The organism is Fervidobacterium sp. (assembly GCF_059913585.1).
The window spans coordinates 1-115,343 of record NZ_DBOLZL010000010.1 but is presented as its reverse complement, the minus strand read 5'-3'; the positions used below and the strand labels follow the sequence as shown (position 1 = coordinate 115,343).

114 protein-coding genes and 1 riboswitch (1 of these 115 running past the window's edge) are annotated in these 115,343 nt (G+C 38.4%); of the genes, 54 read left to right on the top strand and 60 right to left on the bottom strand.

All coding sequences use genetic code 11. The features are described 5' to 3' along the window. On the top strand, positions 1 to 1,582 hold the 3' portion of the coding sequence (locus tag AC3M61_RS02680) for an outer membrane protein assembly factor BamB family protein (protein ID WP_500779384.1). Its footprint begins 602 nt before the window's first position; the window shows 1,582 of its 2,184 coding nt (coding positions 603-2,184); the start codon falls outside the window, past its left edge; its stop codon occupies positions 1,580 to 1,582. A 50-nt stretch (positions 1,583 to 1,632) separates the two neighbouring features. Here the strand turns inward: AC3M61_RS02680 and cobO are convergent, their stop codons facing one another. Genes cobO through cobT form a run of 8 tightly spaced genes read right to left on the bottom strand, consistent with a single transcriptional unit; the run spans position 1,633 to position 7,947 of the window. Continuing rightward, the gene (cobO, locus tag AC3M61_RS02675; RefSeq protein ID WP_500779383.1) at positions 1,633 to 2,169 is read right to left on the bottom strand and encodes a cob(I)yrinic acid a,c-diamide adenosyltransferase; all 537 of its coding nucleotides are present in this window, start codon (positions 2,167 to 2,169) and stop codon (positions 1,633 to 1,635) included. Then, positions 2,154 to 3,215, bottom strand: a complete 1,062-nt coding sequence (locus AC3M61_RS02670) for an aminotransferase class I/II-fold pyridoxal phosphate-dependent enzyme (RefSeq protein WP_500779382.1) — start codon at positions 3,213 to 3,215, stop codon at positions 2,154 to 2,156. The genes cobO and AC3M61_RS02670 overlap by 16 nt, the downstream gene beginning before the upstream one ends. Before the next feature lies 1 nt (position 3,216). Then, a complete protein-coding gene (cbiB, locus tag AC3M61_RS02665; RefSeq protein ID WP_500779381.1) occupies positions 3,217 to 4,134 on the bottom strand; it encodes an adenosylcobinamide-phosphate synthase CbiB in 918 nt (305 codons plus the stop codon). Positions 4,135 to 4,140: 6 nt separating this feature from the next. Continuing rightward, positions 4,141 to 4,980 (bottom strand): cobyric acid synthase, encoded by an 840-nt coding sequence (locus AC3M61_RS02660; RefSeq protein ID WP_500779380.1) that lies wholly within the window; start codon positions 4,978 to 4,980, stop codon positions 4,141 to 4,143. Between the two features lie 4 nt (positions 4,981 to 4,984). Further along, the gene (locus AC3M61_RS02655; RefSeq protein ID WP_500779379.1) at positions 4,985 to 5,734 is read right to left on the bottom strand and encodes an adenosylcobinamide-GDP ribazoletransferase; all 750 of its coding nucleotides are present in this window, start codon (positions 5,732 to 5,734) and stop codon (positions 4,985 to 4,987) included. Between the two features lies 1 nt (position 5,735). Then, positions 5,736 to 6,413: a cobamide remodeling phosphodiesterase CbiR gene (gene cbiR / locus AC3M61_RS02650; protein WP_500779378.1), complete on the bottom strand. Its 678-nt coding sequence runs from the start codon at positions 6,411 to 6,413 to the stop codon at positions 5,736 to 5,738. Next, positions 6,410 to 6,907 (bottom strand): bifunctional adenosylcobinamide kinase/adenosylcobinamide-phosphate guanylyltransferase, encoded by a 498-nt coding sequence (gene cobU / locus AC3M61_RS02645; protein ID WP_500779377.1) that lies wholly within the window; start codon positions 6,905 to 6,907, stop codon positions 6,410 to 6,412. Before cobU ends, cbiR begins: the two co-directional genes overlap by 4 nt. Continuing rightward, positions 6,904 to 7,947: a nicotinate-nucleotide--dimethylbenzimidazole phosphoribosyltransferase gene (cobT, locus tag AC3M61_RS02640; RefSeq protein WP_500779376.1), complete on the bottom strand. Its 1,044-nt coding sequence runs from the start codon at positions 7,945 to 7,947 to the stop codon at positions 6,904 to 6,906. Before cobT ends, cobU begins: the two co-directional genes overlap by 4 nt. 61 nt (positions 7,948 to 8,008) lie before the next feature. Continuing rightward, positions 8,009 to 8,182: riboswitch (cobalamin riboswitch) on the bottom strand. 131 nt (positions 8,183 to 8,313) lie between these two features. On the opposite strand from cobT, the gene AC3M61_RS02635 reads away from it, so the two are divergent. Further along, a complete protein-coding gene (locus tag AC3M61_RS02635) occupies positions 8,314 to 9,339 on the top strand; it encodes an extracellular solute-binding protein (protein ID WP_500779375.1) in 1,026 nt (341 codons plus the stop codon). 152 nt (positions 9,340 to 9,491) lie between these two features. Beyond that, positions 9,492 to 10,187 (top strand): HI_0787 family protein, encoded by a 696-nt coding sequence (locus AC3M61_RS02630; protein ID WP_500779374.1) that lies wholly within the window; start codon positions 9,492 to 9,494, stop codon positions 10,185 to 10,187. Positions 10,188 to 10,357: 170 nt separating this feature from the next. Here the strand turns inward: AC3M61_RS02630 and AC3M61_RS02625 are convergent, their stop codons facing one another. The 12 genes from AC3M61_RS02625 to AC3M61_RS02570 all read right to left on the bottom strand — a co-directional run bounded on the left by AC3M61_RS02625 (position 10,358) and on the right by AC3M61_RS02570 (position 22,199). Continuing rightward, positions 10,358 to 11,035 (bottom strand): hypothetical protein, encoded by a 678-nt coding sequence (locus AC3M61_RS02625; RefSeq protein WP_500779373.1) that lies wholly within the window; start codon positions 11,033 to 11,035, stop codon positions 10,358 to 10,360. A gap of 45 nt (positions 11,036 to 11,080) precedes the next feature. Beyond that, a complete protein-coding gene (locus tag AC3M61_RS02620; protein ID WP_500779372.1) occupies positions 11,081 to 11,908 on the bottom strand; it encodes an alpha/beta fold hydrolase in 828 nt (275 codons plus the stop codon). 252 nt (positions 11,909 to 12,160) lie between these two features. Continuing rightward, on the bottom strand, positions 12,161 to 13,231 hold the full coding sequence (locus AC3M61_RS02615) for an ABC transporter permease subunit (protein ID WP_500779371.1): 1,071 nt from the start codon (positions 13,229 to 13,231) through the stop codon (positions 12,161 to 12,163). A gap of 1 nt (position 13,232) precedes the next feature. After that, a complete protein-coding gene (locus AC3M61_RS02610) occupies positions 13,233 to 14,297 on the bottom strand; it encodes an ABC transporter permease subunit (RefSeq protein WP_500779370.1) in 1,065 nt (354 codons plus the stop codon). Then, complete coding sequence (locus tag AC3M61_RS02605) at positions 14,290 to 15,894, bottom strand: sugar ABC transporter ATP-binding protein (RefSeq protein WP_500779369.1); 1,605 nt, start codon at positions 15,892 to 15,894, stop codon at positions 14,290 to 14,292. The genes AC3M61_RS02610 and AC3M61_RS02605 overlap by 8 nt, the downstream gene beginning before the upstream one ends. Before the next feature lie 133 nt (positions 15,895 to 16,027). After that, entirely contained in the window at positions 16,028 to 17,143 is a 1,116-nt protein-coding gene (locus AC3M61_RS02600; protein WP_500779368.1) for a DUF3798 domain-containing protein, read from the bottom strand. Between the two features lie 219 nt (positions 17,144 to 17,362). Then, positions 17,363 to 17,917, bottom strand: coding sequence for a thermonuclease family protein (locus AC3M61_RS02595; protein ID WP_500779367.1), 555 nt, complete (start codon positions 17,915 to 17,917; stop codon positions 17,363 to 17,365). After that, positions 17,910 to 19,157: a M48 family metallopeptidase gene (locus AC3M61_RS02590; protein ID WP_500779366.1), complete on the bottom strand. Its 1,248-nt coding sequence runs from the start codon at positions 19,155 to 19,157 to the stop codon at positions 17,910 to 17,912. Before AC3M61_RS02590 ends, AC3M61_RS02595 begins: the two co-directional genes overlap by 8 nt. A 19-nt stretch (positions 19,158 to 19,176) precedes the next feature. After that, on the bottom strand, positions 19,177 to 19,974 hold the full coding sequence (locus AC3M61_RS02585; protein ID WP_500779365.1) for an energy-coupling factor ABC transporter ATP-binding protein: 798 nt from the start codon (positions 19,972 to 19,974) through the stop codon (positions 19,177 to 19,179). Further along, entirely contained in the window at positions 19,958 to 20,830 is an 873-nt protein-coding gene (locus AC3M61_RS02580) for an energy-coupling factor ABC transporter ATP-binding protein (RefSeq protein WP_500779364.1), read from the bottom strand. Before AC3M61_RS02580 ends, AC3M61_RS02585 begins: the two co-directional genes overlap by 17 nt. Then, positions 20,815 to 21,594: an energy-coupling factor transporter transmembrane component T family protein gene (locus AC3M61_RS02575; protein WP_500779363.1), complete on the bottom strand. Its 780-nt coding sequence runs from the start codon at positions 21,592 to 21,594 to the stop codon at positions 20,815 to 20,817. The genes AC3M61_RS02580 and AC3M61_RS02575 overlap by 16 nt, the downstream gene beginning before the upstream one ends. A 29-nt stretch (positions 21,595 to 21,623) precedes the next feature. Then, positions 21,624 to 22,199, bottom strand: a complete 576-nt coding sequence (locus AC3M61_RS02570; protein WP_500779362.1) for an ECF transporter S component — start codon at positions 22,197 to 22,199, stop codon at positions 21,624 to 21,626. A gap of 170 nt (positions 22,200 to 22,369) precedes the next feature. Here AC3M61_RS02570 and sufC point away from each other — a divergent pair, with 170 nt between their 5' ends. The 6 genes from sufC to AC3M61_RS02540 all read left to right on the top strand — a co-directional run bounded on the left by sufC (position 22,370) and on the right by AC3M61_RS02540 (position 27,747). Beyond that, entirely contained in the window at positions 22,370 to 23,131 is a 762-nt protein-coding gene (sufC, locus tag AC3M61_RS02565; RefSeq protein ID WP_500779361.1) for a Fe-S cluster assembly ATPase SufC, read from the top strand. 12 nt (positions 23,132 to 23,143) lie between these two features. Further along, a complete protein-coding gene (gene sufB, locus AC3M61_RS02560; RefSeq protein ID WP_064011848.1) occupies positions 23,144 to 24,553 on the top strand; it encodes a Fe-S cluster assembly protein SufB in 1,410 nt (469 codons plus the stop codon). Between the two features lie 17 nt (positions 24,554 to 24,570). Next, entirely contained in the window at positions 24,571 to 25,713 is a 1,143-nt protein-coding gene (locus tag AC3M61_RS02555; protein ID WP_500779360.1) for a SufB/SufD family protein, read from the top strand. Continuing rightward, positions 25,688 to 26,947 carry a SufS family cysteine desulfurase gene (locus AC3M61_RS02550; RefSeq protein ID WP_500779359.1) on the top strand — a complete coding sequence of 420 codons (1,260 nt, stop codon included), beginning with the start codon at positions 25,688 to 25,690 and terminating at the stop codon, positions 26,945 to 26,947. Before AC3M61_RS02555 ends, AC3M61_RS02550 begins: the two co-directional genes overlap by 26 nt. After that, positions 26,944 to 27,354 carry a Fe-S cluster assembly sulfur transfer protein SufU gene (sufU, locus tag AC3M61_RS02545; RefSeq protein ID WP_500779358.1) on the top strand — a complete coding sequence of 137 codons (411 nt, stop codon included), beginning with the start codon at positions 26,944 to 26,946 and terminating at the stop codon, positions 27,352 to 27,354. The genes AC3M61_RS02550 and sufU overlap by 4 nt, the downstream gene beginning before the upstream one ends. A gap of 138 nt (positions 27,355 to 27,492) precedes the next feature. After that, complete coding sequence (locus tag AC3M61_RS02540; protein WP_500779398.1) at positions 27,493 to 27,747, top strand: MscL family protein; 255 nt, start codon at positions 27,493 to 27,495, stop codon at positions 27,745 to 27,747. 49 nt (positions 27,748 to 27,796) lie between these two features. Here AC3M61_RS02540 and amrB read toward each other — a convergent pair whose 3' ends face one another. The 13 genes from amrB to AC3M61_RS02475 all read right to left on the bottom strand — a co-directional run bounded on the left by amrB (position 27,797) and on the right by AC3M61_RS02475 (position 40,875). Beyond that, entirely contained in the window at positions 27,797 to 28,597 is an 801-nt protein-coding gene (gene amrB, locus AC3M61_RS02535) for an AmmeMemoRadiSam system protein B (protein WP_500779357.1), read from the bottom strand. Between the two features lie 143 nt (positions 28,598 to 28,740). Then, complete coding sequence (locus tag AC3M61_RS02530; RefSeq protein ID WP_500779356.1) at positions 28,741 to 32,928, bottom strand: type II secretion system protein GspD; 4,188 nt, start codon at positions 32,926 to 32,928, stop codon at positions 28,741 to 28,743. Between the two features lie 27 nt (positions 32,929 to 32,955). Further along, positions 32,956 to 33,603 carry a hypothetical protein gene (locus tag AC3M61_RS02525; RefSeq protein WP_500779355.1) on the bottom strand — a complete coding sequence of 216 codons (648 nt, stop codon included), beginning with the start codon at positions 33,601 to 33,603 and terminating at the stop codon, positions 32,956 to 32,958. A 31-nt stretch (positions 33,604 to 33,634) separates the two neighbouring features. Beyond that, entirely contained in the window at positions 33,635 to 34,033 is a 399-nt protein-coding gene (locus AC3M61_RS02520) for a hypothetical protein (protein ID WP_500779354.1), read from the bottom strand. Further along, the gene (locus tag AC3M61_RS02515) at positions 34,033 to 34,596 is read right to left on the bottom strand and encodes a hypothetical protein (RefSeq protein WP_500779353.1); all 564 of its coding nucleotides are present in this window, start codon (positions 34,594 to 34,596) and stop codon (positions 34,033 to 34,035) included. Before AC3M61_RS02515 ends, AC3M61_RS02520 begins: the two co-directional genes overlap by 1 nt. Next, a complete protein-coding gene (locus AC3M61_RS02510) occupies positions 34,568 to 35,488 on the bottom strand; it encodes a hypothetical protein (RefSeq protein WP_500779352.1) in 921 nt (306 codons plus the stop codon). The genes AC3M61_RS02515 and AC3M61_RS02510 overlap by 29 nt, the downstream gene beginning before the upstream one ends. A 1-nt stretch (position 35,489) precedes the next feature. Further along, a complete protein-coding gene (locus AC3M61_RS02505) occupies positions 35,490 to 35,825 on the bottom strand; it encodes a hypothetical protein (protein WP_500779351.1) in 336 nt (111 codons plus the stop codon). 31 nt (positions 35,826 to 35,856) lie between these two features. Further along, positions 35,857 to 37,098 carry a type II secretion system F family protein gene (locus AC3M61_RS02500; protein ID WP_500779350.1) on the bottom strand — a complete coding sequence of 414 codons (1,242 nt, stop codon included), beginning with the start codon at positions 37,096 to 37,098 and terminating at the stop codon, positions 35,857 to 35,859. Positions 37,099 to 37,106: 8 nt separating this feature from the next. Then, complete coding sequence (locus tag AC3M61_RS02495) at positions 37,107 to 37,790, bottom strand: energy-coupling factor ABC transporter ATP-binding protein (protein ID WP_500779349.1); 684 nt, start codon at positions 37,788 to 37,790, stop codon at positions 37,107 to 37,109. Between the two features lie 36 nt (positions 37,791 to 37,826). Beyond that, positions 37,827 to 38,486: a class I SAM-dependent methyltransferase gene (locus AC3M61_RS02490; protein ID WP_500779348.1), complete on the bottom strand. Its 660-nt coding sequence runs from the start codon at positions 38,484 to 38,486 to the stop codon at positions 37,827 to 37,829. 40 nt (positions 38,487 to 38,526) lie between these two features. After that, entirely contained in the window at positions 38,527 to 39,594 is a 1,068-nt protein-coding gene (locus AC3M61_RS02485; RefSeq protein WP_500779347.1) for a GGDEF domain-containing protein, read from the bottom strand. Beyond that, the gene (locus AC3M61_RS02480) at positions 39,557 to 39,724 is read right to left on the bottom strand and encodes a hypothetical protein (RefSeq protein WP_500779346.1); all 168 of its coding nucleotides are present in this window, start codon (positions 39,722 to 39,724) and stop codon (positions 39,557 to 39,559) included. The genes AC3M61_RS02485 and AC3M61_RS02480 overlap by 38 nt, the downstream gene beginning before the upstream one ends. A gap of 23 nt (positions 39,725 to 39,747) precedes the next feature. Then, positions 39,748 to 40,875 carry a sodium ion-translocating decarboxylase subunit beta gene (locus AC3M61_RS02475; RefSeq protein WP_500779345.1) on the bottom strand — a complete coding sequence of 376 codons (1,128 nt, stop codon included), beginning with the start codon at positions 40,873 to 40,875 and terminating at the stop codon, positions 39,748 to 39,750. A gap of 179 nt (positions 40,876 to 41,054) precedes the next feature. On the opposite strand from AC3M61_RS02475, the gene AC3M61_RS02470 reads away from it, so the two are divergent. After that, positions 41,055 to 44,540, top strand: coding sequence for a histidine kinase N-terminal 7TM domain-containing protein (locus tag AC3M61_RS02470; protein ID WP_500779344.1), 3,486 nt, complete (start codon positions 41,055 to 41,057; stop codon positions 44,538 to 44,540). A 6-nt stretch (positions 44,541 to 44,546) separates the two neighbouring features. On the opposite strand, the gene AC3M61_RS02465 is transcribed toward AC3M61_RS02470, so the two are convergent. From AC3M61_RS02465 to AC3M61_RS02445, 5 genes are all read right to left on the bottom strand, one after another. Beyond that, the gene (locus tag AC3M61_RS02465; protein WP_500779397.1) at positions 44,547 to 45,740 is read right to left on the bottom strand and encodes an L-serine ammonia-lyase, iron-sulfur-dependent, subunit alpha; all 1,194 of its coding nucleotides are present in this window, start codon (positions 45,738 to 45,740) and stop codon (positions 44,547 to 44,549) included. A 215-nt stretch (positions 45,741 to 45,955) separates the two neighbouring features. Next, entirely contained in the window at positions 45,956 to 46,906 is a 951-nt protein-coding gene (locus AC3M61_RS02460; RefSeq protein WP_500779343.1) for a methylenetetrahydrofolate reductase, read from the bottom strand. A gap of 7 nt (positions 46,907 to 46,913) precedes the next feature. Next, positions 46,914 to 47,756 (bottom strand): UPF0280 family protein, encoded by an 843-nt coding sequence (locus AC3M61_RS02455; RefSeq protein ID WP_500779342.1) that lies wholly within the window; start codon positions 47,754 to 47,756, stop codon positions 46,914 to 46,916. Positions 47,757 to 47,784: 28 nt separating this feature from the next. Next, entirely contained in the window at positions 47,785 to 49,200 is a 1,416-nt protein-coding gene (locus AC3M61_RS02450) for a homocysteine biosynthesis protein (protein ID WP_500779341.1), read from the bottom strand. A gap of 27 nt (positions 49,201 to 49,227) precedes the next feature. Next, entirely contained in the window at positions 49,228 to 50,619 is a 1,392-nt protein-coding gene (locus AC3M61_RS02445; RefSeq protein ID WP_500779396.1) for an aspartate kinase, read from the bottom strand. Between the two features lie 387 nt (positions 50,620 to 51,006). Here AC3M61_RS02445 and AC3M61_RS02440 point away from each other — a divergent pair, with 387 nt between their 5' ends. From AC3M61_RS02440 to AC3M61_RS02370, 15 genes are all read left to right on the top strand, one after another. After that, positions 51,007 to 51,285 carry an acylphosphatase gene (locus tag AC3M61_RS02440; RefSeq protein WP_029683877.1) on the top strand — a complete coding sequence of 93 codons (279 nt, stop codon included), beginning with the start codon at positions 51,007 to 51,009 and terminating at the stop codon, positions 51,283 to 51,285. A 79-nt stretch (positions 51,286 to 51,364) separates the two neighbouring features. Beyond that, complete coding sequence (locus AC3M61_RS02435) at positions 51,365 to 52,582, top strand: adenylosuccinate synthase (RefSeq protein WP_500779340.1); 1,218 nt, start codon at positions 51,365 to 51,367, stop codon at positions 52,580 to 52,582. 3 nt (positions 52,583 to 52,585) lie between these two features. Then, complete coding sequence (locus tag AC3M61_RS02430) at positions 52,586 to 53,329, top strand: Mut7-C RNAse domain-containing protein (protein WP_500779339.1); 744 nt, start codon at positions 52,586 to 52,588, stop codon at positions 53,327 to 53,329. A 125-nt stretch (positions 53,330 to 53,454) separates the two neighbouring features. Then, entirely contained in the window at positions 53,455 to 55,020 is a 1,566-nt protein-coding gene (locus AC3M61_RS02425; RefSeq protein WP_500779338.1) for a Na+/H+ antiporter NhaC family protein, read from the top strand. Between the two features lie 883 nt (positions 55,021 to 55,903). Then, positions 55,904 to 56,191 carry a hypothetical protein gene (locus AC3M61_RS02420; RefSeq protein ID WP_500779337.1) on the top strand — a complete coding sequence of 96 codons (288 nt, stop codon included), beginning with the start codon at positions 55,904 to 55,906 and terminating at the stop codon, positions 56,189 to 56,191. Next, entirely contained in the window at positions 56,179 to 56,739 is a 561-nt protein-coding gene (locus AC3M61_RS02415; RefSeq protein WP_500779336.1) for a DUF4416 family protein, read from the top strand. The genes AC3M61_RS02420 and AC3M61_RS02415 overlap by 13 nt, the downstream gene beginning before the upstream one ends. A gap of 30 nt (positions 56,740 to 56,769) precedes the next feature. Then, positions 56,770 to 58,065, top strand: coding sequence for a 30S ribosomal protein S12 methylthiotransferase RimO (gene rimO / locus AC3M61_RS02410; RefSeq protein WP_500779335.1), 1,296 nt, complete (start codon positions 56,770 to 56,772; stop codon positions 58,063 to 58,065). Further along, the gene (gene pgsA, locus AC3M61_RS02405) at positions 58,062 to 58,628 is read left to right on the top strand and encodes a CDP-diacylglycerol--glycerol-3-phosphate 3-phosphatidyltransferase (RefSeq protein WP_500779334.1); all 567 of its coding nucleotides are present in this window, start codon (positions 58,062 to 58,064) and stop codon (positions 58,626 to 58,628) included. Before rimO ends, pgsA begins: the two co-directional genes overlap by 4 nt. Before the next feature lie 47 nt (positions 58,629 to 58,675). Then, positions 58,676 to 59,248 carry an RNA 2',3'-cyclic phosphodiesterase gene (thpR, locus tag AC3M61_RS02400; protein WP_500779333.1) on the top strand — a complete coding sequence of 191 codons (573 nt, stop codon included), beginning with the start codon at positions 58,676 to 58,678 and terminating at the stop codon, positions 59,246 to 59,248. Beyond that, a complete protein-coding gene (gene recA / locus AC3M61_RS02395; RefSeq protein ID WP_500779332.1) occupies positions 59,238 to 60,308 on the top strand; it encodes a recombinase RecA in 1,071 nt (356 codons plus the stop codon). Before thpR ends, recA begins: the two co-directional genes overlap by 11 nt. Then, a complete protein-coding gene (locus AC3M61_RS02390) occupies positions 60,286 to 60,816 on the top strand; it encodes a regulatory protein RecX (protein ID WP_500779331.1) in 531 nt (176 codons plus the stop codon). The genes recA and AC3M61_RS02390 overlap by 23 nt, the downstream gene beginning before the upstream one ends. A 5-nt stretch (positions 60,817 to 60,821) precedes the next feature. Continuing rightward, positions 60,822 to 62,369, top strand: coding sequence for a ribonuclease Y (rny, locus tag AC3M61_RS02385; RefSeq protein WP_500779395.1), 1,548 nt, complete (start codon positions 60,822 to 60,824; stop codon positions 62,367 to 62,369). A 39-nt stretch (positions 62,370 to 62,408) separates the two neighbouring features. Then, positions 62,409 to 63,836 carry a murein biosynthesis integral membrane protein MurJ gene (murJ, locus tag AC3M61_RS02380; protein ID WP_500779394.1) on the top strand — a complete coding sequence of 476 codons (1,428 nt, stop codon included), beginning with the start codon at positions 62,409 to 62,411 and terminating at the stop codon, positions 63,834 to 63,836. Between the two features lie 50 nt (positions 63,837 to 63,886). Further along, entirely contained in the window at positions 63,887 to 64,600 is a 714-nt protein-coding gene (locus AC3M61_RS02375; protein WP_500779330.1) for a biotin--[acetyl-CoA-carboxylase] ligase, read from the top strand. Continuing rightward, a complete protein-coding gene (locus AC3M61_RS02370) occupies positions 64,569 to 65,789 on the top strand; it encodes a D-alanyl-D-alanine carboxypeptidase/D-alanyl-D-alanine-endopeptidase (RefSeq protein ID WP_500779329.1) in 1,221 nt (406 codons plus the stop codon). Before AC3M61_RS02375 ends, AC3M61_RS02370 begins: the two co-directional genes overlap by 32 nt. Positions 65,790 to 65,793: 4 nt before the next feature. On the opposite strand, the gene AC3M61_RS02365 is transcribed toward AC3M61_RS02370, so the two are convergent. Further along, positions 65,794 to 66,687 carry an alpha/beta hydrolase fold domain-containing protein gene (locus AC3M61_RS02365; RefSeq protein ID WP_500779328.1) on the bottom strand — a complete coding sequence of 298 codons (894 nt, stop codon included), beginning with the start codon at positions 66,685 to 66,687 and terminating at the stop codon, positions 65,794 to 65,796. 10 nt (positions 66,688 to 66,697) lie between these two features. After that, positions 66,698 to 67,642 carry a YbgA family protein gene (locus tag AC3M61_RS02360; protein WP_500779327.1) on the bottom strand — a complete coding sequence of 315 codons (945 nt, stop codon included), beginning with the start codon at positions 67,640 to 67,642 and terminating at the stop codon, positions 66,698 to 66,700. A gap of 91 nt (positions 67,643 to 67,733) precedes the next feature. On the opposite strand from AC3M61_RS02360, the gene AC3M61_RS02355 reads away from it, so the two are divergent. After that, positions 67,734 to 67,916, top strand: coding sequence for an HTH domain-containing protein (locus tag AC3M61_RS02355; RefSeq protein ID WP_064011820.1), 183 nt, complete (start codon positions 67,734 to 67,736; stop codon positions 67,914 to 67,916). Positions 67,917 to 68,008: 92 nt separating this feature from the next. After that, positions 68,009 to 70,132, top strand: coding sequence for a metallophosphoesterase (locus tag AC3M61_RS02350; RefSeq protein ID WP_500779326.1), 2,124 nt, complete (start codon positions 68,009 to 68,011; stop codon positions 70,130 to 70,132). A gap of 37 nt (positions 70,133 to 70,169) precedes the next feature. Here AC3M61_RS02350 and hcp read toward each other — a convergent pair whose 3' ends face one another. Then, a complete protein-coding gene (hcp, locus tag AC3M61_RS02345) occupies positions 70,170 to 71,465 on the bottom strand; it encodes a hydroxylamine reductase (protein ID WP_500779393.1) in 1,296 nt (431 codons plus the stop codon). A gap of 191 nt (positions 71,466 to 71,656) precedes the next feature. Between hcp and AC3M61_RS02340 the strand changes: the two genes are divergently transcribed. The 15 genes from AC3M61_RS02340 (at position 71,657) to AC3M61_RS02270 (ending at position 86,960) form a co-directional block, all read left to right on the top strand. Next, positions 71,657 to 72,352: a Crp/Fnr family transcriptional regulator gene (locus AC3M61_RS02340; RefSeq protein ID WP_500779325.1), complete on the top strand. Its 696-nt coding sequence runs from the start codon at positions 71,657 to 71,659 to the stop codon at positions 72,350 to 72,352. A 257-nt stretch (positions 72,353 to 72,609) separates the two neighbouring features. Continuing rightward, on the top strand, positions 72,610 to 73,647 hold the full coding sequence (tdh, locus tag AC3M61_RS02335; protein ID WP_448378771.1) for an L-threonine 3-dehydrogenase: 1,038 nt from the start codon (positions 72,610 to 72,612) through the stop codon (positions 73,645 to 73,647). Between the two features lie 33 nt (positions 73,648 to 73,680). Beyond that, positions 73,681 to 74,868, top strand: a complete 1,188-nt coding sequence (locus tag AC3M61_RS02330; protein ID WP_500779324.1) for a glycine C-acetyltransferase — start codon at positions 73,681 to 73,683, stop codon at positions 74,866 to 74,868. Between the two features lie 88 nt (positions 74,869 to 74,956). Continuing rightward, the gene (locus AC3M61_RS02325) at positions 74,957 to 76,168 is read left to right on the top strand and encodes a cyclic nucleotide-binding domain-containing protein (protein WP_500779323.1); all 1,212 of its coding nucleotides are present in this window, start codon (positions 74,957 to 74,959) and stop codon (positions 76,166 to 76,168) included. A 19-nt stretch (positions 76,169 to 76,187) separates the two neighbouring features. Next, on the top strand, positions 76,188 to 77,351 hold the full coding sequence (iadA, locus tag AC3M61_RS02320; protein ID WP_500779322.1) for a beta-aspartyl-peptidase: 1,164 nt from the start codon (positions 76,188 to 76,190) through the stop codon (positions 77,349 to 77,351). A 140-nt stretch (positions 77,352 to 77,491) separates the two neighbouring features. Beyond that, positions 77,492 to 78,646 carry a sodium ion-translocating decarboxylase subunit beta gene (locus AC3M61_RS02315; protein ID WP_500779321.1) on the top strand — a complete coding sequence of 385 codons (1,155 nt, stop codon included), beginning with the start codon at positions 77,492 to 77,494 and terminating at the stop codon, positions 78,644 to 78,646. Positions 78,647 to 78,674: 28 nt separating this feature from the next. Further along, positions 78,675 to 78,908, top strand: a complete 234-nt coding sequence (locus tag AC3M61_RS02310) for a ferredoxin family protein (protein ID WP_500779320.1) — start codon at positions 78,675 to 78,677, stop codon at positions 78,906 to 78,908. Continuing rightward, complete coding sequence (locus AC3M61_RS02305) at positions 78,901 to 80,070, top strand: 2-oxoacid:acceptor oxidoreductase subunit alpha (RefSeq protein WP_500779319.1); 1,170 nt, start codon at positions 78,901 to 78,903, stop codon at positions 80,068 to 80,070. The genes AC3M61_RS02310 and AC3M61_RS02305 overlap by 8 nt, the downstream gene beginning before the upstream one ends. Positions 80,071 to 80,186: 116 nt before the next feature. After that, the gene (gene secA, locus AC3M61_RS02300) at positions 80,187 to 82,796 is read left to right on the top strand and encodes a preprotein translocase subunit SecA (RefSeq protein WP_500779318.1); all 2,610 of its coding nucleotides are present in this window, start codon (positions 80,187 to 80,189) and stop codon (positions 82,794 to 82,796) included. Between the two features lie 50 nt (positions 82,797 to 82,846). Then, positions 82,847 to 83,578 carry a cyclic nucleotide-binding domain-containing protein gene (locus AC3M61_RS02295; protein WP_500779317.1) on the top strand — a complete coding sequence of 244 codons (732 nt, stop codon included), beginning with the start codon at positions 82,847 to 82,849 and terminating at the stop codon, positions 83,576 to 83,578. Then, on the top strand, positions 83,565 to 83,888 hold the full coding sequence (locus tag AC3M61_RS02290; protein ID WP_448378731.1) for a cyclic nucleotide-binding domain-containing protein: 324 nt from the start codon (positions 83,565 to 83,567) through the stop codon (positions 83,886 to 83,888). Before AC3M61_RS02295 ends, AC3M61_RS02290 begins: the two co-directional genes overlap by 14 nt. 97 nt (positions 83,889 to 83,985) lie before the next feature. After that, on the top strand, positions 83,986 to 84,393 hold the full coding sequence (gene mce, locus AC3M61_RS02285) for a methylmalonyl-CoA epimerase (RefSeq protein WP_500779316.1): 408 nt from the start codon (positions 83,986 to 83,988) through the stop codon (positions 84,391 to 84,393). A gap of 33 nt (positions 84,394 to 84,426) precedes the next feature. Continuing rightward, positions 84,427 to 85,965 carry an acyl-CoA carboxylase subunit beta gene (locus AC3M61_RS02280; RefSeq protein ID WP_500779392.1) on the top strand — a complete coding sequence of 513 codons (1,539 nt, stop codon included), beginning with the start codon at positions 84,427 to 84,429 and terminating at the stop codon, positions 85,963 to 85,965. A 36-nt stretch (positions 85,966 to 86,001) separates the two neighbouring features. Continuing rightward, entirely contained in the window at positions 86,002 to 86,535 is a 534-nt protein-coding gene (locus tag AC3M61_RS02275; protein ID WP_500779315.1) for an OadG family protein, read from the top strand. Beyond that, complete coding sequence (locus tag AC3M61_RS02270; protein WP_500779314.1) at positions 86,529 to 86,960, top strand: biotin/lipoyl-containing protein; 432 nt, start codon at positions 86,529 to 86,531, stop codon at positions 86,958 to 86,960. The genes AC3M61_RS02275 and AC3M61_RS02270 overlap by 7 nt, the downstream gene beginning before the upstream one ends. A 249-nt stretch (positions 86,961 to 87,209) precedes the next feature. Here AC3M61_RS02270 and AC3M61_RS02265 read toward each other — a convergent pair whose 3' ends face one another. From AC3M61_RS02265 to AC3M61_RS02255, 3 genes are read right to left on the bottom strand one after another with little or no spacing between them, the layout of a single operon-like run. After that, complete coding sequence (locus tag AC3M61_RS02265; protein WP_500779313.1) at positions 87,210 to 88,238, bottom strand: hypothetical protein; 1,029 nt, start codon at positions 88,236 to 88,238, stop codon at positions 87,210 to 87,212. Positions 88,239 to 88,250: 12 nt separating this feature from the next. After that, on the bottom strand, positions 88,251 to 89,024 hold the full coding sequence (locus tag AC3M61_RS02260) for a hypothetical protein (RefSeq protein WP_029684077.1): 774 nt from the start codon (positions 89,022 to 89,024) through the stop codon (positions 88,251 to 88,253). A gap of 45 nt (positions 89,025 to 89,069) precedes the next feature. Continuing rightward, positions 89,070 to 89,828 carry a hypothetical protein gene (locus AC3M61_RS02255; RefSeq protein WP_500779312.1) on the bottom strand — a complete coding sequence of 253 codons (759 nt, stop codon included), beginning with the start codon at positions 89,826 to 89,828 and terminating at the stop codon, positions 89,070 to 89,072. 439 nt (positions 89,829 to 90,267) lie between these two features. Here AC3M61_RS02255 and AC3M61_RS02250 point away from each other — a divergent pair, with 439 nt between their 5' ends. Genes AC3M61_RS02250 through AC3M61_RS02240 form a run of 3 tightly spaced genes read left to right on the top strand, consistent with a single transcriptional unit; the run spans position 90,268 to position 92,457 of the window. After that, positions 90,268 to 90,669, top strand: a complete 402-nt coding sequence (locus tag AC3M61_RS02250) for a cobalamin B12-binding domain-containing protein (RefSeq protein ID WP_014452108.1) — start codon at positions 90,268 to 90,270, stop codon at positions 90,667 to 90,669. 3 nt (positions 90,670 to 90,672) lie between these two features. After that, positions 90,673 to 91,641: a methylmalonyl Co-A mutase-associated GTPase MeaB gene (meaB, locus tag AC3M61_RS02245; RefSeq protein ID WP_500779311.1), complete on the top strand. Its 969-nt coding sequence runs from the start codon at positions 90,673 to 90,675 to the stop codon at positions 91,639 to 91,641. Between the two features lie 3 nt (positions 91,642 to 91,644). Next, positions 91,645 to 92,457 carry a Rossmann-like and DUF2520 domain-containing protein gene (locus AC3M61_RS02240; RefSeq protein ID WP_500779310.1) on the top strand — a complete coding sequence of 271 codons (813 nt, stop codon included), beginning with the start codon at positions 91,645 to 91,647 and terminating at the stop codon, positions 92,455 to 92,457. A 54-nt stretch (positions 92,458 to 92,511) separates the two neighbouring features. Here the strand turns inward: AC3M61_RS02240 and AC3M61_RS02235 are convergent, their stop codons facing one another. The 10 genes from AC3M61_RS02235 to AC3M61_RS02190 all read right to left on the bottom strand — a co-directional run bounded on the left by AC3M61_RS02235 (position 92,512) and on the right by AC3M61_RS02190 (position 100,065). Further along, complete coding sequence (locus AC3M61_RS02235) at positions 92,512 to 93,189, bottom strand: zinc metallopeptidase (protein WP_500779309.1); 678 nt, start codon at positions 93,187 to 93,189, stop codon at positions 92,512 to 92,514. A 65-nt stretch (positions 93,190 to 93,254) separates the two neighbouring features. Then, positions 93,255 to 93,791, bottom strand: a complete 537-nt coding sequence (locus AC3M61_RS02230) for a GNAT family N-acetyltransferase (protein WP_029684085.1) — start codon at positions 93,789 to 93,791, stop codon at positions 93,255 to 93,257. Positions 93,792 to 93,796: 5 nt separating this feature from the next. Then, entirely contained in the window at positions 93,797 to 94,654 is an 858-nt protein-coding gene (locus AC3M61_RS02225; protein WP_029684086.1) for an ATP-binding cassette domain-containing protein, read from the bottom strand. Between the two features lie 18 nt (positions 94,655 to 94,672). Continuing rightward, positions 94,673 to 95,077 (bottom strand): prepilin-type N-terminal cleavage/methylation domain-containing protein, encoded by a 405-nt coding sequence (locus AC3M61_RS02220; protein WP_500779308.1) that lies wholly within the window; start codon positions 95,075 to 95,077, stop codon positions 94,673 to 94,675. 25 nt (positions 95,078 to 95,102) lie between these two features. Next, on the bottom strand, positions 95,103 to 96,206 hold the full coding sequence (gene dnaN / locus AC3M61_RS02215; RefSeq protein WP_029684088.1) for a DNA polymerase III subunit beta: 1,104 nt from the start codon (positions 96,204 to 96,206) through the stop codon (positions 95,103 to 95,105). Positions 96,207 to 96,243: 37 nt separating this feature from the next. Continuing rightward, complete coding sequence (locus AC3M61_RS02210) at positions 96,244 to 97,392, bottom strand: HD-GYP domain-containing protein (protein ID WP_500779307.1); 1,149 nt, start codon at positions 97,390 to 97,392, stop codon at positions 96,244 to 96,246. A 70-nt stretch (positions 97,393 to 97,462) separates the two neighbouring features. After that, positions 97,463 to 97,651 carry a ubiquitin family protein gene (locus AC3M61_RS02205; protein WP_014452099.1) on the bottom strand — a complete coding sequence of 63 codons (189 nt, stop codon included), beginning with the start codon at positions 97,649 to 97,651 and terminating at the stop codon, positions 97,463 to 97,465. 31 nt (positions 97,652 to 97,682) lie between these two features. Beyond that, the gene (locus AC3M61_RS02200) at positions 97,683 to 98,273 is read right to left on the bottom strand and encodes a phosphate propanoyltransferase (protein WP_029684090.1); all 591 of its coding nucleotides are present in this window, start codon (positions 98,271 to 98,273) and stop codon (positions 97,683 to 97,685) included. Positions 98,274 to 98,304: 31 nt separating this feature from the next. Next, on the bottom strand, positions 98,305 to 99,417 hold the full coding sequence (gene yqeH, locus AC3M61_RS02195) for a ribosome biogenesis GTPase YqeH (RefSeq protein WP_029684091.1): 1,113 nt from the start codon (positions 99,415 to 99,417) through the stop codon (positions 98,305 to 98,307). 39 nt (positions 99,418 to 99,456) lie between these two features. After that, positions 99,457 to 100,065, bottom strand: coding sequence for a GNAT family N-acetyltransferase (locus AC3M61_RS02190; protein WP_500779391.1), 609 nt, complete (start codon positions 100,063 to 100,065; stop codon positions 99,457 to 99,459). Between the two features lie 320 nt (positions 100,066 to 100,385). On the opposite strand from AC3M61_RS02190, the gene AC3M61_RS02185 reads away from it, so the two are divergent. From AC3M61_RS02185 to AC3M61_RS02160, 6 genes are all read left to right on the top strand, one after another. Continuing rightward, entirely contained in the window at positions 100,386 to 101,375 is a 990-nt protein-coding gene (locus AC3M61_RS02185; protein ID WP_500779306.1) for a LacI family DNA-binding transcriptional regulator, read from the top strand. Continuing rightward, positions 101,372 to 102,598: an extracellular solute-binding protein gene (locus AC3M61_RS02180; protein ID WP_029684080.1), complete on the top strand. Its 1,227-nt coding sequence runs from the start codon at positions 101,372 to 101,374 to the stop codon at positions 102,596 to 102,598. The genes AC3M61_RS02185 and AC3M61_RS02180 overlap by 4 nt, the downstream gene beginning before the upstream one ends. A 61-nt stretch (positions 102,599 to 102,659) precedes the next feature. Continuing rightward, the gene (locus AC3M61_RS02175) at positions 102,660 to 103,829 is read left to right on the top strand and encodes a carbohydrate ABC transporter permease (protein ID WP_500779305.1); all 1,170 of its coding nucleotides are present in this window, start codon (positions 102,660 to 102,662) and stop codon (positions 103,827 to 103,829) included. 20 nt (positions 103,830 to 103,849) lie between these two features. Beyond that, on the top strand, positions 103,850 to 104,749 hold the full coding sequence (locus AC3M61_RS02170; protein ID WP_500779304.1) for a carbohydrate ABC transporter permease: 900 nt from the start codon (positions 103,850 to 103,852) through the stop codon (positions 104,747 to 104,749). Positions 104,750 to 104,775: 26 nt separating this feature from the next. Continuing rightward, the gene (gene pgmB, locus AC3M61_RS02165; RefSeq protein WP_500779303.1) at positions 104,776 to 105,423 is read left to right on the top strand and encodes a beta-phosphoglucomutase; all 648 of its coding nucleotides are present in this window, start codon (positions 104,776 to 104,778) and stop codon (positions 105,421 to 105,423) included. 26 nt (positions 105,424 to 105,449) lie between these two features. After that, entirely contained in the window at positions 105,450 to 107,747 is a 2,298-nt protein-coding gene (locus AC3M61_RS02160) for a glycoside hydrolase family 65 protein (RefSeq protein ID WP_500779302.1), read from the top strand. 61 nt (positions 107,748 to 107,808) lie between these two features. Here the strand turns inward: AC3M61_RS02160 and glpX are convergent, their stop codons facing one another. The 3 genes from glpX to AC3M61_RS02145 all read right to left on the bottom strand — a co-directional run bounded on the left by glpX (position 107,809) and on the right by AC3M61_RS02145 (position 110,187). Then, complete coding sequence (gene glpX / locus AC3M61_RS02155; RefSeq protein ID WP_500779301.1) at positions 107,809 to 108,813, bottom strand: class II fructose-bisphosphatase; 1,005 nt, start codon at positions 108,811 to 108,813, stop codon at positions 107,809 to 107,811. 196 nt (positions 108,814 to 109,009) lie between these two features. Next, the gene (locus AC3M61_RS02150) at positions 109,010 to 109,603 is read right to left on the bottom strand and encodes a hypothetical protein (RefSeq protein ID WP_500779300.1); all 594 of its coding nucleotides are present in this window, start codon (positions 109,601 to 109,603) and stop codon (positions 109,010 to 109,012) included. Between the two features lie 35 nt (positions 109,604 to 109,638). Continuing rightward, positions 109,639 to 110,187, bottom strand: a complete 549-nt coding sequence (locus tag AC3M61_RS02145; RefSeq protein WP_500779299.1) for a C40 family peptidase — start codon at positions 110,185 to 110,187, stop codon at positions 109,639 to 109,641. A gap of 147 nt (positions 110,188 to 110,334) precedes the next feature. Here AC3M61_RS02145 and asnS point away from each other — a divergent pair, with 147 nt between their 5' ends. The 3 genes from asnS to AC3M61_RS02130 all read left to right on the top strand — a co-directional run bounded on the left by asnS (position 110,335) and on the right by AC3M61_RS02130 (position 112,638). After that, on the top strand, positions 110,335 to 111,633 hold the full coding sequence (gene asnS / locus AC3M61_RS02140; protein ID WP_500779298.1) for an asparagine--tRNA ligase: 1,299 nt from the start codon (positions 110,335 to 110,337) through the stop codon (positions 111,631 to 111,633). A gap of 107 nt (positions 111,634 to 111,740) precedes the next feature. Continuing rightward, positions 111,741 to 112,028 (top strand): LysO family transporter, encoded by a 288-nt coding sequence (locus AC3M61_RS02135; RefSeq protein WP_500779297.1) that lies wholly within the window; start codon positions 111,741 to 111,743, stop codon positions 112,026 to 112,028. 31 nt (positions 112,029 to 112,059) lie between these two features. Then, complete coding sequence (locus AC3M61_RS02130) at positions 112,060 to 112,638, top strand: LysO family transporter (protein ID WP_500779296.1); 579 nt, start codon at positions 112,060 to 112,062, stop codon at positions 112,636 to 112,638. On the opposite strand, the gene AC3M61_RS02125 is transcribed toward AC3M61_RS02130, so the two are convergent. From AC3M61_RS02125 to AC3M61_RS02115, 3 genes are read right to left on the bottom strand one after another with little or no spacing between them, the layout of a single operon-like run. Next, positions 112,630 to 114,033, bottom strand: coding sequence for a deoxyribodipyrimidine photo-lyase (locus AC3M61_RS02125; protein ID WP_500779295.1), 1,404 nt, complete (start codon positions 114,031 to 114,033; stop codon positions 112,630 to 112,632). The two genes, AC3M61_RS02130 and AC3M61_RS02125, sit on opposite strands and share 9 nt — an antisense overlap. Before the next feature lie 7 nt (positions 114,034 to 114,040). After that, positions 114,041 to 114,430 carry a GIY-YIG nuclease family protein gene (locus AC3M61_RS02120; protein ID WP_500779294.1) on the bottom strand — a complete coding sequence of 130 codons (390 nt, stop codon included), beginning with the start codon at positions 114,428 to 114,430 and terminating at the stop codon, positions 114,041 to 114,043. A gap of 8 nt (positions 114,431 to 114,438) precedes the next feature. Beyond that, positions 114,439 to 115,137, bottom strand: a complete 699-nt coding sequence (locus AC3M61_RS02115; protein WP_500779390.1) for a DUF429 domain-containing protein — start codon at positions 115,135 to 115,137, stop codon at positions 114,439 to 114,441. Between the last annotated feature and the right edge of the window lie 206 nt (positions 115,138 to 115,343).

The window sequence follows — 115,343 nt, the reverse complement described above, 5'->3', positions numbered from 1 at the left end:
AACACTTGAGCAATCTTCTCTTTCTGCTACAAATGTTACTTTGGAATTGACAAACGCATATCCGGGAGTTTGGGAGATTCAGCAAACAGTAACTTTGAAAAACAAAATTCAAGGAAATAGTGTTCAATATCAAAAGACGAACTATTTGACGGTCTACCCTTCCATCGACTTACCGTTTGACGTATACCCAAGCATATACGGTTTTGTTCGATACAGCAAAACACTTAGCGGGGTTGCATCAACAACTCCGGCGGTAGCAAAGGATGGAACGATATATATTGCAGACAATAACGGTTGGCTCTATGCATTCACAGACAACGGCACGCAAAAATGGGCTAAGCAACTCACAACATCTGCCATATCCTCTGGTCCTGTAATCGATGAGGATGGATATATTTTTGTAGGTGCTACAGACAACAAAGTTTACAAAGTGAACCCTACAGATGGAAACGTTGTCTGGTCATTCACAGCCGGCGGAAGTGTGAGCTATGGAATCACGTTCTCCACCTACTCTGTTTACTTTGCTGCATCAGATGGATATCTGTATTCTGTAAGAAAAGATAACGGACAAGAGAATTGGAGATACCAGATAGGTACATCCTGTCTTTCTCATCCTTCTGTTGCATACGATGGAACTGTATATGTAACCGCAGGGAAACTTTACGCATTTAATCCAGATGGCACTATCAAGTGGACGTTCAACGGAGATGGATGTTTAAAACACGGACCTTCAATTGATTCAGACGGAACGATATATGTGGCAAGTTCCGGCAATTTGTACGCAATAAAGCCTGATGGAACGAAGAAGTGGGAGCTTTCTTATTATTATTATTTTGGAGACCCCGTTATTGGATCAAATGGATTCATATACATAAATAGCAACGGTTATCTATGTTGCGTCGATAAAAGCAACGGAACAATAAAGTGGAGCAATTATGGTTCACGATACGTGGATACCGCACCGCTTGTTGATGATAAGGACCGCGTTTACATTGGTGATGATGATTACGGATATCTGGAAGTTTTCGATGGTTTGAGTGGCCAATTACTATGGGAAATGGACCTTGGAAATTCAGTTTACACTGCTCCTGCCCTTAGCAGTGTTGGAGATGAAAAGACTATACTCGTTGGAGTGGATAACAAGCTTGTTTCTGTTCATACATTGGCGAAGGGTCTTGCAAATACAAGCTGGCCCAAAGCTTTCAGAGACCAAGCAAATACATCAAATGTTAATACAGCTCTTGTCACCGGAGATGCATCGCTCACAACTTTGATTGGAACAATACCAATAATACCACCTGTTAGCAATCTTTCAGCAGAATACAGTAGATCAGGGAAAAGTCTAAAAGTGACATATCAGTGGAATTATACAGGCTATGATTATGACAAAGCAAAATTTGTAGTCTACGTAAAAGTTCCTGGAAGTTCTCTTTGGGAACGTATTGGTGAAACAACAAGCCGAACAGGTGTAAGTTTCTCAAATGTTTGGTTCCAAGAACTTTCAATAGATAAAGTTGCCGTTAATGTTGTAGTTGATACCAGACAAAGTGGTCTTACAGTATGCACACCTACACTGAAATAAATCTTTAATACATTCTCAGAGCCACCTTAATGGTGGCTCTGAGTTTTGGCTTAATATTCAATCCCTTCCCTTGCAAGAACACCTTTTTGGTAATAATGTTTGATTTCTCTCATTTCGGTTACTAAATCTGCAATATCGATGAATTCTTGTGGAGCGTATCTACCAGTTAGAATGATTTCCACATGTTCAGGTTTGGTTTTCAAAATTTCCACCACATCTGCTGGCTCAAAGAGTTTGTAGTAGACAGCAACATTCACTTCGTCCATAATGACTACATCGTATTCTCCGGACCTGATAATTCTTGCTATCTTTTCAAGTCCTTGCCTTGCCAATTTGATGTCTTCTTCGGTAGGCGAGTTGAAAATAAAGCAATCTCGTCCGTATTGTTCAATTACCAAATTTGGCAGATATTTCGGTGCATCAAGTTCACTATATCTCATACCTTTTATAAACTGCCCAATGTATACCTTCTTACCTGCACACACCGCTCTCAATGCCAAACCAAAAGCTGCTGTTGTTTTTCCCTTCCCGTTACCTGTGTAAACTTGGATATAGCCGTTTTGGAGTCTTTCTACTGGTTTATCCATCTTTTCATCTCCTTCCACCAAAGTATAAGAAATTTCAATATCTTTTCGTTGTGTTCTGGCTTTTTCAGTCCAATTCGGACACTATCATTAATTCCAAAATCGAACATCTCCCTTGCATGCATGCGCTCTTCGTTCAGCTTGGCGATGAATTTTTTTACATCACCTACTTTGACAACGATGTAATTCGTGAGTGATGGGAAATAAATAAATTCAGAGAATGTTTCTCTTTGCTCAGCAAAATATTGTTGAGTTTGTCTCACAAAGTTTTCGTATTTCTCTTTATTTTCCATTATCGCTTCCAAAAGAGTATACCCATCCCCACCTATCGCCCACGGCATGCGGTATTTCTCAAACAATTCTTTAAATTGAACTGATTTCACATACCCAACTCTCACACCTGGCAATCCCAGAATTTTCGTGAAGCTTCGGATAACAATTAAGTTCGGATATATCCTTTCATCCAATTCTATCCTCAGTTTTTCAGGCACAAAGTCTATAAACGCCTCGTCGATAACAAATATCACATCGGTTCCATATTTGCTCAGCGACCATTCAAGCAAAATAGAGTAATCTTTGTATATACCTGTCGGATTGTTTGGGTTTCCTGTAATCACAATTATTTTCTTGTGCTTTTTTAATCTACTTGCTGTAGTTTCTAAAATATTTTTTAAAATATCAAGTTCGATTTCCCTTCCTTCAACGTAGTTAACTTTTATAATTCCCTTCGCTTTGAACGTTGCAACCCTTTCGTATTCCGTGTAATTTGGAGTGGGTATTATTACATGTGCGTCTTCCATTAATGTCCAACCAAGGATATGAAACGCCTCGGTTGCACCGCCAATGATTACACTGTTGCTTCCAAAGTGTTTTCTAAAATCCTCTTCAATCCATTCCACGTATGTATATCTTCTTAGGTTTTGTAGTTTTTTCCCCAGCACTTGAAGAATAAATTCAGGCACAAAAGGGTTCACAGAGATTGAAAAATCTAAGATATCTTCATCTTTTATACCGCCGTGAAACTTGCGGAAATTATTTGCACCATTCAATTCATTTCACCACCGCTGTTAGTATTATCGTTGTGAATATGATAATCGCAGTAACCTTTTTATACAATTCAAGTGCTTTTCTGATATCTTCTTTTTCAGGTATCTTTCCCTCAAGTTTGTAATATCCTATCTTTTCGAACCCGAGTTTTAGCACACCCGCAAAAGCACTCATTGGATACATCGCGTTAATCTTTATCGCTCCGTATTTTAAGATGTATTTCCAAGAATTGACTGGATTGAAGAGTGAAATCACAAAAGCTGTAACCCTTGATGGGACGATGTTAAGCAAATCGTCGAATCTTGCTGGGAATTTCCCAAACCATTCGTATTTTTCGTTCCTATATCCAAAGAGGGCATCGTATGTGTTTACTACCCTGTAGATAACAGCACCGGGAAGTCCAAAGAGCAGATAATAAAACAACGGACCAGTTATGCTATCTGAGATATTCTCAGCCAAGCTCTCTATCGAAGCAGAGTAAAGGTGAGCTTTATCAAGCTTTGACACGTCCCGAGAAACAATAAATGAAACGTTCTTTCTCAAAAGTTCTACATCATCTGTGTAACATCTTGCAACATGCTCATACAAGCTTCGGATAGAAAACGTAGACTTGAGCAAGTAAATTGCAACCAAAAAACCTAGGATTTGTGCAACTTTGTTGTCACTTTTTGATATAACTAGGAGTGATGTGCTTATCACCAGAAAAAGCACAATTTCGATAGTCAGCGCTATCATGCCAAAGATAAACTTGGCGAAATTACTTTTTTCAGGCTTGTTGAGTTTTTTGTCAAACCATTTACCAACGAATCCCATGTAAACAACAGGATGAATTTTGGTAGGATATTCACCAAAAAGCAGATCGTATACTATGGCAAAAAGTAAAGCAAAAAGTTCTTTGGGAAGAAAAATTGTATCCGACACTTATCTCTACATCCTTTCAAAAATGATACGTTCAATTTTCGATATGTCGATATGTTCAACGATGAAGTCTGTTATTCTATCGATTTCTTTGATAATCTGTGCTTTATCATCCAAAGCAATTTCTTCCTCTTTCTTGGTCAATAAATCTTCGTCTGGTATCTTGTTTTCAAAGTAAGGTATCGTTCCAAGATATTCAATGGAATATTTCTGAGCAAGGTTTTCTGGCGCGTCTTTTAGAAGTGATTTGTCACCATGGAATTTGGTGAACACAAAACCTTTTAAAAGTTTTCTTTCTTCGTAATCCATGAGTTCTATGGTGCCTGTAATTTGGGCGAATGCTCCGCCTCTTGAGATGTCTGAAACAAGAATAACATGTGCACCAACGCTCTTTGCAACTTGGAGGTTTACTATCTCTGTGTCTTTGAGGTTCGGCTCAACGAACGCACCAGCCCCTTCTATGATTACTAAATCATGCTTTTGTGATAACCTGTCCAGTATGGTTTTAATTTGGGCAAATAACTTTTCTTTCGAATCGAACATGTAACGCTCTGATGTTAAGTAGTCGATGAATTCACCCATAAAATAAACCTGTGTTTTTCCCTCGCTTGGGACTATTAATATCGGATTGAATTCCATAATAGGTTCTTTTTCGCATGCAAGTGCCTGTATATATTGAGCTATTGCTATTTTTCCTTTACCATTTTGAATGTTGATAAACTTTCTTGACATGTTTTGGGATTTGAAAGGTGCTACGTTTAGACCTTTTTTTGTGAAGTATCTGCACAAAGCCATTGCGAGCGTTGATTTTCCAACGTTCGACATGGTACCTGCAATCATTAAATACATCTTCTCACCTTCCAAGGGTATGGAATATATAAAATGTTAATAAGACTACCATTTGGGATATTAAACAACTCCCACCAAGTACATCGCCTGTGATTCCACCGATTTTAATTTCCGAGACTCTGGAGATTAGGTAAGCCATGGTTATGGTTAAAGTCAGAGAAATAAAAAACATTAGCGGACTAATGAAGATTAATGGGGTTAAGAAAAGCATTGAATATACTGTGTAATGCTTGTTGTGCGGAAAAAGCATAGCACCTAATCCTTTTGGTTTGGCAGGTTTTGAAAAAGTGAGCAAAAGTACCATTTCATATCTTCCAAAAACCGAGGCAAAAAGGAAAGCTTGCCAGTCTAATGTTGACATGAGTTGGTAAAAGAGCAAGACGTAAAGTATGCCATAAAAGACAGCGAATGGTCCAACGTCACCTTTGGCCATAATCTCTAGTCGGCGTTCTTTGTTTGACTGGTTCAAAAAGCCGTCGAACATATCAAGAAGACCATCGAAATGGAAAAGGTCAAAGAAATAGTATCCGATAGCCATCGCTCCGAAAACGAAAAGTAATTTGTAAGTACTCAAGGAATTAGCCAATACAATTGCGAAGGAATAAATAGCTCCGGGAATGTATCCAATCGCGGGAAAATAAATTGGAATTCGTCTAATTCTTTTTTCCCACTCATCAATATTTTTAATTTTGACAGGTAACCTTGAGATAAATGATAAAGTAAGTAAAAAGTCAGTGAGGAGCTCTTTCCACATGCTATTCAACACTCCAATGGTTATAAATTTTGTTTTTGAATTCCTCCCACAATGCTAAGGACTCCACCAATTCATCTTCATTAAAAATTTCAAAACACAGGTACTTTGCCCTGAACAGCCTATCTGAAAGCACTTGGTAAGCATTCTCAAGTGTTTCCCACTCAAGTTTCTGATGGTCTTTTCCGTCCTTAACACCCATAATGTGAATTTCGACAATGTTATTCACAAAGTCGTTTTCTACTTTCTTTCCGAGAATGTGATGCCCGATGTCAAAAACGGTCCGAGAATGGTTAAATACATGCTCTTTTAGGTTTTCAATAGAAATCTTTGGGTGTGATAAAAGACTATGGAATAATTCTTTATCTCTTTCCGTGCAATCTCCGAAAGGATGTAGCACATAATTTGCTATATCCAAGTTCATTTCAAGATATTTAAATGCGTTTAAAATGTTTGTAAGGTTATCTGTTGGAAGATGAACAGTGTATTTTATTCGTTTTTCCAGCGCAATTTTGCGTAAATGCTCTTTTTCTTGCTCAAATAATCTGTAAGTATCATCATCCCAAGTGTAAACGAGTAGCTCGATGAAATCAAAATTACGAAACTTTCGAGTTATATACTCAACATTCTCATAATAAGTGCCAGGTATGACCCAGGATGTTGTACCTAATAGCTGGCTCATTTAATACGCACCCCTATTCCGGAGACAACAAGGTAGACTTCTTTTGCAAGCTTAGCCAGTCGTGTGTTAGTTTTTCCAAGCATTTCGGCATACTGCCTGGCTGTTGGGTTTTCAGGTATAATTCCCCAACCAACTTCATTGGTGACTACGATAACCTCGCATTTTATATTGGTTAGAACATCTACAAGCCTGTCAATACGCTCCTGAACATCAAGTTGATAATAGTAAAGGTTGCCAAGGTAGGTTGTAAGGCATTCAAAAAGGATAACATCGTACTTGTCATCTATATTTTTGAGAACTTCCGTTACATTGACAGGTTCTTCGAAAGTATCGAAAAGCCCCTTTCTTTCAGCTTTATGCTTTTCGATTCTCAACCTCATTTCGTCATCAAACGGAACGCCAGTTGCCAAAAATGCTCGTTTGGTGTATTTTAAAGCTAGGTTTAGTGCAAACGTACTCTTACCTGATTTCATTCCGCCAGTTACAAGTATCAAACTGAATCACTTCCTTTAGATACACCCGCATCATCGAATGTTGCCATTTCTCGTATCATCTTTATCGCAGCCTCTATAATGGAAATCGCTAAAGCTCCTCCAGTTCCTTCACCAAGTCTCATATCTAAGTCAAGAATGGGCCTAAGGTTCATCGCATCAAGTAAAACCTTGTGCCCTTTCACCTTAGATTTATGACCAGCGAAGACAAAATCAAGCACCCTAGGTTCAAGCTTCCAAGCTATCAGGAGAGCTGCAGTCGTAGGGAAACCATCTACAACGACTGGAATATGTCTACTTGCTGCCTCAATGATAAATCCTGCCATCTGACCAATACAAAAACCTCCGACTTTCTCGAGTACATCAATAGGATCTTTGGCATTGGGTTTATTTACTTCCATAGCCTTTTCCACAGCTTGACGTTTTCTTTTTAATGCATCGTTGTTGATAGGAGTACCTATGTCCAGAATATCTTCTATATCAAACCCAAAAGCTACGGAAATAGCTGTCGCTGTTGTAGTATTACCTATCCCCATATCGCCAACAACAAGAAGGTCTGCACCTTCTTCTATTGCTTTTCTTGCTATCTTTTTTCCATTTTCAATACATTCGATTGCTTGTGTTCTTGTCATTGCAGGACCTTTGGTAAAATCAGCTGTACCATAACCAATTTTTGCATTGATTAACTTTGGATGTGAAAATTCAAAGTCTCCATCGACTCCGGCATCGACCACGTAAACATCCGCTCCAACATGCCTACCAAATACGTTTATAGCCGCACCACCGTTAAGAAAATTCAAAACCATTTGGTATGTAACTTGTTTTGGATAAGCAGAAACTCCTTGTTCAACAACACCATGGTCGGCAGCGAACACATAAATTCTCTTAACTTTCGGAAGTTCTGGCAGCACTTTGTTCTGAATTAGTCCCATTTTCAAGGCGATTTCTTCCAAATATCCGAGACTACCAATCGGTTTTGTCAAATTGTTCAAACGTCTCATGATACTATCTTTCAAAACGTTTTCAAACCTTTCTTTTTCCATACTTACCCCCCTTTTTTGCTTTTAATCAAAGAAAAAATTTCCCAGACAGCCCGAGCTGTCGGGAATTGATTCCCACATAGTCGGTCTCCCGGCTTGTGGATCATCCTACTCTCCGCGCCTTCCCAGCTCGAATCAGAGCCAGTGGCGTTTATGCGGATTTCGTCCCCACTCACGGTTGCTGGGCAGCCCCGGATTTGCACCGGTGTTCCCGTGCACTATGTAGGTTGTGATTATTCGTTTGTTTATATTTTAACTTAAAATCCAAGAATTTTGCAACATTGCTTTCTTTTGAAATTTTGAGTTTGTGCTATAATTATTAAAGATAATAAGCCTTTTTCACAAATTTAGGTGGGAGGAGGAAGGATTATGAAAAGACTTTTCTTGGTTACCTTTGTAGTTGTGTCTATCCTGACCGTTTTCTTACTTTCTTCATGCAACAAGTCAAATGTTTTGCGCATCTACAACTGGGCAGATTATATTCCAGAGGAAGTTATCCAACAATTTGAAAAAGAGTACAACTGCAAAGTTATCTACGACGCATTCGCGTCAAACGAAGAGATGTTTGCAAAGATTAAATCGGGTGGAACAGGATACGACATCGTTTTCCCATCGGGTGACCACGTTAAAATGATGATCAACGAAGGACTTTTGGAAAAACTTGACTTAAGCAAAATACCAAATTTCAAAAATATCGATCCACTCGTCTTATCCAAAACAACATATGACCCAAATCACGAGTATTCAGTCCCATATATGATGGGCACTACAGGTTTGATAGTCAACAAAAAATACCTCAAAGACTATGAAAAATCTTGGAGCATATACGAACGCACTGATTTGAAAGGCAAAATGACACTTCTTGATGATATGCGCGAAGTTTTTGGAGCAGCTCTGAAATATCTTGGATATTCGGTGAACACAACAAATCCGGACGAAATCGAACAGGCAAAGCAGGTCATATTGAAATGGAAAGAAAATATCGTCAAATTCGACGCAACTACATATGCACAGGGTGTTGTAAATGGCGAGTTCTGGGTTGTGCACGGATATCCTGAGAACGTGTTCCAATTGATTCCCGAAGAAGAATTAGAGAATTTTGAGTTCTTTGTTCCAAAGGAAGGTGGAACGCTCTGGATTGACAACATGGTAATTCTAAAAGATGCCAAAAACAAGGACTTGGCATACAAATTTATAAACTTCATTCTGAGACCCGAAATTGCAGCTCAGATATCTGACTATTTGATGATACCATCTCCTATCACCGAAGCACAAAAATATAAAGAAGTTGATCCACTCTACACGCTCGACGAACTTGGTAACTGCGAAATAATAGACTACATTGGAGAACATATTGATCTGTACAACAAAGCCTGGGAAGAGATAATCAAATAATCAAAAAGCAAGCTAAAATGTAGATAACAAAGCGGGGCTCGTAAAGAGCTCCGCTTTTTTTGTAGCAATCTTTTGCAAATACTCTGGAACAAAATAAAACTATTTGTTGTAGAATAGTGATAGCATGTAGAAAACACCATAGAGGTGGTAAGATGATAAAGATATTCAAAGAACAAGTAGAGTCAGCTATTAAGTTATACGATTTATCTAGCGAACTTCTGAACATTGAGAAAGCACTTAAAAAGGTTAGAAACACATTCCCGGATTTCACACTGCAATCTACTCTTGTCAAGGTTGCGGTTGTGAATTCACTTTATAACACCAATATCTTCAGAGTGTATGATGTTGCCTATCATATATCAGAAGTTGTTTCGCAGGAAGGGATTACTTTAGAACCTGAATTTGTGGATAAATTGTCAACCGTTGTGCTTAGAAGTAATGGAGACAATGGAAAGGAAAAACACTACATAAGCTTTTCTTCAGCTTTAGCTCATATTTTCTTAAGTGATAAACTCCCTATCTACAATTCCGTCACAACCCGTATGGTGGCTTACCACTTAAACGAGGAAGTTAAAGCTGGCAAGAAATACACAACATACACTGATTTTTATCATGATTTTTATATGCTTTTAAATTCGCTGGAATTTAAAACCTCCGTATCGGAATTACACAAGTACCTTTGGATTTCAGGAGAATACAGGAAGTTGAACGGTATAAAGCCGTGGGAGAACCCAAGTAATGAAATCAACCCTGATTTGAAAAAGTTGTTCAAGAAGGGTGATGAAAATGTACAAAAGCTTTTGAAAGATTTGATAAAAGACCTTTATGGACCGTTGTTTTTAGAGTAGGCATCGTTTAAGCTAACTGCTCTGTCAGCATATTTTACGGTTCTTTTCACATACAGCAAACTAAATCCCGGTTTAGAAGTTGTCTGCGATATTATAGAAGAAACTAAAAGAATATCATCTCTCAGTTAGTCACAAACAATTATCAATGAGATTTCATCTTTCCTTTCAAATTAGCGAAAAAAATACACAAATAAAGCTAATAAGCCTATTAGGGATAACCCTATAACAACATTCATCCATCCAGGCAGACCAGAAAGTCCATAAAACGCTCTTATTTCTGGTAAGTTTCTGAAAACGTTGACAATGTCCTGCCATGTGAATCTTTCTGTCTTTCCAACAGCGATAAACAGATTTCCAGCTTGTCCGTTAGGCGCGAAATATCCTACAAGGTAGTATTTTCCTGTTTCTGGCAAAGTTATCGTCTTTGTAATATGGATCCAAGAATTTGTATCTGTTACAGGTTCATAGAAAGCTTGTGGCTGGTCTGTTGATTCGAATAGAAGTACCCCCATACCATCAGGAATTTCAAATGGCAAATTGTTTGTTTTTGGCAATCCCGGACCTATGACTGCAACTGCTGGCTTTAATTCTTTGTATTTATCAGTTTTAGGTGTACCCACCTGAAAATACAAACTCTCGCCTTTTTTGCCTTGGAATGTCAACCACACAAAACTACCATCCTTTTCAAGGACTTTGTACAACACTTGCGAAATCTGTATATTGTTTATTGGAATAGCGTTGGATATATTTGCACCGGACATATTCGAAACTACCAGTGCATGGGAAAAGATGAGTATTGAAAAAACAATAGATATAAGAAAACTTATGTGCTTTTTCATATGCACCATATAAATCTTCTCCGTTCGCGTTTTAATTAACCTATTGAAGAATTTTTATACTTTCCAGTTTCTAACAAATGTACTTATCAAATAACCAATTTCTTTCGGCTTTTCAACTACAACTGCATGTCCTGAGTTTGGAATTGTTAAATGCAGAGCATTTTTTACTTGTTTGTAAATCTCTTCGCTAAATTTCTTTGGTTTTATATTATCTTCTTCAGCCGAGACAATTAAAACTGGAAATTCAAAATTCTTAATTCTTTCGAGCAGGTTCAGTTCATTTAATCTGAGAAACGCCTCGAGCAGCCTTTCTGCGCCTTCGTAATTAAATCCTGTGAGTCTTGAGACAATAATCTGGGATAGATTGCCAACAGAATTTATATACAGTTCGCTATAAACATCCGAAAGCCAGCTGTTGACAAAAATTTCTGGTCTTCGGCTCTTGGTACCATCTTTCCATCTTAAAACTTTGCTTTCCATGACTTTGTCAGTGCGTGCTGTAGAAGTGATAATCATCATCGACTCTACGTACTCTGGATACTTTGCTCCAAACAGCATACCAACTTCTCCACCATACGATGTGCCAATAAATTTTGCCTTTTTGATGCCAAGGTAATCCAAGAGCTCTTTTAAATCTTCCACATGCCTTTCAAATGAACATTCTTCATCTACTGCACAGCCAGAACCCCACTGACAGCGGAAATTATGAAACAACACTGGAATGTTTTTTGGAATGTTTTTTGAAAAAACTTTCCAACTTTCATAATGCATGAATATACCATTCAAAAAGACTACTGAAGTCGCTTCATCGTTCACATCACAATGATTCACATATTCGTATTCAATCTTTATGCCGTCAGATGTCAAGAATTCACTACCCATATATTCTCACCTCCACAGAGCGGCCTGATGATTATACACAGAGAATTTTTGAACTCGCAAAAAGCTCAGAACCTTCCTGTCTAATTATTCTTTCAGGAAAAGAGGTTTTGTTTACTCTAACCGCGCTACCAACTTCCACAGGCAAAGTAATGATTTCGTATTTGTACAGGAAGTGATTTAAGCAGGCAACAGTAGCCAACTTATGAAAAAACGGGGGACTCATCCCCCGTTATCCTTTTTTGAAATATTCAATCAATGTCTTGCCTTCCTTGCTTTCCAACCGTGCATTGCAAGTGCAAATGCGATAACAGCATAAGCCATAAATTCTCTGAAGAATTCTCCTATCTGTGGTTGTCCGAACAATCTGTTACCTGCGCTCGGTGCAACGACAAAGAGTGTATGGAAAAGTATTACACCGATTATCGCGTTCCATATGGAAGCTTTTTGAACGGATGCACCACCAACCAAGAGTGCGGCGATTGAGAAAAGACCTATCTGCTCATGGCTGTTGTATGTGTTTATCGTTCCTATGTCTTGGAGATATATGACCTGCCCAATTGCTGCAAGAACGGTTGAGTAAATAACTGCTATAATTCTTGTTTTGTCGACGTCAATACCTGCGGTCCTTGCAATATGCATATCCTGACCAACCGCTTTGAAATCCTGACCTAGTTTCGTCTTCAAAAGGAAGGTTATGAATAAACACAACCCCACTACAAATAGAAGCGGGACGATAAATATGCTTACATACTTTATATTCACAACGAATATATTATTCAACGCTCCAGCAACCGTCCCATAAAGGTCTACAGTATTTCTCAAACCCACACCTTGTGGTAAGAGCATATCTGTCTTCGAAAATGGTATTAATGAACCAATAAAGAATAAGAATATGAGCTGATAAACACCATTTGCAAAGAACCCAAGAATCATAGAAGTTATCATCTCTCGTCCTTTTGCCCTGTTTAGTGTTAAACCAACAAGCCAACCAAGAAAGATTGAAAGTAAGCTTGCGATAATCATTGACAGCAGAATACCTTTTATACCCGTGATGTTCCAATCCACAACGAAAAAGAGTGCAGCTTGAGCTGCCATAGCACCCAAGACTATCGCAAAATTCAAGCCAAGCCCCGCAACAACTGGTATTATAAGTGCAAGGACTAAGAATGTATTTCTACTAAGTCTTCGAACAACTTCGGATATCAGGAACAAAGGAGGAATCTTTGCTGCAATAACTGCCCCTAAGGTAAGTACAAAGAAAGCTATGGGAACTATATTGCTCAGAAGGATTAATTTTATTCTGTTTTTTACGTTCTTTTCCATATCAGTTTGCCTCCTTTGGCGCGCGTGTCAGTGCGTAGAGTATCATGCCATTACTGACTATGAGTCTCATAACCTCGGTAATATCACCACGTGTTACTTGGCTCAGCACTGGCAACGCGACAGTCAGAAGAGTTTGAAAGATGACTGTTCCCATTACAACGTTTGTTATAGTAGCCCGCCTTATTGAAGCACCACCTATTAGAATTGAAGCAACCGCTGGAAATGTCATAAACAAAGGTGCCTGGTAAAGTTGTACAAAACCATAGCTTTGAGCATAAACAATGATACCTATACCTGCCAAAACCGTTGACAGGATAACCGCATTTCTTCGCGCAGTTCTTGGCTTTACACCTGAACTAATCGCGTACATTTCATTTTGACCTACCAAATCGATAGACAATCCCGCCCGTGTTTTGAAGAATAAATATACAATGAAACACATTAAGGCAAAGAACAGTATCAAACCAGTTGGAAAGTATAGGTCTCCAAAGATTCTAAACCTTAGAAAGTTGTTCAAAACTTTATCAAAGTATCCCTGAAGTGTTAGCGTATATCTCAATCCCACGCCACCAATTGCCCATACCATCTCAGGATTTCTAAAAGGAAGCACAAGCCACATAATGGACATAAACGCAACTATCGAGTATCCAACATATGTTTCCACCATCATTTCCTGACCACGTACCTTGTCAAGCAACCAAGCGTATATCCAACCAAAAATCAGGTTAAAGCCTATCGAAATAACAACTGCCACAAAAAATCCGATAGGTCCCATTATCTGATTTTCCATGACAATAAGCATTCCCAACAACCCACCAATAATACCAACGGGCAACCCAAAGTTCGGACCTATGCCTGCTCTAATTGTTGGAAGCATAGCAAGAACTAATACACCGTTCATACCAATCCTCACCAATGAATCACTTATCAACCCTGGTATTGAAACTGTAGTAAATGCAGCTAAAACAAACAAAGATAACAAGAAAAGAACGATAACCAATATTGGGATATCGATTTTCTTAAAAATCTGAGTAACCAAGCTCTTTATATCCATAGTCTCACCCATTTACTTTTACCTCCTTTAACTCGCCAGCCATAGCTAAACCAAATTCAACATCTGGAGCTGTTGGTGGTAGGATTGCAGCGAGCTTACCTTCAGCAACGATTGCTATTCTGTCACATATAGACTTCAATTCTGCTAATTCACTTGAGGTAAGTACGATGGTAATCCCATGCTCTCTGTTGAGTTTTACTAAGTAATCAAGCACAAGTTTTTTTGCACCGACATCTATTCCTCGTGTCGGCTCTGATACAAACAAGAGCTTTGGATTCAATGTAAACGCACGTGCAAGACAGACCTTTTGTTGGTTACCACCGCTGAGTCTCCTTACAGGTTGTGTAGGTCCTTTACATCGGATGTCCAGTTCTTTTATCAAATTCTCTGCATGTTGTCTGATAGCTTTTCTATCGTATACAGTAAAGCCCAAGAATTTCTTTGTAAACATTCCAAATGCTGTGATAGCGGTTGCAACTATGTTCATTTCAACAGACTCGTCAAGTAGTAAGCCAACACCCCTGCGGTCCTCAGAAACATAAACAATTCCGCTCTTCAATGCATACATCGGAGAATTTAACTGATAAGGTTTTCCCATATAATTTACATCACCTTCGGCAGGGTAGAGTCCAAAAATACCGTTCGCAATTCCGAGCTTACCCTGACCAGCCAATCCACCAATTCCTAAGATTTCTCCCTCTCTTATATCAATGGAAAAATCTTTAACCTCTTCACCAGGCATATGAACTTTCAGATGCTTTATCGACATTATTACATTATTTTCACTTATCTCTTTCTTTCTAGGCGGGAGTTGAACACTTTCTATCTTTCGACCAACCATTTTTTCTGCAATTTGGTATACTGTAAACTCGTTTTTCCTACCTTCAGCAACAACTTGACCGTCTCTAAGTATAACTATCCTATGCGCCACTTCGAGTATTTCGTGCAGACGGTGTGAGATAAAAATTACAGAAATCCCTTTTTCCGAAAGTAATCTGATAATGTTCAATAAATTCTCCGCCTCTGATTCGGTCAAGACTGCGGTAGGTTCATCTAATACAAGGAGCTTCAATGTTCTTTTGTCAATTTCACGTGCTATTTCGACAAATTGTTTGTGAGCAACAGGTAACGAAGCAACGTATTCCATCTCGTCAATTGAATGCATCTTAATGGTGTCAAGCGCCTGGCGCGCATCTTTTCGCATTGCCTGTATGTCTAAAGTTTCGAGTCTTCTTCCCTTTGTCCCTAACATCTTACTGAGAAAGTTGGGTTTGGTAATTTCTCTGTTGAGTTTAATATTCTCCGTCACTGTAAATCCAGGAAGTAGCATAAATTCCTGGTGGACCATTCCTATTCCAAGTTCCATAGCTTTTGATGGAGAATCTATATCAACCTTTTGCCCTTCGAAGAAAATTTCTCCTTCGAATCCTCCTGTGGAATGTATAACTGGCATCCCAAAAAGAATGTTCATGAGGGTTGATTTACCCGCTCCGTTTTCACCTACCAACCCGAGTATTTCGCCTTCTCCCACTGAGATAGAAACGTTCTTTAGAACCTGGTTACCATAGTAAAACTTTGAAATGTTCCTCATTTCTAAAACAGTTTTCATAGCTCATCCCCCTATTTAAAGGCTCTAAAAGACATCCGACACTTGAAAGAAAGAAACAAAAAGCCCTAAGGTTTAATTGAAAGGTGTCGGCAAACAGCCGACACCTTGATTTCAGGAATTAAGTTCAAACGTATTAGAACTTGTCAACTCCAAAGATAACTGATTTGTGGATGAACATATAGTAGTTCTTGTAAGGTTCAAGAGTTCTAACCTGTATCTCTGCTTTCGGATATTTCTTCTTAGCCTCTTCCGTTACGATAAGTTTTATACCGTTGAGATTAGTCGGGCTAACTTTTTTCTGCACCAGTGCTTTAGCAATCTCTACTCCAGCTTCAACAAAGAGCATGTTCATTGGAACTGGCCATGTTGCAAATCTACCCGCACCACCCATTTCAACGATTTTTTGGTTCACAACTTTAAGTATGTACATCATATCGCCTTTCTTGTCTTCAGGAATCTTAATTCCGAGTGTCCCTGGGAATCCGTGTGTTGGAGATGGACAGCATGGTTCGAGATAATAACCACCGTGCTTGAGAATTGCTTTCTGAAGAGGCTCTTGCATACCACAGTTTGTTGAGAAGAAACCTGTCTTTGGACCGTATTTTGCAAGTTGTCTTGGAACGTCTTCGAGTATAAACTGCTGTGCACCTGTCAAACCTTGTTCACCAAGTGGGTCTGGGGCAGAAACGAACACGAAGTTGATACCCATTTCCTTAGCTGTCTTTTCCATGATATCTTTTCTCTCAGCAAGTAGCTTATAGCTCATATGTCTTGGGAAAGAATAGTGGATAATCGTTTCAACACCCATTTTCTTTGCGAGCTCTACGATTGTTCTACCACGGCCAGGTGTGTCAACTTCAAGTATGACGTCGGCTGCGGAAGAAATAACTGCTGGGTCCTCGTGAGGAACACCAACAACAAAGACGATATCCTTTCTCATTTCCTTAACCCGTCTAATAGCTGCTGTTGTGCCAGGAACAGCTTGACAAATAACTATCGCCTTAACTTGCGGATCGTAAGCAAGTTCTACGATTCTTGCAATCGTTGTTTCTTGCTCTTGCATGAACTTGTCTGGGTATGTTACGTGGATAATTTCTTTTCCGTATTTTTTAACAACGTTTTCCGCACCTCTGTACTCATCCTCACCTTGTGAAACAGTTCCCGTAACAACACCTATCTTGAAACCGAGTGCAGCGTAAAGAGACGTGATGAATAGAACAACCACAAGTAGTACCGCCAGTTTCTTCATACCCAATCCCCTCCCTTGGAATAGTGTGGGTCAAGATAATTATATCACAAATGGTTGGTGTTTCAAAAAGCCGTGTTTGTTTTACTTAAGTTGTAAATTCTGTTAATTTATCACCTTCTTTGTTTCTTTTCATCTCTTTACAATGTGTGACTTTTGAATATTCATGTTTGAAAAGAAAGAGATTTTTTGAAGATATTGTAGTTAACCAATTCCCATGAATTATTTTTTCTTCTTGCTTTTTTGATACACCGTAAGTCCCCACAAGCCTTTGCCAGCTTCCATTGCTTCGCGTTGATACTGCAAGAAATAATCAACATACTTTACATTGGGCTGGACTGTCATAACTTGTGCGTAGCCTTCAAGAAGAAGTATCGCATTGAACATCTTGGTTCTTATTTCTTCATCAGTTATCTGATCTGGTTTTTCAAGCCAAACATACGCAAGTAGCCTTCCGTATCTATCTTTTTCCTGGACATCGAATTCCAAGTAAACCGTTCTTCCTGTTAGCATTTTCTTTGTAAAGGCTTTTGCTTCCGGACCATATGGTTCCACGCGTTTGACAGGGTGATTGGTCTCTGGTGTATTAACTCCGATAAGTCTAACTTTGTACTCTTCACCCGCTAAATTTACCTTTAAAGTATCTCCATCAACAACTTCAACAACGTAGCACTTTTTGTATTCACCTTGCGATTGGAAAAACAAAACAAGTGCTACAATAATTGCAATTAGAATACTACTTAGCGAGGCAGTTTGTTTTTGACGTTTCCTAGCCATTTTTACCAATTCCCCCCATTTCCATCAACCTTTTAATTCTCTCTTCTGGTGCTGGATGGTTGTAATGCCAGACCTTGTAAAGTGGCATTGGGTTGGGATTTGACAGATTCTCTTTTACTAATCTTTTCAAAGAAGATATCAAAGGTTCTGGAGTGCCTAATAGTTTGGCAGAGTATTCATCAGCCTCGTATTCCATCTTTCGTGAAAGATAATTCAAAATTGGTTCTAAGAAGAACATCAGCGATGAAATGAATAAAAAAGAATAAGCAAACACCGTGTATGGTTGAGAGACCCCAAAAATTTTTGTTTCGAGAATCAATCGGTACACTGCATTTGTAATGTAAAGCACAAATGATATGAATACAATGTTTATTAACAAAAGTTTCGGTATATGCTTTCTCACATGATGACCAATCTCGTGTCCAACAACCGAAAGAACTTCATCATGATTGTAGCTCAAAATCGTATCGAACAACACAAGTCGTCTTGACTTCCCAATACCGGTGAGATAGGCATTCTGCTTTTTCGTTCTTTTGGAGGCATCCATTTTGTAAATATTTGGAACCTTAACACCCGACTTATCCAACAAGGCTCGCAATTTCGATTTTAGCTCCTCATCGTCCAGCTCGGAGAATTTGTAAAAGAGAGGAGCTATAACTAACGGTTGGATAATCATGAAGAACAACAAGAATGCGGTCGATAGTATCGAAAGCTGCCACCACCAAATTGTGAATTTGTTCAAAAGCCACATCATAATGGAAACTATGGGCGCACCTATGATAACACCAAGTATGATTCCAATTATCTGGTCTCTTACAAACAATTTCGGAGTTGTTGTGTTGAACCCGTATTTTTGTTCAATAACAAAGATGGAATACACTTTGAATGGCAGTTCGACTAAATAATCAATCAGAGCATAAATTCCAAAGAATAATAACGACTGCAACATGAATGTTCCCTTGCTTTCCAGGACTTTTTCAAGAAATGGAAAGAGGAAAAATACATAGACCAATGTGAGAATAAGCGATGTAATTTTCATAACCACTCCGAGGGTAACTCTATCTTTGAGATACATCTTTGCTTTTTCAAAATCCTCTTCAGAAATCTTGTCTTTTAGCACATCTGGTATCCTCGCATTTGGACTTGTAGAGTATCGCATGTTCAGAATATCAAGAGTGATATCCCACAATACTTTGAGGAGAATCACAGCGAGAAATAGTAACACGAAAGAATTTATCATCGAAATCCCCTCCAGTTTTTCAAACTCTCAAATTCTTTATCTCACCATAACTAACACCAATTCTCCGAGCTAATTTTATAAGCCATGGTACTTCTAAGTGAGCCTTCTCCAAAGTTTTATCATCAGATAGCACGTTTTCAGTTTCACCATCTGATATTACAACACCATTGGTAAAAACTATCGTTCTGGAAAAATTCTCAAGAACAAAGTCCATATCATGCGTAATTGTTATTACGAACTTTCCTAGAGATACAAGCTGATGGATAATTTCGGCTATTAACTTTGTTGAATACCTATCCTGAGCGATGGTAGGTTCGTCGAGTATTACCACTTCTGGTTCCATAGCAAGAACTGAGGCAAGACAAAGAAGTTTTCTTTCAGAAAGGGTTAAATCATACGGATGTTCTTCCTTTTTCTTACTAAGCCCCACAATTTCAAGAGCTCTTAACGAGTTTTCGTAGGCCTTTTGTTTATCTTTAAAGACATTCAACGGTCCAAACATGACCTCGTCCAAAACCTTGCTTTTGAATATTTGATCCGATGGATTTTGAAAAACCAAACCAACCGTCTTTGCAAGTTTTGCAGCAGTTGTATCTTTTGTATTTCGACCAAATATCCAGATATCGCCCTTCGTTGGTTTTAACAAAGCTTTTAACAATTTCACAAAAGTAGTCTTACCAGCACCGTTCTGACCAACAATAGCAGTTGGTCTCTCATCAATGGTGAGCGAAATCTCTTTGAGAACATATTCTTCCCTCTTATACGCAAACCACAAATTCTCAATCTTTATCAACCTTTCATTAACTATTTGTGCCATAGTTTTTGAGAGCCCCTTTCAATACTTCAACCGCTTCTTCAAAGCGCACTGGATAATTGCCATTAGGCTTCCTTGCGTTTAGTTTTTTACACACGGATGTATATATTGGTTCGCCAACACTGTATACACCTATTTCCCTCATTGAAAAAATCTCTTCAGGAGTGCCATAACCTAACACTTTTCCTTCATGAAGAAAAACAAGCTTGTCCACATATTCAACTATCTTTTCAAATTTGTGTTCCACTAAGATTATCGTAATTCCCATCTTCTTCAACTCAGATAATACCTCAAAAACTTCCGTTGTGCCCTGTGGGTCAAGTTGTGACGTTGGTTCGTCTAACACTAAAATTTCTGGTTCTAAAGCAAGTACACTAGCAATAGCAAGTCTTTGTAACTGTCCTCCGGAAAGTTCAAAAGGGTTTTGGTCTTTCTTGTCCCAAAGGTCTAACCGGCGTAGAACTTTCTCAACTCTTTCAAGCATTTCATCTCGTTCTAAGCCTATGTTTTCCAACCCAAATGCTACTTCCTCAAAGACAGTCATTTTGGCACCGCTGATTTGTGAAAATGGGTTTTGAAGAACCAAACCTATTTTCCTTACCAATTTCTCTTTCGAAATTTCAAGCACATCTGTCCCATCGATAAGAACTTTGCCTGCACGTATTCCACCAAAAAATGATGGAACCAATCCTGTAAGCGCCAAACACAACGTAGATTTACCAGCTCCGTTCCTGCCGATAATTCCCACAACTTCCCCTGGCAAAACCGAAAAACTAATATTGTCTAGAGCTTTAGTTTTAGAAAGTGGATAAGTGTATGAAAGGTTTTCTACAACAATTTTTTTCACTTCATTATCCACAAGGTAACCCTCCAAACAACAGCGATAACCAAAACGGATTTCATTATAAATTTAACAACCTTGTCGGGAGGCGTTTCCGGTATCAATGTAACAAATGTAGGTCTTTTAGTGGCACCGAATCCTCTCATCTCAATAGCAATAGCTCTTTCCCTTGCTTCAACAAGGGAACTCAAAACAAGAGGACCGATAAGAGCAAAAAAAGCTTTTAACTTTTGAGAAAAGTTTCCTTCTGTCTCAAGCCCTCTAGAGCGTTGCGCATCTATTATTGTTGATGCAGTGGAGAGCATCTGAGGAATGATTTGGAGAACTGATGATAAGATATAACCTAACTTTGGTGACAACCCTTTCTGAACGAGATTTGCCACCATATCTGAAGGTCTGGTCGTTAATATCAACAACCCAAAAGCTGTTATCATATTCACAACGCGTATTATAAGCAACGTTGCGTGGACCAAGCCTTCTTTGTAAAATTTCAAGTCACCAATTGTAAAAACGAGCGTGGCGTTTTCTTTGTAGAACATCCCTTGAATTACCAACATCGTCAGTGAAACAACCAAGACAGCACTTACAAGCCCTATCATATTTTTTAAAACACGAGCCACAAGTGAAAGAAAAACGGAAATTGAAAGAAAGAGAAGTCCCATCCAAATGGATGGGAATATAAAGGTCAACATAACAGATGTAAATGCATACCAAAGTTTTGTCACAGGTTCAAGCTTGTGCACATAAGTGTCTTTATCAACATAAAGGCTTATTGTTTTCAAAGCCTCAACCTCCAGAAGCAAACGGTGTGTTATTGCTCCTGTCTAAAGCTATAAATTAAGGATTTTGGTAGTGCTTTGAAAATTCCGTAGGCAATGAAAACTGTAAGAACCTTGTCCACCAAATCTACCACGAGCTCATCAAAGAAGGAAGCCAACCAAATACCAACGTTCTTAGACCTCAGGAAAGCAAAAAGTGCGTCTCCCCACACATTTCCCGTCTGACCTTCCCAGAAAATAACATTTATTGGAACAGATATAACCGTTGCAACAATAGCTATAATTAACCCACTTATCAAAGCTCTGAACGCGTTTTCAAACATCTTTGCTTTGTAAAGCAAACCTGCTGCAACACCAATTCCAATACTCGTGAGTGCGTATACAAAAGATACAGGACCAACAGTTAAACCGTAAATAATGTTGTTGATTGCCCCACTGATACCACCAACAATCGGACCAGCAAGCATAGCTGCAAGTACAGTTCCTACAGAGTCAAGCCAAAGAGGAAGTTTCAAAGCCTCTGCAAAAAACTTACCTGCATAGTTTATACCTACTGCTACTGGAATAAGCACGATAATCATAGTTGTTAATCTCGAAGACTTCGCCATAGAACCTTCCCCCCTACATCGAGATAATCCCACCTCACTTTTTTATTATACCTCATTCCCTCCACCTTTCAAAATTTGTACAAAGTCTACTTTACAATCCAATACCATATGGTATAATAAATTAGGAGTAACTAAGTAGATAAAAATTACTAATTTTTGGAGGTGCGATTATGCTGTTGCAAGTAAAAGATTTGGTTGCAAAGCTAAGAGATGAAGAAAAAGTTATACTAAAAGGTGTAAATCTGGAAATAAGCACAGGAGAAGTTCATGCAATAATGGGACCCAATGGGTCGGGTAAGTCAACACTCGCAAATGTGATTATGGGCAATCCGAAATACGAAGTTGTCTCTGGTGATATATTGTTTGAAGGTGAATCGATACTTGATTTAAGAACAGACGAAAGGGCTCAAAAAGGTATAATGATGACGTTCCAAAATCCTTACGAAATTGAAGGAGTTAAACTCGACCAGCTACTTTTAATTGCCTACCGTAAGCTGCACGGAGAAGATAAAACATTTTTCCAACTCGATAAAGAGATGAAAGCTCTTTTGAACGAAGTTGGCCTTCCATCAGAGTTCCTGGAAAGGTTTGTTAACCTCGGATTCTCTGGTGGCGAAAGGAAGAAGGGAGAAATATTACAGGCTAGGTTTTTGAAACCAAAGCTTTTGATTTTGGATGAGATTGACTCGGGTCTCGATGTTGATGCGTTGAGAATTGTTGCGGAGCAGATTAATAAGCTGAAAGAGGAAGGCACTTCGTTGTTGATAATCACACACTATGCAAGGATTTTGAATTATTTGGACGTTGATAAGGTTCATGTGTACGTCGACGGTAAGGTTGCATTGACAGGTGATAAATCACTCGCATACGAGGTAGAAGAAACGGGATATGCGATAGTGAATGGCACAGTTGATGCCAAATCATCCAAATAAGGGGGGATAATGATGAGTGACCTCCATGAACTTTTGTATGAACTAAAAAAACGCGAAGATTTTGAAATAAAAGTAAATGTCAAACCAGCGATAAAACTGCCAGCTGGATTGAATAAAAAGCTTATATACGAAATATCAGAAGCAAAAAACGAACCTGCTTGGATGACTGAGCACAGGATTAAATCTTTTGAGATTTTCGAAAAATGGCACGAACCTGACTGGGGTGTTAGCCGTGAAGAACTGGACTTATCAAAGATAGTTCCATATGTAAAACCCAATGCTAAAAAAACAACCACATGGGAAGAAGTGCCTGAAGAAATCAAACAGGCGTTTGACAAACTTGGTATACCAGAAGCAGAGAGAAAATACTTAGCAGGAGTCGGTGCTCAATTTGATTCTGAGATGATATATAAGAACATCAAAGAAGAATTGAAAAAGCTCGGGGTTATATTCACAGACATAGAAACAGCTGTTAGAGAATACCCTGACCTTGTCAAAGAATACTTCATGAAGCTCGTTCCCCCTACGGACAACAAATACGCTGCACTCCACGGAGCACTCTGGAGCGGTGGAACTTTTCTCTACGTTCCGAAAGGTGTGAAAGTTCCTCTGCCACTGCAATCTTACTTTCTTTTCGGTAACCCCGGTGGTGGGCAGTTCGAACACACGGTTATAATTGCTGATGAAGGTAGCGAAGTAACTTATATAGAAGGTTGTACAGCTCCAAAATACGATGTTGTAAATCTACACGTTGGAACTGTCGAAGTGTATGTCAAAAAAGGTGCGAAGATGAAATACTTAACGATGCAGAACTGGAGTAAGAATATGTTCAATCTCGAAATTAAACGTGCAATAGCGGAAGACGATGCAGTTATGACCTGGGTATCAGGTTCGTTTGGTAGTTACAAAACGATGGTTTACCCCGCAACGATACTCAAAGGTGATAATTCCGTTTCTGAAAATGTCTCAATTTCATTTGCAGGTCCAGGTCAGCATATAGATACAGGTTCAAAGGTAATTCACATAGGTAAGAATACACGTTCTACGGTAGATGCAAGAAGTATAAGCATTGGTGGTGGCTGGTCATTCTACAGAGGTCTGCTCAAGATTATGGAAAGTGCAAAAGGTTCAAAAGCAAGCGTTAGCTGTACAGGTCTTATGATAGACAACAAATCAAAAAGTGACACAGTTCCAATAATCGAAGTTTACAATACAGACTCCGATGTAGGACATGAAGCGAAGATAGGAAGAATCAAAGATGAGCAGATTTTCTATCTTATGAGCAGAGGACTAAGCGAATTGGAGGCAAAAGGACTTATCGTTAAGGGGTTCATACAACCAGTAGTCCAAGAACTTCCATTTGAATACGCAATAGAATTGAACAGGCTTGTTGATATGGAAATTGAATCCTCGATAGGTTAATTAGGGTGGTGAATGATATGAACACAGCGAAAATAGAAAAGACCTTAAGATTGGAGCATCAAAATTTACGAGGCATTGTTCCTCAAAGAAAGACAATAGACACTGAAGATTACAAGGTTGATGATTTCAAACCCAGTGGGAATAACCTGCTTGATGAATGGAGAATTAGAAGGTTTTCTGAATACCTAACCTATAAGTTCCCCATGTGGAAAAGGACAGGTTTAAAAAGCCTTCCTTTGCCAAATGTTTTACCATACAAAGGTTTAGAAGCACTGGATATTGATGGTCTGAACTTACTTGAAACGCTTGACTTCGAGGGGACTGACAGAAAATTCGTTCTACTTGCAGATGTCTTTTCTTCGAGTGGAGAATATATCGTTGTGGAAAATGATACAACGATTGTTGTCAACGACGTTAGCCAGATTGACAACACACTAATCGATGTAAGAAGTGGAGAGTTAAATTTTGTCCGAATCGTTGAACACCCATTTTTCATTGGTAATCTTAGAATAAAAGTGAGAAGAAACGCAAAACTTAATCTATACAACCTCTATTTGGGGACTTCTAAGGACGACTTGCTAATTTCAAATGTTTTCATAGACGTCGAAAATGATTCAAAAACTATAGTTAAAGATTTCTACTTTGGTGGTAAAATAAATGTAGGTTACGTTGGTGTGCGAGTCAACGCAGAGAATGCATATGTCGACGTACGCCCATACTATCTTGGTAATGAAAAAACAGTTATCGATATACTTTACCTAATGAGATTTTATAAACCGAACAGTTATGGAAATGTCGATGCAAAAGGTGTACTCACAGACGAAGCAAAGGTAGTTTTCAGAGGGATAATGGATATTCTTAGCGGTGCAAAAGAAGTGGAGGCTCATCAAAGTAACCATGCCACTCTGATTTCGCTTAAAGCAAAAGTTGAAGCCATTCCAAGTCTCATGGTTGATGAAAATGATGTCGTCGCATCACATGCAGCAAGTAGTGCTCCAATAGATGAGAACATGGTTTTTTACCTGATGAGCAGAGGTATACCAAAAGAAGATGCTCAAAAGATGATTGTTCGCGGGGTCTTTGAGACACTGAAAGATGAATTAAAACGATACAATCTGGAAGGAGTCGTTGAGCATGCACTCGACAGTGTTCTCGGCTGAAGAGTTTTTCAAAATACTTGAAGACTTTCCTGTGTTGAAAAGAGAGGTAAATGGAAAACGGTTAGTCTATTTGGATAATGCTGCAAGTACTCTTAAAAGCAAATCCGTCATCGAAAAGATGACGGATTTTTACCTTTACCACTACTCTAACGTCCACAGGGCAGTGCACACACTTGCAAGTGAGGCAACCGTTGCATACGAACAAGCAAGAGAAAAAATAGCAAAATTCCTTAATGCAAATACAGAAGAAGTTATTTTCACAAGTGGAACAACGATGGGAATAAACTTCTTGGTAAATTCACTTGTAAAAAGTGGTATGTTGAATTCCGAAGATACAGTTCTTCTGTCTCAAGTTGAACACCATGCGAACCTTGTCCCATGGGTAAGGCTTTCAAAATTCTACGGGTTCAAGGTGGAATACATAGAAGCAGATGATAAAGGTGTCATCACAACCGATGCAATTCTAAAAGCGAAATTGAAAAATCCAAAAGTAGTCTCAATAACTGGTCAATCAAACGTTACTGGACAAGAAATGCCTTTGGAATTGATTAGGGAAACATTTGAAGACTCAGTTTTCATAGTTGACGGTGCACAACTTGTGCCTCACAAGAGAATAGATGTTAAGAAGCTCGATATAGATTTCCTAGTCTTTTCTGGCCACAAGATGATAGCCCCAACAGGTATCGGTGTGTTATACGGGAAGAAAACTCTTTTGGAAAAGTTAGAACCATTCTTGTACGGCGGAGAGATGATAGACAAGGTTACATTTGAAGACGTTACTTTCAACATCTTGCCATACAGATTCGAGGCAGGGACACAACATATTGCAGGAGCTGTTGGACTAGGATACACGATAGATTATCTTGAATCTATCGGATTTGAGAAAATAGAAAAACATATTGCAGAACTTTCGAAATACTTAATAGAAAGATTATTAGAACTTGATTTCGTCGAGGTTTACGGTCCAATCGATGATTCTCATAAATCTTTAGTATCATTTAATGTGGAAGGAGTCCATCCACACGATGTCTCGCACATACTTGATGAAAATTTTGGAGTTGCAACAAGGAGCGGGCATCACTGTGCACAACCACTAATGAGTGTATTAGCACGCGGTTCCAAGATAGGTTTCCCAAATTCCACAGTTAGAGCGAGCGTATATTTTTACAATACAAAGGAAGATATAGACGTCTTAATCGAAGGATTAAAACACATAAAGAGGTGGTTTGAATGATATATTCGGAATTCATAATGGACTATTCAAAACTGAGAAAATTCCACGGGAAAATAGAGAACGCACACAAGGTCGAAGAAGGTAAGAATCTCTCGTGTGGAGATGAAGTTACATTGTATTTCCTTTTCGATGGTGATAGAATCGTCGATGTCAAATTTGAAGGACACGGATGTGCAATAAGTCAGGCATCGACAAATGTAATGATCGAACAAATTATAGGAAAAACAAAAGAAGAGGCTCTGCAAATCATGAAAAATGCAGAAAATATGATGCTCGGCAAAGAATTTGACGAAAATGTTTTGGGACCTATTGTGAATTTTTACGACGTGAAGAATTATCCAATGAGGGTGAAGTGTTTCCTCCTTCCTTGGAAAACTTTAGAACTAGCGCTTAAATCTGAGGGTTAAAAAAGTACTCTAAATCTTACCAACTGAAGTGAGCAAAGCGTCATTTCGTCAGAAAGAGGTGTTGTGCGACAGTACAACGTCATTGGACTTGCTGTAGCAATCATAATCGGTGGAAAACTCAATTAATTCGTTACTTCTCTGGTAAATGATTTGGTCACTCCTGCCATTTTGCAACCTGTGCTCACTAAAATATACCTTGGAAAGATTGAGGAAATTCAATGGCACGGTATTTACTGTGGAAGGGTTATTTTTGCTGCTCTAAATTTCCTTATCGTTGCTTTGATAGTTTTCTTCCTTGTTAGAGCGATGTACAAAGCAGCAGAAAAAGCAAAATTATCAGCTGAAGTAGCAGCTAAAAGTCTTGAGGATAAAGTAAAGAAAGAAAAAGACTAAAAATGAAAAAGCCCAGAGCTCAGCCCTGGGCTTTTTCATTTTTGTATTATTACCACAAAATGAAAGAAGCGTATCCAACAGTGTAAGAATAGTCTTGTGAAAACTCCGCACTTGTAGTGTGATATACAAGTTCAACGTTTTCAAACAAACTCCTAACAACAGCAACAGGTCCCGGACCGCACATAGTTATGTTGTATTTTTTTAAATCTTCGTATAACCCTTCCAAATCTCTACTAATTATTCTTCCAATAGCAATCTCATCTTTTTTCATAGTTAGCTCATGTGAATCGTAATGATTAAAATCAGTAGATGCAACAACTAATGTGTCTGGATATTTCTCTAAGACTTTTTTAATTCTTTCTGCAACAAAAAGAGCTGTGGAAAGTCTTTGGTCCATCATGCAGATGGGCACTATCTGAAATTCACCAAATGCGTGTATTAATAACGGTAATTGAACTTCAATGGAGTGCTCGTATAAATGAGCAGTTTCATCTTCTTCGATAACTCTGCCATCTATTATCTCTTCGGCTATTGTAGAGTTTACCCTAACGCTTCCATTTGGAACCGACCATTCTCCTTCCTTCCAAACCGCAACTGCTGCTCCGTAACCTGTGTGATTGGGACCTAAAATAATAACATTCTTTGGCTTACCAAATTTGACAGCTTTTCTTATACCCAATCCTGCAGTTTTTCCACTGTAGACATATCCTGCGTGCGGTAAGATAAGACCTAATGGTTTTTCAAGATAACTTTTCGGTTTTTCACTTCCCAGAAAAGCTTCACACATGCTTGTCAACTGATTTGGAGTTCCAGGATAAAACTTTCCAGCAACCACAGGTCTTCTGTTCATATTACTCACCTTTCCTTTGAACAAGCTACTTTAAAAAAACCAACTATTCTTAGTATACCACAATTTCTTCTCGAGGATACCTCAGAGACTAAAAAAGCGCCGGTCATGAATTACCCAGCGCTTTCAGATAATGCTTATACTGACTATTGCTCTATTATCTTAGCTGTTAAGAAGATAACAATGTTTCTTTGGTCTGTTTTTTCTTGCATACCTTTGAAAAGCCAGCCGATTATAGGTAAGTCTCCGAGAATTGGAATTTTCCATTCTGATTTGCTAATCTCTTCTCTAGCAAGACCACCGATTATGAGTGTTTGACCATCCTTGAGTGTAATCTTTGTTTGGACCTCTCTTTTGTTCTGTTTCGGGAACCCACCAACAACTACTGAGTAATCAAAGTTTCCAACAGTGGTATACAAATCCAAGTCTATCGTATCATCAAGGTTTATACTCGGGGTGATTTTTAGTTCTATTCCAGCTTCTAAATAATTCATCGTTTGTCCTTCTTCGGAAGTAATTACAACCGGTATAGAATCTCCTATAAATATCCTTGCTTGTTGTCCGCTTTTTGCCATTATGTTCGGATTTGCTAAAAGTTTTCCTGTTCCAGATGTTCCGTATGGTACTGCCACATTGGTACCTGACGTTTTTATTTGAATCTGAGCTTCGTCGATTATTTTGTTCCACAATGCTTGCAAATCCATAAAGTCAACAATCTTGAATTTCAGGCTAAGACCTCCAGTACCAATCGATAGATAGTCAGTTGAGCTCAAAATTGTTGAGATATCAAACCCCAAACTGCTCAGAAAGGATTCATCAACTACTTTTGTTTCGATGGAGACAACTCTGACTTTGGAAAACTTATCGATGACGTTTTTGATATCATCGACATTTTTCGGATCCAAATCGTAAGCAATTACTATTCCTGCATCTGTATTCACCATTGCTTTACCACCGTAGAATTCTATGAGTTCTTTGACTTTATCAGCACCTCGCGTTACATTAAAAGTATATGTTGTTTTTGTTTTCGTAGCTTCAGGTGTAGTGTCAACAACATACACGTTTCCAGATTTTTTAATCGCTATTCCGTAATTCAAAAGTATAGAAGTGAAAGTGTCGAAATCTATTTCTGATAGCGACATCGTTGCAGTCGTGTTTATTTGTTTAGCGAATATAATGGGATACCCAAAACTTTCAAAGACAGACTTTATAACGTTTCCAAGTGGTTCATTGTCTATTTTTACACTAATTTTGCCATTCTTAACTGAAACTTTCGACTCGCTAACAGATACAGGTTTTGAAACGTAGACCACGTTACCAATTTCCTTAATTTCAACCCATTCGGAAAACACCGATTTGAATGTTTCGAAGTCTATGTTATTCAAACTTACGGAGAACACTTTTGTTTGAATATCATCGATTTTGTAAGACTTTCCAAGTTTCGAAAGCACCTGAGAGATTATATCGGTTACGTTTTTGTTCGAAGCATTTATTGTTATCAGTCCACCTTTCACAATAACCTCTTCTGGTTGCACTGGTTGCGTCTGCTGCTGTCCTTGGAAAGTTGTTTGTTGAGGAACACTTGAATAAATTAAGTAAACATCGTCTGTCTGTTTATAAGTAACGCCGAAGGTCTGTAAATATTCCAAAAAGCTCTTAAAGTCCGCCACTAACAATCTCAAAGTAACATTCGTCTTCAATTCGTCTACCAAAATGACTTGTTCTTTAAACACATTACTTACTTTCATTACAAGTTCCGCTAAGTTCTTATCTGTAACTTCGATAAGCAACTTACCATTTATGATATTGTATTCACTTTGCACATCGAACTGCGACATTTCTATTTCTATTTTATCTAAGCTTTCTTTCTTGCCAATTAGATAAACTTTATCACCGATTTTGTAATGTTTTACGTTTGGATCGTAGACTGAAATGATTGTTTCGATATCTTTTGTTTCGAGTTTTGTTGTTAAAGTCCTAACCTCAAGTTGCGTAGAGAAGCCACTTACGAAAGATTTTACATTCGCAAGTTGCTCCTGCGTTCCATAGACTATATATCCAGTTTTTACTTTGTAAGTCTTTACCCCATAGAGCTCTTTTACAACGCTATCTAAAATTTCGTCATAGTTAATTAATTCATACTTAAGTTCGGGTGATTGGGTAAGTCTTTCTATCTCTGATTTTAACTTAGCAATATCATTCTTACTTCCTTTTAGATATACAGTATCTCCGATAACTTCCACCTTTACATTTAGTTCAAGAAGCGAGTTCAGTTTTTCTAAATCCTCTTTTTTCAAAGAACTGGGAAGTTTCAGAGATTCTAAATCTGACTGTATGGTAAGCGATTTTAAATACGCGGCTGCTCTTAAAGCACGTTCGGTAGGTCCTAAAACCACGACTTTATTCATTTCTGGGAAGTAGATAACTTCAACATCGTAAACTTTCTGGACATACTCGATATGTACATTCGAAAGCGAAATCTGGACAGGAACTATGAAGTTTTCAACTGTCAGTTTTTCCAAAAATTGCCTTGCATTTTGGGCTTGGGAGCCATAGATGATTAATTTATCTAACAACGTGTATACTTCCACGCCATAAATTCTTTTAGCAATCTCCACTGCGTTTTCATCGTATCTACCGCTCAAGGTAATTATGCTTTTGCCAAAGTTTTCTCTGATATTCTTAACTTTTTCCTGAACTTCCGACGATTCTTGCTTCGGCACAGTTATTATCCAATAACCGTCTGTTGTAATGTCAACTGGATAATCAAGTAGCTTCGATATCACATCTCTTGAAGGATCCGATGGTTCTGCTTTTATAACAACAGATGTGATGTTTTCTTCAATTGATTTCTTCAGCCTCTCTATTTCTTTTATCTTCCCTTTTACTAATCTCGAACCATCAGAAAAGGTCTGAACAACAGTTACATTAAATGATTTCAAAAAAGCTTCATCAACTTTAACAGTCGCTGTTGTAAAACTCATAGTGTTTACTAAGTCAAGAAATTCTTTATATTTCTTCTCATTAACAAAGAGTGTCACATAAACAGTGTTATCGTGTGACTTCACAATGTAATTTGGCTCAGCTATATCCAAATAGCCTAAAGCCGTCTTGATTGTGTCTTCCGATATATCGGAAAACATCACCTTCCAAGGACGCGCAATAACGGGGTCTTCAAGAAGTTTCTTTACCACATTTTCATAATCTGCGGAAACGTAAAGTTTATCACCTATAACTTTGACATCAACGTCTTTGTACAGTTGTTTGAGAAATTCAGCAACACGTTGAGGATATTCTGAAGTAAATGTCTTATATTGTGCTTCAATCGCTGGTTTCTGTGCAGGCTTCAAATTTTTCATTAATTCCTGCACTTTCTCGTAGTCAGCTCCAGTAAGAGCTAACTGTTTGATCTCAGGTAGAAGAACAAAATCGAAGGTATATATCTTCTTAAGCTTCTCTAAGAACCCTTCAAGTTCTTTTTCGTCAGCCGTGTAACTGAAATAATACCATGTCGGTTTTGGTTCCATCTTCTTAGCAGCTTCTTTTGCAGCTAGACCTATGGCAGATGCTAAAATCTTGTATTCATTAGAACCTCCATAAGTGAATAATTTTGACTTATCGGAAAGCGATAGAGCGTAGATACTCTCCGTGAATAATTTGCTCAGCTCTTCAACAGATACCTTTCCACCAGGTAGCTGGAAGTTGAGTGCGAAAGTCTTTTCGATATCTTCTTTGGAACCTATGTACAAGGTCTGGTCTTCTGAATAAGCATAAGATAAGCCGGTTAATGTTAGGAGGTTTCTCAAAATCTGCTCAACAGTAGAGTTATTCGCTCGTGTATTTACAAGTTTCCCCTTTGAACTATCATATAAAACAAGATTTATTCCAAAGAAGTCAGCCAAGTCTTTAAAAACAACTTCACTTTTGAGATTTGCAAAATTTGCACTCATACGCCTTGCAGAAGTGCTTAAAGGCAACCTAATATATAACCTAGAACCTGTGACGTTATATGTGGCGCTTACAGGCGTGAGGGTGTAGACAAATAAATTCACAGCGTCGCGGAATGGTATAACTTGAACTGCATCAACGGTTTCAGCGTTTATAGGGAGGTAAATAGGGCTAACACAGGTGTCATTTACGACGAAGAAATGAACGGTTTTGCTACCGTTTCTCGAATAGTATTGAACCGTAGGGGGGTGTGTAAAAGATACTATAATTACTATCTCACTCGACGTCTTAACATAGCTCAGGTCTATCAATTCTGCAAATGAACTTGTGAAAACCAAAAGAAATAGAATAACACCCAAGAGTCTGAGTAAACTTGTGTTTTTCAAAAGTATTCCCCCCTGTTTGATTAACTATCATTTCTGCATTACTGATATTTTCTTTATTCTTCCATCCGAAGTATCCAAAACGACCAAGAACTTACTACTTACATAGATGACTTTGTACTTCCCATCGATTAGCTCCTCACTCAACCAAGCTTTTGTTTCACCATTTAATGTGAGATACACCTTTGTTGTTCTTGCCTTTCCATCTCTGACTTCTAAGTATCCGTGATATTGTGTACTATCAGAAGTAATATCCTCTATAAACGTTGATGAATCCTGTGATTCCAAGGTTCCTGAAACACCTTCAAGCAAACTTACCAAATCAACGAAATACGGTTCAAAGACGTTTTTAATGCTTATTTTAGATTGCACCATAGAAGCCAGTTCTGTAATGCTAATATTTGCCAAACTGGGTAAACTAGTAAGTATAGGTGCTGCAGTTGATACTGAGCCGGGCACATTTGTAGAACTTTGACCAGTAGGAGCTGTAGTAGTTGGCACGTTAGTATTCCCAGCTTGCGATGCTTTTTCATTTACGGTCTGAGGTAGAGTTGTGTTTGCCGAAGATGTTGGCGTTGTTTTTTTTGGACCATAATTTATATACAAAACGACGATGGCAACCCCCCATATAGCTATTGCTAATATCAAAAGAATGAGAGTTCTTCTATTCAGTGCCATTCGTTCTCACCACTTTCATTTATACCAAATTTTATTCAGAACCGCGAATTATCATAGTATATCTCACAGGAACTTTTTTAAATACTATAGGTTCGCTCATAGAGGCTTTTATAATGATGTAATCAGTTACAAGAAGTCCACTTGAAAGAACCTCGTATAATTTTTCCTTCACTTGTTCGGGAGTCATTTCATCCTTGGCAAAGATACCTTGAACGCTCCGAACAGAAGTTCTAACATTCTCTAGTTGTTTAAGTTGTGTTTCAAGTTGAGCTATATTCCTGGATATACTTCTTACTTCCATGAATTTTTGCTCAAGTTTTAAGACATAAGTGTATGTTTTACTGGAAAAATAAAGAAAACTACCAACAGCTGACACTATCAAAGTAACAACCAAAATTATCATCGCACCTTTTCTTGGTATCAGAATCATTATCTTATCTTACCCTCCCAGATGTAGTGGAAATATTTCATGTCTCCCAAAAAATTTCTCTGCTCTGGTAAAGATACAAGCACATCTTTATAAAACCTTGCTAGGTCGTTGTAAACAATAGAAGTACTAATTTGTGTTTCCGTTCCGTATTCATAAAAATCTATGTAGAAACGTTGACCATCGTAAATGACGTTTGTTAAAAAATAGCCGTTTGTGTTTGTGGATGTGTATTTGAGAAAGCTATGCAAAAAATACGTGTTCTTATAAGCTTCTATTATATAATTTTTAATTTCCTCGTTTGCACCTTTCAACTGCGATTCTTTAACCTTCAAAGAAGAAAGTAGGTTATCTATCTGAGCATCGATATTTTTCCAATCAGTGGTCGTAAGATTGTTGAAAACCTCAGGATATCTTATCAACAACTTTGAAATTTTTTGTTCCAACATGAAATATGACAACGATAGTAAAGAAATGGAAGGCAATATTGATATAAATAAGAGCACTAAAAATGTAGTAAGTTTCAAAACCCTCTTTTTACCAGGTGATAGATTTAACTTTTCCAAGCTCTAATCCCCCCCTGTAAAGTAGCCCCAGTTCTGCCAAGCTTAGTTGTGGATGTGGGAGGACTGTAAGTATGGCCTCGGAAAGTTTTGACTTGAAATCAAACTCAGCAGATAAAATGGCTTCTTTAATAATACTCGAACGACATACCAAGGAGATTCCATCGATCATTTCTATGCTAAGTTTTTCTTGTTCTGTGGTGTTAATCGAGATAATTACTTCCCTAGCTATTATTCCCAGTATGTCATAGGTTATGCTATCAACTATCTTCTTGGCCTGTCCTATCAGTTCCTCACTACCACTGTTCTCTATTTCGAAGATTTCAAATCCTGTTTCTTCTTTGACAATATGATTAATCTCGTTCAAAGACAAATCAATCATTCTCACATTCAGAATGTGCTCTCTATTCATAATTACAATACCTGAAGTGTGCTCGCCTAGCACAACGTAAACCCATCTTCCAGGGAATTTTTTTACTATCAAGAGTTCAGCAAGAATGTTTGGATAAGCCACGTCTGGTATAAAATCGATATTGTATGAACTAAGGAATCTGAAGAAATCAGATTTTTTCAAAAAGAATACAAGACATTTACCGAAAGCGGAAGGTATACAAGATATGATTAGATCTTCACTGAGATTGTAAATTCGCCTGATTTCTAACTCAGCAGCTCTTATGCGATCTCTTTCTTTTTTTGTTGGTGGTAACTCCAAGAATGTCATTTGTATAATATCCCACGGTATGTTTATTACCGTTATATCTTCAGGATCAGCAAGAACAAACTGAGGATAATAGTTTTTTATCCTCAGCTTTCCCCCACGATAATTTGCAATCGTTGTGTTGATTTGTCCATCGTTTAGATTGTATGTTACCACTCCGTAGGAAAATATGCCCAAATTATTTTTCCCCCCCTGAAACTTTAAAAAGGATAGGTTCAACCGCTACTCCTGAGTATGTCCCACCTTTTGCCCATCTGAAAGAGTTAACCACAAGGCCTGAAAGACAGCTTTCAGAAGATTTGTAAAACTCTACCATATCCACAGTAACTATTCGACAGTAATTGTTGATTTTGTAATCTTTGTACAGTTGTGATTTCCACAAACCTGCATAAACAGCAGTTTCTACATAGTCTTTTGTGAAATCAATATTGGCCATTTTCACAAGGCTAAAAGAAAAAGCAACAAAAACAGACCCTAGAATAAGTAGCACAACCATCAGTTCAATTAGGTTCAACCTCAACCACCTTCACAAGATTTTGAAGTATTTATCGTCCAAACTGACCTTGCATTTGGAATATCGTTGAGTACATTGTAAAAGCAATGAAAGCAATAAACAAACCAACGAACGCAATCATCATCGGTTCGATAAGACTCACGAGCTTCTTTGTATCAGCCAGGATTTCTTCTTCATAGAAATCGGCAACCTTTTCCATGACAACATCGAGTTTACCAGTTTGTTCACCGGTCCCAACCATTTCGTACACAATTTGTGGAAAGATGCCTGTTCGTTTCAGACTATCTTTTAAGTTACTCCCTGCTTTGACTTCTTCAATAACCTTGGACATTATTGCCATAAACCTCGGATTGTTAGAAGCCTTAGCAGCCATATCTAACGCATTAACCATTGGAACTCCACTTCCGATGAGAACTCCGAGTGTTCTTGTAAACCTTTCGTTAGCCATTTTGAGTCTCAGCTTTCTTATCGGCGGAATTAATCCTCCTATGAATTCTTTCAAATACGCACCGTAAACTGTGTCTAGGAAGAATTTCAATCCGACGCCAATTGCTACAACAATAGGCAATAGTATGTACCACTTTTTGGTGAAGATGTAGTTCAACTTCATAAGCATTCCCAAAACCCCTCCTTGGGGCGTTGTACCAAATACGGAGATAAGCTTAGGTAAAATGAAAACGGAAATTACGATAACGACGGCTACAGCAAAACCTAGGATAAACAATGGATACGCCATAGATGATTTTACTTGCTCTCTTAGCCTGTTCATTCCTTCGTAATAATTTGCGATTTTCTTCATAGTAACATCTAATACACCGCCTTCTTCACCTGCACGCACCATGTTTATAAAGATAGAGTCAAACACTCCTTGTCTTTCAAGTGCATCGGAAAAGGACATACCGCCTTTCATATCAGCTGCAACTTCTCTAAGTATATTCCTGAATTTTTTTGAAAACACCTCTTGTTCTGAAAGTGTCATTATTGCATCCACTAGTCTCAAACCTGCACTTATCATTGTTTCTAACTGTCTTGCGAAAAGAACGACATCTTTCAATTTCACTTGGAAAACTGTTCTTTTTTTAGCTACATTGCGTCCAGTTGAGACACGCCCTTCGGATGCTCTTTTTTCACTTTTTTCCACAATATCGGTGACCAAAATGCCTTGCTCTTTAAGTTTGTCCAATGCTTCTTTTATACTATCTGCTTGAACGATTCCTTTCAGCTTTTTTCCACTTCGATCTATACCTTTATACTCAAATAACAAACAAACCACCTGCCCTTTTAAGTGTGGGCTACTGATAACCTCACATCTTCCAAAACAAAACCACTTTTCAAGACTATTTTTCTACCACACAAATCTTCAAACAACTCCGGTTCATGAGTTGCTACGAGAAAACCCTTACCACTGTTTTTGAATTTCTTTAGAATTTCTCTAATCGCAAGCACGCCTTTCAAATCTAATCCCGCAGTTGGTTCATCAAATATAAGGAATTCCGGTTTATGTAACAAAATGGATGCTATTGCTACTTTTCTCTGCTCGCCACCAGATAACTTGAAAGGAGATTCTTTAAGTACATTTTTTCTTAACCCCACAAGTTCAAGCACTTTCTCAATATCTTCTTGAGTGAATGGAACACCAAAATTCTTTGCAGCGTAAGTAATTTCCTCTTCAACAGTTTCGCTAAAAAACTGTCTTTCCGGTATCTGGAAAGCCACCCCGAATCTTTTACGGAACTCGTACGGGTAAAAGAAAGGGTCCTTGCCGTCGTAAAGTAAAAAACCCTTAGAAGGCTTTATAAGTAAGTCCAGCAAATATATAAGCGTTGTCTTTCCGGAGCCTGTATTACCTATAAGCAAAATACTCTCATCCGTTGAAAAAGATAGATTTATATCCTTAAGCGCTATTTTCTCAACATCTGTTTTCTCTTCAAAAATAACAGAAACGTTCTTTAGTTCTATGAGCACACCTATTCACTCACCTACATCTAAAATCTAAATTATTTACTCTTTTCGCGATAGATAAATTCGAATACCGCCCTCTTTCCAGATATCCTCGGCGTTGCCAAAAACTTCTTTCATGAAGTTCCTTATCCTTTCGCCACCTTTGTTGTGATACGCAACTAACTGGAGTGTTCCTCCTGGCTTTAGATGTTCATACGCTCCGGTAATTAACTCCATCCACACTTTCTTACCAGCAACAATTGGTGGATTAGCGATAATATGGTCAAAAAGCATCCCATCCCAAGGCTCGTATAAATTCCCCTGCCTTATATCAGCATCGATGTTGTTATCTTTTGCATTTATTTTTGCGAATTCAACAGCCCTTTTGTTGATGTCAGACATGAAAATTTCGATGGTAGGATTTTCTTTCTTCAAAACAATACCTATTACACCGTATCCACAACCTATGTCTAAAACCTTCCCACTGACTGGCGCATGATGATTGATAAGTATCTGTGTAGCTTTATCAACATCTCCAAACGAGTAAACTCCTGAAGGACTTTTAAAAGAATAAATGTGCCCATTCTTCAGTTTAAGCTGGACTTCTCTAACTTTTAAAGGAGTTTGGGGTTCTTCAACGTAGTAATGTTCAAAATGTTCAGAATTTCTTACGGTTTCTTGGCTATGCTGTTCTTTGTTTATGTCATCCCTTTTACCCATTCTTTCACCTCCGATTTAAGGTTAAAATCGCCCTTTTATGCTAGTATGCAGCAAAAACACGTTTTTGGTAAAGTTTTTCTTGAGCTTTTGAAATAAGCGTGTTCAAGTCCTTTCCATCTGTTCCATATTCAGCTATGCTTATTTGAACTTCTAAGCCTATTCCTAAGTTTGAAGCCAAGTTTGAAATCTTTTCTTCGAGTCTCTTCTTTAATGCTAAAGGATTTTCTTTTGAAAGGGTGAGTATTACAAATTCATCACTGTTGGTTCTACCAATTACATCACTTTTTCTGCATGATTTTGTAATAATTTTCGATAGTCTAACTAACAAATCGTCCCCGAATTCATATCCGTAGACTTTATTTATCTTCTCAAACTCCTTTACATCCAGAAGCATCATATACAACTTAACCGGGATTCGCTTAGTTATTTCAGAATACTTATCGAAGTAAATAGCTACATTCTTCAAATTGGGTAGGTAAGTTAATTTATCAAAAAGGTTCACTCTGTCGATTTCTGCATTCTTTGTTTTTATAGCCTCTATTAACTCAAATTTCTCAACGACGGTGGAAAGTAAATTTCCTATTACCTCAGCAGCATTTTGAAAATCAACTTCTTCGAATATATTTTCATCTTCCCAAGTGTCCAAGTTGAAGAAACCCACGATTTTTCTTTGTGATCTTATAGGTATAGATATAAAAGCCTTTATGTTATCAATACTTCGTGCTTTTTGTTGAATAAGTTCCTCATCTTCGTTCAGTTTTCTTGCAAGCTCTTTGATTAAATCAACACTTCTTCGTTTAATTATATACACACGCTTGAATCTTCTCATAACCATTTCCTTCTGCGAAAATTTAATATTCTTTAGAATGTCGTAGTCGTGGTTATAAACCGCCAAATAGGAAAATGTCTCATCTTTATCCTGCCATAGAACGCTTCCGCTATGAACAAAGCTGAGATTATCAACAGCTATCTTAAGTAGCTGTTCAAAGTCTCTTCTTTTGAGGCTAGTCTCCCTGTTTGTAGTTATACTCAAAAGATGCTCGCTGAATAGGAAAACCATATTTTTGATTTCATTCTGCAGTTTTTCCATCACCTTTTTCCGAGCCATTCTTATCACTCCTAGTAAAAAACTTCACAAAACATGTTAGCAAAACGTAGAACAAAAGAAGTATACCGATTAGAACTAAATATCCGGTGATACCTATTTTTAACGCTAGCAGGAAGTTTACATTCGCCATACTCTCTCATCTCCGTCAACATTTTACAAATTCCCTATGAGTGCTATCAGTATTCCACCAGCAAGTACTGAACCTATCTGACCGGCAACATTTGCTCCAACAGCATACATTAGTAAGTAATTTGTTGGATCCTCTTTCCTACCCAACTGGTGAATAACCCGTGCAGACATCGGGAACGCAGAAATTCCAGCCGCTCCGAGCATGGGATTGATTTTGTTCTTGAGGAAGAGATTTAGGAACTTTGCAAACAATACGCCACCAGCGGTATCAAAAACAAAAGCAACAACACCCAAAAGCAGTATGTAAAGTGTCCTTGGTTGTAGGAATTTATCAGCCGTCATCGTTGAACCTATAGACAACCCTAAAAGAATTGTGACGATATTTGCAAGTTCTGTTTGAGCTGTTTTTGAAATTGAGCTTAAGACTCCGCACTCTCTTAAAAGATTTCCAAACATCAAAAAGCCTATCAATGCCGCTGCGCTTGGAGCAATTAAGCTTGCAATAATGGTAACTAAAATAGGAAAAATAATCCTGGCGGTTTTATTCACTTTTAAACTCTTCGGTGCCATCTTTATTCTTCTTTCTTCCTTGCTAGTTAAAGCTTTAATAACTGGTGGCTGTATTATCGGGACAAGAGACATATAAGAATAGGCTGCTACCGAGATTGGACCGAGCAGGTCTTTTGCGAATCTTCCCGCAACGTAAATTGAAGTTGGTCCGTCCGCAGAACCGATTATGCCTATGGAAGCTGCCTGCTTTATGTCAAACCCCAAAAGCGTTGCTACAACCATCGTTGCGAATATACCAAACTGAGCAGCCGCACCAAAGAGGAACATTATAGGATGCTCAAGCAAAGGTCCAAAATCGATCATTGCACCTACTGCGATAAATATCAAAAGTGGAAAGATTTCTGTTATAATACCTATGTCGAAGAATATACTCAGAACACCACGATGTAAAACTCCACTCACCCATTGGTCGATGGCAGAAGAGAAAGGAATATTCACCAATATTGTAGAAAAACCTATGGGAATTAATAGCGCTGGTTCATATTCTTTTGAGATGGCGAGGTATATTAAAAAAGTTCCTATTCCTATCATGACAACATTACCTATACTCAATGCAAGTATCCCATTCAGAAGCTCTTGCAATTAAAACACCCCCGCATATCTGCTACGCAACAGTTTGGTTATTAGACAGTCTCCCACTTCATATTTTAGCATAGACAAGAAGAAAATGATTGTTTTGATTTTTTGTAATTTTAATTTTAACACAAATTCACTATGTTAAGATATCAGAAAAGTCATCTGGAAAAAGGAGCGTGATACAAGTGTTTAAAATTTCTATAATCTTCGTTTTCCTGCTGTTATACAATTCGATAATCTCATTGCAGGCAATAGCAGTGTTTCTACGGTATCGAAACAAACCAATCTCCATAATAGGTGCGCTCACATCATTTGCTGTAGGATTTTATTCATTTGGCTATGCTATGGAATTACTTAATTTACTCTCCGGAGATATCTCACTTGCCTTTTCTTGGTATAAAATGCAGTATTTTGCTATTCCGTATATCCCTGTGCTCTGGTATTTCTTTGTTTCGACCTTCTCAGGAAGAAAGGTCGCAAGAAAGGAAATTGCAATACTCTTCATTCTTCCTGTTATTTCAACCATTCTCGTTTGGACAAACGAATTGCACAATCTTTTTTTAAAAGGTTACGTCGTCGAAGGAAATTATATATTGAGAGGACCTTTCTATTACTTGCAAGTATTTTACGGTTATACTATTTCGTTCATAGGTTATTACCTGCTTTTAAAAATGGCTAATAGATACAAAACAGTTTTTCGAAAAGTTACAATAATCCACTTACTTGCTGCAGTTATCATCCCTGTTACTGCAAGTGCTCTTTATATCTTCCTCAACCTGCCTGTAGATTTGCTACCTTTCGGGTTGATGATAAGTATTATCATCATACTCTTCGAAGCGCAAAAGTTACACGGCTTTGATTTAGAGATTGAGATAAAAAATATCGTTTACGAATCATCCAAAGACTTGATAGTTGTTCTCGATAAGGATGGTTATATAATCAGTGCTAACCCAAATTTTGAAAATTATGTTAAGAACCTACTTGGAAAAAATGATATTTTATACCAGCCAGCCAAGAACATACTTAGTGAAGAATGCTTGGAAGTCATAAAACATGGTAAAGGCGTTATCAAAAGGTTTGAACATTATTTCGAAGTATGGACTAACCCATTGAGAGATAAAAAAGGTAATGAGAAAGGAAAGGTTGTATTCTTCCACGACATAACCGATGTAAAACTCTCAGAACAAGAAAGAATGTTAGAAAACGAACGTTACAAAACTCTGTTCGAATTTGCTCCTGTTGGTATACTTATCGAAGATGAGGAAGGTAACATTATCGACGTAAACCCAGAATTTTGCAAAATAAACGGAAGGTCCAAAGAGGAACTGGTTGGTAAAAATGTCAGAATTCTTGCACCAAAAGAAGATGACGAAAGGATTAAAAAGAACATTCAAGAGATACTTTCCGGAAAGACCCTGGTGCATACAGTAAGAAACTTAGGAAAGCACGGAGAAATTAGATATCTTGAGCTCTACGAAACGAGCATCACCTTGCCAAATGGAAAAAGAGGTATACTTTCTATTCAAAAAGATATCACCAAACAGAAAATTGCACAGGAAGTCATTAGAAAGCTTGCAAAGTATCAGCAAATCATCATAAACTTAGCCATCAACTTTATAAACCTTCCTATTGAAAGGCTTGATGAAGAGTTTTCAAAAGCTGTTGAACTTGTTGCCAAAGAGCTAAACATTTCGAGACTACGGGTTTACAGGTTTATCAAAGATGCGGGGTCTTTTGTATCCATTAGTTCTTGGTTTTATTCTGAAAATCCGAATGAAACATCAACAATCACTTTCGATGTAGAAAAAGTAAAAGGGCCGGAACTAGAAAAACTAATGCAAGGTAAACAGTTTGCAATTACAAAAGATGCAACAAAAAACGAAGAGATAATAAAGATACTTGGAGAACATCATTGTGCACTTATCACTCCAATAATACTAGAGAACGAAGTATCGGGTTTTATAAGTGCAGCAACTAAAGAACTTAGAGATTGGCATCCTATTGAGAAAAATATATTCAAACTCTTAGCCTCATTAATTGCGAACGTTGAAGCGAAAAAACGATATGAACAGGAACTGATATCAGCAAGGAAAGCTGCAGAAGAAGCAAGTATGGCAAAAAGTAACTTCTTGGCGAACATGAGTCACGAAATCAGAACACCTTTGAATGGTATTGTAGGGTTTGCAAACCTACTTTCGGAAACGAATTTAGATGAAAAACAAAGAAAATATTTATCAACCATACTAAAGTCTACAGAGGTCTTGCTTGGAGTTATAAACGATATCTTAGACTTAGCAAAAATCGAAAGTGGTAGATTACAACTTGAGTTCGTTGAATCTAACCTAAAAGCCGAACTTCAAAGCTCTCTTCTGTTGTATGAAGCAAAAGCACGAGAGAAAAACGTTGGCTATAATATTTCTATTGACGACAATATTGCAGATTGCTTAGTTTTTGATCCTGTCAGGCTCCAGCAGGTGCTGTTCAATCTGATTAACAACGCGATCAAATTTACCCCTGCAGGTGGGATAGTGTCTGTTCAAATTGAAAAGGTAGGAGAAGACGAGGAACACCAATATATAAACTTCTCAGTAAGAGATACAGGTATAGGAATTCCAAAGGAAAAGATTGAAAAAATATTTGAACCATTTGAGCAATCTGATGTTTCAATAACTAGAAAATACGGTGGAACTGGACTTGGGTTGTCAATTAGTAAACAACTAGTAGAACTAATGGGCTCAAAAATCAACGTTGAAAGTGAAGAAGGTAAAGGGAGCAAGTTCTACTTCACTCTAAAGCTGAAAAAGTGCGTAGCCAAAACTACAAAAGACGCGAAGAAAACTTCTGAAATAAAAAGGTACAGAGCGAAGGTTTTGGTAGCTGAAGACTACGAAGTAAACAGACTGCTCATTTCCGAGATACTCAAAAAATTCGGAATAGAACCTGAATTTGCATTCAACGGAAGAGAGGCTGTAGAAAAATCTCTAAAGAACAACTATGATTTAATCTTCATGGACATACTCATGCCAGAAATGGACGGAATAGAAGCCACCAAAAAGATAAGGCAGTTCAATCTTGATGTTCCGATAGTGGCCTTAACTGCGCACGCTATGAAAAACATCAAAGATGAGGTTCTGGCATCCGGGATGAACGATTACGTTGTCAAACCAATAAAGGTTGAAGAAATTGCACGCGTTCTTGCGACGTACTGTAGCCACCTAGCCGAGAAGGCAGAGACTATAAAAGTTGAATCATCAATTTCTGAAACGACAAAAAGAAAAGCTAAGCCTGAGGAAAAAGAACAAGCTGAAGAAATTGCAAACGATATATCAAAACTAACGGAAGAACTGGCAAAAGCTGAAAAAGAATACGACCTGACACCGGAATTTGAGAAAGAACTGCTAGAAACATTTCTTACCTCTTCGAAAAGTTCACTAAACAATATAATCGCGGCACTATCGACAGGAGATTTTGAAACAATACGGCAAGAAGCCCATAGCATCAAAGGTTCCGCACGTTCGCTTGGTTTTGAAGAAATAGGAGAACTGGCGAAGGATATCGAATATGCTGCACGTGATAAAGACTCTGAATTTAATTATCTAAACCATATTGAAAAGATTTCTGAGTATATAAAACTTGTGGAAAAGTTATTTGAAGAAAAGTTTAAAAGCTAAAAACCACTAGCAATGTCCTATAAAATTTATAACATCCTCATCAAAGTTTCTAAGAGAATTGGTTAGAAGTTCCAGTCTTCTTATAGTTTCTTCCACATCTTTTGCGGCAAATCCGTTTCCGCAAGGTATGTTTGTATCGTTCAAAGACAACTTGGCTGAGTTCAATGCCATCTGAGTACCTATGCTTGCTTTAAGCGCACAACTTCTCTTTGCACCATCGCACGTCATACCAAACAATGTAGCAAGTACGTTGTTGATGGAATTCTTGATTTGCTCGTCTGTTCCATCATTCAGATACACAATCCCTGCCGCTGCACCTGCCGAAGCTATACTGCCAGCTCCACATATTGGGGTTAACATTCCTGTGTAAGCTTTTATGTAAATAGTAACAAGTATACTAAGCAAAACTGCTTTTTCTTTCTTATCTTGCAATACACCAAGTTCATCTGCAACAATTACTACAGGAACTATACACGAAAGCCCTTGGTTTCCACTGCCCGCAACAGTCATCACGGGTAACAATGCACCACTCATTCTTTGGTCAACACCGGCAGCAACGTACCGTGGTACACCCTCAAGTATTCTTCCAAAATTTCCCTGTGTATCCAAACCTATTCTTGAAATCTCAACATTGTATTGAATTGCTTGTCTAACAATCTCTAAGACATCTTCATCAGGATTTTGCACATAATCAAATATCTCGTTCAACGTGATACTTTTTGCTGTATCTTTTTTGAAATTCACACTCGATTGTGTATTGAGTATCTCATCTCCATCCACAACAATTCTGGTAACATTATCATGAGAATCAGTTATCTCAACAATTACCTCGTTATCTGCTACAAGTTTTGTTTTTATGTGCAAACGTACATCGTTTTCGTATTTCACAGTAACCTTATCCTTCATCTCATACGCCTTAGAAACTATTTCTGCAGTCACGTTTTTAAAGACCTCAAGTCCAAGTTTTGAATCACCAACCAAATAAGCCAGCATCGCTGCAATTTCAAAACCATGTAAATGAGTTCCTGGAATACCAACTTCCAAACCGTTTTTGTAAGTGTTTCTGTCCATTAATATTTCTAACCTTTTCAATTCACCCTTCAGATAATCTTTCCCCACAGCGACAGATAACCCAACGGCAACAGGTTCTGTGCAGCCGTAAGAGAGCTTCACATTGTCGAAAAATATATCACGAATTATTTCCCTAATCTTTGAAAGTCTACCAAACTTTTGGAACTCAGCCAATCCACATCCCACCTTCGTATTAATAAAAAGTTGTTCAACCACGTGTTAAAAACATTCTATCACAAATTGTTTTACCAATCGAATTCATTCTGTGATTTTCTGTCTCATCTTAAGCACCGCAAGAGTGAACTTTTACTCATTCAATCGATAGTTCTCAAAATTTCTCATTCTCATTTGAGTATGCTTTGAGTATGCTTAATTACTTCGCAGCTTTCCTCTCCGCGCCCCATTGTAAAAATGTGTATACCTGGAGCACCGTATTCGATAAGCTTTTCAACAAGTTCGACTGTAAAACGTATTCCTACGTTAAATTCTTCTTCCTTTGTCTTCGCATTATCAATTGCCTCGACAAACCTTTGAGGTATGGTCACAAAAAATTTCTTTGGGATGTTAAATACTGAATTTTTGCTAACTACAGGCTTTACCCCAGGAATTATCGGGACATTTATGCCTATACTTCGACAACGCTCAACAAAGTTTTTATAAATATCCGCATCAAAGACCATTTGCGTGATAATATAATCTGCTCCTGCATCTACCTTTTGCTTGAGAAATTTCAAATCAGTTTCCATGTTTGGAGATTCATAGTGCTTTTCTGGGTATCCTGCCACCCCTACACAAAAATTCGTTGGCTTGGCTTCTGTGTAGAGGTATTTTCCCATGTTTAGGTCTTTTATCTGTTCCACCAAATCAACTGCGTATTTATAATCTCCTTTGTTGTACTTCTCAACACTTAAGGCAGTTTCACCACGTATAACGAAAACATTATCAACCCCCATTATATCCAGGTCTATCAACATATCCTCCATTTCAAATTTACTCATCCCAACACAAACAAGATGTGGAACAACATCAATTCTGTATCTGTTCATCAACGCAGCAGTTAACCCGATTGTTCCAGGCCTTTTGACCTTATGAACCTTAATAATTCTGCCTTCGTATTCAATGTAGTCTACTTCGACAGGATGTCTTGTAATGTTTATAAAGGAAATATCGTAGTTCATAAGCTTATCCAAGGTTCTATAAATATTTTCAACATCCTCTCCACGTTTTGGTGGGATTATCTCTATAGATATAATCCTTTTTTCTCTGACCATTTCTGTAACTTTCAACTTCCCCACCTCCAAATTAAATTGAAAGTCTCACATCTCCGTAAACAAGTAGTTTATTCTCAACAACAAACAACACACCAACAATATATCTTTTTTCGTCAATATCATTCTTTACAAGTTCCAAGACCTTTTCAAAATCTTTCTCGCTTTTTATCAAATTGCCATATTTCGTTGCGAAAGCATCCGCAACCGCTGCACTCCTTGCTATTACACAAGCTGCATCAGCATTACCAAAACTTACAGAATGACCTATCTTCCCAGAAGAAGTACACACCCCGTATTCGCCAGGTCCTAAAACAATAGAGAGTTTGTTGAATTCACTATCAAAATTTGCGAAAATCCCTATCCTTACCTCTCTTCGAACGTTTAAATAAATGTCGCCACCGTTTTCTACAATAACCTCATCGCAGCCATGTGTTTTCAACAGATACTTCCCAACCGATTCAGCAAAAGTTCCAGCAACGGTAGCCATCGGTCCTACCCCTGCTAATTTAGACGCCTCGGACATCACAATGGCTATGTCAGGAATATTTGAAAGCGTAGAAACATCAACAGGTTTGAAAGATTCAAAGAACTCCCTGCTTAAATCCCTTAATTCCTCAAGTTCGTTGTAGTGGTTCCTAACTATATCGTAAACTCCATCGAGCATCTGGAGGTTGAACTTATCGACGCCTATTGCTAAGTCGGTGTATTTGTATCTAACGTAAAATCTTGTGAATCTTTCCGAGTAGTAATCTCTGTAAAACCTTTTGACGACTTTAAGCTTCCTTTGACTCATCTGGATTTCTTGAAATTTGCCAACTTGCCCAACATATCCATAGTGTTTCTTTCGCATTTTTTCCTCGAATTCGAACTCCATGTACATCCCTCGCCAAGATTTCAACTCATCAATAAGGCATTTCAAATTTCGTCTCTGACTTTTCATCCGGTAATTTCAGTCCAACAGGACATGTATCAACACACAACATACAGTATACGCACTTTGACTCATCAAATTTCACCTTATCCTCTTCCCAATAAAGTGCTTCATAGCTACATACCGAAACACAAGCACCACAATTGACACATTCTTTGTGTTCGTTTAGTTTATCTTTTGGATTTAACACTCCCATAACATATTCGACTTTCTCATTTTCCAATTGAGGAACGATCTGCTCAACTTTTGAAAGGTTTTTCAGCGTTCGTTCTTCATCAAGCTTTGCCAATGGATTCGTCAAAAAGAAGTTACCTGTTAGTATCCATTTTTTGAGAATATGGGCTATCTCTCTGGCTTTTTCTAAACTCGAAAGTGATGTAGTTCTTACCTCTTTACCGTTTATTTCAACCTTACCCGACTTTAGTTGTGAGTAACTTACTACGCCAACAGTAGGTCTTTCCAGCTTGGAGTAATCTTTTATCTCTGTGTAGAGCTCTTCGTTAGAAAGACTGACATAGTAAGCTATCTCTTCATTTAAAATTGGTATTGGGACACCAACACCAACAAACAGTGTCACTCCGTAGTTCTTAAAATATGCCCCTTTTACAAATTTTGGCTCCATTTTCTTAGCATCACCAATCAGTGCAAGTGTGCGTGCCGGAACAAGAGGAACACCATATTCGCTTTCCTTCACCTGCGTTCTGAACTGCGTTCCATACCAAGCAACGTATCCGACCGCACCTCCGAGGAATATCCTTGTCCCAATACCTATTGTCAACATTTTCGGGTCTTTAAGTAACGGACTGAGTTCACCTGATGTTGAATAATTCACATTACCGTAATTTGGCAACAACTTACCCATGTAGGTATAAAGTGTCTTCTCTGAACTATTCGTAGCTGCTGCATAGTTTTGATAAGCGTTTCTTGGATTGAAGAGGAAGAAATCGTTTATCATATCCTTGTTGATATACCCTCTGAAATACTTTCCTGGATAGCAATCTGTGCCTTTTCCGTAAGCTTCAAGTAAGAGGCTTTCCCCTCTTATAAGCATCTCTATAACATGCCCGCCACCAAACGTTTTGTCAAACTCTGATTCTTGCGTTGCACCAATGTATCCATCCACAGCAGCTAATCCGCCGTAAACCTCCACACCAGCAAGTTTTATCTTTTCCATTCTCATAGGGGGCATCGTGTGACCAAAGTTTATAAACGCCCCACTGGAGCACATTGGAGCAAACGTTCCCGTGGTCACAACATCCACTTTTTTTGCAACTTCCTTGATACCTTCCTCTTTAGCGAGTTTTACAACTTCTTCAGCTGTAAGGACAACCGCTTCTCCTCTGGCAATTTTCTTGTTGATTTCCTCTATACTTCTCAAGTTGTCCATCTACATCGCCCCCTTTCTTCGGTTTGTTTAACACTTCCCAAAAAGTTCAGTGTGGACCATCCTAACTGCATCCTTTACTTTCTGAGCATCAACTAAGAAATACATCGAAACTTCGGAAGCACCTGCGGAAATCATATCAACGTTTATTTCACCTTTCGACAGCGCGCCAAAAACTTTAGCTGCTATACCATGTGTATCGAGTAAACCGTAACCTACAACTGCCACGAGTGCCTTGTCCGTTCTATATGAAATCTTCTCTATTTCTCTAAGCCTAAGCGTTTCTGCAACTCTCATAACTTCCGGAAGGTCTTTTTTAGAAACTATTAGATTTATCGCTGTTTGAGATGTAATAACGAACTTAATATTTAAACCAAATTGGGCCATACTTTTTGAAATCTCACCCAATACACCTGGAACCCGTCCCAAATTTGCCCCAAAGAACTGGACAATTGCTACATCATCCGTAAACGAAACACTCTTCACACACCTCTCAGAACGATGTTTTTCATTCGAAACTAAAGTACATTTTTGGAGATTGAAACTTCCTGAAAAACTGCAAACATACAATGGTATTGAACGGTTCTTAAGTGGTTCCACTGCATTTGAATGGACAATCTTCGCACCAAAATATGAGAGCTCCTCAAGTTCATCGTAACTGAGTTTTTCAAGCAATATTGGATTTTCGACAATTTTCGGGTCACCGCTAAGAAAACCGTTGACATCTTTAAAAAGTACAACATAATTTGCATCTAAAGCATATGCCAAAACAGTGGCTGTGTAATCACTCCCACCACGTCCCAAGAGAGTTACATCACCGTCTTTCGATACACCATAAAACCCAGGAACTATGGAATGATTGTTTTTCCAATCATCCAAACGTTTTTCAATCAAGCGTTTTGTAGGTTCAAGGAGCACAGATGCATTCCCAAATTTTCCATCGGTTATTATCCACTCTTCCGGCATCCTAAGTTCAAAATCAAGACCTTCTCTTTGCAGTAATTTTTGCAATACATATGCGTTAAGACGTTCACCGTAGCTGATGATTAAATCCCTTGCAAAATCAGGCACCTTGTGAAGTAACTTGACCGCATTGAATATTTTCTCCAGTTCAAAGACTTTGTTTTCTAATTCTCTAAGTTCTTCTTCTATTTCATGAGAATTTCCGCCATTGTTCATTACTAATAGTGAAGCGTGTAAATCGTAAAGTTCATGCAAAAAGGTTCGAACATCAAGGTTTTGAAAGTTGTTAACCGCGTTAACTAATCTATCGGTAACTCCATAAACAGCACTTACAACCAAAACTAACGTTTTCTCCTTCTCAAACTCAAGTATTTCTCTGATTTTGGCTATTACTTCAGAGTAGCTTTGAGAGTTTTTGAAGTTTGAACCACCAAACTTAACTACAACAACCCCGCCCATTTTGCTCACAGTATCACCTCCCAGGAAATTTTTCTTTGGGTATAAAAAAAGGTCGGGTGATTTTCTCACCCGACCGTCCTTTTGCTTTCCAACAAACTACAGGCATACCGGACGGTCGGTACGCCACATCATCATAACCATCATGCTTATTTGTTTGCTTTGGTATTCATCAACTGTTAGAGCTTTCGAACTTTTTGTTTCTTTCATCTGTTTTAAATTGCTCCTTCTTACTACTTCTTGATTGGCGTTTTCTTTGTCAAGAATTATACACAAAAACTCCGATATTTCAAGATTGAATTTTCAAAAAATTGTGCTATAAAAAAAGCGTGTTTTGAAAAAAAACTATAATACTTCAAAGTGAAGAGGAACAAAGGTGGTGTGAAAGTTATGGAAGGCACCATTTGGAAAAAGTGGAATGTACGTGGTATTGTCCAAGGTGTGGGGTTTAGACATTTCGTTAAAAACGTAGCACGTGCAATAGGTGTTAAAGGTTACGTGAAGAATGAAATGGATGGAAGTGTAACAATTGTTGCTGGAGGAAATTCAGAGCAATTAAATGAACTTTTCAAAAGGGTTATGGAAGGAAATGGTTGGAGTTATATCACCGATTACGATGAAGAAATCTTGCCTCCACAAGATTACAAAGATTTTCATGTCGAGTTCTAAACAATTCGAATGATTGAATAACAAATCCATTTTTGTATACAAATCTCACAAAACTTACGGGAAGAGGAGATGAAGAGAAATGAAAGCGGTCTGCTACGGTCTTCAGTGGGGGGACGAAGGAAAAGGAAAGGTAACAACATACCTTTCCAAAGATTTCGATTATGTCGTTCGATACAGCGGTGGTAGTAACGCTGGCCACACAGTTGAGTACGGTGAATTCAAGTTGGTACATCACTTGATACCTTCCTTTGACGTAAGAACTAAAACTAAAGGATATATCGCAAACGGTGTTGTTGTGGATTTGAAGGTCTTGAATGACGAGGTAGAAGAACTAAAAAAGATTAGATTTGATATCTCAGGTAGATTGAAAATCTCCAGTCTGGCTCATATTGTTTTGCCTGTTCACAAGATGCTCGACGAAAAACTTGAACTTTCAAAAGGGAGTAAGGCTGTTGGAACGACAAAAAGAGGCATTGGACCAGCATATGCCGACAAGGTGCACAGGATAGGATTGAGATTGATAGACCTAAAAGAAAAAGAAGTTGCGTTTGAAAAATTGCGTTTTGTCAGTGAAATGTATAAGAACCTTTACTCAATAGAATGGGATGATTACGATTGCATATTTGAAGAATACGAGAAGCTTAAAGACTACATTGTTTCTCCACTCGAAATCAGGTCTGAACTAAATAATTCAAACGTTCTGTTTGAAGGAACTCAAGGAGTTTTGCTTGACGTTGATATGGGTAGCTATCCTTACGTTACTGGAACATATTGCAACGTCACAGGTGTTGAAGCTGGGTTAGGTTATCCTATAAAAATCGATAAGCGTATAGGTGTTTTTAAAGCATACCTGACAAGGGTTGGTGAAGGTCCGTTTCCAACAGAATTATTTGGTAAGGAAGCAGATGAGCTCAGAAAAGCTGGGAAGGAATATGGAGCAACAACTGGCAGACCAAGACGATGTGGATGGCTTGATTTACCGCTTCTCAGATACGGGATTGAAATATCCGATTGTGACGAAATGATAATGACGAAAGCAGATGTTTTGGTTGGAATGGAAAAGGTAAAGGTTGCTGTCAAATACAAAACAAGTGAACACGGCAAAGTTATAGATATGCCTTATGATTTAGGCTTGATTTCCAATGTTCATGTTGAATACGTGGAATTCGATGGTTGGAAAAGCTTGGACGACAAGAATTTTGAAAAATTTGTCAAGTTTATCGAATCAGAAACAGGGAAGAGGATAACTTACATATCCACGGGTGCCCTTATTAACGATATTGTGAGGGTATCGTGATATATGGAAACCAAAATAACAATCAGATTTTTTGGTAGTTTGGTAGATTTAGCTGGAAGACAATACGTACACTTAGACGCCGGAATTAATCAAACAATAAAGGATTGTGTAGAGCGCCTCGGTGTTCCACACACCGAGGTGTATTTTATAACGCTCCAGAAAAGCTTTGTGGTCTTTGACAAAATTGTGGAAAATGGTGATATGTATTTCGTTTATCCAGAGTGTAACTTGGATATACCAAAGGAATACATTTTAACCCCAAAATATGAAGGAGTTCCAAAATTTATTTTGGATATCCACCTTGGAAAGCTCGCAAGATTTCTTAGAATGCTGGGAATCAGTGCTGAGTACGGGATTGTGGACGACGATGAAATCGTTTCAAAAGCGCTCTCTGAAAATCTTATCATCCTTACAAGAGACAGGGGTATTTTGAAAAGAAACGAAGTGACTTATGGCTACATATTGCGCTCAGATGACCCGAAAATACAACTTAGGGAAGTAACTCTCAGATACAGCCTTCAAAATTGGTTTGCTCCATTTACAAGGTGTATGGAATGCAACGGTGAACTAATAAGTGTTTCAAAGCAAGATGTTCAGGAGCAACTCCCTGAAAAAGTCAAGGAAACATTTGACGAATTTGCCAAATGTGAAAGGTGTGGAAAAGTCTACTGGGGTGGAACTCACTACGAAAACATGAGCTTGTTCATCGAAAAATTTTTGAAAAGCATTTCCAAGAAAGAATTTTGAAATCTTTCATCTTCTTACGTCTCCTTTTAATCCACACATTGCTTTGGTTAGTTTCCCATTGATTTGATACAATGTAGAAAACACCAAAGGAGTTCTTTTCCATTTCATTCTTGGGAGGTGTTGGTATGGTTGGAACTTTTTGGTCTATTTTGCCGCCACTTGTAGCGATTGTGCTTAGCTTCATTACAAAGAACGTTATATTGTCCCTCTTTTTAGGTATTTTAACTGGCGGTTTACTGCTTAACAACTTCAACCCATTTTCAGCAGTTGTTTACTCGCTCGAGAAGATTGCAAGTTCGGTTGCGGATGAATGGAATGCGAAGCTTTTGCTTTTCAATTTAATAATGGGGGCGGGAATTGCGTTTATTTGGCGCCTTGGTGGCAGTAAAGCGTTGGCAGATTGGGCAAGAACCAAGATTAAAACGAAGAGGTCAGCAACTGTATGGGCATGGTTGCTTGGTGTTATTGTCTTCTTCAACGACTATGTGAATGCTGCTATCGTTGGTAATGTTACTAGGGATATCTTTGAAGAGCATAAAATCTCTAGAGAAAAGTTATCTTATATTCTCGACTCTACTTCAGCTCCAGTTGCTACATTTTTCATATCAGACTGGATAGCTTACCAACTTGGAATGATTCAAAAAGGTATGGAAAGTGCGAATATCAAAGACATCTCTCCTCTATCTGCATTCTTTGGTAGCATTCCGTTTAATTTATACTGTCTTTTTACAGTTGTATTTGTTGGAGTTATAGCGTTTACATTCTGGGATTTTGGTCCGATGCTGAAAGCAGAGTTACGCGCCCAAAAAGAAGGTAAAACGAAACGTGATGGTGCAATGCCTTTATTGGATGTAGGTTTTGAACTTGGCGAACCGATTGAAAAAAGACCGATGATTATAACTTTTGTCCTTCCTATTTTGGCTTTAATCGGAGTGACAATCTGGGGGTTCTATTACACAGGTGCTAAGGCTGGTGGTAATACACTGATAGAAAAGCTTGGAAATGCCGATGCCGCAACTGCTTTGTTGTGGGGAGCATTTGCTATGATGTTTACAGGTATCGTTTTGGCTCTCGGTTTCAAGCTTATGGATATCTCCGAAACTTTCAAGACAGTAGTTGATGGATTCAAATTGATGCTTCTTGCCTGTACTATCCTCGTTCTTGCTTGGTCTATTGGAAGTGTGACAAAAGACGTTGACTTATCAGGATTTGTAGTGTCCTCAATAAAAGAAGGAACATCTTTTGCCTTGGTTCCAGGAATTATATTTGTCGTTGGTGCACTTATTTCGTTTGCTACAGGCACTTCTTGGGGAACTATGGCAATTCTTACGCCAATAGCTATTCCAATTGCTTACAAGCTGACAGGTGATGCTTGGTTGTCGGTTACGGTTATGTCAGGAGCAGTTTTCGCAGGTTCAATATTCGGAGACCATTGTTCACCAATTTCTGATACAACCGTTCTTTCATCGATATTCGCAAGTTGTGACCATATGGACCATGTAAATACGCAAATACCATACGCTGTTTTCACTGCTTTAATAGCATTTTTAATGTACATAATCTACGGTTTTCTCAAGATTTCACCGCTGGTTCTGATTTTAATAGGTCTTGTTCTTGTGGTTGTATTAGCTAGAATACTACATTTAAATTCTCTAAAAAAGCTTTCCCGAGATTTTAGAGTTCAAAAATAATAACAAAACCTTCTTTGCTTAAGAACTTGTTGTCTTGCCTTTATTTTGATTGGTTAGGATAAATTCAGCAAACAACTGAATCATCCTAACCAATTTTTTCTATTTCTGTTTCTGGTGTAACCCCTCATGTTGGGTTGGTTAACTTGGCTAACTTAGGAATTTACCACCCTATACCTTAACGATAGGTATATATATATTACGTTAAGTTAGTAGTAGTATTATATATAAGGGTGGTAAATTTGGTAAGTTTACCTAATTGTAACACTGCAAACTTTTATCCAAGCGTATTACAGGTGCATATTACAACTTACCACCTTTTTGTTACAACTTACCACTCTGGTAAGTTTTTACGAAAAACAATGATTTTAAGCCACATTAAAGGTGGTAAATTTTTCTAATTACGATGAATAAACGTTTTAAGTGCAATTAGGCATACCTAAAAGCTGTGAAATTTTTCACTACCGGTAAATTTGGTAAGTTTTTTGTTGAGAATGATTCTCAAAAACCTATGGATAGTAAGCTAATTTTGTTTTTCACAAAATATAGTGGTAGAAAACTTACCACCAGGTGGTAAAAACTTACCAAAAACTTACCAGAAATTTACCACCAATCAATAATTTGTGTTCAAAAATTTACCACCAACAATATATAGTGGTATATTTATCTTCGATTTTGCTGTTTCTCGATGTTATTTTTGGCTAAAAAAGTTTAGATTCATAAATGGTAATAATTGTGGATATTTTTAATTATTTCGATACAGTGTTCATTTTTTGGAATTTTATTGTATAATTAATCATAGGTTCCAAGATTCTGGAATTTGAAGTAGTCAAGATTAAGGTCAGAGGCTTTTGTTAAATCGTCAGTTGAGTTAAAAGGTGAAGAAATGTCGAAAAAGTTGATAAGAATTTTGTTTTATGTGATGACACTACTAAGTGTTTTAATGTTGTTATTCACATACAAATACGTGTCAAAAGTGAAGCAAGCCCCTCTTGTGACGATAGAAGGTTTAAGGGGCAATTATGTGCTTAATGGGGTTTTACACAGCCAAGAAACACAGTTGGATGTTGGAAAGTATGTGGTCTTTGGCGAGAGTATCTTGCGGCTTTACGGGAACCGTGTGAAGGTTGTAAAAATACCACGTTTCGAGGTGGAAGTTATATGGGAAAAGTGAAAATTGTTGAGCCTGTGAATTTAGTGATATTTATTTTTTCGGCACAGTTGGATTACTGGTTTGAAACTGTGAAACCTGATTTGATATCTCTTTTTGGACCTATAGATTACATTAGTCCGGAACTCGATTTTGAAAAGTACACACTTTACTATAACGAAGAAATGGGCTCTGGAATAACAGGAAAGTTAATTAGTTTTGAGAGGTTGATTCATCCGTCGTTATTAGCATCAATAAAGATTAAGACGAACGAATTGGAGTTAAAACATGCAGTAGATGGTAAAAGACGTTTCAACCTTGACCCTGGATATATACACCACATGCAGTTCGTTTTGGCTACAACGAAGATGTGGCCCCACAGGATATATATTGGACAGGGCATATATGCGGAACCAACGTTGATGTATATAAATGGAGCCTGGAAGGATTACGATTTTACTTATCCAAATTACAAAGAAGAAGTCTATAAATTTGAACTTTCAAAAATTAGAGACTTGTACCTTGAAAAAAGGAAGAAGTATATGAAGAATGTTTTGAAACGTGAAAAGTGAAAAGCGTGTTAGGTGAGGAGGTTGGAATTCTTGAAATTATACATCGTGGTTTTAGGATGCCCAAAGAACGAAGCAGATTTCGCACTATTCAAGCACCATATTCAGCAACTTGGGCATGAAATTGTTGACGATTTAGATGAAGCAGATGGAGTAGTTATCGATACTTGTGGGTTCATATTGGATGCAAAACAAGAGTCGATTGACACGGTTTTGGAATTCGTTGAACACAAAAGGAAACAGGAAAAGGAAGGAAGAGATTTCAAAATATTTGTCACAGGATGCTTGGTCCAGCGATATCCCAAGGAGTTACCTGTTGAAATCCCAGAGGTAGACGGATGGTTCGGTGTTCTTCCACCAAAAGTTTTAGCAGACAACCTTGAGAAAACTAAGAAGTATGTAACAGATCCCATAGCTGTATACGATTTTGAAGGAAGGGTTGATGATGACCTTCCGTATGCGTATGTAAAGATAGCTGATGGTTGTGACCGCGCTTGCACTTTTTGCACAATACCAAAATTTAAGGGGGGTTTTGTAAGTAGAAAGCTCGAGGATATAGTGAAAGAAGTGAAACACTTAGTCTCAAAGGGGAAAAAAGAGATTATCTTGGTTGCACAAGATACGACGGGATATGGTATTGATTTGTACGGAAAATCGATGCTTCCAGAGCTACTCAAGCAATTGAACGACATACCCGGGGACTTCTGGATAAGAGTTATGTATATGCATCCAGACCATGTAACGGACGAAATTCTTGAGGGGTTTTCGTACCGAAAAGTAGTAAAGTACTTTGATATACCAGTCCAACATGGTAGTGAGAAGATTTTGAAACTTATGAACAGGACCAAAACACCAGAAGAACTTGAAGAGCTGTTTGAAAAGATTAGGACCATGTATCCAGAAGCGGTACTTAGGACATCGGTGATTATAGGATTTCCAGGGGAGACATCCCAAGATTTCGAAGAATTATTGGAGTTTGTAAGACATGTTGAGTTTGATAAGCTTGGAGCATTTGTTTATTCAGACGAAGAGGACGCACCATCTTACAAGCTACCAAACAAAGTTCGTCCGTCAACTGCTCAAAAAAGGTTGGATCAGTTAATGGAAGCACAAGCAGAGATTTCGTTTATTAGAAACCAAAGATACGTTGGAAAAGTTATCGATGTTTTGATTGAAGAAGAAGCCAGTGGAGTCCTCATAGGTCGCGGTTACATGGATGCTCCAGAGATAGATGGTAACGTCTTTTTCAAAGGTAGTAATTTAAAAGGATTTGTAAAAGTTAAAATCACAGAAGCTGACACATATGATTTGGAGGGAGAGTTAGTTTGAAATTATCGGATAATACGAACGTTATTTTCAACTTGCCAAACACGATAAGTTGGTTGAGAATTATTTCAACAGTTTTCATCGTGCTACTGATGTATCTTGACCAATACGCTTGGGCTTTCTTTTTGTTCTTGTTAGCAGCCCTTAGTGATTATGTAGACGGCTATTTCGCCAGAAAGCTCGGGCAGGTTACAAAACTTGGTAAGGTTCTCGATCAGATGAGTGATAAGATTTTGATTACGTCGATTTTTGTTGTTTTTGTAGAATTTGGTATGCTCCCTGGTTGGCTTGTGGTTATCTTGGTTTTTCGTGACACACTGGTTAGTACCGTTCGAATGGTTGCATCCGAATCTGGTAACATCATCGCTGCTAATATCTTCGGCAAGATGAAAACAGTATCTCAGATGGTTCTGGCAATCGGGCTATTCGTTGAGAAACTTAACTTTTTCTCTCTTGGCTTATTATTTGTAAAAGTAAATTTGGTTCTGGTATACTTTGTAGCCATTGTTACAATACTCTCTGGAGTGATTTATCTTTACCAAAATCGAATATACTTGAACCGCTGAAAAACTGCTTAAAAAAGTACTTAAACAAAGACCTGGAGGGGTTTACTGTGAGAACGTTCATAGCTATTGACGTAAATCCAGAAATAAGGGAAGTTGCACAAGAAGTTATAGACAAACTTGTCTCCATGGGGTTCAAGGCTACATGGACAAAGCCGGAGAACCTTCATCTTACGCTCTTTTTCTTGGGTGAGATGGATGAGAAAGTTGTTGATTCAATGGCTCAGGCTCTCCAGAAAAGATTACAAGGTTTTCCATCGTTCAGCACGGATTTAGCAGGTTTTGGTTATTTCAAATTTAAGCATTCTCCAAGAGTGCTATTTTTAAAACTTGAACCTACAAAATCTTTGCAAAGGTTATTTCTTGAAATGAAGTCTGAACTTAACAAAAACAAAATCAAATACGATGAACAAGGTAACTTCGTTCCACACGTTACTTTAGGCAGGGTAAAAGAATACCCAAACGATTGGGAAAAGCTAGTTGAAGGTATCCAAACACCCAAGATAACGCTTGTGGTTGATGGAGTCACGATTTACAGTTCCACATTAACGCCGCAAGGTCCCATTTACAAATGGGTCTACAAACTAAAATTTGAGGGAGGTCTGATGAAGAATGTCAGATGAAATGAAAAAGGATGTACTGAAGAAAGCCATTAGCAAAATTGAAAAGCAGTATGGTAAAGGTTCGATAATGATACTTGGTGAAGATAACCTTGTTCAAAGTATAGAGGTTATTCCAAGTGGTTCGCTTGCTATTGATATTGCATCAGGCGTTGGTGGTTATCCTCGTGGAAGAATCATAGAAATCTATGGTCCGGAGTCAAGTGGTAAGACAACGATAGCGCTCCATGCTATCGCTTCTGTCCAGAAACTTGGTGGAATAGCTGCATTCGTCGATGCAGAGCACGCACTAGATTTGAATTATGCAAGAAACCTTGGAATAAACCTTTCTGAGCTTTTGATTTCACAGCCAGACTACGGCGAACAAGCACTCGACATCGTTGATGAACTTGTTAGAAGCAACGCTGTAGACCTTATCGTTATTGATTCGGTTGCTGCACTCGTTCCACGTGCTGAAATCGAAGGGGCAATGGGAGATGCGCAGATAGGTCTTCAAGCAAGGTTGATGTCGCAGGCTTTACGAAAACTCGCAGGAAATGTAAACAAATCCAAAACGGTAGTTATCTTTATTAACCAAACGCGTATGAAAATAGGGGTTATGTATGGCAATCCGGAAACAACCACCGGTGGAGTTGCGTTAAAGTTTTACGCAACGATGAGGATGGAAGTTAGGTCTTCCGGTAAGATAGTTGAAGGAAACGAACATGTAGGAAACGAGGTAACGATTAAGTTTGTGAAGAATAAAGTCGCACCTCCGTTCAAAACAACAACAGTGGATATTATCTATGGAAAAGGAATTGTTCGCGAAAACGAACTCTTCAACATAGCGGTGAACGAAGGATTTATAGACAGACGAGGGAGTTGGTTCACGTACGAGGCACTCGACGGAAAAGAACATTCACTCGGACAAGGAAAAACAAACGCTGTGAGTTATCTTGTGGAACATCCCGAAATTGCGGATGAAATTGAAAAAAGAATACGCGAGAAATACTTCTCTAAACCGGTAAGCGAAGAAACGCAAGTTGCAGAAGGAACGAAGAATGCGGAAAAGGCGACAAAGTAAATACGAAGTTGAAAGCAACGGAAACAACTTAGATAGTTTTGAGTTCCATAGCGATTGGGAAGACGAAAAAGGCTATCAACATAATAAACAATCAAACAGAAGCTCAAAAAAGAGGGCTGAATCTGATCCTTTGAGTATTGCCCTAAGATTCATCAAATTTAGAGCCCGTTCCCAGTGGGAAGTAGAAAATAGGCTTAAAAGAGAAGGCTTTTCAGATGAAGTTATAAACCAAACAATAGAAAAGCTCAAAGAGAGCGGTTTTATTGATGACGAAAAGTTTGCGTATCTTTATGCTTACGATAGCTTGGTAATACACTACAAAGGTCCTTTCAGGATACGCTATGAACTCAGGCAACTACATGTAGATGAATACATTATAGAAGATGCAATAAAAAAAGTTCTTGAAGAAGTTGATGTTCAAGAGATTATCGAAAAACTGACGAAAGGATTAGATGAACACAAAAAGCGAGAAAAACTATACAGACATGGTTTTGGAGGTGATTGGTAATGGATATTTTGATATACATAATTTTAGCGGTCGTAGGTCTGGCATTAGGTTTCTACCTTGGAAGCACGGTTGGTAGAAAAAAAGCACAAGAAGATATTGAGAAGAAATTAAAGGCTGCTAAGGAAGATGCGGAAACCATAATAAAGAATGCGGAAAAAGAAGCTACCGAGATAAAGAAAAGAATGATAATAGAAGCGCGCGAAGAAGCACACCAAATTCGCGAAGAGATAGAAAGAGAAAGAAAGAGAAGAGAAGAGGAAATAAAGCAACTCGAGGAAAGGATTTTGAAGCGTGAGGAACTTCTTAGTAAACGCGAAGAGATGCTTGATAAACGCGAAGGTTTTATTGAAAACTTAAAAATGGAATTAGAAGCAAAGGCAAAGGAACTTGAGGCAAAAGAAAAGGAAATTCAAGAGAAGTTTACCAAACTGGCAGGTCTTACTCACGAACAAGCAAGAGAAATAGTTTTGCAAGAGGCAAGGGAAAGATACGAACACGAAATAGCAAAAGTCTTTGTTCAAATTAAAGCGAGATACGAAGAAGATGCTGAAAAGTATGCAAAGAAGGTTATTGCAGACGCTATTCAAAGGTATGCTCCCGAGTACACTGGTGAGGTTACTATCAGCACGGTTGCCTTACCAAACGATGATATGAAAGGTCGTTTGATAGGAAGAGAAGGAAGAAATATAAGGACTTTTGAAAAGATAACAGGTGTTGACCTCATTATCGATGATACACCTGAAATGGTCACTTTGAGTTCTTTCAACCCGTTGAGAAGAGAAATCGCAAGAAGAACGATAGAAAAATTGGTCCAGGATGGTAGAATTCACCCAGCAAGGATAGAAGAGATGTACGAAAAAGCGAAGGCAGAGGTTGAAAAAGAAATCAAAGAGGCAGGTCAAGAGGCAGTAATTGCAGTTGGTGTTGGAGGACTCCACCCAGAAATTATTAAATTGCTCGGTAGATTGAAATTTAGGACAAGCTATGGTCAGAACGTTCTAAACCACTCAATCGAAGTAGCTCAAATTGCTGGCTTGCTCGCAGCTGAGCTTGGACTGAATGTAGATAAGGCAAAGCGTGGAGGTTTGTTGCACGATATAGGTAAAGCCCTTGACCACGAAGTTGAAGGTTCACACACAATTATAGGTGCAGAGATTCTTAAAAGATACGGAGAATCTGACGAAATTATCAACATGATAATGGCACACCACGGGGAAGAAGAACCAATAACACCAGAAGCAGCTATAGTTACCGCTGCAGATGCTATCTCGGCTGCAAGACCAGGTGCAAGAAGAGAAGATGTGGAAAGTTACATCAAGAGGTTGATGAAGCTTGAAGAGATAGCGAAAAGCTATAAGTACGTTGAAAATGCGTATGCAATACAAGCTGGTAGGGAGATAAGGGTTATTGTCCAGCCAGAGAAAACCGATGATGCAACAATCGAGAAATTGGCACATGATATTGCAACGAGAATAGAGAATGAACTACAATATCCAGGTGTACTTAAGGTTGTTGTGATAAGGGAAAAACGCTCAATAGCTTACGCAAAATAAACCGACCTAATCTTTGGAGGTTATCGAGAATTGAGTGTAATGTTAAGTAGCCTTGCATTCGCTATAGCGACATTCTTGTCAAGAGTCTTGGGGCTTGTCCGAGATATGCTCATGGCCTCAAAATTTGGAACATCTTGGCAAGCAGATGCGTATTTTGTAGCCATCTTGTTCCCGTTTTTCTTACGAAGGGTTTTCGGTGAAGGTGCGATGACCTCTGCATTTGTACCACTTTACAGTGAGTCTAAAGACAAAGATGAGTTCTTATCTTCCGTTCTGACAAGTTTTACAATAGTCTTGGTAATTATAGTGTCGGCAGTCATGATATTCCCAGATATAGTCATATACCTTTTCAGCTCAGGTGCTGCACCGAAAACGAAAGAACTTATACGTGTTTTAGCAAGAATTACTGCTCCTTCAATACTTTTCATCTTTTGGTGGGCAATAACGTATTCTATTGAAAACACACGTGGTAAGTTCTTTTATCCGGCGTTAACACCTATTATTCCAAATATCGTAATCATAATCTTTATGTTGGTCCCAGGTTTGGGTATTTACGGACCTACTTGGGGTTTTTTAATTGGAGAAGCCGCTGCGTTCTTGGCGCTTGCTTATCCTTTAAGAAGGCACAAACTCCGTTTCACTTTTAAATATACACGTGAGTTCTTAAAATTATTTTGGCCCAGTTTCTTAGCGATGTCCATTTCTCAAATTAACAGCATAGTTGACACGAACGTGGTCTCATATTACAGTCGAGGACTGGGCGGAGGAGTCTCTTATCTTCAATATGCATCAAGATTTTATATGCTTCCGTATGGTTTGTTTGGAGTGGCTGTGGCGACTGTGATACTCTCAACAATCAGCAACGATAGAGAAAATTATACCCAACACTTAAAACACGGTATAACTTCGACACTGTTCTTCACAGTTCCCGCAACAATCGGACTTATTGTTCTCGACGAGCCAATACTTCGGTTGTTTTACGAATATGGGCAATTTACAGCAAAAGATACCAGAATTACTGCCCAGGTATTAAACGCATACGTCTTAGGATTACCTTTTTATGGTATGTATTCAACGATGACGCGTGCTCGTCACGCAATGAAAGATATGAAAACTCCTTTAAAAGCCACAACGATAGTTGCTGTATCGAATGTAGTGATGGACCTTCTTGTTGGTTTGAAGTATGGACCTGTTGGAGTCGCTTTAGCTACAAGTGTTGCAGGAATCATAGGATTTCTGTACCTTTTGATAAAAGAGCAAAACAAAAAGCTTTTCGAAAAAGAAGATTTGTACATTATCTTGTCTTCATTTATCATGGGAGTGGCGACTTATTACTTTTCTACTATTTCATCAAGACGTATTTGGGTAATTCCATCTACAATTTTCGGTGCAGTGGTTTATTTACTTTCTTCCGCAATTTTCTTGAGACACAGGTTGAAAGAGTTTTTGAGAAGGAAAGCATTATAGTTTTACAGGTGTATTTGCTGGAAAACGGCTAAAGGGAGCTGAGTGTAAAGATGATAGGGGAAGAGATAGAAGTACTTTACGAGGTTGATAGCACAAACGAGTTTTTGAAAAGGAACTATAAGTCTTTTCACGATGGAGCTATAGTAGTTGCCATTAAGCAAACAGCTGGCAAAGGTAGGATGGGAAGAACGTGGTATTCTCCAGAAGGGGGACTTTGGTACTCAGTTCTCTTTAAACCGAAGGTGCACATAAGCCTTCATTCATACACAAAGGTATTTTCTATAGCCATTGTGGAGGTTCTAAGAAAGCTGAAGGTGAATGTCTACATAAAATGGCCCAATGACATATATTACAACGGTAAAAAGCTTGCTGGCATACTTTCAGAAGCTGTTTCTGTTAACGACAGAGTAGTTGCAATAATTGTAGGTATAGGAATTAACGTGAACAACGACATTCCAGATGATTTAAAAGATATCGCAATCTCCCTAAAAGACATTTTAAAGAAAAAGGTAAAAATCACTTACTTGCTTGATGCTATTAACAAACATGCGTGGAATTTATTGATAAGTTACAGAAATGAAACTGAGAACATCACAAAACTTTGGAAGAAATACTTAGTTCCAAGAGAAGGAGATAGGATTAAGGTAAAAGTGGATGAACAAATTGTTGAAGGGACTGTTTTAAAAATCACAGAAGATACTTTATACGTTGATGTAGGAGGCAAAGTAATCGGTGTTCAAAGCATACATCAACTTGTTGAATAAAGAAATTAAAAATTTATGTCTTTTCCTCTTATTGTTATCGTTTTTACTTTTTCCTTCCTTTGGTTTATCACAAGATATTTATTCACTTATAACATCGAAAGTGCCACAAGGTGGGTTTGTTGGTGTATATTTTGTTGATGTAGACAATGGTAATACACTCGTTCGCTACAATGAGCATAACCTTTTTATTCCTGCTTCATTGACAAAACTGTTTTCCACACTTGTGGCTTGGGAAGTGCTTGGACCTGAGTTCCGCTATACCACTACCGTTTATGTCCCACGTGGTAACATTTCACCAAGGATTAGGGGAGATATCGTCATAAAAGGTAATGGAGATCCCTCGATGAGTGTTGAGACACTCAGAGGAAATTTTAAGAAGTTCATTGTCGAAGGTGTTAAAGAAATCGATGGTGATATCGTTATTGATAATTCCTTTTTCTCAAACGAAAGATGGGGTATTGGTTGGGAGTGGGATTACAAAAACCCAAGTATTGATGCACTTGTGCTTAAAGAAAATCCTAATACGTTTAACCCATACGATATTGACGCTGTGGCGTTGAATTTTGGGCTTAACGTTAGGAAGATTCTCAATGACTACGGTATCAAAGTTTACGGTACAGTTAAAGTAGGCAAGTTAAGAAATGACTATAGAGAGTTCATAGTAATTAAATCCGTCCCTTTAAAGAACCTTATATCGGTTGCAAACAAGTACAGTAGCAATTCTTACGCTGAACAAATATTGAGAACAGTGGGTCTAAGAGTCTACGGATTGGGAAGCATTTACAACTCACTTAAAGTGATGAATGACTTTTACAAGAAACTTTTCGGAGAATATTATCCTTTCAAATTGAACGACGGTTCAGGTTTGTCAACTTACAATCTTGCTACACCATACATGGTTGCACAAACGTTAGTTTACGCGTACAAAAACCACGGGGGCCTCAACGGGTTTATATCAACATTAGCAAGGTCGGGAATAGAAGGTACGATGGAAAGGAGACTTGGCGATATAACACTATACGCAAAGACTGGAACTTTGCAGAAAGTTTCAAACATAGCAGGGATAATGATTACAAAGACTGGTAGAAAAGTAGCGTTCGCTATAATGGTCAACAACTTTATCGTTCCAACGTACGTTGCCATGCAGTATCAAGATGAGATAATTAGGTTTGTTTGGAATAACTACTAAAATTTCACTCCGTTACTAATATTTCTTTTATCTTTTCAAGTGCATCTTTTGATTCAGGTAGGAATGTGAAGATTACCCAGTCGTGGAACATTCCAGGGTATTCAAAATAATTCAACGGGAGGTCTTGAGACGTACATACCTCCCGTAATTTTTTAGAGTCTGGATGCAGTAAATCATTTGTTCCTGTAAAGACAGTTATTGGGCAAAGTTTTGAGAAATCACCATATATGGGGCTGAGATAAGGGTTTTTTAAATCTGTACCTGCAGCATATTTTTGAGCAGCATATTTTAAACCTTTAATAGTTAAGAACACATCTTTTTTCTCATATTCCTTAATTTCATGGTTGCCCATACTCAAATCAAGCCATGGAGAGAAAAGAACAATGTGATTTGGTAACTTCTTACCGTTATCCCTCAATTTTTGCGCAAACCCAAGAGCCAGTCCTCCACCAGCTGAATCTCCCATGAAGACGATTTTCTTATCTGCATATCTTTCTTGCACTTTACAATATAACTCATCCATGAATGTATAAGTATCTTTCCAGTTCGAGTCCGGAGCTAAGGGGTAATCTGGTACATAAATTATCGGACGAATCATTTCAACTATTTTCTGAACAACATTCCAATGCATCTTAGTTAGATTTGCAACGTACGCTCCACCGTGAAGGAAAATGACCACTATTTTTGGTTTAGAATACTTGGGTTTAATTTCCCAAACCTGCCTTTGCAAGATATAGGAAAGAGAAACTTCAGCCAATTTGTATGTAGATTTCTTTGGAGGTGCTGGAGATTTATTAAATTTGTTTTCTAGCATTTTCTTTTCAACAATGTTCGAAAACCTGGTAATCTTTAAAAGTGAGTACATAACATATGAAACAGTGCTAAGAGTAGATTCCATCTACCTTATCTCACCTCTCGGTTACATCTCTTTCGAGTTTTAGCTGCTCCAATTCCTTGGGATATGGTTCAAAAAACGTTTGATTCAAGACATAATCAACCGAATATCTTATAGCCCAGGATTTTAGGATTGCGAGTAGAGTTTGCAAGTTTACAATGTGGTTTCTGTAGTCTTCTAGCAAATCCATAAAATACGCCTTTTCTTGTGATGATAGCTTGTCTTTGAAATAACCATATAAATGCAGGAGTGTATTAATGACTTTGGGCACTTTCAAAGGTGTTTTCAACGCCTTTACGAGCAATTTTTCATATGCGGTTTTTGTAGTCTCATCGAAACCATTTTGTGCTACCAATTTTCCCATATCACGCATCACTTTCTCGTTTTTCGCCATTAATAAATACTTATTCCTTGAATGAAATTCAACAAGTTCTTTCTTGCTATTAACGTTTCTAAAACGTGCATGTGTGAAAATGAACGTGAGAAATTCAAATCTCAGCTTATCATTTGTAAGTCTCATTTCACTTTCAATGGCAAGATGAGGGAACCTTTCCAACATCACTTTTGCGAATAACCCAGGTGTTTTCGAAATGACTCTCCCGTTTTCCCCATACAATTTTGCATCGTTTAGGGCACAGGATGGAGATTTCGATTTTAATATCATCCCATCGATATCGTTTGGCAGACTATCGGCAAATTTATGACTGAAAGAAATCATCTTATCCGTAAGGTCCTCTGACATTGTTTTATTCATAAGTCTTAGTTCGTTTCTTATAAGAAATACATCTATCGGTTCTCTGGGAATTGGTAAGCCTATCTCAACTTCAGCACAAACTTTTATAAAGTCACAGTATCTTTCGAGCTTTTTTACGATTTCACTCGAGATGATTCCACCATCGTATCTTGTGTGTTCAAAAAAACATCTGCTGACAACTAATTTTGGTTTAATATCTTTCACACCAGTCACTCCCTTGGCATTTTGTGCTATAATAATTATACCACGTATCAATTTAAAGTAGGTTCACTTTATATTTAGGGGGGATACACCGATGGATAAGAAGGAACTGGTTTTCAAAGTTCTCATGGAATCAGACAAGCCTTTAAGACCGGGTGACATTGCGGAAAAAGCTGGACTTTCAAAAGAAGATGTTGATAAAGCGATAAAGGCACTGAAAGAGGAAGGTAGGATAGAATCCCCGAAAAGATGCTATTACCAAGCTAAGAAGCAGTGAAAAGAATAAGATTATGGAAGCAATCCCGCCGCAACGGCGGGAATTTTTAAAAATGAAATTGTGAAAATCTCAAAAAATAGGGGGCACGGAAGTTGAAAAGCAAAAATATAAGAATTTTAGTGTTTTTGTGTTTGGTTTTTGTTGTATTTACTCCAAAGCTACTTCTTAGCCAAGATGGAAATGTAAAATCTTATCCGTTCTTCTCGCACCAAGGATATGTTGTTTTACTGACAGATTTGCACTTTCCGTACAAACAGAAAACCACAGAAAGATTGTTAAACAAAATAAAAGAAATTAAGCCACAATATGTTTTCTTGCTCGGAGATCTAACCGAGATGGGAAGTGATGAAGAATTTGAAAGATTAAAAAACGCACTGTCTGTTATTGAAAAAGCACAAATTCCATACAATGCTCTTTTGGGAAACCATGACGTGCGTTGGAGCTATGTGGTAAGGAAGAGTAAGATGCTGGAAAATTTAGACAGTTATTCGAAAGGTCTTTACGAAGTTTTTTCCAAGGAACTTGGTGAATTTATTTTTTTGGGTATCGACACTTCGATGTATTTTCAACACGGTGGTCATGTTGGAAGAGCACAATTAGCTTGGTTGGAAAAAGAGCTTGAGGAAGCCAAAATAAAAGGTAAGCCGGTAATATTACTTTCACACCACCCATTGGGCGGACCAGTAACATACACGGACGATGGTTGGAAAATAATCGATATAATATCCAAATACGATGTTATTTTTGCTCTTTCTGGGCATGTCCACAAATACGATTATTCTGGTAGTTACAACGGTGCATGGTTTCAAACTCTCGGAGCTGCAAAGGACGGAAATATGACTGTTTTGAGCTGGGATAGTGAACAGGCTTACCTATGGAAATACAATATTGACGATGGTAAATTTCAAATGATTAAAAGCATACCCCTTGAAAAGAAAAAACGGCAGCTGGTTGATGCGACGATAAAACTTATGGAAGCTTCTGATAATACATTGAAACTAAAAGTTGATTACATTGGAGCTGAGAGAATAAGAATCTTAGCTAATGGCAGATTGATATATGAACGAGCATTGCAGTATAACGCCCATAAGTTTTCAACTTACGAAGTTACACTTACTAACGTTCCGAAAACTGATTTTTCAGTTCTTTTGAGAATCTCCGTTGTTGGTAAAGATGGAATTCACCAAAGATTTTTTAAATTGGAAAGGGCACAAAGCAGCGACCAGAATGTTTTAAAGAAGGCATGGACTTTCAGTTTGGAAGACACTATCTATTCAAGACCAGCGCTTTTCGAGGATGGAGTTATTGTTGCTGATTACTCTGGAAATGTGGTCTTTTTGAGAAATGGTAATGTGATTTGGAGAAAAAGTGTAGGTCCCGTTGTGGCGAACGTGGAGATAATTTCAGAATCAAGAGATTCAAAAGTGGAGAAAAGTCAAGTAGTCATAGGAGATTTAGAAGGAAAGATTTATTTTTTTGATAGCAAAGGAAATTTGGTTAGGCAGATAAAATTGTCAGAGCCGGTTTATTCATTAAAAGCAGGTAATTCTACAATTGCTATCTGTGCTGGTAGATATTTCTACATCTTGAGACTTTCTGATTTTAAAGTAATGGCAAAACACGATTTAAAAAACCTGCTTCAAGTGCAGCCGTTTTTCAAAGATAGTATTTATTTTCAGCCTTCCTGGGATGGAAACATTTACTTGATAGATGAATATGGAAAACTAGTTGAGCGATTTAACATTGGAAAAACCTACTACACATCTGGTAGTTCAACCCCCACACTTGTTGGAGCTTTACTGATTTACTCAAATACCGATGGAACTGTTAATGCGATGGATGTACAAAAAAAAGAAAAGCTCTGGAGTCTAAGAATACCAGGTATAGGTTATTCAGCCGTTGAGAAAGTTGGAGATTTTATATTTATTTCCACAATTAACGGAGGAGTATATAAAATAGATGGGACGAAAGGGAACATTGTTTGGTCCAGCAATATAGGTTCTTCAACGATAGGTTGTTCCCCAAAAATTCTCAACGCTGAACACATTATTCTGGGAACTAACAATGGAGAACTGGCTGTTATTGATGCAACCACTGGAAAATACCATAAGTTTGTTGTTTGGGCAGGATATGTGATGGATGTTTTACCTTACGAAAATGGAGTCCTTGTAACCTTGGCTGATGGAACTATCCAATTTTTTACCATGAAAAAATAAAAGCGGTTCCCATTGAAAGGGAACCGCATCGTTATAGTTATACCTTAAGAATAGCTTTAATGTCTTCTTCAGGTTCTCCAATGAGCTTGAGACCATAGTTATTCACAAGAACATCGAGTATGTCTTTATTAACCCACGCTGGTAGTACAGGACCTATGTAGATACCTTTTAGCCCAAGAGCGAGTAACGTCCATAGTATCGCAACAGCTTTCTGTTCCATCCATGTGAGAACGAGCGTCAGAGGTAATTCAGTAACCGGAACGTTGAATGTTTCTGCAAGTGCCATTGCGATTTCAAGTGCTACGATTGTATCGTTACACTGTCCAACGTCGATAAGCCTTGGAATGCCTTCGATATCTCCGAGTTGTAAGTCGTTAATTCTGAACTTTCCGCATGCGAGTGTAATAACAACGGTTTCTTTCGGAAGTTTTTGGACGAATTCTCTGTAGTAAGCTCCTCGCTTTGTTGGTGTGTCACAACCACCGACGACGAAGAAGTGTTTGATTTTACCTGCTTCGACGAGTTCTTTTATCTTTCCTGCAAGCGACTTCACAACGCTTGCTGAATATCCGGTTGTGAGTTTGTATTTTCCTGGTTGTTCTGGGAGTTTTGGCAACGACTTTGCCTTGGCTATAACTTCTGAATAATCGTAACCTTCGATGTGTTTCACTCCAGGTAGTCTTGCAATTGATGTTGTGAACATCCTGTCTTTGTAGGATTCTTTTGGAAGCAATACACAGTTGCTAGTTCCCAATATCGCGGCTGGGACTTTGTCAAAGAGTTCCCTTTGGTCGTACCAGGCTGCACCAAGGTTACCAGCAAGATTCTTGTATTTTCTCAGTCCAGGATACCCGTGGGCTGGTAGCATTTCTGAGTGTGTATACACATAAACATCCGTACCTTCGACCTGTTTAAGTAATTCCTCAAGAGCCTTCAAGTTGTGACCGGTAACGATGATAGCATGGCCTTCCTTTGTGCCAGTTTCAACCTCAACTGGTGTTGGTTCTCCATAAGTTTCAATGTGTGCCTTTTTCAAAAGTTGCATAACCTTGAAGTTCATCATACCAGCCTTGAGTGCAAGATTTACAAACTCCTGAGCATCGAAGTTCACATTTGTGAGAGTTGAGTATAGCCCTTCGCTGAGGAATGCCGCTATTTCTTCGTCTTTGTAACCGAGTTCTCTTGCATGGTAGTAATATGCAGAGATGCCTTTTAGTATAAACTCCAAGTTGTCCTGTAATCTAGCAACTGTTGGTTCCTTTCCACAAACACCTGTTACCGTACAACCTTCTCCGTTCATCGCTTGTGAACACTGGTAACAAAACATGTTCAGCGCCATAACCACACCTCCTATAAGTGAATTTTCTCCATGGTCTCTTCACTTTACAAATTTTGTGAAACATTTCTTTTGACCGTTCACTATTATTGTATTAGGAATGGTCTATTTTTTCCGTAACCTATGTTACAATTTTTGTTGGAAAGAAGAAAATTATCGAAAACTGACTGATTAAGGAGGTGATTTTTATGCTTTTGAACAATTCAAATTCAAGGTTTATAGAAGTTCTTGAACAATGTGAAGTATTTAAGGGTGTGGAGAGAAATTGTATAGAGCAAGTTGTTCGCAATACAAAGATTGAAAGATACGAAGCGAAAGAATTGGTAAGAATACGTGGTGATGAATGCAATGAATTGCTGTTTTTAGTGGAGGGAGAAGCGTTTGGACTGTTTACGAATCCTGAAGGGAGGGTTTTGCAAATAGACCACATGTTTGCACCAAAACTTTTGGCAGCTGCCGTTATTTTTTCAAATGATGCGAAGTATCCTGTTGATGTGGAAACTGTTAAACCTTCTGTTTTTCTCACATTAGATAAAAACTTTTTTGTCTCACTGATGATGAAAAACGAAAAACTTTTGAGAAATTACCTTCAATACGTAAGCGACGCATTTGTTTTTATAACCGACCGATTCTATGAGATAACGATGAAAAATCTTGTCCAAAAAGTTTGTTCGTATCTTGTCCGTTTGATGGACGAGCAAGGTTCGTCTATTGTTACGATGAATATGTCGAAAGAAGAGCTTGCCAGGGCGCTTGGAGCAACAAGACCTGCACTTTCCAGGGTATTTATAGAACTTGAAAAGCTCAGCATTATAGAGATGGATGGGAAAAAGGTGAGAATAAAGAATGAACGATACATAAGAGACTATGCAGAATTCGAATAACAAAATGACTTGGTGAAAGTTTGTAGAAATTTCACATAGCGAACGTTATTGGGAAAATTAGTGAATTTTACCACATTAAGAATTCTTCTGATGTTTTTTTCTCTTGTATACTCGCTAATTTGACATTTGATAGAATTTCGATGTTTTTTTGTTGGTTGTATAATTGAAATGCAGAGCATACTAAATACAGATATCCTTATTTATAAGATTTACAAGAGGAGGCGATTGTCTTGGGAACAGGGGCAACGAATGGGACGATGAAAGCGATAATGAAAAAGGTGGCAGGTCCTGGATTAGTAATGGAGCAAGTTAAGAAACCTACGCAAGAAGACCTTGGACCGAGGGACGTGCTTGTTAAGATAAGACGAGCTTCAATCTGCGGAACGGATGTTCACATATACAAGTGGGATGAATGGTCACAGTCACGTATAATTCCTCCACTAATCACAGGGCATGAGATGGCGGGTGAAGTTGTTGCGGTTGGTAATGCGGTTACGCAAGTCAAAGTTGGAGATTTGGTAGCGGCAGAGACACATATTCCTTGTGAACATTGTTATCAATGTAAAACCGGGAGGATGCACATATGTAAGAACCTTAAGATTTTGGGTGTCGATACAAACGGTATATTTGCGGAATACGCAATCATTCCTGAAACGGTTCTTTGGCGATTCTCTCCTGAGATTCCTCTTGACTACGCTTCTGTTATGGAACCATTCGGAAATGCAATCCATACGGCCTCTGTTACGAACTTACTTGGTAAAACGGTGCTTATAACCGGTGCGGGACCTATCGGCTTAATGGCTATCCAGGTCGCAAAAGTTGCTGGAGCAAGTACCGTAATCGTTTCAGAAGTTGACCCATTGAGAATTCAAATGGCTTACGAAAACGGTGCTGATGTGGTTATCAATCCTGCTGAGAAAGACTTAGTCAGAGAAGTTTACAAACTTCTTGATGATGGCGTAGATGTTTTGCTCGAAATGAGTGGTAACAGAAGGGCGTTTGAGGATGGATTGAAATGTGTTACCATGGGTGGAGAAGTATCTGTGCTTGGAATATTTGGTGGGAAAATAGAAATAAACTTTGATGCTTTAATTACAATGCGAGGACTGACTGTCTACGGTATAACAGGTAGACGCATGTTTGAAACTTGGAGAATTGCAGACGAACTGCTCCGGACTAAGAAAGTGGACCTTTCGAAAGTGGTTACACACATACTTCCATTTGACCAGTGGGAAAAAGGTTTTGAACTCATGTTGAATAAGCAATGCGGTAAAGTTGTTCTGAATTTGGACTGATGGTTAAAAACTTGTTTTGAAGGGGGGAACAAGATGTTTAATTACAAGATATTGGAAGACGAAATGGAAATGTTAAAAAACGAAGGTCTCTACATCAATATTCGCACACTTGAGTCTCCACAGGGTGCGTGGATTGTAGTCAACGGGAAAAGAGTTTTGAACCTTTGTTCGAACAATTATCTTGGATTTGCAAATGATGAAAGACTAAAACAAGCTGCAATAAAAGCCATCCAAGAATGGGGTGTTGGACCAGGTGCTGTTAGAACAATTGCTGGAACTATGAAAATTCACGAAGAACTCGAAAAGGCACTTGCTGAGTTCAAAGGTGCACAGGCAACAATTTTCTTGCAGTCAGGTTTTGTGGCAAACCAAGCAGCTATACCCACGATTTTCGGTGATGAGAATGATGCAATTATCTCTGATGAACTCAACCACGCAAGTATCATAGATGGTGTTAGACTTTCTAAAGCAAAGAGGTATGTTTATAAACACAACGACATGAATGACCTTGAAGCAAGACTTAAAGAAGCAAGAGATGTTCAAAAAGCCAGAAGAATTCTAATAGTTACAGACGGTGTATTCAGTATGGACGGAGATATCGCACCACTACCTGATATTGTAAAGCTTGCGGAACAATATGAAGCTGCTGTTATGGTTGATGACGCACATGGTGAAGGTGTGTTAGGACGAGGTGGAAGAGGTATAGTTGACCACTTTGGATTGCACGGTAAAGTAGATATGGAGATAGGAACTCTTTCAAAAGCATTCGGAGTGCTTGGTGGATACATTGCTGGAAGTGAAACGCTAGTCAGATACCTCAAACAAAAAGCCAGACCGTTCCTTTTCAGCACAGGGCTTACACCTGCAGACGTTGCAGCCTGTCTCGAGGCGGTAAAGATACTCCAAGAAAGCGATGAACGAGTTAAAAGACTTTGGGACAACGCGAATTACTTCAAGACAGAAATGAAGAAACTCGGATTTGACCTTGGAGTAAGCCAGACACCAATAACACCTGTTATGCTCTATGATGCGAAGATTGCAACACAGTTCAGTAAAGAACTCTTTGAAGAGGGCATATTCGCACAAGCGATAGGTTATCCAACCGTTCCAAAAGGAAAGGCAAGGATAAGGGTGATGATAAGCGCTGTGCATTCTAAAGAAGACCTTGACTTCGCACTTGAAAAGTTTGAGAAGGTTGGAAAGAAATTAGCTGTTATATGATAGAATTAGACCGGGCACGTTTTGTGCCCGGTTTTTCTTTAGTCAAAAGTCAAATCATCTCAAAACCAAAGTCCAAGGGGATGGATTTATGGAGATTATTGTATTCCCTCCGGGTACGAAGATATACGGTTATTCAGAAATCCCGAAATATTTGTACTATTTGGTGGATGGAACTGTTGAAACCAAACTTTTTAGGAAGGTCCAAGAGTTTAACTCAGGCACATTTGGCGAATGGTCGCTCTTCAATCTTCCTTCGCAAGAGCAGGTGACTTCAACCAGCGAAGTAACACTTTACGCTATCAAACCTGAAGAAATTTTCAATTTTGAACACACGCAGAAAGTTTTGAAAAACCTAATTCCTTCGATTGCTAAAAGACTGCTCTTAATCGATTCTGAGCTTACAGAGTCCCAAGAGCTTCCAACCTACGTTGGTCCAGACAGGATGAGATTCTTTAACAAGATACATCCAGGGGCTTACAAAATTACAGATTCTATTTTTCAAGAAATCCTCCAAGCCAAATCACTCTATGCGGCAGGTTACTACAAGGAAGCGTTCGAGATAATAGTAAGAATTCTGCCACAAGTGGTTACGGAGGATTTGAGAAAAGAAGTGATGATTTGGCACACATTACTTAGTATGGTTTTGGAACCAGAGAAGGCAGAGATACATTTTAGACGCCTGAATCCAAAAGAATATGCGGAGCATTTGTCCTACCAGTTCTTGGTAAGTTTCTACAAAGGCGGAGAAAAGCAGGAGATTTTGGATATCTACATGAAAGCGGGACTCCATATTCCAAGCGAAACGATTGTAACCATGGAAGGAGAGGTTGCTTCCGAAGCGTTCCTTATCTTAAAGGGTTACTTAAAAGCAGTAAAGCTTTTTGAAGATAGGGAAGTTCTAATGAGTATTGTAGGACCTGGCGAGTTCGTAGGAGAAGGGGCGATAATGAACTCAAAAATTCGAATGGCGACGCTCTATTCGATTTCACCAGTTGATTTGATACCATTGAGTGCTGAGAGTATAGAGAAAGCAACCTCAACCAATCCTGGATTTGTACTCAAAATATGCGAATCACAACTCAAACGTATAATTCAGGTAAAGCAACTTCTGGAAATCAAAAACCAAGGCAATCAAATCCAGCGTACCATCATGGCGATAAATTACTTCAAACCAATTCTCGAAAAAGCGAAAATTAATGTGAGAGACATAGCCTATTTGGTAGATGTGAGTGTCGAACGTGTTATTGAAGAAGTCAGACGTATGGGATATAAGATAGGAATTGATGGTTCCATAAGTTAAGGTTTAAGGAGGAATTTCAATGATAAGAGTTATAAAAAACGCAAAAATCTTTGCTCCTAAGTATGTAGGAAAGGCAGATGTTGTCTTTGACAATAAAATCATTCACATAGGTAAAGACATTAATCCCTTTTTCTTCCCCTTCGAAGTAGAAATTTACGATGCATCTGGTTTGTTGTTATTACCTGGACTTATCGACCCACACGTGCATATAACTGGTGGAGGTGGAGAAGGCGGGTTTGAAACTAGGACCCCGGAACTGAAGATTTCAGACTGTATTAAGAACGGAATAACAACGGTTATTGGTTGTTTGGGAACAGACGGAGTTACTAGAAGTCTTGAGAATTTGTATGCAAAGGCAAAAGCCCTCGAAAATGAAGGTTTGAACACATTTATATACACAGGTTCTTACCGTGTTCCGCCTGTAACGTTTACCGGTAGTGTGATGAGAGATATGGTCTTAATCGACAAAGTTATCGGGGTTGGAGAAATAGCCATATCAGACCATCGTTCGTCTCACCCAACTTTTGAGGAGATTTTACGGATAGTAGCAGATGCACGGGTTGGTGGAATGATTTCTGGAAAACCAGGTATCGTGAATTTCCATGTAGGCGCTGGCAGAGAAGGAATTAATTACCTTTTCGAAATCATTCGAAACACGGAAATTCCGGTTCAACACCTTTATCCTACACACATGAATAGAAGCAAATGGCTCTTTGAACAAGGGCTTGAGTTTGCTTCAAAAGGTGGAGTGATAGACTTAACAGCTCTCCAACCAAAATACGATGAACCTTGCAAAGGTGAATTTAACACAGTTGATGCGATATTTAAAGCGTACGAAAATGAGTTGTTGAGAAATATAACCATTTCATCAGATGGGCAGGGGAGTCTTCCAAAGTTTGATGAAATAGGAAATTTCGTAGGACTCGATGTTGGAAGCGTTAGTTCGGTTTGGCATACGATATGCAAAGTGGTGGGGAAGGGTTTGCCTTTGGAAGAAGCGATCCAGGTTTCAACCATCAACCCAGCCAAGGTCTTTAGATTGAATAAAGGAAGAGTTGAAAGAGGCTACGATGCTGATTTTATCTTAGTGAATGAGGAAAATTTGGAAATCGTGAGCGTGGTGTCTAAAGGCGAATTTCTGATGAAAGATGGAGTATTGAAGAATTTAAACTTTGAATTTTAAGGGAATTCAGAAGAATGTTCATATATACTTTATTTTCTTCTCACAGTTAGTAGTTGAAAAGTCTTTGCAGTGATAGTATACTGGGTATTGAAAAGTACAACGAGAAAACAAAAGAATAAAGTATCAGGAGGCCAGGAGAAATGCTGGATGAATTTTTTACATTCTTGAAAACAATGGCGTTCTCACAGATGACGCTCGGAAACATTTTCATGATAGCGATAGCTGGTGTCTTGATATACGTTGCAGTTAAAAAGGATGCCGAACCTTTGCTATTGATTCCTATAGCATTTGGCATCATTCTCTCCAACATCCCGCCAGTTGCAACGGGTATTTTGAATCCGCCACAGACTTTTGCGGATGGTAGGTTTATTCCTGGAGGATTTATGTACTATATAAAAAAGGGTCTTGACCTTGGTATTTATCCACCTCTTATTTTTCTAGGAATAGGAGCACTTACAGATTTCTCGTTTATGCTTTCGTATCCAATCACGATATTCCTCGGAGGAGCTGCCCAGATTGGTATATTTGTAACATTCATGCTCGCCCGTGCTTTTGGATTTACTCTCAAACAGGCTGCATCTATAGGTATCATCGGAGGTGCCGATGGACCGACATCTATTTATATTTCTACAAAATTTGCACCGGAACTTCTCTCCATAATAGCAATTGCTGCTTATTCGTACATTGCACTTATTCCGATACTTCAGCCACCAGTTTCTAAATTACTAACAACCAGAAAAGAAAGATTAATAAGAATGAAGGCTCCTAGAAAAGTCTCAAAAACTGAAAAGATAGTCTTTTCGATAATTACGACACTTGTTACCGCATTGCTCGTTCCTCAATCGCTAACCTTAGTAGGTCCTCTCATGTTTGGCAATTTGCTTAGAGAGGTTGGGAATGTAAAAAGACTTGTCGAAGCAGCGAGTAAATATATTCTTGATACAACAACAATTTTGCTTTGCTTGTCTGTTGGGGCATCAGCAAGGGCAGATATCTTCCTAACGCCGAGGTCTCTGCTTGTTTTTAGTATGGGAGCACTTGCGTTTGTTTCAGCACTCACAAGTGGTATTTTGTTTGCAAAATTATTAAACCTTTTCTTGAAAGATAAAATCAACCCGCTTATCGGTGCTGCTGGAGTTTCAGCAGTACCGGATTCTGCAAGGGTTGCTCAAAAAATAGCGCAAGAAGAAGACCCGACTAATTTCATACTCATGCATGCCATGTCTCCCAATGTTGCAGGAGTTATTGGTTCAGCCGTAGCTGCGGGTGTTTTCTTAGCTATTTTTGGTAGGTAGTTCAAAGAGTTGAGGAGGAGGTAAGAAAATGGCAAAAAAGCAGTACAGAGTTGAGATAAAATATCAATGGTGCAAGGCATGCGGTATTTGTTATCATGTCTGTCCTACAAAAACCATTATCCAAGGAGAACTGAACAGGCCAGCAGTTCCTGATCATAGTAAATGTATTGGTTGTCTGATGTGCGAAAATTTATGTCCAGATTTTGCTATAAACATCGTAGAAGTATCTGAAGAGAGCAAGGCAGGTGTTGAAAATGCCTAAAAATCCTAGAATGGTCTTCTGGCAAGGAAACGAAGCTTGCGCATACGGTGCGATAAAAGCAGGTTGCCGTTTCTACGCAGGTTATCCAATCACTCCTTCTTCGGAGATAGCGGAGACTATGGCAAGAGAATTACCGAAAGTTGGAGGCGTATTTATCCAGATGGAAGACGAAATAGCAAGCGCTGCTGCGATAATAGGTGCCTCGCTTGCTGGAGTAAAGTCTATGACCGCAACTAGTGGTCCAGGTTTCAGTCTTATGCAAGAGGCTATAGGTTATGCGATAATGACTGAAACACCAACAGTATTTGTCAACGTAATGCGCGGTGGACCTTCAACTGGTATGCCAACCAAACCTTCGCAAAGTGACATCATGCAAGCAAGGTGGGGAACGCACGGTGACCATGCAATTATAGCACTTTATCCTTCAACAGTTGAAGAAGTTTACAAATACACCATAAAAGCGTTTAACTTAGCTGAAGAGTACAGAACTCCTGTCATACTTTTGATGGACGAAGTGCTTGGACATATGTACGAAAACTTCATCTTACCACCTGATAGCGAGATAGAAATTGTTGAGAGAATTTCTGCTCGTGAGCTTGAGGAGGAAGAACTCTTCGTTCCATTCTCTGAAAGTGAGTATGCCGAAAACCTTCCACCATCGTTAGTAGAAATGGGAAAGGCACATTTCCATGTGTCTGGTCTGGTTCACGATGAATCAGGATTTCCAATGGCAACAGCAGAAACTGCTGAGAAACTTATCAGAAGACTTGTGAATAAAATAAAGTTACACATAGACAAAATAGCCGAGTGTGAAGAGTTTATGACTGAGGATGCAGAGACGATAATAATAGCTTATGGTTCCGTTGCAAGGTCCGCAAAAGAAGCCGTGTTGATAGCAAGAAAAGAAGGAATCAAGGTGGGATTACTTAGACCGATAACGATATGGCCTATTCCGATAGAAAAAATGCGAAAAAGACTTGCTAATGCCCAAAATGTGTTGGTTGCTGAGATGAATTTGGGTCAATATGCAAGCGAAGTAGTGAAGCTAATAAAACCTGGAACAAAACTGAGATTACTTAGTAAAATCAGTGGTGAACTTATAGCACCTCACGAGATATTGAACGAACTTAATAACATGCTCCTCGAAGGCATAGACTTCTAATATAATATTTCTTTCTGGTCATCCTTGCCCAACGGCAGGATGACCTTTTTCTTTTTTGTGGTAGAATATTATTGATGTGATAAGAAAATTTGGCAGATGCAGGGAGGAATACGAAAGTGTTTGGAAAATTGAAAAAGTTATTTGATAAAAATGAGATGGAGCTTAGAAAAGCAAGGAAATTAGTTGAACGGATAAATGAGTTCGAAGCGGAAGTTCGAAAAATGCCATTTTCTCAAATGCGAGACTACGTACTTTCCAAGAAAGGAACTTTAGAAAACTTGGATGAACTTGATGAACATCTGGTAAATGTTTTTGCATTTACACGAGAGGTTGCAAGAAGAACGGTAGGAATGAGGCATTTTGATGTCCAGTTGATAGGCGGAATAGTGCTCCACAAAGGAAAGATAGCTGAAATGAAGACAGGAGAGGGTAAAACGCTTGTTGCAACCCTGCCTGTTGTTTTGAATTCGCTTATGAACAGAAACATTCATATGGTCACTGTGAATGATTATCTTGCAAAAAGAGATGCCATGTGGATGGGTCCAATATATCTGGCTCTTGGTTTAAGGGTGGGAGTCATAACTACATCAGGAAAAGCTTATGAGGTGGTCTGGAAAAATCCTGAGCTGGCCAAAAAAGGTCTTGAGGAGAATTACTGTGTTTGGCCTGAGGATTTTGACGGGGAATTTCTTCCGGACGAAGCAAAAGTTAAAAAGGCGGTTGAAGCGTTTGAGGTGGATGTCATTGAAATCAGCAAAAAAGAAGCCTACAGATGTGATGTAACCTACGGAACAAATTCAGAATTCGGATTCGACTACCTCAGGGATAACCTTGTTATCTCCTTAGAAGACAAAGTCCAAACTGGACATTTCTACGCTATCGTTGACGAAGTTGATAGCATACTTATAGACGAGGCAAGAACACCGCTGATAATCAGCGGCCCGTCGAAAAACAATGCAGCAGTCTACAAACACTTTTACCAAATTGCAAAGCGCTTGGAAAGAGATAAACACTTCAAAGTAGATGAAGAACACCGTTCAGTAATTCTTACCGACGAAGGCATATCTTATCTTGAGAAGTTACTAGGTGTTGACAATCTGTATGACCCGGCAAATGTCAACAGCATTTACCACATAATTAACTCTCTCAAAGCAATTCACCTATTCAAAAAGGATGTTGATTACATTGTTCATAACGGGCAAGTTTTGATTGTTGATGAGTTCACGGGTCGTGTTCTTCCAGGAAGGCGTTACAGTGGTGGATTGCATCAGGCAATCGAAGCAAAAGAGGGAGTTCCGATAAAAGAAGAAAGTATAACGTACGCGACTATAACTTATCAAAACTATTTCAGAATGTATGAAAAACTTGCTGGTATGACTGGAACTGCGAAGACAGAAGAAGAAGAGTTCAAAGCGATATATGGCTTAGATGTCGTAGTTATACCTACCCACAAGCCGATGATAAGAGTAGATAGAGACGATTTGATATACAGAACAACCGAAGAGAAATACAGAGCGATCGTTGAAGAGATTAAGAAAAGATACGAGAAAGGTCAGCCTGTTCTTGTTGGAACAACATCGATTGAAAAAAGTGAGAAACTCAGTGAAATGCTCAAAAAAGAGAAAATTCCTCATCAGGTTTTGAATGCAAAGTATCACGAAAAAGAAGCACAGATAATAGCACAAGCAGGTCAAAAGGGTATGGTTACAATTGCAACGAATATGGCAGGTAGAGGAACAGATATCAAACTTGGTCCCGGTGTCAAAGAGCTCGGGGGGCTGTTAGTCATAGGAACAGAAAGGCACGAAAGCCGAAGGATAGATAATCAATTACGCGGAAGGTCTGGTAGGCAAGGTGACCCTGGTGAATCAATATTCTTCCTCTCTCTCGAGGATGATTTGATGAGAATATTCGGTGGAGAAAGGCTTCAAAAAGTTATGGATATGGTCAAAATTGAACCGGGTCAGCCTATTTATCATCCATTACTGACTAAACTAATTGAGCAGGTGCAAAAGAAAGTAGAGGGCATAAACTTTGGAGTGCGTAAGTTCTTACTTGAATTGGATAGCGTTTTAGATACACAAAGACGAGCAGTTTATGGATATCGAGACTATATTTTGGAACACAACGTTGACAACTTCATGGAAGAAGCAATCGAAAACTTTGTTGAGTCAAGATTGGAAGAGTTCTGTTCAAATCCTGAGTGGGACAAAGAAGGATTGAAAGATTCGTTCGCTATTATAAAAGACTACGTAAATGTTGAAGAACTTTTAGAAAAAATTGATGACAGGGAAAAACTCAAGGTGGAATTGGTAAATCAGATAAAACAAGCATATGAAGAAAAGAAAAAAGAATTCGGCGAAGATTTCGAACATGTCGCAAAATTTATCGTGCTAAGGATAATAGACGAAAATTGGAGACAATACCTTGAAGAAGTTGAACACGTCAAAGAGTCTGTCAGACTGAGAAGTTACGGCCAAAAAGACCCCGTTCTGGAATTCAAAAAAGAGACTTATCAAATGTTCACTGAAATGATGATGCGCAGTTACGAGCTGGCAGTTTCTTACCTGCTCAACCTCAGAAGAGTTGACAACAAAGCTGAGGAAGAATCAAAGAAAGAGCTTGCAAAAGTCAGCACCATTCACGAAGAATTCAAACTCATTGATGAGAGCAAAGGAGAAAAGTCCGGCAATAGAAGACCGAAGTTGAAGATAAAAAGAAGTTAGGACTCTGTGTGCGTTCGCGAAAGACTTTTTAATGGTGGGAAGTGGAAAAAATGAGGATTGAAGGGGTTATTTTCAAGAAAGGGGAAGTACCTAAAACACTTTTCAAAATAGTTTCTGGAACAGTTCGAGAAACGCGGAATAACACTTATCATGACTTATCCAAGGGTGAATACGTAGCACTTTTAGAGTATTTACTCGGTCTTCCTTTGGAAGACGATATAATAGCTTTAGAAGAAACAGAACTTGTAGAAACGAATGTAGAGAGCGATTATGAAAATATTATTCGAAATATTGTGGCACTCAGAAAAATTATATACCAAACATCCGTAGATTTTGAAAATTTAGTCCTTGATGATTTCAACTTTGAGACAGAGAATATAGACGAATATCTAAACCAAATAGAGTCTCTTTTAACACTATCGGGGGGAGAACTACCTGAGGACAAAGAGAAGGCAATAGAACTTATAGAGAGTATGGAAGATGATAAACTGTTTACAAAAGTCAATTTGGTGAAAAAATTTGTGGAGCGGTTCCCAGAAGAACAAATCGGTGCGAAGTTTCTTATCGAAACAGCTGCAAAAGTTTACATCGTGCTAAACGATAGATATGTTGCCAAAGCTTTGCTAAAAAAAGTTTTACTTTACTATCCGCATCTTTTAGATTACAGCTACGAAGCGATAAAAACACTGGAAAGTATATATAAAGAAGAAGGAAACATAATATACAGGCGATATGGAAAAATGGCAAAAGTTTTAGAGGTGATGTTGCGTGGAAACGCTTGAATTTGAAGATGGATATAAAATAATTGAAAAGGGAAAACAAGAACCGTATGTTTACATCATAAAATCTGGAAAGGTAAAAGCCTCTTTGGGAACATACGAAGCACTCCTTTCGGAGGAGACTCCGGATGTCTTTGGTCTTGAAGCATTAATCGATGAGCCGTATACGGAAACTTGCATTGCTGTAGGAACTGTGAAGGTGATTAGGTGTGAGAAAAATGAATTCAAGGATATATATGTAAAAACAGAAGTTGGAAAGGAAGCACTCAAAAGCTTTATGAAAAGGACAGCAAAAGCCTTAGGTTGGATTTGAAGAAGCTTAAAAAAAGCTGTACAATATGAAGTGTTAATAATTAATTCAAGTCCAATTTTTTAGATTAAGTAAAGCTCTTGCGGAGGTGAACTAAACTATGCATACGAACAGGATAGACCACATAGGGATAGCTGTAAAGGATGCAAAAGAAAAACTAAGACTTTACAAGGACTTTCTTGGCTTGGAAGTTACAGAGGTAGAGGATTTGCCCGAAAGAGGCCTAAGGGTTTACTTTATAAAAGTTGGCGACACGAGAATAGAACTGTTAGAACCAATGGCCGAAAACTCCGAAATTTCTGGTTTCCTTGAAAAGAAGGGAGAAGGCATACATCACATTGCTTTCAACGTTCATGGTATCGATGAGGCAGTAGCTTTGGCAAAAGCACATGGGCTTCAGCCACTCTCAGAAGAACCAAAACCCGGAGCTGGCGGGACAAGGGTGTTGTTTTTGCATCCAAAGACAACGGGTGGAGTCTTAATTGAACTTGTTGAAGGCGAACATTAATTTCTGTGGATAAAAGGGGTGGACTAAATGGAAATGGAAGAACTTATACAGCAACTGAAGAACCTTGAGACAGAAGTTGAGTTAGGTGGAGGACAAGAGAAGATAGACAAACAACACGCTGAGGGAAAACTAACAGCTCGCGAGAGGCTCCAGTTGTTGTTTGACGAAGGAACCTTTGAAGAACTTGACAAATTCGTAAAGCATAGAAATACAATGTTTGGGCTTGATAAGATGAAATTACCTGCTGATGGTGTTGTTACTGGTATTGGAAGGGTAAATGGAAGGCCAGTAGCTGCCTTTTCGCAAGACTTTACGGTTATGGGTGGTTCGCTCGGCGAGATGCACGCGAAAAAAATAATGAAAGTGATGGATTTGGCTCTTAAGTTGGGAATCCCACTTGTTGGAATAAACGATTCAGGTGGTGCAAGGATACAGGAAGGCGTTGACTCGCTTTACGGTTATGGTGAGATATTCTTTAGAAACACGATAGCCTCTGGAGTGATACCACAAATTACGGTTATAGCGGGTCCATGTGCTGGTGGTGCAGTTTACTCACCTGCGATAACCGACTTTGTGATTATGGTTGACAAAACAGCTCAAATGTTCATTACTGGTCCAAACGTTATTAAGGCTGTTACTGGAGAAGATATATCAAAAGAAGACCTTGGAGGTGCATTGGTTCACAACACAAAGAGTGGAAATGCACATTTCTTAGCTTCAGACGATAGGCAAGCTATAGAGATGGTAAAAAGGCTCATTTCCTACATACCCCAGAACAACATGGAAGAACCTCCTTTGGAGGAGCAAATAATCGAACCAGATGCATCTGATATACAAACAGTTGTGCCTGTTGACCCAAAGAAAGGTTTCGATGTACGCGATGTTATAAGAAGAATTGTTGATGAAGGGACATTCTTTGAAGTGCACGAGCACTTTGCAAAGAGCATAGTTATTGGATTTGCAAGAATTAATGGAAAAGCAGTGGGTATTGTTGCAAACCAACCAAATTACCTTGCAGGGGTGCTTGACATAGACTCTTCTGACAAAGCAGCAAGGTTCATAAGGTTCCTCGACGCGTTCAACATACCGATTGTAACATTTGTCGATACACCGGGATATTTACCTGGAGTAAAACAGGAACACGGTGGAATAATTAGGCACGGAGCGAAGTTGCTATATGCTTACAGTGAAGCAACAGTTCCGAAAATAACGATAATCCTCAGAAAAGCGTATGGTGGAGCTTACATTGCGATGGGGAGCAAGCACCTTGGTGCAGATTTCGTGGCAGCGTGGCCAACAGCAGAAATAGCCGTCATGGGTCCCGATGGCGCAGCTAATATCATCTTTAAAAAAGAAATAGATGCTTCGGAAAATCCAGAGGAGACCAGAAAACAAAAGATAGAGGAATACAGACAACTCTTTGCCAATCCGTATGTTGCAGCATCAAGAGGATACATAGATGCCGTAATTGATCCAAGAGAAACGAGGAGTTGGATTATAAAGGCACTTGAATACAGTGCAACGAAAGTTGAATCAAGACCTAGGAAGAAACACGGAAACATACCGTTATGATTTAAGTAATTTAAAACTTTCCGAGGTGATAAACGGATGCCTATAGAAGCAACAACAGTTACGGTAGCACAAGCAACACAAACTGTTCTTGCTACACAATTGAACAATGAAACTACAATTACATTATCTCAAACAGCTCAGTCGGTAGCTCAGAGTGCTACTCCAACAGCTTTACCGATAGAGGTTACGGTTACAATTGTGGGAGTAAGCACTGTATTTCTTGTTTTCGTAATACTCTACGTAATATTCAAATTGATGGAGATTTTTGGAACAGGAAAGAACAAACGAATAAAAACCACGTCATCGAAAATGACCAGAGAGGTTATGGAGCAACAAAGCACAGGATTAATACAATCGGTTGCAAGAAAACAGGTTCAAGAAGTTATGCCAATGGGAGCAGATGAAACAGAAGAGATAGCAGCTGTTTCTGCAGCTATTTACGCCATGCTGGGAACGAATATAAAAATTAAATCTATTAGCAGAGCTTCCACGAGTGTAGCAAGAACTAAGGGGCAACGTGGTTGGGAAGAATGGAGAACATATGGATGGCGAGGTGGAAATAGATGGTGAGAAAGTTTGTTGTTAGGGTTAATGGAAAAGAATATGTTGTTGAAGTTGAAGAGCTCGGAACAGCAGCCCAGGCAATACAACAAACACAAATTATCGAACAACCAAAACCTGTTGTTCAACAACCGGTTCAGTCAGCAAATCCTACTCAACCTGAAAGCAGACCAGCAAAACAAGAAAGTGCTCCAGTTTCAACGAGTTCAGAATCTGGTGGCGGAGCTAAAGTAGTATCTCCTATGTCAGGTGTTATACTAAAAGTTCTTGTTAGTGAGGGACAAAGGGTTGAATACGGTCAAAAATTGGTGATACTTGAAGCTATGAAAATGGAAAATGATATAGTTTCGGACAAGCCAGGTATTGTGAAGAAGATATACGTAAAAGAAGGAGACAACGTAGATACCGGGCAAGTGCTTGTGGAATTAGAGTAAACATTTTCAAACGACACAACTCCAATATTTTTACCGACAAAACACTGGTGGTTACAGCCACCAGTGTTTTTATTATGCTTAAAATTATAAAGTTAGTGTATTCTCAATAAATATAAAGATAGTAGGCAATATAATACCCAAAATACCATAAGACCGGGCGCAAGCTCTAACTCACTCATCCTTACATCTTTTACTTTTCTTGAACGTACCAATAGTTGACAATCCTACTTATTACTTTTTATCAAGGTTTTATAGGTTTTCATTTGTTGTGCACAAGAAAACCCGTATAATTTGAAATGAACCTCTATATGGATAGACCGTAAATTTCTTTGGTAAGAACGAGATAAAATTTTCGGAAATACTAGCTTGCAACGTTTCTTTGTAAGGTGAGAGGTTTTTTAAAACCAGGCTCTGGGTAACATTCTTCGTATTGTCCGAAAACAAGACTATATCTGGTGCTGTTTGAATGAGTAGCAACTGGTTTTCTGTCCTCAATTCTTTTGCGCCACTTATACTAAAGTCCTGCCCGTAAGATTTTCCGATGAGCAAGACATCAATAGTTCCTGAAGGTAGAATGTACGGCACAAATACAGAGTAAAAAGTTTTTCTTTCAGGAAAGACGACAAAGTCGAAGGAATCTAGGGGAAGTTCTTCAATAATCGTTCTTAGATTTCTGGATGAAATTTGGATGCTCCCTTTTGGTATAAATGCGATGTTGCCTTTGTTCTCGATTTCCAACGTTATTATTGAACCGTAGTCACCGTATTTTTCATCAGGTTCTCTCAGAAGGTCTTTGACGGATATATCATTGATAACTAAGGACTGGTACACCGGTATATTTGTGAATCTTACAAAGAACGGCACAATATAATTCAACCTAACTTGGATTCTTCCTCCTGATACGCTTTCTTGCGTTATCTTGAGAGCGAAGACACCCGTTGCACCGGGGAAATTTTGTGGGACATTGAATTCAACTTTGATTGACTTTTGTTCATTGACTGCCAATATGAAAGACTTATCAGTAACTTGAACGTATTTTTTGAGACTGTATTTATAATCAGGGTCGTCAAATGAATAGCTCCTGCCATCAGTTATAAAGTCTATAACTTCTATCGTTATTTGCGACTCAGTAGGAATATCGTTCTTTATAAAGAACTCGTATGTAAATTGATATTTCGAAGTATCAATTTGATATATTAGGCTGGGAGATATTTCTAGTGCGAATACTAGCTTTGCCAGAAACAACACAAAAATAAGACCACCAAACTTCTTAATCATTCCACCATCCCCTTACGCGATATTTGAATCGAGTTGATTCAGAACATCTTCCTCTGAAAGAAAGACTACGTAACTTAGGTCTAATCCTAGCCTTTTAGCGAAACCAAAAATTACTTCTTCTGCTCTTTTTGTGCCTCGCTCAAGTATCAAAAAAAGTTTATCGCCTAAATCAAGAACTATATCTCCCTTTCGAACTTTGATTTCTTTAACATAGTCCTTTTTTAATGCAATCGGTATAAAATACTTCTCGCGGGTAGCTTTTTGATGTTCCAGCAATATCTTAGCTTTCAGAATCGACGAAACAATCACTTTCGGATTTTCTGTTTCAGTCTTAGAACTTACCTTGAGAAGCTCTTCGTAAAGTCTTTGACACCTAATCCGGTGTTTTCTCACCCAATCATCTTCAAAACCTTCAAGTAGCAAACCTGTATATAGTTCTGAAGCTTTTTTTGCATCAGCGTTATCAATAGCTTTCATGAACTCGCTGTAATCACTGGGAAAGTAGCTAAGATTAATAAATACATAGTCTCTCTCGTTCCTCAAATAATCGTAAGGAATTTCTAAATCTTTTCTGATATAGTAAAGTTGGGCATTCAAATTCTTTCTAGAATATTCAGGAGTGTAACCAGGCCAGAAAGTTCTCAGAAGTTCTTCGACTGAAACCTTGCTTCTACCAGAAAGCAGAATGTAAAACAAAAGCTTCAAAGCCTTTTTTGATGTGAAATCATTAAACTCATTTCCATATTTATAAACTTTCCAATCTCCGAAAAGTTTAATATAAAGCATGTTCTCACCTCTGTCGTTTTTTGATTTCTCTCAAATCTTAATGGGTTATTTAACGCTGCAAACAGTAAGAATTTCTTTGGCTACTTCCGATTCAACTAAAAGAATAATTTCAGTATCGCTAAGCAGTGAAGCCTTTTTGCTTTTAGATAGTATCTGATTTAGGATATCTGGTTCTTTGACTTTTAATTTAACAGCAGTCAAACCTTCTGAAAAATCGAAAACACTATCAGCTATAGAGAATTCACATCCTTCAGCTATAAACTTAAAAAAGGCGGAATTCGCTGCTGACAAATAAAATTCCGGTAAAATTTTCAAAAGTCTAATCTTTGTTTGAACAGGGATGTTGGGATCAAAATAAGCTTTCGAAAACACAGAGAAAACAAGAGACCTAAAAAGATTTCTGAACGAAACTATCCAAGGATTGTCCAGAAATGGTAAAAAATCTCCTTTGTAAAGTTCTAAAATTTGTGCAACAGTTTCTTGGTAATCTTGCTTTCTCGTATTAAGCGCTTCGATTTGTGACTGAATAAGGTTGATATCCACATCTAGAGAGAGTTCTATACTAACCTTTGAATGTTTCAGTAAGTTAATTCTAAAGCGACCGTTCGATTTTGTGTTTAAATTTTTTAATACTTTCCTAACATATGAGTCATCGTAAGAATCACCAGCTTCTATGACATTTAGGACCTCTTTTAACCACACCTGTTTTTTTACAATAAGAAAAGAAAAAACTGTAAGCTCAGTTTTTGAGAGCTTACAATCAGGAAGTTCGTCAATGTAAAAGTCCCCCAAAAGATGGATCAAGCGACACCACTCCCCCAATGCCTGATATAACAACTGTCACTGGATGGAATAATAACGAAAGAATACCCCTTTTCACATGATATACATTTCACATGTACCAAAGTATTCTACTCTTCATATTTTAATTTACATCGTGACAATGATTAAATATTGTTTACGTAAATTTATACGAGCTATTAATAAAGTGACACCTTTGAACATTTTCTGTAGAAATGTGTACATAAAAATATGAGAGAAGGAAAAATAGCTTAAATATCGGTTTGTATTGGCAAATTTCTAAAAAGAAAAGTAATTCTCATTTTTTCAATTTCCCAGGTTTTGAAAAGAACTGGTCCTAAAGACAAACGGGTTTGAAATTATCATTGCTCATGCTAAAATAAAAAAGGACAGTCAAAAATCAAAATATGCGGATTTCTTTTGTAGAAAGGGGAGATGGGATATGGATAAGAAAATCCGCGTTCTCATAGCCAAACCGGGTCTTGATGGGCATGACAGAGGTGCAAAAGTTGTCGCGAGAGGTTTAAGAGATGCGGGTATGGAGGTAATTTATACTGGCTTACGTCAAACCCCCGAAGAAATAGTCAAAGCGGCTATTCAGGAGGATGTAGATGTAATAGGCTTGTCGATATTATCAGGTGCACATATGAGCATATGCAAGAAGGTTTTAGAGTTGATGGAGCAGTACAACTTCCATGTACCAGTCTTTGTAGGCGGAATCATCCCTCCAGACGATGCGGAACAACTTTTAAAGATGGGAATTGCTGCCGTCTTTGGACCTGGGACCCCAATATCAGAAATTGTCAAGAAAGTTCAAGAAGTTGTTGGACAAGGAGTAGCTTGATAAATGAAGAAGAAATGGAAAGACCTTGTTAACAACCAAATTGAAAGCGTTTTATCTTTGGCAGAAAGAATAATTGTTCAGGACCAGCTTGCTCTTGCAAGGGCTATCACACTTATCGAAAGCAACCCAGAGCTCATTTTTCATGTTGAAGAAAAATACAAAGATACGCTAACTAAAAACATTTCTCACATAGTTGGTTTCACAGGCAGTCCAGGGGCGGGGAAAAGTACATTAACAGATGCTTACGTTGTTAAACTAAGGTCAGAAGGTAAAAAGGTTGGGATAATAGCCGTGGATCCTTCGAGCCCGTTCACGGGAGGAGCACTTCTTGGTGACCGTATAAGAATGAAGAGACATTTTACCGATGATAACGTCTTTATCAGAAGCATGGGCAGTCGAGGGAACGTTGGGGGATTGAATGATGCAGTTTTTGGAGTAATTACTTTGTACAAACTCTACGGGTTTGATTACATTATTATCGAGACTGTAGGCGCTGGTCAAAGTGAAGTTGATATAGCTTATGTTGCTGATACAGTCGTATTAGTCCTTTCCCCAGCTGCTGGTGATGAAATTCAGCTCATGAAGGCTGGTATTATGGAGATAGCTGACATATTTGTGATAAACAAATCGGATCTGGAAGGTGCGCATATACTTAAGGTAAACCTTGAGATGGTTTTACAGTTTTCTGAGTCTTCAAAACCCATAGTATTAACCGTTGCAACTTCTGGGAAGGGAATTGAAGAACTTCACAGAGAAATCGAGAACCATAGAATTAGATTGAAAGATACAGGAGAAATAAAAGAAAGAGCTAAGCGACGTATAAAGAAACATGCTGAAGTGATTATAAACAAAGATATTGCTGAAATTCTATCAAATCAGGATTTGACAGACTCTGCGCAAGTTTCAGAACTTGTAAGGGATGTGATTGCAAAATTTTGCCAAAAGCACTCATGCATTGGGGAGAAATCTTAAATTATGCTTCTATGTGGAAGTATTTCTGAGCTTTCTGAGATTAAGATTAACATAATAGGTGTTGGACGTGTTTCATCTTCAGTAGCAAGAAACCTTGTTGGAAAGGTAAAGTTTGGTTATGTTATATCACGTGACAAAAGTAAAGCGGAGAATTTAGCAAAAGAAGTAGGTGCTAAAGCAAAAACGTACGAGGATGATTTTTTACTTAGTGGAGTTATATTACTTGGTGTTAGCGATTCTGCTCTACCTGATGTTTGCAAGCTGATCGAAAAGAAAGTTGATAAAAACGTTGTGGCGATACACTTCAGTGGGTTTTTGTCTTCTGATATATTACCGGAAAGCTGGTTTCCTGCTTCTATGCATCCAAATTGCGCAGTTTCTAATGAATCGTATAACTTTAAAGACGTGGTATTTGGTGTTGAAGGAACAGAAAGAGGGCTCCAGATGGCAAAATACTTAGTTGAGCTTCTTGGTGGGCAGTACGTTGTAATCTCTAAGGAAAGGAAAGCCGAATATCATTTGGCAGCAGTTATCGCAAGCAATTTCCCAGTAGCTTTGGCTTATCTTTCCCAAAGGCTTTACACAGATATTGGCTTTCCTGAAGAACTCTCAAGGAAGGTTATTTCAAAACTTTTTGAAAGTGTTAGTCAAAACATAGCTTCTAAGAATTTAAAAAATGCACTCACTGGTCCTGTAAAGCGAAGAGATTGGGAGGTTGTAAAACAGGAAGGAAAAATATTCAGTGAATATTTTCCAGAATTCTTCGAACTTTATGACATACTAGTAAAGCTTCTTAAAAAGCTGAACGAGCAATAAAAAGAAGCCACCTCAGTATAGAGGTGGCTTCTTGATTGTTAATTTTGATGCTTTTTAATCTCTTCTTGCTATCAATATCATCCTTATGAGTTGCAAAACGGCCATAAGCATAGCTGCAACATAGGTCATCGCAGCTGCAGAGAGCACAGCTTTAACACCCTTAAGTTCATCAGCGGGCATTAGCAGGTTCTTTTCAAGAATTTGAAGAGCTCTTCTGCTTGCATCGAATTCGACTGGGAGTGTAATTATAGCGAAGAGAACAGCTATTGAGAAAAGTATTATTCCAAACTTTGCCAGACCAAGGGCACCGGTAACAAGCCCTATTATGAAAAACACCCAAGCAAGATTTGAAGAAAATTGAGCAACAGGTGCGATAGCATTTCTTACAACGAGTGGAGCGTATCCTTTAGCGTCTTGTATAGCATGTCCAATTTCGTGTGCTACAACACCAAGTGCGGCAATAGAATCGCTACTATATGTTGCTTGTGAGAGCCTTACAACTTTTTCCTGAGGGTCATAGTGGTCTGTTAGTGAGCCATGAATTCTCTCAATACTCACATTGTAAAGTCCAGCTGAGTCGAGGATGAACCTGGCAAGTTCGACTCCTGTCATTCCAATTCTAGACCTAACTCGAGAATACTGAGCAAACCGCGACTGAACGGTTATGGATGCCCATAAAGATAAAAGAAGAGCTGGCACTAATATTATAAACGTTGGGTCATACCAAAACATTTTACCACCTCCCATCATACATTATTATATCACAAGGCCTCATACAGAACTAGTCGCTGAAAAAATTAGAATTCCGATTTCATTCTCCAGTATTCGTCAGAAAGAATTCCCATGATTATTGCATCTATATATTGCCCCTTTAAATATCTGGCCTGTCTCATTCTTCCTTCCTGAATAAATCCACACTTTTCATATACCCTTATAGCTCTTTGGTTATTTTCAAAAACTCGGAGCCAAACCCTATTTAAGTTCAGATACTCAAAAGCATATTTTAACATCATTTGTGTAACTTCAGTTCCGATTCCTTTGTCCCAATAAGCAGGGTCGAAGATTGCTATGCCGTACTCTGCACTTCGAGCAACCCAATCAATTGCCATCAAACCTGCTGAGCCGACAAGATTGCCCCCCACTTCTATTGCAAAATTCACAGCGTTATGGGTAATGGCATTCTTTTTTATCCATTCTTCCTCTATGAATTCATTTATTGGAAAAACGCCACTGAGATAATCTTTTGTCCTTTCGTCGTTGATGAGTTCTACGAATTTCTTGGCATCGGTTACTTCGATAGGTCTTAGCGTTGCCAGTTTCCCTTCCATTCTCATTTCTTTCACCTCTGTTGAGTAGCTTTATGTTCCACATACACATTTTCAGTTATGTTGATAATCTCTCTCAATCCCAAATTCCTTATGTGCAATACTCGAATCTTTTCCTGGGCTATTTTCAACTCATCTATGTTCATGATACGAGTCACTTTCTTACCGGGATTCCCAGGCGGTTCGAAGGTTACCGAATAAAACTTCTCATAGGTTTTCCAAAATTCGTCAACGGTTCCGAAAAACTTGACTTTTCCATCTTTCAAAGCGATGATTTTATCGCACACTTCTTCCACTTCATCTTCGTCGTGTGTAACATAAAAAACTGTGCAGCCTTTCTCTTTGAATTCTTTGACCAAATCTTTCACAATTTGTTTAGTTTCGATATCCAGTCCCTCCGCCGGTTCATCCAAAAGTATGATTTTGGCATCTTTAAGCAAGCTAATAGCCAATGCGAACCTTTGTTTTTGTCCTTTTGAAAGTTTGTTCGGTTTTTTGTCTAACAGATTATCTATATTCACGTGCTTGGCTACGTCGTATATGCACTTTTGCGAATTAAAAACGGATTTGAAATATAAAAGGTTGTCCCTTAGGGTAAGCTCATGTATAAAAGTGCTCTTTTCAGATACGTAAGATATGAGTTCTCTGAATTTTTCAATATTTCCTTTTCTCTCAAACACATCCATATCGTCGTAGATTAACTTACCACTCGAAGGTTTTAGGAACGTAGCAACAACATTAAGCAGTGTGCTCTTTCCACTGCCGTTTTCACCAATGATTGCAACTACCTCTCCATCGTCTATAGTTCCGTTTATATTTTCAAGAGCCTTTTTATCTTTAAATTGGTGCGATATATCTTCAAATTTGAGCATGTATTCACCTTCAAATGCTCATGGTAACAATACGTAAAGAACGAGCTGACCAGTGTTTGTATCGATTTCTATAGAAGCATAGATGTTCTTAACTTTGAGAGGGTCAATATCGCTTTGGGTGTATTTTATAACATATGCTTTTCTGGCTTCATCGTACCGAACTTCAAATCCCGAAGGTTTTGTTGAAATATATTTTTGAGTGTAAAGGTACTCCAAAACATCTACATCTGGAGCTCTTGGTGGGTTTGGCTCTAGTGTTATCATTTGCATTACTGCTTGTTGAAGTGCACGAAAATTCCCGGCAACATTTGTTGCCTTCGCTTGTGCTACAGCATTTAAACCTACGGGAGTTGCAACTGACATCAACGCAGCGATAATTGACATAACTATGAGCAACTCAATAAGAGTAAAACCTCGCCTCAAGGCTACCTCCTTCTTTCTTGAAAACCTATGCCCTTACTGGAAGGACTATGTACATATATCCTTCAACGTTTCTTGGGTTGATTTGAAGTGGGCTAAGATTATCTACAAAATTAAATTCTACTTCTTTTTCATCAATATGTTTTATTGCTTCATTTAAGAATTTCGGATTGAAGTTTACAATTAAGTCTTCTCCATCTTTTGTCACGGGAATATTTTCAACTGCTTCACCGTAATCAGGACTCTGGCTCGATAGTTCCATGACATCATCGGAAATTTTTAATTGCACTTTTTCTGTCCCTCTTTTTGCGATAACCATAACCCGTTTCAGAGCTTCTGCAAAGTCATCAACGTTAAGTACAACCCGTGTTTTAAACGCTTTTGGAAGAACTCGTTTGTAATCTGGGAACGTCTCCTCAACGGTTCTGACTATCATCGTGACATCTCCTGCATTAAACGAGACGATTGAATGGTCGTATGTGATATTTATCGATGGTTCAGTGGTACTCGAAAGCAGCTTTTCTAGTTCTTTTACACTTTTAAGTGCTATGATGAAGTCGAATTCATTTTCTATATCAAGTTTTTGCTCAGCTAATGCGAGTCTGTAGCCATCGCTCGCAACAAGTCTTAGAAAACCACCGTGAACTTCCCAATACACGCCGTTCAGTGCCCGCATTGCGCTTTCGCTGGAAGCACAGAAACTAACCCTGTCGAGCATTTCCTCTAGTATGGAGGTATCTATACTAAATTTTATACCACTTTCATCCGTTTCTATTATCGGAAATCTTTCAACATCTAAAACCGTTGTAAGGTTATATCTTGCCTTCCCGCTTTTTACTAAAAGCTTGCCATTAGAGTATTCAAATATGACCTCGTCTTCTGGTAAGTTCTTTACGATGTCGTCAATCAAATCGGCATCAACTGCAAATGCTTCACTGCCTTCGTATTCTCCAACCTTTACTGTTGATACAACTGAAGTCTGTAAATCTGTCGCATGGATATTGATATGTCCGTTTACGGGTTTAAAGAGTAAACACTGCAAAATAGGATCAACCGTTCTCGAACCGATTGAAGAAGACGCAATAGAAATCTTTTCTTGAATTTCCGCTTTACTCACAACAAACTTGAGCATCTAATTCCCCCTTTTGTTTATTTTCTCAAAAGATTCACTATCCAATTCCTTGTTCTTCGATTAAACTTACGAAGATTTTTACAACACTTGGATCAAACTGCATACCTGCATGTTCTGTCAATTCCTTTAGGGCTACTTCTTTTGGTAATCCTTTCCTATAGGGTCTGTCACTTCTCATTGCGTCCCAAGCGTCTACTACTGCTATAATCCTTGATATCAAAGGAATATCCTCTCCGGAAAGTCCAGAAGGGTATCCCTTCCCATCCCACCGTTCATGATGATGATAAACATACTTAGCAAGTTCTCTCAATTCGGAAGATGTTGAAAGAAAGTCATGACCGTAGACAGGATGCTTTTTTATAATTTCAAATTCCTCAAGTGTCAGTTTTCCTTCTTTGTTTAGTATCGTTGAAGGTATAACTATCTTTCCAATATCGTGCACCAAAGCAGCCCAATACGTTTTTCTAATCATTTCATCAGGAAGTCCCATTCTTTCAGCAACAAGAGAAGCTAACGTTGCAACATTTTTTGAGTGTCCTTTTGTATAAGGGTCATGGTATTCCAGGATACGTATAATTGTGAGAATCATGTCTTTTTGGAACTTTCCTTGGTTTGACACATAGCTGTGAGTTGCTATAAAAGATGTAAAAAAGGAACCTAAACTTTTAATGGTATCCATTTCTTCATCCAAAAAACTACGTTTTCGCTCGAAGATAATTTTGGCTTTAAGTTCTCCTCCAATAAAAATATCCGAGACTAAAACTTGTGTTTTCTCAGAACCATTTTTTGTTAAGTTTGGAAAAAGTGCTATTAATTTTTCTTTATCGACAGTGTAAACACGTTGAGTTGCGAATGGAAGTTCCGTCTTTTTTACTCGTTTTGATACATTGTTTGGGACATCGCCGAAGACTGATACCACATTTCCGTATTCGCCATCAAAAACTATGAAATAACTTTTTTCAATTTCGTCCAGAAAACCAACCGCAACGTCATGCAAATTTTTATAGAAAGTCTCTTCCCTTTGAACGACAATGTCCCTGAGTTTCGATGAAAGGTCCTTAAATTTTTGCAGCTGCGTTGAAAGATACTTGTTCAGATTAGTTCTTTTTCTCAACTTCGATATCAGAAAAACATTTGTTGTTACCGATAATCCCAAAGCTAAGGTTACAATACTTGGAATCTCCACACTGCGACCTCCCAACAACAGACTCTACTGTGTCGAAATGGCAAAAGAATACCGAGAACTTTCCTTTTTCCTAACCACTACTTGTAACCTTCACTATCTTTACCTCTTTGTCTTTTTTTATAACCCTATCCTCGGTGTAAAGTTCTCCATCTACTATTATCAAATGTTCCTCGGGATTTAGTCCTAGTTTCTTCAATAAGTCATAACCACGCATTGATTCATCGAATTCATAAGTTTTAAACTCGTAAAAGACCTTCACAGTTTTTCGTCGCTCCTTTTTCTCTACGAAATTAAAGCTCTTCGACAATATAGACTACGTCCCCAGTTTTTAGCATTGCTGCGTTTGCTTCATCGGTATCAACATGGAATTCAAGTGCGAATTTTTCACTAACTCTGATAAGCACATCATCAAAAATTAATCTTCTGTCGCCTTTTTCAACAACAACTTTAACTATATCCTTGTCTTTTACTCCAAACTTTTCAGCGTCTGTTGTATGCATATGGATATGTCTTTTTGCAATTATCACGCCTTTCTCCTTAATTACCGAACCCTTTGGACCAACGATGACTATACCAGGTGTTCCTTCAAGGTCACCGCTATCCCTAACAGGAGGCATAATACCTAGTTTAAAGGCATCCGTGAGAGAGATTTCGACCTGCGTTTCTTTTCTCTCAGGTCCAAGCACTCTGACGTTCTCGATAGCTCCCTTTGGACCAACAATAATGACTGTTTCCTTACATGCAAACTGACCAGGTTGACCGAGGTCCTTTATTGGAGTGAGTTGATAATCTTTCCCAAAGAGTATCTCCACATCTTCCCTTGAAAGGTGAACATGTCTGTTGCTAACACCAGCAACGATAGGTATCTCTTTCTTTCTCATATAATACTCCTCCTCTCTGAAATCTCATGGTTTAATTCTCAGAATTTTGGTTAATTTTTCTTTTCGGCTTCATTAAAGCTTCTCTTGCATAAACTCTCACATTTTCAGGAACCCTTATTGTGAACTCCACAGGACCTCTTTTCACATTTATCCAACAAAGACCAGAAATAGACAACTCCTGGTTAACATTCACAACAACTTTCTCATCTTTAAATGCTATTTTTTCCACATCCATTTTACCACAAGGTGGGAATAATAGTTTTCCGAAATGCTTAGGATAATTTTGCAAGAAGTTCTGATTTTTCGTCTTGTGGAACGTAACGTTCTCTGGTGCAAAAATTTGGAATATAGGTCTTAAATTAACATCTTTCATTTCAGCTTTTATTTGGCACAATCCTCCAACGAATATAGTTTCTTCGGGGAAAGGTTTAAATGTCTTCCTGGTAACCTCACCCTTTGCCAATATTTTCGACTGACATTCCGGGTCAAAGAGGTCTATCATTCTGTCATTGACGACGATGCCAGGTGAATCGAATAACTTAAGACTACCCAATCTGTGTTCTATCAATCCTATAGTTGTTCCTGGGTAAGGCGAGATTGTCGCACTTGAGTTTGTGATAGCCTTAAGTAAAGACGATTTACCAACGTTTGTAACACCCAGGACCAAAGCACTACCTTTCAGATTTTCCAATTCTTTCTTCAGCTTGCTAATTCCAAAACCATTTTTCGTGCTTGTAATAAAAATCTCCGAACTCTTTGCAGGAATTTGTTTTTTCAACCATTCTTTCAATTGACTTCCGCTAACCGTTTTTGGTAAAGTATCAAATTTATTTGCAACGTACAACACATTGGCACCGGATAACAATTCCACAATTTCAGGTCTATACGTGCCCTCGAAATCGAACACATCGAAAATGTAGATAATATGCTTGAAATTCTTAATTGCTTTCATTATAAACTCCATTATCTCATCTTCATCTGCATCACTCACAAGCATACCGTAATGCTTGAGTTTAAAACACCTTTGACAAACTATTTCTTTTCCTTCCTCTAATCGCTTGTTGTAAACTTCATAGGGTATAAATCCTGGTTTGCCGGGATGGTCGAATTGAATTTCTGCACCACAGCCAGGACACTTTGCCATTCATTTCACCGCCTCAATTTTGATAGATTAAATAATGACTTAACTTGACAATATCTTTTCCATCCTGATTAACGCGAAACGCACATTCTTGATGTTGATTCTGTTTACTCTGGTTCCTACGTATCCAAGTCTTTTGTATAGTTCAATAGCCTGAATATTTGTATTCTCAACATCTAAACATATTTTTTTGAAACCTTTTTGCTTGGCGACCTCTTCAGCAAAGAGCATCAGTTTTCGGCCATACCCCATACCTCGGTAATTCTTATCAACAGCAACATTTGAAACATAAAATTCATCGTTTTGAATTTTATTTCGTCGCCAGACAAGTCGGAATATAGGAAGTCTTCTAAAAAACTCAAAACCCATCAGCTGAAAAAGCGCAAACGCAGTCTTCAAAGCACGCTTTCTGATAGTTTTTCCGTCGAACATAACGATTATTCCCACAACTTTTCCTTCGTCAATTTCAAGAACATAGGCACTGTCGAAAGAAAAGACTGTTCCTGGAGTTTTGACCAACCTACCAAGTATCAATTTCACATAAGGACCAAAAAGCAACGGCAGAAACGAACGCCCGGTTTCAAGAATTAAACTTGCAACAACATCAGCATCAAAAATCTCTGCCTTCCTTATGATTTCCAACAAAATCACCTCGTTTGCCAACTGAGAAAAAACAAGAATCAAAAGAGAAATAAAAGCCATATCATCAAGATTATACCATACATCGCTAATTGAGTGAAGCAAGGAAGAAACTTACTGCTTCTAAAGAGAGAATAGTTATGAAAAACGTAGAAAATATTAGAAAATAAAAGCAATGATAAGAAATTCTTCAAAAAGAAAATACCTTCTACATTTGTTGCGAATTTCTTGGTTTGGATTTCGAGATGAAAAAGTGGTACATTTCTGATGTAATCGATTACAGTAATCGATTACATTAAAAAATCTCATGAGACTTTTAAGAAGGTGAGTGAATGACTGTAAAGGAAATTGCCAACTTGTGTGGAGTCTCAGTTGCAACTGTATCAAGGGTTTTCAACGAACCAGAAAAGGTGAAGCCAGAGACTAGAGAAAGGGTTTTGAAGATAGCTCAAAAATACGGATACATGCCACATGCTATAGCGAAATCATTAAGAACCAAAAGGACAGGTGTCTATTCTCTCACTGTTATGAGTGATGTTGAACGTGTTTTTGAAGATTCATATGTTTCCAAGTTCTTGCGGGGTGCGGTAAGATATTTCTCATCAAAAGGGCTTAAGCTTATTATAGATGTGTTTACCAAAGGTGACATTACAAGTTACTATAAAACCTTGGTTTCGTCAAAGCTCATTGACGGATATATACTTATGGACATAAAAGATGACGATATAAGGGTTGAGCTGCTCAACAAGTTAGGTGTTCCCTTTGTTTGTGTTGGGCGGAACAACAAAAACAACTTTATTTATGTTGATACGGATAACTATACTGGAGGACGTCAAGCGGGAGAACACTTAAAAGAAATTGGGTGCACCAGAGTTCTTTTTATAGGCGGTGATGACTCGCTACCATTTGAAAAAGAACGTTTTAGAGGGTTTATTGATGGTTTGAGCGGTTTTGGAGGAAAGGTATATAAGGCTTTCGCGAATTATGATGAGAAAAATGTAAGAGAGATTGTTGAGAAGTATTTAAATGAAGTTGATGGAATCTTTTGTACTTCAGATGTTATGGCATACGCTGCTCTAAGGGTTTGCGAAAAAAAGGGCATCGACATTCCTTTAATAGGATTTGACAACATTTTACTTTCCGAAATCGCTAATATAACAACCATTGACCAGAATATTCATTTGGTAGGGGAAAAAGTTGCGCACAAAGTTCACCAATTGGTTTTAGGTGAGCAAGTGGAATCCGAAATTATCAGTACGCATTTAGTCGTGAGAGGAACTAAAAAGTTCCTCAACTCTACAAAAGGAGGTCGGTTTGTATGAAAAGAGTTTTGGTAATTTTTTTGGCGGTTGTTTTGACGGTGGGACTTTTTGCGGTAACGAAGATCACTATTTCAGGTTGGCCCGGCAACCCCATTGAAGAGGGAGCCATTAAGAAAGCAGTTGATACGTTTAACAGCACGATAGGCAAGCAGAAAGGTATAGAAGTTGTTTGGGAACCTATCGCTGGAGACTACAAACAAGTGCTTATGACAAGACTCTCTGGAGGAACTGGTCCTGATATTTTCTATGTTGACGTTTACGTATTCGAAGAACTTGCAAGAGCAAACGTTCTCCTGGCACTTGACACGTATGTTAAAAGAGACAATTTCGACCTCGATGATTTTTATCCATCGCTTGTTAATGCATTCAGATTCCGGAATAGACTTTATGGTATTGCCAAAGACTTCTCCACACTTGCGGTTTGGTTTAACAAAGAGATATTTGACAAATACAAAGTCCCACATCTCACTAACGATGAGACATGGGACTCTTTCCTCAAAAAACTTCAGCAGCTTAAAGCAGCAGGTTTTGAAACCCCTCTGGCGCTGGCACCAGATTTCAACAGGGTCATACCATTTATTATAAGCTTTGGTGGAAGACTTGTAAAGCCAGACCTTTCGACAGCTCTTGGTGAGCCAAATTCCAAAAAAGCTCTCCAATTCTATATAGATTTAGTTACAAAGTACAAAGTTGCAAAAGAACCATCGGCACTTGGTTCCGGTTGGCTTGGTGAAGCTATTGCAACGGAAAAATGTGCAGTTGTTATGTCTGGTCCTTGGACAATAGGCTTTATGAAAGGTTCGTTCCCAGATACATTTAAAAAGATGGGTATTGTTGAAATGCCAAAGGGTATAAAGAAAGCAACAATGATATACACAGTTGCTTGGTCTATCAATAGAGCGACACCAAACAAAGATGCAGCATGGGAAGTCTTGAAATTCCTAGTTACTGAGGGTCAGCAAATCTTCGTTGAAGGTGCAGGAGTTCTCGCTTCAAGAAAATCCATAGCTGCAAAAGACACAGATCCCATAAAGAAGGTCTTCTATAAAGGAGCAGAGTATGGCGTACCTTGGAAAGTTCCAACGCCGACAGGTTTGTTTGCAACTGCTAACGACCAGATTAACTCTTTGCTGAAGGACCTCTTCTACGAAAAACTCAGTGTTGATGAGGCAATAGAGATCATCGAGACAAATTACAATAAATGGATAGGAAAGGAAAAGTAATTAGTTGCAGGAGCAAGAGGGAGGCGCTCGCCTCCCTTTTATTAGACAGGAGGAATAAGCTATGAAGTACAAAACAAAAGAGGCGATAGTAGGTTACCTCTTTGCAACACCAATAATATTGACAGTTTTAGTCTTCACTATTTATCCGATAATTGCTGCATTTTACTATAGCCTAACAGATTACCAGCCACTTGAGGCTCGGAAATACACCTACGTAATTAGCCCTTATGATGCCTTGGAAATTCATACGGGGATTTTGAGAGAAGAAGCGAAAAATTATACCATAGACGAAATGTTAGAATACTTCGATCCAGTAAGTTTTGTCGAGGTTGACGTTGGCGTAAAACTTAGTGACGAGGAGAAAAAACTTGTAAAAGAATACTTTGACTCTTTAAATTTATTGAATGACTACAGAGAAAAAAAGTTGCCTAATGAAATCAAAATCGCAGATTTCATGAAAAAATATATGAACAAACACGGTGACAGGTTTATAAAATATATACCAAAGTTCGTGGGATTAAAAAACTTCAGAGACATGTTCAAGGATATGTATTTTTACACGTCATTCTGGAATGCTTTTCTTTATTCAATTATTGTTGTACCTATTCAAACACTTTTGGCTGTAATCTTGGCAGTAGCAGCAAATTCGAAGATAAAGGCAGTTAACTTTTTCAAATCCGTTTTTTTCTTGCCAGCAATAACCTCTTCTGCGGCATTGTCAATGATATTTTGGCTTATTTACTCAAAACCTGGAGTTTTAAATAAGATTCTTGTTGCTCTTTTCGGTAGGTTCGGATTTCAACCTATAGATTATTTAAACGAACCACGAATTGCACTTTTTGCGATAATGGCAATGAATATATGGTCTACAGCGGGTTATTTCATGGTCACGTTTTTAGCTGGTCTTCAAGATATTCCATCAAGCATCTACGAAGCAGCAAGGATAGATGGGGCAAACGGCTGGCAAATCTTCTGGAAGATAACTTTACCTTTGCTTAGGCCACAGATAGTTTTTGTTTCAATCATGGGAACAATAGGTTGTATGCAAGTATTTGACCAAATTTACTTCCTTATCAGGAACTTAAGAAATATAACAATATCTTTTTACATATATAAAAACGCCTTCGAATACGGAAAAATGGGTTATGCTTCGGCTCTCGCTATAGTTCTCTTTAGTGTAATTCTTGTGCTGTCATTGGTTCAGAGAAAGATAATAAGGGAAGAGTACTGAGAATTAGGTGGTGAAGCTAAATGGAAGGTTCTGTAAGAAGCGTTTCAAAAATCTCTGTGGTTATATCATATATTATCTTAATAGGATATACAATTGCTACGCTTTTTCCTTTTACCTGGGCGGTGTTAATTTCCCTCACTCCCATAACATACACGGACGCTCAAGGAATTGAGAAAGGCGTAAATATATTTGATTGGCCACCAAGGCTACGCTTATTTCCAAAACCTTCCGCGTTCGGAGTTCCTCTGACATTTCAGAACTTCAAATTGATTTTTGAAGTTGTACCTTTATATAAAAGATGGCTTATGAATACCATTATCTACGCTGGATTGCTAACTGTTGGAAATATTATCCTGAACTCACTGGGGGGCTACGCTTTTGCAAGACTAAACTTCCCTCTCAAGAACTTTTGGTTCACTATGTTTCTTGCAACAATGATGGTACCTGGTCAAGTAACGTTGATACCTCAATACAATCTTCTTGTTAAGTATGGCTTAGTTAATACATATACTGGTCTGTTTTTACCAAAATTAACAAATGTGTTTGGGTTGTTTTTGATGCGTCAGTTCTTTTTGAATTTTCCAAAGGAGCTTGAAGAAGCTGCACGAATAGATGGTTCTGGTATTTTAAAAACATACTTTAAAATAGTCCTCCCAAATGCGCTTCCAGCAGTCAGTGCACTTGCTATATACACTTTCTTAGGAGCCTGGAATGACTTTCAGTGGCCATTGATAATTTTGAGTAACAAGGAGATGTACACACTAACCTTGGGTCTTAATTTCTTTAAAACTTCCTACTATACTTACTGGCAGTACATGATGGCTGCATCCATTTTCATGACAATACCGATGATTATTATATTCTTGTCTTTCCAGCGCTACTTTATCGAAACAGGAAAAGCTGTGGCAGTCAAAGGTTAAAATATTTGTGAGAAGGAGGACGCTCGATGAGGTCGAAAGCTTGTATCTTTGACCTTGATGGGGTCATAGTTGATACGGCAAAGTACCATTATCTTGCTTGGAGGAGATTGGCAAATGAGCTTGGATTTGACTTTACGGAAAAAGAAAACGAACGCTTAAAGGGTGTGAGTCGTATGGAATCCCTGGAAATTCTCTTGTCAATTGGTGGTATAAAGCTCGAAGACGAGAATTTAAAGTTACAATTAGCTGAGAAAAAGAATAAGTGGTATGTTGAGTACATAAACCAAATGACCAAAGATGAAATTCTGCCTGGTGTTATGGAATTCTTAGAGCTTCTTAAGAATGCGGGAATAAAAATAGCAATAGGTTCTGCAAGCAAAAATACAATGACAATACTCGAACGCATAGGCCTTGAAAACTTTTTTGATGCAATAATAGATGGAACGAAAATTTCTAGGGCTAAACCTGACCCTGAGGTGTTTTTGAAGGCAGCTGAAGAGCTGTGTGTTAGACCCGAGGAATGCTGCGTCTTTGAAGATGCTGTTGCAGGTATTCAGGCAGCAAAATCTGCTGGTATGAAAGTCATAGGCGTAGGAGATCCAGCAATTTTAAAAGATGCGGATAAAGTTATACAATCCTTTAAAGGTCAGACATTGGAGCTTATAGAATTCTAATAATTTATTACGTGGAGGGAGAAGGTGTGTGGAGTGTTGAACGTAGAGAGTACCTTCCTGCAGAAAATCTAGTGTATGAAACTTTATTCACATTGGCGAATGGTTATCTAAGCTTACGTGGTCGGGAAGAGTTTTCAAATTTGACGATGAAAGGTACCTACTTAGCTGGTGTATTTGACAAGTATTTGGCTCAGGTAACGGAACTTGTAAACTTACCTGACCCACTGGGGTTCAAAATTTACCTGGATAATAAAGAACTTAATCTTGATTACTTGGCTCTGACAAAGTACTATCGCTCCCTAGATATGAAACACGGTATACTTAATTCATTGTACGAATTCAACGTTGAGGGTAAGATTGTAAAAATAGAGTCTAGAAGATTTGTAAGCCGTCCACACGTCCATCGATTTGGGATACAGTATACAATAACACCTGTGAATTTTTCCGGGAAGATTATCGTCGAGAACAGTATCGATACAACAACCTACAACGGGTTCTTAGATCCTTACAATAAAATACAACATTACAAAGTTCTTAAAGTAGAAGACTTAAAACCTGGAATAAGTGTGTCTGTAAAAACTCACGACAAAGGTCACGTTATAGTCTTAGCAACCGCCATATTAGCTAAAAATAAACAAGGAGAGAATGTACTTAAGTACCGTAAATTTAGGCAAATTGGAGATATACCCCAAGAAGGTTATACAGTCTTTTTGACAGAAGGTCAACAAGTTGTTATAGAGAAATACGGAGCAGTATACACATCAAGGGAGTCAGAATCGGAAAAACTCAATGTCAACGACGTTGTTGACTTCGTTAGGGAAAAAACAATCAACGAACTGAACAGTTTTATCAGAGATGGTTTTGATTCAGAACTTAAGGCACATGCTGAGCATATGGAGTCTGTTTGGAAGACCATGGATATAATTATAGCGGGCGATGAAATAGCACAACAAGGGATTAGGTTTAACCTCTTTCACTTGTACGCCTGTGCACCAGATGACCCATGTGTAAGTATAGGAGCAAGAGGTTTGCACGGAGAGGGATATAAGGGTCATGTATTTTGGGACACAGAGATTTTCATGTTCCCGTTCTTTTTGTATACCTTCCCGCAGTATGCTAAAAACCTTCTCCTTTACAGGTACAACACCCTTGATGGTGCGAGAAGAAACGCACAAATGAATGGGTATAAAGGTGCACAGTTCCCATGGGAATCGGCTGACGATGGCTTGGAAGTCACACCAAAGTGGGGTGAAGACTATCTTGGTAATCCTGTGAGAATCTGGACAGGTGATGAGGAATTTCATATTAATGCTGACATTGCAGTTGCTTTGGTTCATTATCACTCAGCCACGGGCGATGACCAGTTCATGGTAGATTACGGCGTTGAAATGCTTCTTGAGACCGGACGCTTCTGGGCATCAAGACTTGAATACAATGAAAGTAAGGATAGATACGAAATCCGGAGGGTAATCGGACCAGATGAGTTTCACGAACATGTTGATAATAACGTCTACACTAATTACCTTGCCAAGTGGAACTTGGAAAAAGCTGTAGAATACTACAAGTGGCTTGCAGAAAAAGCTCCTTTAAAACTTGAAAAGTTAAAAACCATGTTAGGACTTACTGAAAATGAGGTTTATAGTTGGAAAACCTTAGCTGAAAAAATCTACATTCCAAGAAAAGAAGGAGAGAAACTGATAGAACAATTCGAAGGCTACTTTAATTTGAAGGATTATGAAATTACCGAAAGGGATGAAAACGGGCTTCCAAAATGGCCGAAAGGTCTAGATTTGACCAAATTGGGTGAAACGAAGCTGATAAAACAACCGGATGTTGTAATGCTGATGCTTGTTTTACCTGAGGAATTCACGGAAGAGGAAATGAAAGTAAACTATGAGTACTATGAGAAAAGAACAATGCATAAATCTTCTTTGAGCCCTTCTATGTATTCAATCATGGGATTGAAGGTAGGCGACTCTCACAATGCATACAAATACTTTATGAGAACATTGTTAGTTGATTTAGAGGACAACCAGGGTAACACGAACAATGGATTCCATGCGGCGAGTGCTGGAGGAGCATGGCAATGTGTCGTCTATGGTTTCGGTGGAGTGACTCTAGAAAGCGATAAACTATTAAACTTTTCACCTTGGCTTCCAGAAAAGTGGCAAAGTGTAAACTTCAAAATTAACTATCGTGGTATACCTTTAGATGTTCTTATAAAAAAAGACAGCATACAAATTACTTCTCCATCAGAAGTTGAGGTCAAAATTAAAGGAGAGAGAAAGATTGTAAAACCTGGCAAGAACATCTTTAGATTGTGATCTACTTTCTGAAAACCAAAGGGCTACCGAGAGGTAGCCCTTTTATTTAAAACTCAAAAAATTATCGTTTGATACTATTCATATACCTTACTTCGCCACTACTTTTTAGAGGAATTGTCTTGTAGTTCAGATTGTGCTGTGCGATAATTCGTCTTATTGTTCTTGTTCTTGACCTCATTACTATTGACTCAGTGATTGCTGTGTTTTTGTAGAACCTAACGCCTCTGAGCATATCTCCGTCTGTAACTCCAGTAGCTGCGAATATCACATTGTCAGATTTGATAAGGTCATCAGTCTTGTAAACTTTTTCCAAGTCATATCCTTGTTCCACGAGCCTTGTTCTTTCTTCTTCATCGATAGGCCAAAGTTTTACTTGAATCTCTCCACCAAGAGATTTCAAAGCAGCAGCAGCCAACAAAGCTTCAGGCGAACCACCTATTCCGATATAGATATTCACGTTACTTTCTGGAAGTGCCGTTGCAATTGCCGCCGCTATGTCACCATCGCTTATCAACTTTATCCTTGCTCCGACTCTTCTTATCTCATCTATTATCTCTCTGTGTCTGTCCCTATTCAGAACAACACATGTGAGTTCTGAGATGTCCATTCCTAAAATTGCTGCAGCAACTCTTAAATTTTCCCTTATAGATGCATTAATATCCAACTTTCCAGCAAGCTCAGGACCAACGGCGAGTTTGTATGAGTAATACGTTGGAAGATACTCAATACCTCCCCTTTCCGTTGCTGCGATAACACTTATCGCATTAGGCAATCCGAATGCAACGAGCCTTGTTCCGTCAACAGGGTCAACTGCGATATCGAGTTCAGGGTCATCTTCTGACCATCTTCCGACTTGCTCACCAATGTAAAGCATAGGTGCTTTGTCCTTTTCACCCTCGCCAAGCACAACAGTTCCTCTCATCTCGATGTAGTCTAACATGCCACGCATCGCATCAGAAGCCATTTTGTCAACCATTTCTTTATCGCCACGCCCGAGGTATCTACTTGCCATCAACGCTGCAGCCTCGGTTACCCTAACAAGTTCTAATGTAATTTCCTTTTCCATACCGTCCCCCCCTCTTTTGATTCGGACTATAAAATTGTAGCACCATGTTAGCGAAATAGGTAATTGTTACAATATAATGCATACAAGAACATACCAATCCTTACAAAAGCATAATGAAAAATTTTACATAAACCGGTTAAAAAAAGCTATTTTTGGGTGGAAAATAGCGGGAGAGAAGATTATTTGGAGGAAGTTATCAATGTACTTTGAAATCCTTGAGAATTTCAATGTTTAGGTCAATTATCGTAACCTGGTTCCGATAGGCCACCTTTGAAAAATAAAAACCGTCGGAGTTCCTTGTGAGGGGAATAGGCGCGGTTATAACTGTTTCTTGGAAAGGTTCACCAGGTACAACGCAATAAAATGGGAACATCTGACTAATCATCCATGCAACTTTCTTATCTACAGTAACGATAACTTTTGTCCCGTGTTTTTCAAGTGTTCTCAACTTTTGAACATCAAAGTTAGATACAAAATTAGCAATGTTGCCATGTTTAAAAATCAACACTCCATTTTTATCCAAAAAGACAACGTTCTTTTTCAAAAGCTTTTTCAAAAACTTTAGTTCATATTGCGTTATGTTTCTTGCTATAAGCACATCTGCTGTATTAACTTCCAGCGAGAATTCTTTTAGAACCGATTGCAAACCTCGTCCGTCGTAATGAATAATGGAAAGTGTAAGAGTTTGACTACTTTTCTTACCAAAAATTTTCGAAAGGTTCTTTACCTTTCTAAAAGCATTCATTAGCGAATCGAAAAAGTTCATTATTAATTCCCGCAGTCTATTCATCACTTTTGTCCCCTGCATCTTTGTTGAAACATAATTTACTTGCTCAGAACAACAATTCTGCCAAGGGTGTATTTCCTGGCTTGAAGCAACGATAACGGACGTCTATCGACCTTGTTTTGGTGTATCCCATCTGACATTTCTGCAGCATCCCAGACCCAGATGTTACCGTATCTGTCAAATTTTTCAAAGATAACAACGTGGTCATATACAGTATCTTCATTCATATCGAAAAAAATTAAATCTCCCTTTTTCAAGCTCTTGAGGTCTGAGATGGGTTTAGTGTTGTATTTATACAAGTTGTCTGCAGTAACGTCAAAAACAAGAGATTTTTGATAAACAAATTGATTGTGACCAAGCATTCTAAGTAGATAGATTACCAAACCGCTACAGTCAAATCCGAAGATGTTTGCCCCACCCCAAACATACGGTAATCCTTGCAATCTTTTCAGTTCGGAAAACATCTTTTCTATCTCTGCTCCAGACAACTCATGCATCTGGAAGGCAAAGTTTGTCGATAGAAACGTTAGAGAAATAATGAGAATAAAAAGAACTGCGAATTTTCTAAGACGCTTTATCGAGTTCATACAATTATCCTCCCAAAATGATATCGGTTTTCCTGGTCCATTATATCATAATACCACACACATTTCATGTTGAAAAATATGCTTGTGTGGTATAATCTAAAGTAAGTGAATTTTTCGAATAAAAATGAGAGAAGGAGGTTTGTGATGATGGAATGGGTATACATAAAGGACTTGAAGGATTGCATTGATAAAGAAGTTGAACTGCGAGGTTGGGTTAGGAGAAAAAGGTCCAGTGGAAAGATAATGTTCATAGAATTTCGTGATGGAACAGGCTTTGTTCAAGTTGTTGTAGAAAAAAGTACAGTCGGGGATGAGAACTTTGAGAAGGCTGACAAGCTCAGATTAGAATCCTCACTTATAGTTAGGGGTAAGGTAAGGAAAGACGAAAGAGCACCAAGTGGAGTAGAAATCCTAGCCACGGAAGTTACTCCCGTTCAAATTCCTACAGAAGATTTTCCAATCCAAAAACCAGACCACAGTATCGATTACCTCATGGAGCATCGCCATCTTTGGCTCAGAGCAAAACGTCAATTCCACATCATGAGAATAAGGGATGCTGTAATCAAGGCAATAAGGAAATTCTACTGGGAAAGAGACTTCATACAGATAGACACCCCTATCTTTACAGGTGCTATCGGTGAAACAGCAGGTAACCTATTTGAAGTAGATTACTTTGACTATGGAAAAGTTTACCTTACACAAACTGGTCAACTTTATCTAGAAGCTGCATGTATGGCTTTTGGTAAAGTTTACAACCTTGGTCCAACCTTCAGGGCGGAGAAATCAAAAACAAGAAGACACCTTATTGAATTCTGGATGAACGAAGCAGAGGTTGCATATTACGAACATGAAGATAACGTAAGATTGCAAGAAGACTTGGTTTACTACATCGTCCAATATGTGCTAAATAACGCATACGATGACCTTGTTGCTATCGGGAGGGATGTATCCAAACTTGAAAAGGTCCAAAAGCCATTCCCAAGGATGACTTACACAGAAGCTGTTAAATTCCTCCAAAAACAAGGTTTCGATATCAAGTGGGGAGACGACTTTGGCGGAGATGAAGAAACTGTTTTGGCGAAACAATTCGACAGCCCTTTGTTTGTGACCCATTATCCAAGACAGGCAAAAGCATTCTATATGCAACCTGACCCAGAGAACCCGGAAGTTGTCCTCTGTGATGACTTGCTCGCTCCGGAAGGATACGGTGAGATAATCGGTGCATCCCAACGTATCCACGATTACGATTTATTAGTTGAGAGACTCAAAGAAAATAACCTTCCAGTTGAAAAATACGACTGGTATCTTGACCTGAGAAAATTTGGTTCAGTTCCACACAGTGGATTTGGGCTCGGTGTGGAAAGAACGATAGCTTGGATAGCAGGCTTAGAACACATAAGAGAAGCTATACCATTTGCCAGAACACTTTACAGAGTGCACCCATAATTTGATAGTTTTAACAAGTTCAAAAATTCCAAGTTTGCAAGAAACAAAAAATGGGAGGCTCCTTGCCTCCCGTTTTGTAAAAAAGTTCATACTGAGGTGAATAAAAAATGATATGGTGGGTGCTTGTAGTATTTTTTAGTGGCTTTTTCTTGGGAAGATTTATAAAGACTGAATGGATAGGAAAATACAAGGTTATCCTAGTGTTGACCATGCTATTATTATTTTCACTTGGTTTAGAAATTGGAAGTAACGACGAACTTTTTGGGAAAATTGATACAATCCTGCTCTACGGACTTTTGATAGCACTTGCTGGAAGTTTGGGGAGCTTCATCTTCGGCTTTTTCCTTGAAAAGACATTCGGAAATACAAAACCAAAAAGTGCTGAAAAACGATGAAAAGACTTCAACCATGTGGGAGGAAAAATAAATGGCGGTCTTATTTCTAATTGGTTCTGTTTTACTTGGATTACTTATTGGTAGAATAGCGCATTTTCAACTTCCAGACGGGTCTGTTGAAGTAGTTTTGTATCTTCTTGTTGCACTCGTTGGTTTGGATTTAAGTAAGGAGAAGATAGAAAAAAGATTCTTTAAGGATATTGTTCTTGTAATACTTTCAACAATCTTAGGGACGCTTCTTTTTGCGTTTATACTCTCGCTTTTCATTCCTCTCAAAAAACTTGAAACACTTCTTGCGGCATCGGGCTTTGGCTGGTATAGCCTTTCGGCAATACTGATATCAAGCAGTTATAGTGCTTACATTGGTAGCATCTCATTTTTTGCGAATGTTTTGCGAGAACTTATAGCCATAGTTATCTCCCCATTTGCACTAAAACACTCGCACTATGGAACGATATCTGTTGCTGGCGCGACGTCTATGGACACACTCCTTGGAATTATTGCAATGTATAGCGATAGAGAAACAGCTTTAGTCTCCTTTGGACACGGTTTCATCGTTTCTTTATTAGTGCCAGTTTTTGTCAATTTCTTTTTGAAGTTGCTAAGCTAAGCGTTTTTTGATATTTTCAACATACTGTATATACTTTTCAATGTTGAACTTTCTTTTGCACCCTTCGTAACTCATATACCTAACCATCCCGAGGATAGGTCTTTCAGCCCAAGGCCTATCGTGAACACCGCCGATTGCCCAGGCAATTCCTGCGTATCCGTTAGGGTCCCTACCGTCGAGTTCGTACTTGTCGTTGAGATATATTGCGGATTTCAAAGCATCTTCTGGCGAGCTTGTCCATTCAAGTATCTTCTTTGCCCAATACATTCTCAAAAATCCATGCATCTTTCCTTTCTTCACCATTTCCAACTGCGCTGCGTTCCATAAATTATCGTGTGTTTTTGCTTGTTCAAGTTCGTCAATGGAATATACATACTCGCGTTTATCGTTCCTATGCACGTTCAGAGATTTCTTCGCCCATTCAGGGAATCCATTGAACGAATCGTAATTTTCGTTGTACAAACAAAAATTATCGGCAAGTTCTCTGCGAACTATGAGCTCTTCTAAAAAATCTGCAACACTTTCTGGATAATTACGTTCGTATTTTATTATTTCCAGGGCTACACGTTGTGGAGCAATCTGTCCAAAGTGTAGATAAGGTGAAAGATTCGATGTTGCATCCTTTGTAGGGTCGTTTCGAAGGTCCTTGTACAGCTTCAATTTCTTTCTTGAAAACTCTTCAAGCAGTCTCATACTTTCGACAAATCCAGGTTTCAACCAATTCACAGGTGCAACAGATTTATCTACATTCAACTTTTTCAAAATCTCATCAAAATTATTGAACACAGATAATTTTTCAAACTCCAAATTGGATGCTGGCATCTTCTTAGGAGCTGGGAAAGAAGTTAGAAACTCTTGCAGATACCTTTTTATCTTGGGCCTTAATGTGTAAGCTCCGTACTCTTGTTTTTGAGAAACGAAGAAGGCAGGAACAATATTGTGAGCATCGACTTCGTACACAGTAATATTCAAAACTCGAATTAGGTTAGCTTTCCAATTTTTTACTATCTTCAGAGGGTTAAAATCAGTTACTAAAGCGCAGGCGTTAACCTCTTTTATCAATTTGTAAATCTCTCTAACCGGTTCTCCAAAGGTAAAAATCAAAGGAACATTTAACTCTTCTAGAAAAGCCATTGTTTCGAAAAGACCATGGAGCATGAAATCGTAGTGCCTAAGAGGAGCATTGAGGAAAGATGGCACGATGTTGAAAACCACTAACAATCCGACGTTATTTCTTAAAGCTAATTGCTGAGCGTATAACATAGCCCAATTGTCAAAAGCTCTTTGGTCTCTTTGCATCCAATAAACGACAGGACCTTTAATTAGTGAAGACTGCTTTTCTACTTCTTTTAAAACACGAATTCTTCTAGAGTCACAGAAGATTTCTGTGTTCATAACCTTTTCACTTCCTGCTCAAAAAATAATTTACAACCTCCGAAAATTTTTGAAAGTCATCTATAATATACAGGTTTGACTTCACTTTCAAATCCGAAGCGCCGAATCCTTCAACACATCTGAAATGTGATTGGAAGGTTAAGGAAATCTTTTCTTCCATCCGTTCTTTTGAAGGAATCAATATCGCAAAAAGTGGTTTTCCATAGCAAGTTAAATAGTCTATATGCCATCGAAGACGTTTATTTGCTGAAAAATGTCTTTCCACTCTTTTTTCAAGATTACCCATACCTGAGCCAATGTAAGCATATGTGCTTGGATTTAACTCCCAACGATTTCTACCCAAGTTTAGTTCAACGGGGGTATCAAGTGTTAGAACAAAGATATATGCTCCTTTCACAGAGTATCTTACCCCTCTTCGCTTTTCTGAACAGATTTCGGTATAGGTACGAGTAACATACCATCCGAAACATTACCAAACACAAGACAATCTTCATTTGTTGGAAGAAAAACTGTCAGAGCACAGATTAGAGCATCATCGAAATCTTCCCTCTCTTTGAGTGACCTAAAAGAAATTTTTGGCGAGTCAATGTACTGAGAAATCTTTTCTTCGATTATTTTCAATTTTGTCATCTTTTCTTTCTTACTGGACCGTTTGTAGCTAAACAATCTTCCAAAAAATAAAGCTGCCAAAGTAGCGTGGGGATACACTTCAAAGATATTGTGGTTTTCAAAACGAAAACCGATTTTGTTTAACTCCTTGTACAGCGTTGTTGGGAAAAATGATTTGTATAAACTATTATTTACAGGGTATAGTGAGATTTTGATAGGATAGTTTCTAATAAACTCAAGCTCATTTTTTCTGTGTCCATAGATGTTCGTTATTACCAAAGGTGCATCGACACCTACCACAGAAGGCTTTTCCAAAGACGAGAGAACGTTCACTATTTCTTTAACATCTTTTGTATAGATGTATCTTTGTAATTCGAGCTTTTTTGTTTGTTCATTTAGCTTTACTACAGCGACTGCTGAAGGCTTTCCCCCGGTCCATGAAGGGTCTATACCCACAAAATAGTGAAATTCTTCTTCATATCTGAACAAAACCATGCCAACCACCCTCACTGTAACCTCCAACACTTATATCATAGCACAAATTATACCATTTTACTCTATTTCAAAACGCCTGAGGAATAGGCATATGTTCGTATTGTGTAACACAGATTAGAGCAAATCCGTTACTGTAATGGACTTTACAGTTAACACAAGGCATAGTAAAATGGCATTCGCCGTCCGAAAAAAGGACGAAGCAGACA

What these genes read in the sequence shown, in the direction of transcription:
- cobO (WP_500779383.1), bottom strand. Translation starts at nt 2,169, where the DNA reads ATGGATAAACCAGTAGAAAGACTCCAAAACGGCTATATCCAAGTTTAC.
- AC3M61_RS02660 (WP_500779380.1), bottom strand. Translation starts at nt 4,980, where the DNA reads ATGTATTTAATGATTGCAGGTACCATGTCGAACGTTGGAAAATCAACG.
- AC3M61_RS02655 (WP_500779379.1), bottom strand. Translation starts at nt 5,734, where the DNA reads ATGTGGAAAGAGCTCCTCACTGACTTTTTACTTACTTTATCATTTATC.
- cbiR (WP_500779378.1), bottom strand. Translation starts at nt 6,413, where the DNA reads ATGAGCCAGCTATTAGGTACAACATCCTGGGTCATACCTGGCACTTAT.
- cobT (WP_500779376.1), bottom strand. Translation starts at nt 7,947, where the DNA reads ATGGAAAAAGAAAGGTTTGAAAACGTTTTGAAAGATAGTATCATGAGA.
- AC3M61_RS02635 (WP_500779375.1), top strand. Translation starts at nt 8,314, where the DNA reads ATGAAAAGACTTTTCTTGGTTACCTTTGTAGTTGTGTCTATCCTGACC.
- AC3M61_RS02630 (WP_500779374.1), top strand. Translation starts at nt 9,492, where the DNA reads ATGATAAAGATATTCAAAGAACAAGTAGAGTCAGCTATTAAGTTATAC.
- AC3M61_RS02625 (WP_500779373.1), bottom strand. Translation starts at nt 11,035, where the DNA reads ATGGTGCATATGAAAAAGCACATAAGTTTTCTTATATCTATTGTTTTT.
- AC3M61_RS02620 (WP_500779372.1), bottom strand. Translation starts at nt 11,908, where the DNA reads ATGGGTAGTGAATTCTTGACATCTGACGGCATAAAGATTGAATACGAA.
- AC3M61_RS02615 (WP_500779371.1), bottom strand. Translation starts at nt 13,231, where the DNA reads ATGGAAAAGAACGTAAAAAACAGAATAAAATTAATCCTTCTGAGCAAT.
- AC3M61_RS02610 (WP_500779370.1), bottom strand. Translation starts at nt 14,297, where the DNA reads ATGGGTGAGACTATGGATATAAAGAGCTTGGTTACTCAGATTTTTAAG.
- AC3M61_RS02605 (WP_500779369.1), bottom strand. Translation starts at nt 15,894, where the DNA reads ATGAAAACTGTTTTAGAAATGAGGAACATTTCAAAGTTTTACTATGGT.
- AC3M61_RS02600 (WP_500779368.1), bottom strand. Translation starts at nt 17,143, where the DNA reads ATGAAGAAACTGGCGGTACTACTTGTGGTTGTTCTATTCATCACGTCT.
- AC3M61_RS02595 (WP_500779367.1), bottom strand. Translation starts at nt 17,917, where the DNA reads ATGGCTAGGAAACGTCAAAAACAAACTGCCTCGCTAAGTAGTATTCTA.
- AC3M61_RS02590 (WP_500779366.1), bottom strand. Translation starts at nt 19,157, where the DNA reads ATGATAAATTCTTTCGTGTTACTATTTCTCGCTGTGATTCTCCTCAAA.
- AC3M61_RS02585 (WP_500779365.1), bottom strand. Translation starts at nt 19,974, where the DNA reads ATGGCACAAATAGTTAATGAAAGGTTGATAAAGATTGAGAATTTGTGG.
- AC3M61_RS02570 (WP_500779362.1), bottom strand. Translation starts at nt 22,199, where the DNA reads ATGGCGAAGTCTTCGAGATTAACAACTATGATTATCGTGCTTATTCCA.
- sufC (WP_500779361.1), top strand. Translation starts at nt 22,370, where the DNA reads ATGCTGTTGCAAGTAAAAGATTTGGTTGCAAAGCTAAGAGATGAAGAA.
- sufB (WP_064011848.1), top strand. Translation starts at nt 23,144, where the DNA reads ATGAGTGACCTCCATGAACTTTTGTATGAACTAAAAAAACGCGAAGAT.
- AC3M61_RS02555 (WP_500779360.1), top strand. Translation starts at nt 24,571, where the DNA reads ATGAACACAGCGAAAATAGAAAAGACCTTAAGATTGGAGCATCAAAAT.
- AC3M61_RS02550 (WP_500779359.1), top strand. Translation starts at nt 25,688, where the DNA reads ATGCACTCGACAGTGTTCTCGGCTGAAGAGTTTTTCAAAATACTTGAA.
- sufU (WP_500779358.1), top strand. Translation starts at nt 26,944, where the DNA reads ATGATATATTCGGAATTCATAATGGACTATTCAAAACTGAGAAAATTC.
- amrB (WP_500779357.1), bottom strand. Translation starts at nt 28,597, where the DNA reads ATGAACAGAAGACCTGTGGTTGCTGGAAAGTTTTATCCTGGAACTCCA.
- AC3M61_RS02525 (WP_500779355.1), bottom strand. Translation starts at nt 33,603, where the DNA reads ATGGCACTGAATAGAAGAACTCTCATTCTTTTGATATTAGCAATAGCT.
- AC3M61_RS02520 (WP_500779354.1), bottom strand. Translation starts at nt 34,033, where the DNA reads ATGATTCTGATACCAAGAAAAGGTGCGATGATAATTTTGGTTGTTACT.
- AC3M61_RS02490 (WP_500779348.1), bottom strand. Translation starts at nt 38,486, where the DNA reads ATGGGTAAAAGGGATGACATAAACAAAGAACAGCATAGCCAAGAAACC.
- AC3M61_RS02485 (WP_500779347.1), bottom strand. Translation starts at nt 39,594, where the DNA reads ATGGCTCGGAAAAAGGTGATGGAAAAACTGCAGAATGAAATCAAAAAT.
- AC3M61_RS02480 (WP_500779346.1), bottom strand. Translation starts at nt 39,724, where the DNA reads ATGGCGAATGTAAACTTCCTGCTAGCGTTAAAAATAGGTATCACCGGA.
- AC3M61_RS02455 (WP_500779342.1), bottom strand. Translation starts at nt 47,756, where the DNA reads ATGGAGTTCGAATTCGAGGAAAAAATGCGAAAGAAACACTATGGATAT.
- AC3M61_RS02450 (WP_500779341.1), bottom strand. Translation starts at nt 49,200, where the DNA reads ATGGACAACTTGAGAAGTATAGAGGAAATCAACAAGAAAATTGCCAGA.
- AC3M61_RS02445 (WP_500779396.1), bottom strand. Translation starts at nt 50,619, where the DNA reads ATGGGCGGGGTTGTTGTAGTTAAGTTTGGTGGTTCAAACTTCAAAAAC.
- AC3M61_RS02440 (WP_029683877.1), top strand. Translation starts at nt 51,007, where the DNA reads ATGGAAGGCACCATTTGGAAAAAGTGGAATGTACGTGGTATTGTCCAA.
- AC3M61_RS02435 (WP_500779340.1), top strand. Translation starts at nt 51,365, where the DNA reads ATGAAAGCGGTCTGCTACGGTCTTCAGTGGGGGGACGAAGGAAAAGGA.
- AC3M61_RS02430 (WP_500779339.1), top strand. Translation starts at nt 52,586, where the DNA reads ATGGAAACCAAAATAACAATCAGATTTTTTGGTAGTTTGGTAGATTTA.
- AC3M61_RS02425 (WP_500779338.1), top strand. Translation starts at nt 53,455, where the DNA reads ATGGTTGGAACTTTTTGGTCTATTTTGCCGCCACTTGTAGCGATTGTG.
- AC3M61_RS02420 (WP_500779337.1), top strand. Translation starts at nt 55,904, where the DNA reads ATGTCGAAAAAGTTGATAAGAATTTTGTTTTATGTGATGACACTACTA.
- AC3M61_RS02415 (WP_500779336.1), top strand. Translation starts at nt 56,179, where the DNA reads ATGGGAAAAGTGAAAATTGTTGAGCCTGTGAATTTAGTGATATTTATT.
- recA (WP_500779332.1), top strand. Translation starts at nt 59,238, where the DNA reads ATGTCAGATGAAATGAAAAAGGATGTACTGAAGAAAGCCATTAGCAAA.
- AC3M61_RS02390 (WP_500779331.1), top strand. Translation starts at nt 60,286, where the DNA reads ATGCGGAAAAGGCGACAAAGTAAATACGAAGTTGAAAGCAACGGAAAC.
- murJ (WP_500779394.1), top strand. Translation starts at nt 62,409, where the DNA reads ATGTTAAGTAGCCTTGCATTCGCTATAGCGACATTCTTGTCAAGAGTC.
- AC3M61_RS02375 (WP_500779330.1), top strand. Translation starts at nt 63,887, where the DNA reads ATGATAGGGGAAGAGATAGAAGTACTTTACGAGGTTGATAGCACAAAC.
- AC3M61_RS02365 (WP_500779328.1), bottom strand. Translation starts at nt 66,687, where the DNA reads ATGGAATCTACTCTTAGCACTGTTTCATATGTTATGTACTCACTTTTA.
- AC3M61_RS02355 (WP_064011820.1), top strand. Translation starts at nt 67,734, where the DNA reads ATGGATAAGAAGGAACTGGTTTTCAAAGTTCTCATGGAATCAGACAAG.
- AC3M61_RS02340 (WP_500779325.1), top strand. Translation starts at nt 71,657, where the DNA reads ATGCTTTTGAACAATTCAAATTCAAGGTTTATAGAAGTTCTTGAACAA.
- tdh (WP_448378771.1), top strand. Translation starts at nt 72,610, where the DNA reads ATGAAAGCGATAATGAAAAAGGTGGCAGGTCCTGGATTAGTAATGGAG.
- AC3M61_RS02330 (WP_500779324.1), top strand. Translation starts at nt 73,681, where the DNA reads ATGTTTAATTACAAGATATTGGAAGACGAAATGGAAATGTTAAAAAAC.
- AC3M61_RS02325 (WP_500779323.1), top strand. Translation starts at nt 74,957, where the DNA reads ATGGAGATTATTGTATTCCCTCCGGGTACGAAGATATACGGTTATTCA.
- iadA (WP_500779322.1), top strand. Translation starts at nt 76,188, where the DNA reads ATGATAAGAGTTATAAAAAACGCAAAAATCTTTGCTCCTAAGTATGTA.
- AC3M61_RS02315 (WP_500779321.1), top strand. Translation starts at nt 77,492, where the DNA reads ATGCTGGATGAATTTTTTACATTCTTGAAAACAATGGCGTTCTCACAG.
- AC3M61_RS02310 (WP_500779320.1), top strand. Translation starts at nt 78,675, where the DNA reads ATGGCAAAAAAGCAGTACAGAGTTGAGATAAAATATCAATGGTGCAAG.
- AC3M61_RS02305 (WP_500779319.1), top strand. Translation starts at nt 78,901, where the DNA reads ATGCCTAAAAATCCTAGAATGGTCTTCTGGCAAGGAAACGAAGCTTGC.
- AC3M61_RS02295 (WP_500779317.1), top strand. Translation starts at nt 82,847, where the DNA reads ATGAGGATTGAAGGGGTTATTTTCAAGAAAGGGGAAGTACCTAAAACA.
- mce (WP_500779316.1), top strand. Translation starts at nt 83,986, where the DNA reads ATGCATACGAACAGGATAGACCACATAGGGATAGCTGTAAAGGATGCA.
- AC3M61_RS02280 (WP_500779392.1), top strand. Translation starts at nt 84,427, where the DNA reads ATGGAAGAACTTATACAGCAACTGAAGAACCTTGAGACAGAAGTTGAG.
- AC3M61_RS02275 (WP_500779315.1), top strand. Translation starts at nt 86,002, where the DNA reads ATGCCTATAGAAGCAACAACAGTTACGGTAGCACAAGCAACACAAACT.
- AC3M61_RS02270 (WP_500779314.1), top strand. Translation starts at nt 86,529, where the DNA reads ATGGTGAGAAAGTTTGTTGTTAGGGTTAATGGAAAAGAATATGTTGTT.
- AC3M61_RS02265 (WP_500779313.1), bottom strand. Translation starts at nt 88,238, where the DNA reads ATGATTAAGAAGTTTGGTGGTCTTATTTTTGTGTTGTTTCTGGCAAAG.
- AC3M61_RS02260 (WP_029684077.1), bottom strand. Translation starts at nt 89,024, where the DNA reads ATGCTTTATATTAAACTTTTCGGAGATTGGAAAGTTTATAAATATGGA.
- AC3M61_RS02250 (WP_014452108.1), top strand. Translation starts at nt 90,268, where the DNA reads ATGGATAAGAAAATCCGCGTTCTCATAGCCAAACCGGGTCTTGATGGG.
- meaB (WP_500779311.1), top strand. Translation starts at nt 90,673, where the DNA reads ATGAAGAAGAAATGGAAAGACCTTGTTAACAACCAAATTGAAAGCGTT.
- AC3M61_RS02240 (WP_500779310.1), top strand. Translation starts at nt 91,645, where the DNA reads ATGCTTCTATGTGGAAGTATTTCTGAGCTTTCTGAGATTAAGATTAAC.
- AC3M61_RS02235 (WP_500779309.1), bottom strand. Translation starts at nt 93,189, where the DNA reads ATGTTTTGGTATGACCCAACGTTTATAATATTAGTGCCAGCTCTTCTT.
- AC3M61_RS02230 (WP_029684085.1), bottom strand. Translation starts at nt 93,791, where the DNA reads ATGAGAATGGAAGGGAAACTGGCAACGCTAAGACCTATCGAAGTAACC.
- AC3M61_RS02225 (WP_029684086.1), bottom strand. Translation starts at nt 94,654, where the DNA reads ATGCTCAAATTTGAAGATATATCGCACCAATTTAAAGATAAAAAGGCT.
- dnaN (WP_029684088.1), bottom strand. Translation starts at nt 96,206, where the DNA reads ATGCTCAAGTTTGTTGTGAGTAAAGCGGAAATTCAAGAAAAGATTTCT.
- AC3M61_RS02200 (WP_029684090.1), bottom strand. Translation starts at nt 98,273, where the DNA reads ATGAGAAAGAAAGAGATACCTATCGTTGCTGGTGTTAGCAACAGACAT.
- yqeH (WP_029684091.1), bottom strand. Translation starts at nt 99,417, where the DNA reads ATGGCAAAGTGTCCTGGCTGTGGTGCAGAAATTCAATTCGACCATCCC.
- AC3M61_RS02185 (WP_500779306.1), top strand. Translation starts at nt 100,386, where the DNA reads ATGACTGTAAAGGAAATTGCCAACTTGTGTGGAGTCTCAGTTGCAACT.
- AC3M61_RS02180 (WP_029684080.1), top strand. Translation starts at nt 101,372, where the DNA reads ATGAAAAGAGTTTTGGTAATTTTTTTGGCGGTTGTTTTGACGGTGGGA.
- AC3M61_RS02175 (WP_500779305.1), top strand. Translation starts at nt 102,660, where the DNA reads ATGAAGTACAAAACAAAAGAGGCGATAGTAGGTTACCTCTTTGCAACA.
- AC3M61_RS02170 (WP_500779304.1), top strand. Translation starts at nt 103,850, where the DNA reads ATGGAAGGTTCTGTAAGAAGCGTTTCAAAAATCTCTGTGGTTATATCA.
- pgmB (WP_500779303.1), top strand. Translation starts at nt 104,776, where the DNA reads ATGAGGTCGAAAGCTTGTATCTTTGACCTTGATGGGGTCATAGTTGAT.
- glpX (WP_500779301.1), bottom strand. Translation starts at nt 108,813, where the DNA reads ATGGAAAAGGAAATTACATTAGAACTTGTTAGGGTAACCGAGGCTGCA.
- AC3M61_RS02150 (WP_500779300.1), bottom strand. Translation starts at nt 109,603, where the DNA reads ATGAATAGACTGCGGGAATTAATAATGAACTTTTTCGATTCGCTAATG.
- AC3M61_RS02145 (WP_500779299.1), bottom strand. Translation starts at nt 110,187, where the DNA reads ATGAACTCGATAAAGCGTCTTAGAAAATTCGCAGTTCTTTTTATTCTC.
- asnS (WP_500779298.1), top strand. Translation starts at nt 110,335, where the DNA reads ATGGAATGGGTATACATAAAGGACTTGAAGGATTGCATTGATAAAGAA.
- AC3M61_RS02135 (WP_500779297.1), top strand. Translation starts at nt 111,741, where the DNA reads ATGATATGGTGGGTGCTTGTAGTATTTTTTAGTGGCTTTTTCTTGGGA.
- AC3M61_RS02130 (WP_500779296.1), top strand. Translation starts at nt 112,060, where the DNA reads ATGGCGGTCTTATTTCTAATTGGTTCTGTTTTACTTGGATTACTTATT.
- AC3M61_RS02125 (WP_500779295.1), bottom strand. Translation starts at nt 114,033, where the DNA reads ATGAACACAGAAATCTTCTGTGACTCTAGAAGAATTCGTGTTTTAAAA.
- AC3M61_RS02115 (WP_500779390.1), bottom strand. Translation starts at nt 115,137, where the DNA reads ATGGTTTTGTTCAGATATGAAGAAGAATTTCACTATTTTGTGGGTATA.